The 112,533-nt window shown below is 71.2% G+C and carries 107 protein-coding genes (1 of these 107 only partly in view); 52 read left to right on the top strand and 55 right to left on the bottom strand.

All coding sequences use genetic code 11. The features are described from left to right. The 4 genes in view from TN53_RS11680 to TN53_RS11665 are tightly spaced (at most 28 nt apart) and all read right to left on the bottom strand, a layout consistent with a single transcriptional unit that may run on beyond the window. On the bottom strand, positions 1-406 hold the 5' portion of the coding sequence (locus TN53_RS11680; RefSeq protein ID WP_234441563.1) for an ABC transporter ATP-binding protein. The gene continues 281 nt to the left of window position 1, outside the view; only the first 406 of its 687 coding nucleotides appear in the window; the start codon lies at positions 404-406; its stop codon lies beyond the left edge, outside the window. A gap of 4 nt (positions 407-410) precedes the next feature. Further along, positions 411-2,522: an ABC transporter permease subunit gene (locus TN53_RS11675; protein WP_046258426.1), complete on the bottom strand. Its 2,112-nt coding sequence runs from the start codon at positions 2,520-2,522 to the stop codon at positions 411-413. Between the two features lie 9 nt (positions 2,523-2,531). After that, positions 2,532-3,920 carry an ABC transporter substrate-binding protein gene (locus TN53_RS11670; RefSeq protein WP_046258425.1) on the bottom strand — a complete coding sequence of 463 codons (1,389 nt, stop codon included), beginning with the start codon at positions 3,918-3,920 and terminating at the stop codon, positions 2,532-2,534. Between the two features lie 28 nt (positions 3,921-3,948). After that, a complete protein-coding gene (locus TN53_RS11665) occupies positions 3,949-5,403 on the bottom strand; it encodes an aldehyde dehydrogenase family protein (RefSeq protein ID WP_234441562.1) in 1,455 nt (484 codons plus the stop codon). Between the two features lie 136 nt (positions 5,404-5,539). On the opposite strand from TN53_RS11665, the gene TN53_RS11660 reads away from it, so the two are divergent. From TN53_RS11660 to TN53_RS11640, 5 genes are all read left to right on the top strand, one after another. Continuing rightward, positions 5,540-6,004, top strand: a complete 465-nt coding sequence (locus tag TN53_RS11660; protein ID WP_046258423.1) for a pyridoxamine 5'-phosphate oxidase family protein — start codon at positions 5,540-5,542, stop codon at positions 6,002-6,004. A gap of 85 nt (positions 6,005-6,089) precedes the next feature. Further along, positions 6,090-6,635, top strand: a complete 546-nt coding sequence (locus TN53_RS11655; RefSeq protein ID WP_046258422.1) for a carboxymuconolactone decarboxylase family protein — start codon at positions 6,090-6,092, stop codon at positions 6,633-6,635. After that, complete coding sequence (locus tag TN53_RS11650) at positions 6,625-7,041, top strand: nuclear transport factor 2 family protein (protein ID WP_046258421.1); 417 nt, start codon at positions 6,625-6,627, stop codon at positions 7,039-7,041. The genes TN53_RS11655 and TN53_RS11650 overlap by 11 nt, the downstream gene beginning before the upstream one ends. Next, entirely contained in the window at positions 7,038-8,141 is a 1,104-nt protein-coding gene (locus TN53_RS11645; protein WP_046258420.1) for an acyl-CoA dehydrogenase family protein, read from the top strand. Before TN53_RS11650 ends, TN53_RS11645 begins: the two co-directional genes overlap by 4 nt. Positions 8,142-8,144: 3 nt before the next feature. Further along, complete coding sequence (locus tag TN53_RS11640) at positions 8,145-8,906, top strand: acyl-CoA dehydrogenase family protein (protein WP_046258419.1); 762 nt, start codon at positions 8,145-8,147, stop codon at positions 8,904-8,906. Positions 8,907-9,121: 215 nt separating this feature from the next. Here the strand turns inward: TN53_RS11640 and TN53_RS11635 are convergent, their stop codons facing one another. From TN53_RS11635 to TN53_RS11625, 3 genes are read right to left on the bottom strand one after another with little or no spacing between them, the layout of a single operon-like run. After that, positions 9,122-9,904, bottom strand: coding sequence for an enoyl-CoA hydratase (locus TN53_RS11635; RefSeq protein WP_046258418.1), 783 nt, complete (start codon positions 9,902-9,904; stop codon positions 9,122-9,124). A 9-nt stretch (positions 9,905-9,913) separates the two neighbouring features. Continuing rightward, positions 9,914-11,089, bottom strand: a complete 1,176-nt coding sequence (locus tag TN53_RS11630) for an acyl-CoA dehydrogenase family protein (protein WP_046258417.1) — start codon at positions 11,087-11,089, stop codon at positions 9,914-9,916. Beyond that, on the bottom strand, positions 11,073-12,071 hold the full coding sequence (locus TN53_RS11625; protein WP_046258464.1) for an acyl-CoA dehydrogenase family protein: 999 nt from the start codon (positions 12,069-12,071) through the stop codon (positions 11,073-11,075). Before TN53_RS11625 ends, TN53_RS11630 begins: the two co-directional genes overlap by 17 nt. A 153-nt stretch (positions 12,072-12,224) precedes the next feature. On the opposite strand from TN53_RS11625, the gene TN53_RS11620 reads away from it, so the two are divergent. From TN53_RS11620 to TN53_RS11610, 3 genes are all read left to right on the top strand, one after another. Then, positions 12,225-12,893: a TetR/AcrR family transcriptional regulator gene (locus tag TN53_RS11620; RefSeq protein WP_199924554.1), complete on the top strand. Its 669-nt coding sequence runs from the start codon at positions 12,225-12,227 to the stop codon at positions 12,891-12,893. 51 nt (positions 12,894-12,944) lie between these two features. Beyond that, a complete protein-coding gene (locus tag TN53_RS11615) occupies positions 12,945-13,766 on the top strand; it encodes an acyl-CoA thioesterase (protein WP_046258416.1) in 822 nt (273 codons plus the stop codon). A gap of 91 nt (positions 13,767-13,857) precedes the next feature. After that, the gene (locus tag TN53_RS11610) at positions 13,858-14,103 is read left to right on the top strand and encodes a hypothetical protein (protein WP_046258415.1); all 246 of its coding nucleotides are present in this window, start codon (positions 13,858-13,860) and stop codon (positions 14,101-14,103) included. Positions 14,104-14,178: 75 nt separating this feature from the next. Here the strand turns inward: TN53_RS11610 and TN53_RS11605 are convergent, their stop codons facing one another. Continuing rightward, positions 14,179-15,327: a thiolase family protein gene (locus tag TN53_RS11605; RefSeq protein ID WP_046258414.1), complete on the bottom strand. Its 1,149-nt coding sequence runs from the start codon at positions 15,325-15,327 to the stop codon at positions 14,179-14,181. Positions 15,328-15,407: 80 nt separating this feature from the next. Between TN53_RS11605 and TN53_RS11600 the strand changes: the two genes are divergently transcribed. Then, positions 15,408-16,175 (top strand): SDR family NAD(P)-dependent oxidoreductase, encoded by a 768-nt coding sequence (locus TN53_RS11600; protein ID WP_046258413.1) that lies wholly within the window; start codon positions 15,408-15,410, stop codon positions 16,173-16,175. 56 nt (positions 16,176-16,231) lie between these two features. Here the strand turns inward: TN53_RS11600 and TN53_RS11595 are convergent, their stop codons facing one another. The 4 genes from TN53_RS11595 to TN53_RS11580 are packed head-to-tail and all read right to left on the bottom strand — an operon-like array spanning position 16,232 to position 20,407. Continuing rightward, entirely contained in the window at positions 16,232-17,005 is a 774-nt protein-coding gene (locus TN53_RS11595) for an enoyl-CoA hydratase/isomerase family protein (protein ID WP_199924553.1), read from the bottom strand. Position 17,006: 1 nt separating this feature from the next. After that, on the bottom strand, positions 17,007-18,095 hold the full coding sequence (locus tag TN53_RS11590) for an acyl-CoA dehydrogenase family protein (protein WP_046258412.1): 1,089 nt from the start codon (positions 18,093-18,095) through the stop codon (positions 17,007-17,009). Further along, positions 18,082-18,975, bottom strand: a complete 894-nt coding sequence (locus TN53_RS11585; RefSeq protein ID WP_046258461.1) for an acyl-CoA dehydrogenase family protein — start codon at positions 18,973-18,975, stop codon at positions 18,082-18,084. The genes TN53_RS11590 and TN53_RS11585 overlap by 14 nt, the downstream gene beginning before the upstream one ends. Further along, the gene (locus tag TN53_RS11580; RefSeq protein WP_420719097.1) at positions 18,953-20,407 is read right to left on the bottom strand and encodes a class I adenylate-forming enzyme family protein; all 1,455 of its coding nucleotides are present in this window, start codon (positions 20,405-20,407) and stop codon (positions 18,953-18,955) included. Before TN53_RS11580 ends, TN53_RS11585 begins: the two co-directional genes overlap by 23 nt. 47 nt (positions 20,408-20,454) lie before the next feature. Here TN53_RS11580 and TN53_RS11575 point away from each other — a divergent pair, with 47 nt between their 5' ends. Then, positions 20,455-21,447 carry a ferredoxin--NADP reductase gene (locus TN53_RS11575; protein WP_046258410.1) on the top strand — a complete coding sequence of 331 codons (993 nt, stop codon included), beginning with the start codon at positions 20,455-20,457 and terminating at the stop codon, positions 21,445-21,447. On the opposite strand, the gene TN53_RS11570 is transcribed toward TN53_RS11575, so the two are convergent. Genes TN53_RS11570 through TN53_RS11555 form a run of 4 tightly spaced genes read right to left on the bottom strand, consistent with a single transcriptional unit; the run spans position 21,424 to position 25,407 of the window. Continuing rightward, positions 21,424-22,470 (bottom strand): CaiB/BaiF CoA transferase family protein, encoded by a 1,047-nt coding sequence (locus TN53_RS11570; RefSeq protein WP_046258409.1) that lies wholly within the window; start codon positions 22,468-22,470, stop codon positions 21,424-21,426. The genes TN53_RS11575 and TN53_RS11570 overlap by 24 nt on opposite strands. Further along, positions 22,467-23,423 (bottom strand): TIGR03564 family F420-dependent LLM class oxidoreductase, encoded by a 957-nt coding sequence (locus TN53_RS11565; RefSeq protein ID WP_046258408.1) that lies wholly within the window; start codon positions 23,421-23,423, stop codon positions 22,467-22,469. Before TN53_RS11565 ends, TN53_RS11570 begins: the two co-directional genes overlap by 4 nt. Positions 23,424-23,437: 14 nt before the next feature. Continuing rightward, complete coding sequence (locus TN53_RS11560; protein WP_046258407.1) at positions 23,438-23,827, bottom strand: cobalamin B12-binding domain-containing protein; 390 nt, start codon at positions 23,825-23,827, stop codon at positions 23,438-23,440. Further along, complete coding sequence (locus tag TN53_RS11555; RefSeq protein WP_046258406.1) at positions 23,827-25,407, bottom strand: methylmalonyl-CoA mutase family protein; 1,581 nt, start codon at positions 25,405-25,407, stop codon at positions 23,827-23,829. Before TN53_RS11555 ends, TN53_RS11560 begins: the two co-directional genes overlap by 1 nt. A 77-nt stretch (positions 25,408-25,484) precedes the next feature. Here TN53_RS11555 and TN53_RS11550 point away from each other — a divergent pair, with 77 nt between their 5' ends. From TN53_RS11550 to TN53_RS47225, 3 genes are all read left to right on the top strand, one after another. Further along, positions 25,485-26,459: an enoyl-CoA hydratase/isomerase family protein gene (locus tag TN53_RS11550; protein ID WP_095046430.1), complete on the top strand. Its 975-nt coding sequence runs from the start codon at positions 25,485-25,487 to the stop codon at positions 26,457-26,459. Further along, entirely contained in the window at positions 26,449-27,801 is a 1,353-nt protein-coding gene (locus tag TN53_RS11545; RefSeq protein WP_046258404.1) for an amidohydrolase family protein, read from the top strand. The genes TN53_RS11550 and TN53_RS11545 overlap by 11 nt, the downstream gene beginning before the upstream one ends. A gap of 67 nt (positions 27,802-27,868) precedes the next feature. After that, the gene (locus TN53_RS47225) at positions 27,869-28,024 is read left to right on the top strand and encodes a hypothetical protein (RefSeq protein ID WP_159038114.1); all 156 of its coding nucleotides are present in this window, start codon (positions 27,869-27,871) and stop codon (positions 28,022-28,024) included. A gap of 11 nt (positions 28,025-28,035) precedes the next feature. Here the strand turns inward: TN53_RS47225 and TN53_RS11540 are convergent, their stop codons facing one another. Next, positions 28,036-28,599: a PadR family transcriptional regulator gene (locus TN53_RS11540; protein ID WP_046258403.1), complete on the bottom strand. Its 564-nt coding sequence runs from the start codon at positions 28,597-28,599 to the stop codon at positions 28,036-28,038. A gap of 17 nt (positions 28,600-28,616) precedes the next feature. After that, positions 28,617-29,420, bottom strand: coding sequence for an SGNH/GDSL hydrolase family protein (locus tag TN53_RS11535; protein WP_046258402.1), 804 nt, complete (start codon positions 29,418-29,420; stop codon positions 28,617-28,619). 128 nt (positions 29,421-29,548) lie between these two features. Between TN53_RS11535 and TN53_RS11530 the strand changes: the two genes are divergently transcribed. After that, positions 29,549-30,661, top strand: coding sequence for an ABC transporter substrate-binding protein (locus TN53_RS11530; protein WP_046258401.1), 1,113 nt, complete (start codon positions 29,549-29,551; stop codon positions 30,659-30,661). Positions 30,662-30,952: 291 nt separating this feature from the next. Here the strand turns inward: TN53_RS11530 and TN53_RS11525 are convergent, their stop codons facing one another. After that, complete coding sequence (locus TN53_RS11525) at positions 30,953-31,744, bottom strand: SAM-dependent methyltransferase (RefSeq protein WP_046258400.1); 792 nt, start codon at positions 31,742-31,744, stop codon at positions 30,953-30,955. 261 nt (positions 31,745-32,005) lie between these two features. Here TN53_RS11525 and TN53_RS11520 point away from each other — a divergent pair, with 261 nt between their 5' ends. Continuing rightward, the gene (locus TN53_RS11520) at positions 32,006-32,269 is read left to right on the top strand and encodes a hypothetical protein (protein ID WP_046258399.1); all 264 of its coding nucleotides are present in this window, start codon (positions 32,006-32,008) and stop codon (positions 32,267-32,269) included. Positions 32,270-32,309: 40 nt separating this feature from the next. Here the strand turns inward: TN53_RS11520 and TN53_RS11515 are convergent, their stop codons facing one another. Further along, a complete protein-coding gene (locus TN53_RS11515; protein WP_046258398.1) occupies positions 32,310-32,789 on the bottom strand; it encodes an SRPBCC family protein in 480 nt (159 codons plus the stop codon). 160 nt (positions 32,790-32,949) lie between these two features. On the opposite strand from TN53_RS11515, the gene TN53_RS11510 reads away from it, so the two are divergent. Further along, on the top strand, positions 32,950-34,527 hold the full coding sequence (locus TN53_RS11510; protein ID WP_046258397.1) for an FAD-dependent oxidoreductase: 1,578 nt from the start codon (positions 32,950-32,952) through the stop codon (positions 34,525-34,527). Positions 34,528-34,608: 81 nt separating this feature from the next. Here TN53_RS11510 and TN53_RS11505 read toward each other — a convergent pair whose 3' ends face one another. From TN53_RS11505 to TN53_RS11495, 3 genes are all read right to left on the bottom strand, one after another. Beyond that, a complete protein-coding gene (locus tag TN53_RS11505) occupies positions 34,609-35,007 on the bottom strand; it encodes an SseB family protein (protein ID WP_046258396.1) in 399 nt (132 codons plus the stop codon). Positions 35,008-35,123: 116 nt separating this feature from the next. Further along, positions 35,124-35,615, bottom strand: coding sequence for a hypothetical protein (locus TN53_RS11500; RefSeq protein WP_046258395.1), 492 nt, complete (start codon positions 35,613-35,615; stop codon positions 35,124-35,126). Further along, positions 35,612-38,011 carry a molybdopterin oxidoreductase family protein gene (locus TN53_RS11495; protein ID WP_046258394.1) on the bottom strand — a complete coding sequence of 800 codons (2,400 nt, stop codon included), beginning with the start codon at positions 38,009-38,011 and terminating at the stop codon, positions 35,612-35,614. Before TN53_RS11495 ends, TN53_RS11500 begins: the two co-directional genes overlap by 4 nt. 147 nt (positions 38,012-38,158) lie before the next feature. On the opposite strand from TN53_RS11495, the gene TN53_RS11490 reads away from it, so the two are divergent. Together TN53_RS11490 and TN53_RS11485 are read left to right on the top strand one after the other, a co-directional pair. After that, entirely contained in the window at positions 38,159-38,722 is a 564-nt protein-coding gene (locus tag TN53_RS11490) for a hemerythrin domain-containing protein (protein ID WP_046258393.1), read from the top strand. Between the two features lie 363 nt (positions 38,723-39,085). Then, positions 39,086-39,313, top strand: coding sequence for a hypothetical protein (locus TN53_RS11485; protein WP_046258392.1), 228 nt, complete (start codon positions 39,086-39,088; stop codon positions 39,311-39,313). Between the two features lie 10 nt (positions 39,314-39,323). Here TN53_RS11485 and TN53_RS11480 read toward each other — a convergent pair whose 3' ends face one another. Continuing rightward, positions 39,324-40,439, bottom strand: coding sequence for a HoxN/HupN/NixA family nickel/cobalt transporter (locus TN53_RS11480; RefSeq protein ID WP_046258391.1), 1,116 nt, complete (start codon positions 40,437-40,439; stop codon positions 39,324-39,326). Positions 40,440-40,676: 237 nt separating this feature from the next. Here TN53_RS11480 and TN53_RS11475 point away from each other — a divergent pair, with 237 nt between their 5' ends. Genes TN53_RS11475 through TN53_RS11465 form a run of 3 tightly spaced genes read left to right on the top strand, consistent with a single transcriptional unit; the run spans position 40,677 to position 43,338 of the window. Continuing rightward, complete coding sequence (locus TN53_RS11475; protein ID WP_046258390.1) at positions 40,677-41,615, top strand: metal ABC transporter solute-binding protein, Zn/Mn family; 939 nt, start codon at positions 40,677-40,679, stop codon at positions 41,613-41,615. After that, a complete protein-coding gene (locus tag TN53_RS11470) occupies positions 41,612-42,463 on the top strand; it encodes a metal ABC transporter ATP-binding protein (protein ID WP_234441561.1) in 852 nt (283 codons plus the stop codon). The genes TN53_RS11475 and TN53_RS11470 overlap by 4 nt, the downstream gene beginning before the upstream one ends. Then, the gene (locus TN53_RS11465; RefSeq protein ID WP_046258389.1) at positions 42,460-43,338 is read left to right on the top strand and encodes a metal ABC transporter permease; all 879 of its coding nucleotides are present in this window, start codon (positions 42,460-42,462) and stop codon (positions 43,336-43,338) included. The genes TN53_RS11470 and TN53_RS11465 overlap by 4 nt, the downstream gene beginning before the upstream one ends. Positions 43,339-43,574: 236 nt before the next feature. Here TN53_RS11465 and TN53_RS11460 read toward each other — a convergent pair whose 3' ends face one another. The 4 genes from TN53_RS11460 to TN53_RS11445 are packed head-to-tail and all read right to left on the bottom strand — an operon-like array spanning position 43,575 to position 47,342. Continuing rightward, a complete protein-coding gene (locus TN53_RS11460) occupies positions 43,575-44,237 on the bottom strand; it encodes a response regulator (RefSeq protein ID WP_046258388.1) in 663 nt (220 codons plus the stop codon). Next, entirely contained in the window at positions 44,234-45,559 is a 1,326-nt protein-coding gene (locus tag TN53_RS11455; RefSeq protein ID WP_095046429.1) for a sensor histidine kinase, read from the bottom strand. The genes TN53_RS11460 and TN53_RS11455 overlap by 4 nt, the downstream gene beginning before the upstream one ends. A gap of 26 nt (positions 45,560-45,585) precedes the next feature. Further along, the gene (locus tag TN53_RS11450) at positions 45,586-46,413 is read right to left on the bottom strand and encodes an ABC transporter permease (RefSeq protein ID WP_046258387.1); all 828 of its coding nucleotides are present in this window, start codon (positions 46,411-46,413) and stop codon (positions 45,586-45,588) included. Further along, positions 46,413-47,342 carry an ABC transporter ATP-binding protein gene (locus tag TN53_RS11445; protein WP_046258386.1) on the bottom strand — a complete coding sequence of 310 codons (930 nt, stop codon included), beginning with the start codon at positions 47,340-47,342 and terminating at the stop codon, positions 46,413-46,415. Before TN53_RS11445 ends, TN53_RS11450 begins: the two co-directional genes overlap by 1 nt. Before the next feature lie 431 nt (positions 47,343-47,773). Between TN53_RS11445 and TN53_RS11440 the strand changes: the two genes are divergently transcribed. The 11 genes from TN53_RS11440 (at position 47,774) to TN53_RS11390 (ending at position 59,032) form a co-directional block, all read left to right on the top strand. Then, positions 47,774-48,373 carry an acyltransferase gene (locus TN53_RS11440; protein WP_046258385.1) on the top strand — a complete coding sequence of 200 codons (600 nt, stop codon included), beginning with the start codon at positions 47,774-47,776 and terminating at the stop codon, positions 48,371-48,373. Between the two features lie 269 nt (positions 48,374-48,642). Then, positions 48,643-49,806, top strand: a complete 1,164-nt coding sequence (locus TN53_RS11435; protein ID WP_046258384.1) for a hypothetical protein — start codon at positions 48,643-48,645, stop codon at positions 49,804-49,806. Continuing rightward, positions 49,803-50,573 (top strand): WecB/TagA/CpsF family glycosyltransferase, encoded by a 771-nt coding sequence (locus TN53_RS11430; RefSeq protein ID WP_046258383.1) that lies wholly within the window; start codon positions 49,803-49,805, stop codon positions 50,571-50,573. Before TN53_RS11435 ends, TN53_RS11430 begins: the two co-directional genes overlap by 4 nt. Continuing rightward, positions 50,573-51,832, top strand: a complete 1,260-nt coding sequence (locus TN53_RS11425) for a nucleotide sugar dehydrogenase (protein WP_046258382.1) — start codon at positions 50,573-50,575, stop codon at positions 51,830-51,832. The genes TN53_RS11430 and TN53_RS11425 overlap by 1 nt, the downstream gene beginning before the upstream one ends. Before the next feature lie 3 nt (positions 51,833-51,835). Next, positions 51,836-52,969 carry a non-hydrolyzing UDP-N-acetylglucosamine 2-epimerase gene (wecB, locus tag TN53_RS11420; RefSeq protein WP_046258381.1) on the top strand — a complete coding sequence of 378 codons (1,134 nt, stop codon included), beginning with the start codon at positions 51,836-51,838 and terminating at the stop codon, positions 52,967-52,969. Positions 52,970-53,020: 51 nt separating this feature from the next. Next, positions 53,021-53,887 (top strand): chain length determinant protein, encoded by an 867-nt coding sequence (locus TN53_RS11415; RefSeq protein ID WP_046258380.1) that lies wholly within the window; start codon positions 53,021-53,023, stop codon positions 53,885-53,887. After that, positions 53,850-55,397 (top strand): oligosaccharide flippase family protein, encoded by a 1,548-nt coding sequence (locus TN53_RS11410; protein WP_046258379.1) that lies wholly within the window; start codon positions 53,850-53,852, stop codon positions 55,395-55,397. Before TN53_RS11415 ends, TN53_RS11410 begins: the two co-directional genes overlap by 38 nt. Before the next feature lie 10 nt (positions 55,398-55,407). Beyond that, entirely contained in the window at positions 55,408-56,532 is a 1,125-nt protein-coding gene (locus tag TN53_RS11405; RefSeq protein ID WP_234441560.1) for a hypothetical protein, read from the top strand. Beyond that, on the top strand, positions 56,529-57,338 hold the full coding sequence (locus tag TN53_RS11400; RefSeq protein WP_052745179.1) for a glycosyltransferase family 2 protein: 810 nt from the start codon (positions 56,529-56,531) through the stop codon (positions 57,336-57,338). Before TN53_RS11405 ends, TN53_RS11400 begins: the two co-directional genes overlap by 4 nt. A 39-nt stretch (positions 57,339-57,377) precedes the next feature. Beyond that, complete coding sequence (locus TN53_RS11395) at positions 57,378-58,049, top strand: hypothetical protein (protein ID WP_095046428.1); 672 nt, start codon at positions 57,378-57,380, stop codon at positions 58,047-58,049. Then, the gene (locus TN53_RS11390) at positions 58,049-59,032 is read left to right on the top strand and encodes a class I SAM-dependent methyltransferase (protein ID WP_046258377.1); all 984 of its coding nucleotides are present in this window, start codon (positions 58,049-58,051) and stop codon (positions 59,030-59,032) included. Before TN53_RS11395 ends, TN53_RS11390 begins: the two co-directional genes overlap by 1 nt. A gap of 80 nt (positions 59,033-59,112) precedes the next feature. Here TN53_RS11390 and TN53_RS11385 read toward each other — a convergent pair whose 3' ends face one another. Further along, positions 59,113-60,012, bottom strand: a complete 900-nt coding sequence (locus TN53_RS11385) for a glycosyltransferase family 2 protein (RefSeq protein ID WP_046258376.1) — start codon at positions 60,010-60,012, stop codon at positions 59,113-59,115. Beyond that, positions 60,009-62,042: an O-antigen ligase family protein gene (locus TN53_RS11380; RefSeq protein ID WP_046258375.1), complete on the bottom strand. Its 2,034-nt coding sequence runs from the start codon at positions 62,040-62,042 to the stop codon at positions 60,009-60,011. Before TN53_RS11380 ends, TN53_RS11385 begins: the two co-directional genes overlap by 4 nt. A 77-nt stretch (positions 62,043-62,119) precedes the next feature. Here TN53_RS11380 and TN53_RS11375 point away from each other — a divergent pair, with 77 nt between their 5' ends. Then, positions 62,120-62,791 (top strand): hypothetical protein, encoded by a 672-nt coding sequence (locus TN53_RS11375; RefSeq protein ID WP_046258374.1) that lies wholly within the window; start codon positions 62,120-62,122, stop codon positions 62,789-62,791. 56 nt (positions 62,792-62,847) lie between these two features. Here TN53_RS11375 and TN53_RS11370 read toward each other — a convergent pair whose 3' ends face one another. The 8 genes from TN53_RS11370 to TN53_RS11335 form a co-directional block, all read right to left on the bottom strand. Then, on the bottom strand, positions 62,848-63,894 hold the full coding sequence (locus tag TN53_RS11370; protein WP_046258373.1) for a glycosyltransferase family 2 protein: 1,047 nt from the start codon (positions 63,892-63,894) through the stop codon (positions 62,848-62,850). A 56-nt stretch (positions 63,895-63,950) separates the two neighbouring features. Continuing rightward, positions 63,951-67,556, bottom strand: coding sequence for a DUF4082 domain-containing protein (locus tag TN53_RS49105; RefSeq protein WP_046258372.1), 3,606 nt, complete (start codon positions 67,554-67,556; stop codon positions 63,951-63,953). 68 nt (positions 67,557-67,624) lie between these two features. Next, the gene (locus TN53_RS11360) at positions 67,625-68,743 is read right to left on the bottom strand and encodes a DegT/DnrJ/EryC1/StrS family aminotransferase (protein WP_046258371.1); all 1,119 of its coding nucleotides are present in this window, start codon (positions 68,741-68,743) and stop codon (positions 67,625-67,627) included. Between the two features lies 1 nt (position 68,744). Further along, positions 68,745-69,446 carry an acetyltransferase gene (locus TN53_RS11355; protein WP_046258370.1) on the bottom strand — a complete coding sequence of 234 codons (702 nt, stop codon included), beginning with the start codon at positions 69,444-69,446 and terminating at the stop codon, positions 68,745-68,747. Continuing rightward, the gene (locus tag TN53_RS11350) at positions 69,443-70,582 is read right to left on the bottom strand and encodes a DegT/DnrJ/EryC1/StrS family aminotransferase (RefSeq protein WP_095046434.1); all 1,140 of its coding nucleotides are present in this window, start codon (positions 70,580-70,582) and stop codon (positions 69,443-69,445) included. Before TN53_RS11350 ends, TN53_RS11355 begins: the two co-directional genes overlap by 4 nt. Next, positions 70,579-71,559, bottom strand: coding sequence for an SDR family NAD(P)-dependent oxidoreductase (locus tag TN53_RS11345; protein ID WP_234441565.1), 981 nt, complete (start codon positions 71,557-71,559; stop codon positions 70,579-70,581). The genes TN53_RS11350 and TN53_RS11345 overlap by 4 nt, the downstream gene beginning before the upstream one ends. Positions 71,560-71,607: 48 nt before the next feature. Next, positions 71,608-72,663, bottom strand: a complete 1,056-nt coding sequence (locus tag TN53_RS11340; RefSeq protein ID WP_199924552.1) for a Gfo/Idh/MocA family protein — start codon at positions 72,661-72,663, stop codon at positions 71,608-71,610. Between the two features lie 23 nt (positions 72,664-72,686). Further along, positions 72,687-74,126 (bottom strand): exopolysaccharide biosynthesis polyprenyl glycosylphosphotransferase, encoded by a 1,440-nt coding sequence (locus TN53_RS11335; protein WP_046258368.1) that lies wholly within the window; start codon positions 74,124-74,126, stop codon positions 72,687-72,689. Between the two features lie 253 nt (positions 74,127-74,379). Here TN53_RS11335 and TN53_RS11330 point away from each other — a divergent pair, with 253 nt between their 5' ends. The 3 genes from TN53_RS11330 to TN53_RS11320 are packed head-to-tail and all read left to right on the top strand — an operon-like array spanning position 74,380 to position 77,703. Further along, a complete protein-coding gene (locus TN53_RS11330; RefSeq protein WP_052745178.1) occupies positions 74,380-75,234 on the top strand; it encodes a glycosyltransferase in 855 nt (284 codons plus the stop codon). Positions 75,235-75,259: 25 nt separating this feature from the next. Further along, a complete protein-coding gene (locus tag TN53_RS11325; protein ID WP_046258366.1) occupies positions 75,260-76,630 on the top strand; it encodes an MFS transporter in 1,371 nt (456 codons plus the stop codon). 50 nt (positions 76,631-76,680) lie between these two features. Then, a complete protein-coding gene (locus TN53_RS11320; protein ID WP_046258365.1) occupies positions 76,681-77,703 on the top strand; it encodes a hypothetical protein in 1,023 nt (340 codons plus the stop codon). Positions 77,704-77,722: 19 nt separating this feature from the next. Here TN53_RS11320 and TN53_RS11315 read toward each other — a convergent pair whose 3' ends face one another. From TN53_RS11315 to TN53_RS11305, 3 genes are read right to left on the bottom strand one after another with little or no spacing between them, the layout of a single operon-like run. Beyond that, positions 77,723-79,228, bottom strand: a complete 1,506-nt coding sequence (locus TN53_RS11315; protein ID WP_234441564.1) for a tripartite tricarboxylate transporter permease — start codon at positions 79,226-79,228, stop codon at positions 77,723-77,725. 35 nt (positions 79,229-79,263) lie between these two features. Continuing rightward, a complete protein-coding gene (locus TN53_RS11310) occupies positions 79,264-79,764 on the bottom strand; it encodes a tripartite tricarboxylate transporter TctB family protein (protein WP_046258363.1) in 501 nt (166 codons plus the stop codon). Continuing rightward, the gene (locus TN53_RS11305; protein WP_046258362.1) at positions 79,764-80,771 is read right to left on the bottom strand and encodes a tripartite tricarboxylate transporter substrate binding protein; all 1,008 of its coding nucleotides are present in this window, start codon (positions 80,769-80,771) and stop codon (positions 79,764-79,766) included. The genes TN53_RS11310 and TN53_RS11305 overlap by 1 nt, the downstream gene beginning before the upstream one ends. Before the next feature lie 118 nt (positions 80,772-80,889). Here TN53_RS11305 and TN53_RS11300 point away from each other — a divergent pair, with 118 nt between their 5' ends. Further along, positions 80,890-81,786, top strand: a complete 897-nt coding sequence (locus tag TN53_RS11300; protein ID WP_046258361.1) for a LysR family transcriptional regulator — start codon at positions 80,890-80,892, stop codon at positions 81,784-81,786. Between the two features lie 127 nt (positions 81,787-81,913). On the opposite strand, the gene TN53_RS11295 is transcribed toward TN53_RS11300, so the two are convergent. After that, positions 81,914-83,293 (bottom strand): glycoside hydrolase family 43 protein, encoded by a 1,380-nt coding sequence (locus tag TN53_RS11295; RefSeq protein ID WP_046258360.1) that lies wholly within the window; start codon positions 83,291-83,293, stop codon positions 81,914-81,916. A 247-nt stretch (positions 83,294-83,540) separates the two neighbouring features. Between TN53_RS11295 and TN53_RS11290 the strand changes: the two genes are divergently transcribed. The 4 genes from TN53_RS11290 to TN53_RS11275 all read left to right on the top strand — a co-directional run bounded on the left by TN53_RS11290 (position 83,541) and on the right by TN53_RS11275 (position 87,320). Then, complete coding sequence (locus TN53_RS11290; protein ID WP_046258359.1) at positions 83,541-84,968, top strand: amidase; 1,428 nt, start codon at positions 83,541-83,543, stop codon at positions 84,966-84,968. 26 nt (positions 84,969-84,994) lie between these two features. Then, positions 84,995-85,213 (top strand): hypothetical protein, encoded by a 219-nt coding sequence (locus tag TN53_RS11285; protein ID WP_171139045.1) that lies wholly within the window; start codon positions 84,995-84,997, stop codon positions 85,211-85,213. 133 nt (positions 85,214-85,346) lie between these two features. After that, a complete protein-coding gene (locus tag TN53_RS11280) occupies positions 85,347-86,831 on the top strand; it encodes an SPFH domain-containing protein (protein WP_046258358.1) in 1,485 nt (494 codons plus the stop codon). Between the two features lie 42 nt (positions 86,832-86,873). Next, entirely contained in the window at positions 86,874-87,320 is a 447-nt protein-coding gene (locus TN53_RS11275; RefSeq protein WP_046258357.1) for a type II toxin-antitoxin system PemK/MazF family toxin, read from the top strand. Here the strand turns inward: TN53_RS11275 and TN53_RS11270 are convergent. After that, the gene (locus TN53_RS11270; RefSeq protein WP_046258356.1) at positions 87,305-88,120 is read right to left on the bottom strand and encodes a TIGR02452 family protein; all 816 of its coding nucleotides are present in this window, start codon (positions 88,118-88,120) and stop codon (positions 87,305-87,307) included. The genes TN53_RS11275 and TN53_RS11270 overlap by 16 nt on opposite strands. A gap of 277 nt (positions 88,121-88,397) precedes the next feature. On the opposite strand from TN53_RS11270, the gene egtA reads away from it, so the two are divergent. Genes egtA through TN53_RS11245 form a run of 5 tightly spaced genes read left to right on the top strand, consistent with a single transcriptional unit; the run spans position 88,398 to position 93,003 of the window. After that, a complete protein-coding gene (gene egtA / locus TN53_RS11265) occupies positions 88,398-89,687 on the top strand; it encodes an ergothioneine biosynthesis glutamate--cysteine ligase EgtA (RefSeq protein ID WP_046258355.1) in 1,290 nt (429 codons plus the stop codon). Further along, positions 89,684-90,994, top strand: a complete 1,311-nt coding sequence (egtB, locus tag TN53_RS11260) for an ergothioneine biosynthesis protein EgtB (protein ID WP_046258354.1) — start codon at positions 89,684-89,686, stop codon at positions 90,992-90,994. Before egtA ends, egtB begins: the two co-directional genes overlap by 4 nt. Continuing rightward, positions 90,994-91,785 carry an ergothioneine biosynthesis protein EgtC gene (gene egtC / locus TN53_RS11255; protein ID WP_046258353.1) on the top strand — a complete coding sequence of 264 codons (792 nt, stop codon included), beginning with the start codon at positions 90,994-90,996 and terminating at the stop codon, positions 91,783-91,785. The genes egtB and egtC overlap by 1 nt, the downstream gene beginning before the upstream one ends. Further along, positions 91,782-92,744, top strand: a complete 963-nt coding sequence (egtD, locus tag TN53_RS11250) for an L-histidine N(alpha)-methyltransferase (protein WP_046258352.1) — start codon at positions 91,782-91,784, stop codon at positions 92,742-92,744. Before egtC ends, egtD begins: the two co-directional genes overlap by 4 nt. Before the next feature lie 43 nt (positions 92,745-92,787). After that, positions 92,788-93,003: a dodecin gene (locus TN53_RS11245; RefSeq protein ID WP_046258351.1), complete on the top strand. Its 216-nt coding sequence runs from the start codon at positions 92,788-92,790 to the stop codon at positions 93,001-93,003. Positions 93,004-93,013: 10 nt separating this feature from the next. On the opposite strand, the gene TN53_RS11240 is transcribed toward TN53_RS11245, so the two are convergent. Further along, complete coding sequence (locus TN53_RS11240; protein WP_046258350.1) at positions 93,014-93,505, bottom strand: nucleotidase; 492 nt, start codon at positions 93,503-93,505, stop codon at positions 93,014-93,016. Positions 93,506-93,709: 204 nt separating this feature from the next. Between TN53_RS11240 and rpmF the strand changes: the two genes are divergently transcribed. From rpmF to TN53_RS11220, 4 genes are read left to right on the top strand one after another with little or no spacing between them, the layout of a single operon-like run. Next, positions 93,710-93,880 carry a 50S ribosomal protein L32 gene (gene rpmF / locus TN53_RS11235; RefSeq protein ID WP_046258349.1) on the top strand — a complete coding sequence of 57 codons (171 nt, stop codon included), beginning with the start codon at positions 93,710-93,712 and terminating at the stop codon, positions 93,878-93,880. 5 nt (positions 93,881-93,885) lie between these two features. Continuing rightward, positions 93,886-95,073, top strand: a complete 1,188-nt coding sequence (locus TN53_RS11230; RefSeq protein ID WP_046258348.1) for a GTP-binding protein — start codon at positions 93,886-93,888, stop codon at positions 95,071-95,073. 49 nt (positions 95,074-95,122) lie between these two features. Beyond that, positions 95,123-96,121 carry an LLM class flavin-dependent oxidoreductase gene (locus TN53_RS11225; RefSeq protein ID WP_046258347.1) on the top strand — a complete coding sequence of 333 codons (999 nt, stop codon included), beginning with the start codon at positions 95,123-95,125 and terminating at the stop codon, positions 96,119-96,121. An 11-nt stretch (positions 96,122-96,132) separates the two neighbouring features. Then, positions 96,133-98,496 (top strand): ATP-binding cassette domain-containing protein, encoded by a 2,364-nt coding sequence (locus tag TN53_RS11220; RefSeq protein ID WP_046258346.1) that lies wholly within the window; start codon positions 96,133-96,135, stop codon positions 98,494-98,496. Between the two features lie 92 nt (positions 98,497-98,588). Here TN53_RS11220 and TN53_RS11215 read toward each other — a convergent pair whose 3' ends face one another. From TN53_RS11215 to TN53_RS11200, 4 genes are read right to left on the bottom strand one after another with little or no spacing between them, the layout of a single operon-like run. Next, positions 98,589-98,999, bottom strand: coding sequence for a VOC family protein (locus TN53_RS11215; RefSeq protein ID WP_046258345.1), 411 nt, complete (start codon positions 98,997-98,999; stop codon positions 98,589-98,591). Between the two features lie 48 nt (positions 99,000-99,047). Next, positions 99,048-99,449 carry a helix-turn-helix domain-containing protein gene (locus TN53_RS11210; RefSeq protein ID WP_199924551.1) on the bottom strand — a complete coding sequence of 134 codons (402 nt, stop codon included), beginning with the start codon at positions 99,447-99,449 and terminating at the stop codon, positions 99,048-99,050. A gap of 7 nt (positions 99,450-99,456) precedes the next feature. After that, the gene (locus TN53_RS11205; protein WP_046258344.1) at positions 99,457-100,272 is read right to left on the bottom strand and encodes a lysophospholipid acyltransferase family protein; all 816 of its coding nucleotides are present in this window, start codon (positions 100,270-100,272) and stop codon (positions 99,457-99,459) included. Then, the gene (locus TN53_RS11200) at positions 100,272-101,039 is read right to left on the bottom strand and encodes a GNAT family N-acetyltransferase (RefSeq protein WP_046258343.1); all 768 of its coding nucleotides are present in this window, start codon (positions 101,037-101,039) and stop codon (positions 100,272-100,274) included. Before TN53_RS11200 ends, TN53_RS11205 begins: the two co-directional genes overlap by 1 nt. A gap of 272 nt (positions 101,040-101,311) precedes the next feature. Between TN53_RS11200 and TN53_RS11195 the strand changes: the two genes are divergently transcribed. Then, the gene (locus TN53_RS11195) at positions 101,312-103,270 is read left to right on the top strand and encodes a HEAT repeat domain-containing protein (RefSeq protein WP_159038113.1); all 1,959 of its coding nucleotides are present in this window, start codon (positions 101,312-101,314) and stop codon (positions 103,268-103,270) included. 77 nt (positions 103,271-103,347) lie between these two features. Here the strand turns inward: TN53_RS11195 and TN53_RS11190 are convergent, their stop codons facing one another. The 3 genes from TN53_RS11190 to TN53_RS11180 are packed head-to-tail and all read right to left on the bottom strand — an operon-like array spanning position 103,348 to position 106,714. Continuing rightward, entirely contained in the window at positions 103,348-104,097 is a 750-nt protein-coding gene (locus TN53_RS11190; protein WP_046258341.1) for a succinate dehydrogenase/fumarate reductase iron-sulfur subunit, read from the bottom strand. Continuing rightward, the gene (locus TN53_RS11185) at positions 104,094-106,040 is read right to left on the bottom strand and encodes a fumarate reductase/succinate dehydrogenase flavoprotein subunit (protein WP_046258340.1); all 1,947 of its coding nucleotides are present in this window, start codon (positions 106,038-106,040) and stop codon (positions 104,094-104,096) included. Before TN53_RS11185 ends, TN53_RS11190 begins: the two co-directional genes overlap by 4 nt. A 2-nt stretch (positions 106,041-106,042) precedes the next feature. Beyond that, the gene (locus TN53_RS11180) at positions 106,043-106,714 is read right to left on the bottom strand and encodes a succinate dehydrogenase (protein WP_046258339.1); all 672 of its coding nucleotides are present in this window, start codon (positions 106,712-106,714) and stop codon (positions 106,043-106,045) included. 120 nt (positions 106,715-106,834) lie between these two features. Here TN53_RS11180 and TN53_RS11175 point away from each other — a divergent pair, with 120 nt between their 5' ends. Next, entirely contained in the window at positions 106,835-107,719 is an 885-nt protein-coding gene (locus TN53_RS11175; RefSeq protein ID WP_046258338.1) for a LysR family transcriptional regulator, read from the top strand. A 142-nt stretch (positions 107,720-107,861) separates the two neighbouring features. On the opposite strand, the gene TN53_RS11170 is transcribed toward TN53_RS11175, so the two are convergent. The 4 genes from TN53_RS11170 to TN53_RS11155 all read right to left on the bottom strand — a co-directional run. Next, entirely contained in the window at positions 107,862-109,997 is a 2,136-nt protein-coding gene (locus tag TN53_RS11170; RefSeq protein WP_046258337.1) for a putative bifunctional diguanylate cyclase/phosphodiesterase, read from the bottom strand. Continuing rightward, the gene (locus TN53_RS11165; protein WP_046258336.1) at positions 109,994-110,815 is read right to left on the bottom strand and encodes an SAM-dependent methyltransferase; all 822 of its coding nucleotides are present in this window, start codon (positions 110,813-110,815) and stop codon (positions 109,994-109,996) included. Before TN53_RS11165 ends, TN53_RS11170 begins: the two co-directional genes overlap by 4 nt. A 302-nt stretch (positions 110,816-111,117) precedes the next feature. Further along, positions 111,118-112,083 (bottom strand): SCO0930 family lipoprotein, encoded by a 966-nt coding sequence (locus TN53_RS11160; RefSeq protein WP_046258335.1) that lies wholly within the window; start codon positions 112,081-112,083, stop codon positions 111,118-111,120. Between the two features lie 222 nt (positions 112,084-112,305). Continuing rightward, on the bottom strand, positions 112,306-112,533 hold a 228-nt coding region (locus TN53_RS11155), incomplete at its 5' end, for a hypothetical protein (RefSeq protein WP_046258334.1).

Here is a 112,533-nt window from a genome sequence, read left to right as displayed (position 1 = left end):
CCAGGCGGGCCACTCCGGTGGGCAGGGTGTCGGCGCTCGCGTCGGCGATGCCGGTGAGGCCGAGACGTCCGAGGATGCCGTCCGCGCACGCGTGTGCCCGTCGGCGGTCGGGGCCGAGTTCCGCGGCGACGAGGAGGTTGTCGCGGACGCTCAACCGGCCGAAGAGTTCCAGGCGTTGGAAGGTGCGGGCCAGTCCGTGCCGGGAGCGGCGGGCGGGGCCGAGACGGGTGACGTCCCGGCCGTCGAGGACGACCTTGCCCGTGGCGGGCCTGCGCAGCCCGGACACCACGTCGAACAGGGTGCTCTTGCCGGCCCCGTTGGGTCCGATGAGGCCGGTGACCCGGCCGCGTTCGGCCTGGAGGCCTACGCCGTCCAGGGCGCGGTTTCCGCCGAAGGCGACGGTCACTGCGCTAACGTCCAGCAGTGGCACGGGCCAGCACCTCCCCGTCCTGAGGGCGCCAGGGACGCCGTACGCCCCACCACTCGACCGGCACGTCCGGCTCGGTCCTCGGGGTCTGGCGGGCGGCCGCGTACCCACGCAGGGCGTATGCCAGGGCCAGTGAACCGAGCAGGAACGTCCAGCCGTTGACGACGTCGGTGAGCCGCAGCACCCAGCCCAGTGTCAGCCCGCCGAGCAGCGCGGGCAGGGCGATCCGGTCACGGCCCAGGGGCTCCCATTCCCGGCGGAACCTGGTGATGATGCCCTGGGGGCTGTGGCCGAGGCCCATGCCGGCCAGGGCGGGCAGGACGCTGACGATGTTCTGGGTCCAGGAGGCCAGGCCGATCAGGAGGTTCGGGCCGACGAAGGCCGTGCCGGCGAACAGGCCGTTGCCCACCGCACCGAGTCCGCCGATCACGGCGACCAGGAAGATGGGCAGTCCGGCGACGAGGTTGAACTGCTCGGCGGTGATGGACCGTTGCTGCATGCCGTAGAGCGCGCCGCCGAGACCTGCGATGCCCGCCGACAGGGAGAACACCAGCACCTTGGTGATCAGGAGGTTGCCGCCGAGCGTCGCGTACGCCGCCTCGCTGTCCCTCAGTGCGATCAGTCGGCGCCCGAACCCGCTGCGGCGCAGACGGGCGACGCCGAGGGATGCGAGGCCCAGGCAGACGGCGGCCAGGATCATCAACTCGGCCTCGGAGTCGAGTCGTAGACCGAAGAGGCCGGGGCCCGCCATCTCCACCGAGCCCTGGTCGAAGAGCGCGATCCGCACGCCGAGCACCTCGAAGGAGGGCAGGGTGAAGATCCAGCGGTCGAGGACGACCGCGAACGCCGCGGTCCCCAGGGCGAGATACACGCCGGAGAAGCGGAGTGCGGGTAGCGCGATCAGCGCACCGGCCGCCGCCGACACCGCGATCGCGGCCGCCAGCGCCCACGACTCGCCGTGTGCGCCGAGGTGTCCCCAGACGACCGCGCCGATGCCGGCCATGCTCAGCTGGCAAAGGGAGATCTGTCCGGCGTACCCGGCCAGGGGGATGTAGGAGAGGGCGACGATGCCCAGGGAGAAGATCGGGCCGTAGGTGACGAGGTCCGCCTCGCCCAGGGTGGTGGCGAGGACGACCGCGAACGCGACGGTCGACAGCGCGAAGACCGCCGTGCCGCGCAGGGTCGGGGCCGGGACCTGGACGAGTCGGTGGTCCCGGCCGCGCAGACGGGGATGGCGGAAGACGAGCAACGCCAGGAAGAGCAGCAGGGCGGGGGCGGCGAGGCGCAGGCCCGGCAGGTAGTCGTTCTGGGGGAGGTAGCCGGTGAGGTAGCTCTCCAGGCAGCCGACGGCGATGGCGCCGGCGAAGGTCAGGGGGAGGCTGCGGAGCCTCCCGAAGACGGCGGCGGTATAGGCGCTGACGATGAGGAGGGAGAGCTGGGAGGCGTCGAGGGCGACGGTCGGGGCGATCAATATGCCGCCGACAGCGGCGAGTTGGGTGCCGAGGATCCAGGCGACGCGGCTGGCCCGGATCGGGTCGGCTCCGGTCAGCTGTACCAGGGCGCGGTCGTCGACCGTGGCGCGCATCTCGGCGCCGGTTCGGGTGCGGTTGAGGAGGAACCACAGGCCCGCCGCGACGGCCACGGCGACGGTCATGGTGAGGGCCTGGTGCCAGGTGACGGTGGCGGGGCCCAGGTGGAAGGGTTTTTGGTCGGCGAAGAAGACCTCCAGCGGGCGCGGGACGTTGGGGTCCCAGATCCAGCGGGCGGCGGCGATGGCGCCGCTGAGCAGCGCCACCGTCATCACCAGCCGTTCGGCCTCGCCGAGGCGCTGCACGGGCCGCATCAGGATGCGTTCCACGGCGAGGCCGAAGCCCGGGGCGAGCACCAGCAGCACCAGTGCGAGCGCGACCGGCACCGGCCAGCCCCAGCCGACGGTGAACTGCCAGTAGCAGAACGCCGCCAGCATGCCCGCCGCCCCGTGCGCGAAGTTGAACACGCCGGTGGTGACGTAGGTGAGGACCAGGCCGCTGCTGATCATCGCGTAGATGGCGGCGGTGCTCAGGCCGACGATCCCGAAGGTGAGGAACTGTTCCATCACTTCACGTCACTTCACATCGCTCATGCTCTTGCCGACGTCGGCCAGGGTCAGGGGCTTGCCGTAGTCACCCTTGAACTTGTAGGCGGCGGCGTCACAGCGGTAGGCGCCGTCGGTCGGACCGAAGTCGGCGGGCTCCCAGCCCTTGGAGGTGGCCTTCTCGATGTTGAAGCAGGTCAGCGCGGCATCCGACGTGGTCAGGTCGACCGGGGCGAGCAGTCCGCCGCCCGTCCACGCGGACTCCTTGCGGGCCGCCTCGTAGACGCAGGTGCGGGTGAGGTCGTCGCCGCAGCTCTTGGCGGACTTGGCGAACAGCAGCCAGGACGCGAAGCCGCGTACGGCGGGCAGGGTGACCTGGGCCTTCGGGGCGTACTGCTTGAAGAGGGCGACGATCTGCTCGGTGGCGGGGTTGTCGGCGGCCTTCTCCAGCGGGTACACACCGCTGAGGTCGGCCAGGTTGTTCTGGAAGTCGAGGGACTTGCCCGCGAGTTGGAGGAATGCGGGGCCGTAGGAGTTGTTGTTGGCGTCGATCCAGTCGAGCTTGTAGTTCATGCCGGTCAGGACCTGTTCCAGCTTGGCCAGGCTGACGAAGTCGCCGTTGAAGACGAGGCCCTTGACGCCCTTGCTCTTGATGGACTGGGCGTAGGGCGTCCAGTCGGACACCCCCTGGGCGGGGTAGAGGTCCTTGTAGATGATCTTCGCGCCGGCGGCCTGGAGACCTTCCTGCGACTCGGCGTTGATGACCTTGGTGACCGGGACGTCGCCGCCGATGGTGCCGATGGCGTCCGCGGAGCCCGGATGGCCCTCCTTCAGGAGCCACTCGTAGTAGCCCGCGTAGCGGTTGAAGGACGCGCCGCCCGTCGCGTTGAGCTGTAGGTCGGATCCGTTGTTCTGGATCTGGCTCACCTGGCCGGGGAAGTCGGGCAGCGTGCACTCCAGCCGGTCCTTGACGCCGAGGGCGTCCAGGGCCGCGCCGCCGCCGACCAGCGCGAAGTCCTCCTTGCAGGCCTCCAGCATGCGCCGGCGGACCTCCATCAGCTTGGAGTCGCGGGTGGTGGCGACGAGCTTGCGGCCGTTGATGCCACCGGCCGCGTTGCACCAGGAGGTGAACACCTTCGCGGCGTCCACGAACTCGGACTTCTTGGTGAAGCCGATGTCGGAGAAGACGCCGACCTTGATCTCGTCGGCGGTGACGCCCTGTGCGGGCGCGCTCTTCGCCGTGCCGGATCCGCAGAGGCCCTTCAGATCACCGAAGTCGCCGGTGGCCGCCTGTTGCGCGGCCTTGGTGGGGGTGCCGTCGCCGCCGTCGGACTCACCGGCGTCGTCGTGGCCGCCGCATCCGGCCACGGCGAGCAGAGCGGCCGCCAGCAGGGCGGCGGGGATTGCCTGGACCTTCACGAGGTTTCCTCCTCGGTGCCGTCCCCGGCTACTTGGCCGGGACGCCGAATGTCTTGAGCTCGAGGAACTCCTCCAGCCCCGCCACACCCATCTCCCGTCCGATGCCGGACTGCCTGAAGCCGCCGAACGGGGCGTCGGGGCCGAAGAACATGCCCCCGTTGATGCTGAAACTGCCGCTGCGGATCCGCCGCGCCACCGCGACCGCCCGGTCGTCGTCGGCGCCGAGCACCGCTCCGGACAGGCCGTACACCGAGTCGTTGGCGATCCGGACGGCGTGGTCCTCGTCGTCGTAGGGGATGACGACCAGGACGGGTCCGAAGATCTCCTCCCGGGCGATCTCGGAGCCGGGATCGACGTCGGCGAGCAGCGTCGGTTCGTAGAAGAAGCCCTCGCGCTCGGCGGGCCGGCCGCCGGTGACCAGGCGGGCCCCGGCGGTGACGGCGCGCTCGACCAGGCCGTGCACCTTGGTCCGCTGCCGTTCGCTGATCAGGGGTCCCATGTGGGTGGTGGGGTCCGTCGGATCGCCGTAGGTCACCCGGGCGAGCATGGCGGCGACCAGCTGGACCGCCTCGTCGTGGCGGGCGCGCGGGACCAGGAGCCGTGAGGTGATCCCGCAGCCCTGGCCCGCGTGGGTGCAGACGGTGAAGGCGGCGAGCATCGCGGCCTGGGTGAGGTCGGCGTCGTCGAGCACGAGCATCGCCGACTTGCCGCCGAGTTCCAGGAACACCTTCTTCAGCGTGGCCGAGGCGGCCGCCATGACGGCCCGGCCGACCGGGGTCGACCCGGTGAAGCTGATCATGTCGACGTCGGGGTGGGTGGTGAGCAGCTCGCCGGTCTCGGGCCGTGAGGAGGTGAGGACGTTGACGACCCCGGCGGGGATGTCGGTCTCCTCGGCGATGATCCGGCCGAGGGCGAGTGTGGTCCACGGGGTGTCGGGGGCGCCCTTGAGGACGACCGTGCAGCCGGCGGCGAGGGCCGGGGCGAGTTTGGCGAGGGCGAGCTGGTTGGGGAAGTTGTACGGCAGGATCGCGGCGACCACTCCGGCCGCCTCCTTCTCCAGCCAGCGGCGGTGCGGCCGGCCGCGGCTCTCCCGTAAGGCGAGCTCTTCGCGGAACTCATAGCGTTCCAGGAGGTCGGCGTACCACTTGACCAGCTCGATCGGCTCGTCGAGCTGGGTGCCGTGGGTCAGCGAGCGGGGTGCGCCCACCTCCGCGATGGTCAGCTCGCGCAGTTCCTCGCGGTGCCCCAGCAGCGCCCGGTACAGCTGGCGCAGACAGCGCAGTCGCAGCTCGCGGTCGCGCATCCAGTCGGTGGTGTCGAACGCCCGGCGGGCCGCGGCGACGGCCGCCTCGACATGTGCGGCCTGTGCGTCGGACGCCGTGCCCAGCACCTTTCCGGTGGACGGATCGACGGTCTCGAAGCTGTGTCCCGCGTGGACGAGTTCACCGTCGATCAACAGCCGGTCCTCATGGAAAAGACTCACGGCTCCCCATCTCTTCCGGGTGACGCGGGGTCCGGCTTGCCACGGCCCCGCCTGCGGTGGAAAGTAGCTTCTCATCAGAAGAGAAGCAACCATCCGTGCACGAGAATTAGGCATTCATCGAAGAGCGGGAGGAATCATGCCCGGTCAACGCAGGGGCACGAAGATCGCCATGACGGACGAGGAGCGGGACACCTTCCTGCGCGCTCAGCCGGTGTGCCGGGTCGCGACGGCGGGGCCGGGCGGCCGCCCGCACGCGAGCGCGCTCTGGTTCGTCTGGGACGGAACGGCATTGTGGCTCAACTCCCTGACAAAAAGCCGACGTTGGGCTGACATCGGCAACAATCCCGACATCAGCGTGCTCGTCGACGACGGAGGCTTCGACTTCCTGCGGCTGCGCGGCGTGGAGCTGCTGGGAAGCGCCCAGGTGGTGGGCGAGACACCCCGTAGAGGCGAGCCTCTGGACGAACTCGCCGACCCTGAGCGGCTGTTCGCGGCCAAGTACGCGGGCGGGCGCCCCTTCCAGTACGACGGACGGCACGCATGGCTCAGAATCCGGCCCGCGAACGTCATCAGTTGGGACTTCGGCAAGCTGCGCACCTGACGGTTGACGCCCTCACCACCGACGTGGAAACCTTCAGGCCGTATGGCGAGAATGTCATTCTCGCCTCAGCCCAAGGGAGTTACGGATGCGCCTTCCCCCGCTGCCGGACGAGGAATGGGACGACCGCACACGCGAGGCGCTGTCCGCGCTCCTCCCCAGGCGGATGCGCAACGAGCACGACGCCGGCCCGGCGATGTCCCGGCTGGCCCGCCATCCCGATCTGACGCAGGCGTTCCTCTCCTTCAGCACCTACATCCTGTTCCGCTCGACGCTGCCGCCCCGGGTGCGAGAACTGGCGACACTGCGCGTGGCCGGGCGCAGGAACTGCGCGTACGAGTGGGCCCACCACGTGAAGCTGGCGCGGGAGGCGGGGCTGACGGAGGCCGAGATCGAGGCGGCGGGCCGGGGCAAGGCGGACAAGCCCCTGGACAGCCTGGTCCTGACCGCGGTCGACGAACTGGAGGACCACTCCGAACTGTCCGACCGCACCTGGGAGGCGCTCGCCGGACATCTCGACGAGCGCCAGCGGATGGACCTGGTGTTCACGGTCGGGACCTACGCCGTGCTGGCGATGGCGTTCAACACGTTCGGCGTACAGCCCGTCCCGGAGGAGAGCGGCCATGACCACTGACGACCTCGTGGAGATCCAGCAGCTCCTGGCCCGCTACGCGGTGACCATCACCCGGGGCGACATCGACGCACTGCTCACGGTCTTCACCCCCGACGGCACCTACAGCGCCTTCGGCGACACCTATCCCCTCACGGAGTTCCCTGCGCTGGTGGCGGCCGCCCCCAAGGGACTGTTCCTCACCGGGACACCGGTCATCGAGGAGACGGACGGCGACACGGCGAAGGGCACACAGCCCCTCTGCTTCGTCGACCACGCCACCCACGACCTGCGGATCGGCTACTACGACGACACCTACACGCGCACTCCGCGGGGCTGGCGGCTGCGAACGCGTGCCATGACGTTCATCCGCCGCAGCGGCGCCCACGACTCGGGCCGCCCGCACGCCTTCGACCGCCCGGCCGTATGAGCGCCTACGCGACCGTGGCGGAGTTCCGCTCCGCCCTGTCGGACTGGCTCGCGGAACACGACCTCTCCCCCAACCCCGACCACTCCCTGGACGCGCAGGTCGCCCAGCTCGGCCGGGTCCGCGGGGCCCTGTTCGAGGCGGGTTGGATGCGCTACGGCTGGCCCGCCGAGGTGAGGGGGCTCGGCGGGCCGGCCGTGTTCCGGGCGGTGCTCGGCGAGGAGGTCGCCACCCGCGGCCTCGCCGAGCCCGGCCTCTACTCGATGGTCGAGGTTCTCGTCCCGACGCTGATGTCGTACGCGCCTCCCGAACTGGCCGCCGAAATGGTCCCGTTGCTGCTGAGCGGCCGTGAACAGTGGTGCCAGGGCTTCTCCGAACCGGGTTCCGGCAGCGACCTGGCGTCCCTGACCACCCGGGCGGCCCGCCGGGACGACGGCACCTGGGTGGTGAACGGCCAGAAGGTCTGGACGAGCCTCGCCCAGTACGCGGCCCGCTGCGTCCTCCTCACCCGCACCGCACCCGGCCACGGCGGCATCACCGCCTTCTTCGTCGACATGGACACCCCGGGCATCACGGTCCGGCCGCTGCGCACGATGCACGGCGTCGACGAGTTCGCGGAGGTCTTCCTGGACGACGTCGTCGTCCCCGCCGACCGGATGCTCGGCCGCCCCGGGGACGGCTGGAGCCTGGCGATGGACCTGCTCCCGCATGAACGCTCGACCTGCTTCTGGCACCGCGTGGCCCACCTCTACACCCGCCTGGACCGTCTGCTCGAAGAGACCCCGGAGCCCGACGAGGCCGCGCTGGGCGCCGCGTATCTGGCCCTCCACACGATCCGCTGCCGCTCGCACATGACCCAGCGGCGGCTCGCCGAGGGGGCCCGGCTCGGTCCGGAGACCTCGGTGGACAAGGTGCTCCTGGCCACGGCGGAACAGCGGCTGTTCGACACCGCCCGGGACCTGCTGCCGGGGGCATTGGAGCTCGGCGACTCGACCTGGCGCACCGAGTACCTGTACTCGCGCGCGGCCACGATCTACGGCGGTACGGCGGAGATCCAGCGGAACATCATCGCCCGCCGGCTGCTGGACCTCGGGAAGGAGTGAGGCATGGACGGGGCGGAGCTGGAGCTGCTCACCGAGACGTTCCGCAAGACGATGACGACGACGCCCTCGGGGGCCGCGCTGGATGCGGCGCTGACGGATCTGGGCTGGCGCGACCTCCTGTCCGAGTACCCCGAGCCGGCGATCCGCATGGTGTTCGGACTCCTCGGCGAGACGGGGACGCACGCCTCGCTGCTCAACGACGTGATGGGCGGCGGCACGCCCGCGTTGCCGTACGCGGGCGGCGCATGGGTGGTGTGGTCACCCTCCGGCCCGGCGACGACGCTCGATCCTGAACTCCCCCTGCGCACCGTCCCGTCGGGCAAGCCGCTCCCCCTCGCCGCCGGGCACCGGGCCCTCGGCTGGTGGCTCCTCGGCACGGGCCGGACCATGCTGGCCCTCGCCCGGATCCACGCACTGGACCGCGCCCAGTTCGGCCGCCCGCTCGCCGCCTTCCAGGCGGTACGGCACCGGCTGGCGGAGACCCTGGTCGCACTGGAGGGCGCGGAGGCCACACTGATCGCCGCCACGGATCCCTTCGGCTCCCTCCTGGCGAAGGCGGCGGCCGGCGAGGCGGCGCTCACGGCGGCGCGACACTGTCAGCAGGTGCTCGGCGGCATCGGATTCACGGCGGAGCACCCCCTGCACGGAAACGTCCGCCGGGCCCTCGTCCTGGACGGACTGCTGGGCAGCGCACGGGAGTTGACGCGCGAGGCGGGGGCGCGGCTGCGGGCCGCAGGGGCTGCGCCAAGGCTGGTGCACCTGTGAAGTGAGTCCGTCCCCGACCGGAACTGCGGCACGGGCTCGCGCCGCTTCCGGACGTCGAAGCGGCGGTCCTGTTCCTGTCCATCGCACATGTTCGGGCTTGTCCAAGGTTCGCCGCAGGTCGGCAGCGCCCCGAAGGGGCGCGGGGAACTGCGCGACCAGCCACGACGGCGCCGCAGACGAACAACAACCCGTCCACCGCACTTCCAGCGGAGCGCTTAGCGCAGCTTCTCCTTCATCTCGTCCAGCTTCGCCAGGATCGGATAGCCGCTCACACTCAGCGCGTTCCCGTGTCCGGTCTGGTGGACGTCGAACACCGACTGGACGGCGGCGTAGAAGCCCTGCACGTCCAACGTCTGGTTGACCGCCCGCTTGGCCTGCCGCAGCCCGAACGCCGGCATCTTCGCGATCTGCTCGGCGAGTTCGCGGGTCCGCGAGTCCAACTCGTCACGCGGCACCACCTGGTTGACCATGCCGGTCTTCTCCGCCTCCTGCGCGGTCAGCGGGCGGCCGGTGAACAGGATCTCCTTCGCCTTGCGGGCACCCAACTCCCAGGTGTGGCCGTGGTATTCGACGCCGCCGATACCCATCGTCACCACCGGGTCCGAGAACAGCGCGTCCTGCGCGGCGACGATCAGATCGCACGGCCAGCACAGCATCAGCCCGCCCGCGATACAGCGCCCCTGCACCGCGGCGATCGACGGCTTGGGCAGGTTGCGCCAGCGCAGGGTGTACTCGAGGTAGCGGCGGGTCTCGGCCCGGTAGATCCACTCCAGGGTGATCTCGTCGGGGGCGGGCCAGCGGTCCTTGAGGTCGTGCCCGGCGGAGAAGTGCCTGCCCTCGGCACGCAGGACCACGACCTTCACGTCCTCGTCCTGCGCGGCCCGCGTCCACGCCTCGTCGAGTTCGTCGAGGAGGGCCATGTTCTGGGCGTTGGCGACCTCGGGCCGGTTCAGGGTGAGGGTCGCGATGCGGTCCTTCACCTCGTACAGGATGTGCACGGCGACTCCTCAGCGTCGGGGCAGGCCGAGCACGCGCTCGGCGATGATGGTGCGCTGGATCTCGGACGTACCGCCGGCGATGGTCGCGCCGAAGCTGCGGGCGTAGCGGTGGAACCAGCCGGCGAAGTTGTCGTCGTAGGTCATGTGGTACGCCGGTGCCGTGGTCGCCGGGTGGATCAGCCCGTCGGGACCGGCCGCCTCCAGGACCTTCTCCAGGGCGCGTTGGGAGGCCTCGGAGCCGAAGACCTTCAGTACGGACAGGGCCGGTACGTCCTGTTCGCCGCGGGCGGCGCGGGACAGGGCGGCCGAGCCCAGCAGGCGCAGCGCCTGGAGGTCCATGACGAGGGTGGCGTACCAGTCCTTCTCCAGCGGGCCCGTGGGGCGGAAGTCCCGCACGATGTCGCCGAGCCGTTCGGCCTCGCTCACCCACATCAGGGTGCGCTCGTGGCCGAGCGAGCCGCTTGCCACCCGCCAGCCCTCGTTCAGGGGACCGACGAGGTTCTCCGCCGGAACCCGTACGTCCTCGAAGAAGACCTCGTTGAAGTCCTTGTCCTCGGGGTTGGTGTACGAGGCGAAGGGGCGGCGGGTCAGGCCGGGGCTGTCGGTGGGGATCAGCAGGACGCTGATGCCCTTGTGCTTGGGGGCGTCCGGGTCGGTGCGGACGAAGGTGAGCAGGACGTCGGCGTCGTGGGCGCCGGAGGTCCACACCTTCTGGCCGTTGACCAGGAAGTGGTCGCCCATCGGTTCGGCGCGGGTACGCAGGGAGGCGAGGTCGGAGCCGGCGCCGGGTTCGCTCATGCCGAGGGCGGCGGTGAGTTCGGCGCGCAGGACGGGCACGGCCCAGCGCCGTTTCTGCTCCTCGGCGCCGAAGGTGAGCAGGGAGGCGGCGATGATGCCGACGCCCTGCGGGTTGAAGCTGTGGAAGATGCGGCGCCGGGACAGCTCCTCCATATGGACGTACTGCTGGACCACGGTGGCGTTGCGACCGCCGTACTGCGGCGGGTTGCCCGGCAGCAGCCAGCCCTCGTCGAACTGGAGCCGCTGCCAGCGCCGGGCCCAGTCGGGGAGGTGCCCCGTGGAGCGGGACCGCTCGCCGGCCTCCGCCTCGGTGGGGAGGTGGGCCTCCAGGAACGCCGCGAACTCGGCGCGGAAGGCTTCGACGTCGGTGTCAAAGGTCAGTCGCACGGCACTCCTCGGCTATCAGCGCCCGGTGCTCGGCGGCGCCGCCGAGCAGCAGCTCGCCCGCCTTGGCCCGTTTGATCGCGAACTGCAGGTCGTTCTCCCAGGTGTGTCCCATCGCCCCGAACAGCTGCACGGCGTTGCGGAACACCAGGGCCTGGCATTCGCCCGCCGCCGCCTTGGCCATCGCGGAGGCCAGCCGGCGCCGGGGGTCGTCCTCGGCGATCGTCAGTGCCGCGAAGTAGCCGAGGGCGCGGGCCCGCTCGACAGCCACGTGCATGTCGGCCGCCTTGTGCTGCACGGCCTGGAAGGAGCCGATGGGGGCGCCGAACTGGTGCCGGGTGCGGACGTGGTCGAGGACCAGGTCCAGGGCGCGCCGGCAGGCGCCGACCATGGTCAGGGCCAGGCCGGTCAGGGCCTGGTGGCGGGCGCGTTCGGGGTCGGCGGCGCTGCGGCCGCGGGCGGGCACGCGTACGTGGTCGAACAGGACGTCGGCGATGTGCAGGACGGGGTCGAAGACGGCGGACCGTACGGCGCTCACGGCGGTGGCGGGTACGACGAAGACGCCTCCCGCGGTCACCACGGCCAGCTGTTCGGCCCGGTCGCCGTCCAGTACATGACGTCCGACGCCCTCCAGCACCCAGTCGCCGTTCTCGGCGCGGGCGGTGACGCCGCCGTACACGGCGGTGCCCGACCGCCCCGGTTCGGCGAGGTCCGGTGCGAGGGGGGCGAACTGGGTCATCGTCGCGAGGTAGGGCGTCGGGTCGGTGGCGCGGCCCAGCTCCTCCAGGACGATCGCCAGCTCGACGGCGTCGGCGGGGTCGGTCAGTTCGGTCCAGCCGAGATCGGCGTAGACCCGCCACAGCGGTTCCGGGTCGGCGCCTTCGTCGGCGATACGGCGGATCAGGGCCGGTGGGCACTCCTTCAGTACGGCCTTGTGCACGGTGTCCTGCCACAGCCGCTGCTCGGCGTCGAACTCCAACAGCATGGGGGCCTCCCCTGCCCGTGTACCGGCACATCGCGATGGAACGGCGAGAATAACATTCTCGCTCAGAGAAATTAAGAGTCTCGCCATAGGGAGAGGCAGTGTCCGACCTGGTCGGTAGGCCTGTTGTCGCTACACTGCAGTAAAGTTCTCCCCATGGCACAGAAGGCGGACCAGCCCTTGAGCACCCCCACCGAAGAGCCGGCCTGGAAGCAGCGCGCGGTCGAGCGTTCCACCCAGGCGGCCAAGCGCCGGGCCGAGCAGCGGGTGGAGCGGTTCCTCGACGCGGCCCAGGCGATCATGGCGGAGAAGGGGACGACGGACTTCACCGTCCAGGAGGTCGTCGACCGCTCCAAGCAGTCGCTGCGCAGCTTCTACCAGCACTTCGACGGCAAGCACGAGCTGCTGCTCGCCCTGTTCGAGGACGCCATGAGCAAGTCGGCGGAGCAGTTGCGCACCACCGCGGCCGAGCACTCGAACCCGCTGGACCGGCTCAAGGTCGCCCTGCAGACCCTGTTCGAGGACTCCTGCCCCAACCCGGCCGCGAAGCGCCCGCTGTTCACCGACTTCGCGCTGCGCCTGCTGGTCTCGCACCCCAACGAGATGCGGGTCGCGAACGCACCGCTGCTCGCCCTGCTCACCGAGCTGATGACGGACCTCGAGGAGGCCGGCCTGCTGCGCGAGGGCTTCAAGCCCCGCCGGGTGGCGGCCCTGACCATGCAGACCGTCATGTTCAACGCGCAGTCCAGCGGCCAGACGGGCTCCCACCCGATCACCGCCGACGAGATCTGGGACTTCTGCGCGAAGGGGTTCACGCTCAGCTAGCACTGAAGAAGCACATTCTCATAGAGGAAAATATCGCTTACTCTCGCTGGCATGCCCATTGCCACGAGTGAACTCTGGGACGACCTGCTCTCCTGCCTCGACCTTCGTCCGGCCCCGGACGGTACGGACTACGGGGCCCGGAACCAGCGACTCGGCTATCACCGGCTGTTCGGCGGGCAGTTGCTCGCCCAGTCCGTCCGGGCGGCCCGGCTGAGCTGCCCGGACAAGGGCATCAAGTCGCTCCACGTCCTGTTCCCGAGGGCGGGACGGCCCGAGGATCCCGTCCGCTACGAGGTGGTACGCCATCACGAGGGCGGCACCTTCGCCACCCTGACGGTCGTGGCCCGGCAGAAGCACGGCGTGGTCGCCACCGCCTCCGTCTCACTGCACTCCGCCGAGGACGGGCCGAGCCACCAGACCTCGGAACCGGTGCCGGCCGTCCTCGGCCCCGAGCACCGGATCGACTTGCATCTCCTCCCCTGGGAGACGCGCGCCGCGGCCGACCTGGACTCCGCCGAGACCGGCCCGCCGGAGTTCGCCCTCTGGATGCGCATGCCGACGGCCGATCCGGACCTGACACCGGCCCTCACGGCGTACGCCACCGATCTCACCCTCATCGGGACGGCCCTGCGCCCGCTCGACGGCATCGGCCAGCGCGATGCGCAGAAGGCGTTCACGTCCGCCGTCACCTCACACACGGTGTGGTTCCACCGCCCCTTCCGCGCCGACGACTGGCTGCTGTTGCGCCAGCACAGCCCGGTCCTGGCCCACGGCCGCTGCTTCGGCCGGGGCGACGTCTTCACGCGGGACGGCTCGCTGGTCGCCTCCTACGCCCAGGAAGCCCTGCTGCGTCTGGCCCGGGAGACGGCGTGAGACCCTACCGGGTCGTCCAGTGGGCCACCGGAACCATCGGCAGCCGCTCGCTGCGGGCCGTCGTCGAGCACCCCGACCTGTCGCCGGCGGGTTGTACGTCCACTCGGCCGGCAAGGCGGGGCTGGACGCGGGCGAGCTGTGCGGGCTCCCGACGACGGGGGTGACCGCCACGCGGGACGTCGGACACATCGTGGGCCTCGGGGCGAACTGTGTGCTGTACATGCCGCTCGTGTGCGACCTGGGCGAGGTCTGCCGGCTGCTGGAGTCGGGGGCGAACATCGTCACCACGCGCGGGCAGTTCCACCATCCGGGGAGCATGGATCCCACCGGGCGGTGAACGCGGTGCCGTTCGTATGCGCGGCGCAGCCCGGGATCCGTACGACCGCGGACCTGCCGCAGATCACGGCGCCCCTCAGCCGACCTCCACGACCATCGCGGAGCCCATCCCGCCGCCCGCGCACAGGGACGCCACGCCTATCCCGCCGCCGCGCCGCCGCAGTTCGTGGACGAGGGTGACCAGCATGCGGGCACCGGTGGCGGCGACGGGGTGGCCGAGGGAGCAGCCGCTGCCGTTGACGTTGACCGTTTCGGGGTCGAGGTCGAGGAGGCGGACGGCGGCGACGGTCACCGAGGCGAAGGCCTCGTTGATCTCGAACAGGTCGACGTCGGAGGTGGTGAGGCCCGCGCGGGCCAGCGCCTTGGGGATCGCCTTCACCGGGGAGAGGCCGGTCTCGGCGGGGTCGACGCCGACGGACGCCCAGGCGCGCACGGTCGCCAGGGCGGGCAGTCCCTCACCGGCCGCGACCGCCTCGCTCGCGACCACCAGGGCGGCGGCCCCGTCGTTCCCACCGCAGGCGTTGCCGGCGGTGATGCTGAACCCCTCGATCTCCGGATGCAGCGGCTTCAGCCCGGCGAGCTTCTCCGCCGACGTGTCCCTGCGCGGATGCTCGTCGACCGAGAAGAGCCCGTGCGGGGTCTCGATAGGCACGATCTCGGCGTCGAAACGGCCCTCGTCGATGGCGCGCACGGCGTTGCGGTGCGAGCGCAGCGCCCACGCGTCCATCTCCGCACGGGAGACGCCGGCCCGCTGGGCCACGTTCCAGCCGATGCAGATCGACATGTCGGCGTTGGGCGCGTCCGGCCGGTCGGGGTGGGTGGGCGGCAGCCACGGCTCGGCCCACTCCCCGTCGACCCGGAAGCGCGACTTCGGCGCCGTGGACGCCGAGTTGACCCCTCCCGCGACGACCAGCCCGTCCATCCCCGCCCGCACACTCCCGGCCGCGCCCGCCACGGCCTCCAGGCCCGCCGCGCAGTGCCGGTTGCAGGCCGCGCCGGGGACCGAGGTGAGCCCCGCGGTCAGCGCGGCGTGGCGGGCGATGACGCCGCCGCCGTAGAGGCCCTCGCCGAGGATCACGTCGTCGACGCGGTCCGGGTCGAGCCCTTTCGCCGCGGCGCCGACGATGTGGCGGGCCAGGTCGAAGGCGGTGGTGTCGCGCAGGGCGCCCTTGACCGCGGTGCCGACGGGGGTGCGCAGGGCGGACACGATGACTGCCTCGGGCATGGACGCCTCCAACTCGGTCACACCAACAGATGAGAATGCTACTCTCGCAAAACTAGAACATGACTCGCAAGGGAGCTGTCATGCAGATAGCGGGGTCGTCCGCGGTCGTGGTCGGCGGGGCGGGAGGTCTGGGCGAGGCGACGGTCCGCCGGCTCCACACGGCGGGTGCGGCGGTCGTCGTCGCGGACCTCGCCGACGACAAGGGCAAGGCCCTGGAGGCGGAGCTGGGCGTGCGCTACGTGCGCACCGACGCCACCAGCGAGGACGACGTGCGCGCGGCCGTCGGGGCGGCGCAGGCGCTCGCCCCGCTGCGGATCTCGGTGGACACCCACGGCGGCCCCGCGAGCGGCGGCCGGCTGATCGGCCGGGACGGCGAGCCCCTGGACCTGGCCGGGTTCCGGCAGACCATCGACATCTATCTGACCGGCGTCTTCAACGTGCTGCGCCTGACCGCCGCCGCCATGGCCCGGCACGAGCCCGTCGACGAGGACGGCGCCCGCGGTGTCGTCGTCAACACGGCGTCGATCGCCGCGTACGAGGGCCAGATCGGCCAGCTCCCCTACGCCGCCGCCAAGGGCGGGGTGGCCGCCATGACCCTGGTCGCCGCCCGCGACCTGTCCCCGCTCGGCATTCGCGTCGTCACGATCGCTCCCGGCACCTTCCTGACTCCCGCCTACGGCAAGGCCGGTGACCAGCTGGAGGCGTACTGGGGGCCGCAGGTGCCCCATCCCCGGCGCATGGGGCGCTCCCCCGAGTTCGCGTCCCTGGTCCAGCACATCTGCGAGAACGACTACCTCAACGGCGAAGTCGTCCGCCTCGACGGGGCGTTGAGGTTCCCCCCGAAGTGAGGTGTCACCGTCCTGACCAGTGTGGTGATCACGCGCATGAAGATCGTTACGGCAGCCTACTGACCGGTCAGCCGCGCGAGGGTCGAGCGGAAGTCCTCCGTCTGGAAGGACTGTTCCTCGGCCGTCGTCGCGAAGTCGAGGGTCGCGAGGACCGCCCGTTCCAGGTGCAGGTTGAGAAGCCTTTTCGTGCTCTCGACGGCCTGCCTGGGCAGTCCCGCGATCCGCTTGGCGCAGGCCGTCGCCTCGGCCAGGGGGTCGGCCACCACATGGTTCGCGAGGCCCATGGCGACGGCCTTCCCGGCCGGGATACGGGCGCCGGTCAGGGCGTACTCCTTGGCAAGCAGCAGGCTGGTGTGCAGAGGCCAGGTGAGCGGGCCGCCGTCGGCGGCGACCAGGCCGACCTGGACGTGCGGGTCGGACAGATAGGCGGACTCGGCGATGTAGACGGTGTCGCTGAGGGCGACGAGGCTGCACCCCAGGCCCACGGCGGGCCCGTTGACGGCCGCGACGACGGGGACCCGGCAGCGGACCATGCCGAGGACGATGTCCCGGCCGTGCGCGATGGTGCGGGCGCGCAGGTCCGCGTCCTGCCGGATCTCGTCGAGATAGCCGAAGTCACCGCCCGCCGAGAACGCCTTGCCCGCGCCGGTGAGCACCGCCGCACGGGCGTCGCGGTCCTCGCCCAGGCGAAGCCACAGCCGGGCGAGGCCGGTGTGGAGCGAGTCGTCGACGGCGTTGAGTGCGTCGGGCCGGTTCAGGGTGATGATCCGCAGCGGGCCGTCCGCCCGGACCTGGATCTCTTTTGGCATGCCGTACAGGTTCTCCGTCACGTCAGGCTCCCAGTCCGAGGATGCGCGAGGCGATGATGTTCTTCTGGATCTGCGAGGTGCCGCCCATGACGCTCTGCGCCCGGGTGTAGAGGTACGCGTTCAGCAGCTCCGGGTCGCCGGTGCCGCCGATCGCGAGGGCCGCGTGCCCGACCGTCTGTTCCGTCCAGGTCATCAGCAGCTTGTCCAACGACCCCTCCGGGCCGTGCGAGACCCCGTCCAGCTGCTCGGACAGCCGCCGCCTTACGTGCAGGCGCAGCATCTCCGTCTCCACGACGGCCCAGGCCAGCTCCGGTGGCGCGGCGCCCGGCGTGCGGGCGGCGAGTTCGCGTACGAGCTTGCCGTACCGGGCCGAGAAGCCCAGCGTCGCGGGCTCCCGCTCATGCCCCACGACCGTCATGGCGAGCGCCCAGCCCTCGCCGGGCGCTCCGACCATCTGGTCCGCGGGCACGGTCGCGCCGTCGAAGAGGACCTGGCCGAACTCCTTGGTCACCCCGTTCATCATCGTCAACGGGCGCTGCTCGATGCCGACTTGGTTCATGGCGATCACGAACGCCGAGAGGCCCTCGTGCCGGGGTACGTCGGGATCGGTGCGCGCGAGGAGCAGGCACCGGTCGGCGACGTCGGAGTAGCTGGTCCAGATCTTGTGGCCGCGCACGACGTAGGTGTCGCCGTCACGGGTGGCGCTGGTGGTCAGGGCCGCGAGGTCGGACCCGGCACCGGGTTCGCTGAAGCCCTGACACCAGCGCTCGGTGCCGTCGATCATGCCGGGCAGGAACCGGCGGCGCAGCTCCTCGCTGCCGTGCCGGCCCAGGCCCTGCACGAGGTAGCCGAGGCTGGGGCGGGCCGGGGTCCCGGCGCGGGCCAGTTCCTCGTCCAGGATGACGTCGTAGACGGGCGGCAGTTCCTGACCGCCGTACGCCTTGGGCCAGGACAGTCCGAAGAAGCCGGCCGCGTGGAGCGCCCGGTGCCAGTCCCCCTGCCGCGCCCAGTAGGCGTCGCCCGAGGTCGGGAACTCCCCGGCCCGCTCGGTCAGCCAGGTCCGCAGCCGCTCCCGGAAGGCGGCCTCCTGCGGGGAGTCACGAAAGTCCACGGTCGATCTCCTCCAGGCGTACGGGGAACAGCTCGGTGGACGCCAGGGCGCGCCGCAGATGGACGTGGGCGAGGCACTCCCAGGTGTTGCCGATGCCGCCGTGCACCTGGATCGCCGTCTCGCAGACGGTGCGGGCGGCGCGGGCGCAGTACAGCTTCGCGATCCGGGCCGCCCTGAGCGCCTCTTCGGGCGTGAGCTCGTCGACCGCCCAGGCCGCGTGCCGCAGCACGCTCACCGAGCCCTCGATGGACGCCAGTCCCTCGGCGAGCAGATGGGCCACGGCCTGGTAGGTGCCGATCGGCCTGCCGTACTGCTCACGCAGCTTGGCGTGGGCGACGGCCAGCGTGTGGGCGCCACGGGCCGTGCCGACCAGGTCGGCGGTGGTGGCCACGAGGGCCAACGCCCGTCGGCGGGCGCAGGTTTCGGCGCTCAGGGTGCCGATCCGTTCCGGCGGGCCGGTGACGGAGGCGTTGTGGCGGGTCAGGTCGGCGCCCGGGATGAGGGGGCCGATGTCGACGGCCAGCACACGGCCGCCTTCCGCGAAGACGCCCTTGCGCAGGCCCCGCGCGTCCCGCGCCCCGCCGTCCACGACGACGGTGGCCGCCGGGACCCCCGGGGCCAGGTCGTCGGCGAGTACGGGGCCCAGGAGCGGTACGTCGACCAGGCCGCGCCCGAACTCCTCGACCACCAGGGCGACTTCGACCCCCGACGCCCCGTCCGAGCGCAGGGCCCGCCAGCCGGTGGCCTCGACGGCCTTCTCCAGCCGTGCGATGCGGTCGCCGTCGTCCAGGTCGAGGACAGAGCCGGGACCGAGATGGTCGGCCAACCGGGCCGCCGCAGCGCGTAGTTGACGTTGTTCAGCTGTCAGACGGACATCCATGACGCTCCTTGAGGACCCGGCGCAGGACCTTGCCGGACGGCAGGCGGGGGATCTCTGGCACGAACTCCACATGGCTCGGTCGCTTGTAGGAGGCGAGCCGCGCGCCGACCAGTTCGATGAGCTCGGCCGCCGCCACCGGGCGGGTCGTGCGTACGGCCGCGACGATCGCCTCCCCGTCGGCCGGGTCGGGGACGCCGAACACCGCGCAGTCGGCGACCGCGGGATGGCCGTGCAGCACGGCCTCCACCTCCGCGGGCGCGACCTGGAACGCCCGCACTTTGATCATCTCCTTGGAGCGGTCGGTGAGCCGCAGCCAGCCGTCGGCGTCGAGACTGCCGACGTCCCCGGTCCGGTACCAGCCGTCGTGCAGGGCCTCCACCGTCGCCTCGGCGGGCAGATAGCCGGCCATCAGGGAGTCGGAGCGGACCTCGATCTCGCCGCTCTCCCCCGGCCCGACCGGCAGCCCGGTGTCCAGGGAGACCACCCGCGCGCTGACCCCCGGCACGGGCCGTCCCGGGGTGTCCAGGCGGGCCCCGTCGAGCGGGTTGCAGGCGATGACGGGCAGTTCGGTGGCTCCGTAGGCGGGCACCCAGCCGACCCCGGTGCGCCGGGTGACGGCCTCGGCGACGCTCGGGGTGACCGGTGTGGCGCCCCACATGATGTAGCGGAGCGAGGAGAGGTCGTACGACTCCAGCTTCGGGTGCGAGGCGATGGCGAGTGCGATGGGGGCGACGGCCATCTCGACGGTGATGCGGTCGCGTTCGATGTGCTGGAGCAGCCGGTCGAGGTCGAAGCGGCGGTGCAGCCGCAGCCAGGCGCCCGTCTCCAGGGCGGTGACGATGTTGAGGAGGCCGAGGATGTGCGAGGGCGGTGTGGCGATCTGGATGCGGTCCCGTGACGTCAGTCGCAGGGCGTCGCGCCAGTGCCGTACGGCGGCGGCGAGGGACGCGTGGGTGTGCCGTACGGCCTTGGGCATGCCGGTCGTGCCGGAGCTGAACACCAGGACGGCGTCGGCCTGTTCGGGGGATCGTGCGAAGGAGCCCGACCCGGGGGCGACCGGTTCGTCCAGGTGCCGCATCGGCATCAGTTCCGCCAGCACCGGATGGTCACCGACGGCGTGCCTCGCCCCGGTGATCTCCAGGGCGTGTTCCACCTCGCCCCGCTTCCAGGCCGGGCTGAGCAGCACGACCGCCGCGCCGAGCCGCCACACGGCCCGCACCGCGACCACGAACTCGGGCCGGTTGGAGGACATCAGCGCGACCCGCTCCCCCGCCCGCACACCTCGCCGCTCCAACTCGCCGGCCAGCCCGTCCGCGAGGCCCTCCAGTGCGGCCAGGGTGTACTCCCGGTCCTCGAAGACCAGCGCGGCCCGTTCTCTCATCTCTCGTCCCCGCCTGTTGAGAGGGTCCCATCTGCATGATGAGAATAGTATTCTCGCAGTGATAGAACCTTGATACCAGAGCCCGAGGAGGGTCGTCCATGGCGAGCCCCGCCCTGTTCCGGCGCGCGACCGTCGTCAAGATCGTCCAGGAGACTCCCGACGCCCGGACCTTCGTCCTCGACCCGCACGACGGCCCGTTCGCCTACCAGGCAGGGCAGTTCTGTGTCTTCCGGATCCGGGCCGACGGCAAGGAGCTGCTGCGCTCCTACTCGATGTCGAGCGCCCCGGAGACGGACGCCGAGCTGATGACGACGGTCAAGCGCGTCCCCGGCGGCAAGGTCTCCAACTGGCTGCACGACCATGTCGGCGAGGGCGACGAGGTCGAACTCACCCAGCCGCGGGGCCTGTTCTGTCTGCGTCCGGCACAGACTCCGCTGCTCGGCTTCAGCGGCGGCAGCGGCATCACCCCGATCCTCTCCCTGGCCAAGAGCGCGCTGGCCGCGACCTGCCGGCCGGTGCGGCTGCTGTGCGCCGACCGGGACCGGGCCTCGGCGATCTTCGACGCGGCGCTGACGGAGCTGGCCGCCAAGTTCCCGGGCCGGCTGACCGTCGTACGGCATCTCGATGCCGAGCGGGGACTCCTCGACGCGGACGCGATACGGGAGTTCGTCGGTGCGGAGGGCGGTGCGGACGCGTATGTGTGCGGGCCCGAGCCCTTCATGGAGCTGGTGGAGACGGTGCTGCCGGGGCCGGGCCGGGTGTTCAGCGAGCGGTTCGGCGCAGCGCCCGAGCCACCGCCCGTGGCACAGCCGGTGGACAGCGGCACCGTCACCATCGTCCTCGGCACCAAGCGCGCCACCATCACGAAGCACCCGAACGAGACGCTTCTGCAGAGCGCCCGGCGGGCCGGCCTCACCCCGCCCTTCTCCTGCGAGGCGGGCAACTGCGCCACCTGCATGGCCAGGATCACCGAGGGCAGCGCCACCATGCGTGTGAACGACGCCCTGACGCAGGACGAGGTGGCCGAGGGCTATGTCCTCACCTGTCAGGGCGTACCCGACGAGGGATCAGTCACCGTCCACTACGAGTGAGCCCAGCTCGGGCGGCGGGCCGTAGGCGGGCTCGTATCCGGCGATCCTGATGGGACTGCCGACCAGCCTGAAGTCACCGGCCTGCACGATCACCTCGGGTGTCGCCGCCAGGGCCTCGGGGAGTGTGCGGACGGCCGCCGCCGCGATGCCGAGCGGCCGCAGCCGGGCCTCCCAGCGCTTGGCGGTGTCGGAGCTCAGTGCCCGCGTGACGACGTCGAGGACCTCGTCCCGCCGCTCCGCCCGCTCCGCCATGGTCGGGAAGCCCTCGACACCGGCCTCCGCGGCGAAGGTCTTCCAGAAGCCGTCGTGCGTGATGAACAGGGCCAAGTGGCCTGCCGCCGTGGGGAACAGCTGGGCCGGCACGTAGTACGCGTGCGCGCCGAACGGCAGCCGGCGCGGCTCGACCCCGTCGTTGAGGTAGGCGGACGCCCGGTAGTTGAGCTGGGACAGCATCACGTCCCGCAGCGCCACGTCGACCTGCCCGCCGCGGCCGGACACGATCTGGGCGAGCAGTCCCAACGCGGCGGTCAGGGCGGCGGAGTTGTCGACCGAGGAGTACCCGGGCAGGGTCGGCGGGCCGTCGGGGTCGCCGGTGAGGGCGGCGACACCGGTGGCGGCCTGGATGACGTAGTCGAAGGCCGGGTCGTCACCGGCGTCCAGGCCGTAGCCGGTGACGGCCACGCAGACGATCCGCTCGTTGTACCGGCGCAGACTGTCGTACGTCAGCCCCAGCCGTCGTACGACCGACGGCTTGAGGTTGACCAGCAGGGCGTGCGCGTCGGCCGCCAACTCGCCCAGGTGTGCCTGCCCTTGGTCCGTGGTGAGGTCGAGGCAGATGCTGCGCTTGCCGCGGTTGATGCTGGCGAAGTAGGCGTCGCCGACCTGGCGCGAGAGGTCCCCGCCGGGCGGCTCGACCTTGGTGACCTCGGCGCCGAGGTCGGCGAGGTGCATGGTGGCGAACGGGCCCGCGAGGATGTGACCGACTTCGAGGATGCGCAGGCCCGCAAGGGGTCCGGGGGTCACCTGAGCTCCGCCGCGAGGTCCGCGATCATCTCCCGGGTGCGGCGTTTGGAGGCGACCAGTTCGTCGCGGCCCTCGCCGATGGGCAGCAGACGTACGGAGAGATCGGTGACGCCCGCGTCCGCGAAACGCCTGAAGCGCCGGCGGATCGCCGTCTCGTCGCCCGCCGCGCACAGGTCGCCGACGTCCCTGGCGTCGCCGTGGTCCAGCAGCCGCCGGTAGTTGGGCGAGATCTCGGCCTCGCCCAGGATCCGGTTGGCGCGCTCGCGGGCGGCGTCGACCTCGGACGGGGCGCACAGACACACCGGGATGCCGGCGACGACGCGGGGTGCCGGGCGTCCGGCGCTCTCGGCGGCCTTCGTGATGCGCGGGACGACATGGTCGGCGACGGCGCGTTCGTCGGCCATCCACAGCACGGTTCCGTCGGCGCGCTCCCCGGCGAGGGCCAGCATGACCGGGCCGAGGGCGGCGAGGAGGATCGGCAGCGGGGCCACGGGGGCGAGATCGAGGGGGTTGTGGACGGTGTAGGTGCGGTTCTCGACGTCGACGGGGCCGGGGCCGCGCCATGCCGCGTCGAGGACGTCGAGGTAGTCGCGGGTGAGGCCGGCCGGGCGGGCGTAGGGCAGGCCGAGCATGTCCTGGATGATCCAGTGGTGCGAGGGGCCGACGCCGAGCGCGAGCCGTCCGCCGGTGGCCGCCTGCGTGGAGAGGGCCTGACGGGCCAGGGCGACGGGGTGCTGGGCCTGGAGGGGGACGACGGCGGTGCCCAGCTCGATGCGGGTGGTCCGGGCCCCCATCAGCGCCACCGCGGTCAACGCGTCGAAGTCCGTGGGGACTTGGGGGATCCAGGCGGTGTCCATCCCGGCCGACTCGGCCCACTCCACATCCGCGAGCATCCGCTCGGCCTTGCGCGCCGAGTCCCCCCGCTCGGGCCCGATCATGACTCCGATCCGCACGTTCCCTCCAGGTGTCAGGGCGAGGTGAGGGCGCGTACGTCCGCCACCACGACGTCAAGGGGTGTTCCGGTGGGGAACACGGCAGCGGCGCCCGCGGCCTTCAGGCGCGGCACGTCCACCGGCGGGATGGTGCCGCCGACGACGACGGTGATGTCCCCGGCGTCCGCCGCTCTCAGGCCCGCCACGGTCCTGGCGGTCAGCGCCAGATGCGCCCCGGACAGCATGCTGAGGCCGACCATCGCGACGTCCTCCTGGACGGCGGTCGCCACGATGTCCTCGACCTTCTGCCGGATGCCGGTGAAGACGACCTCGAACCCGGCGTCACGCAGCGCCCGCGCGACGATCTTGGCGCCTCGGTCGTGGCCGTCGAGGCCGGGCTTGGCGATGAGGATCCGGGTGCCCATCAGAACACCACCGGCTGCTGGAACTCGCCCCACACGTTCTTGAGGGCGGTGACCATCTCGCCGACCGTGCAGTAGGCGCCCGCGCAGTCGACGAGCGGACCCATGAGGTTGTCGGTGCCCTCGGCGGCGCGCGCGAGGGCGGCCAGTCGGGTGCGGACGGCGGCCGGGTCACGCTCGGCCTTGACCCGGGCGAGCCGTTTCAGCTGAGTCTCGCGGCCCCTGGCGTCGAGTTCGTAGGTGGCGATGTCGGGGGCCGGCTCGTCCTCGTCGGCGTACCGGTTGACGCCGATGACGGGCCGCTCGCCCGCCTCGACCGCCCGATGGACACGGTAGGCCTCGTCCGCGATGAGGCCTTGCAGATAGCCGTCCTCGATCGCCCGGACCATGCCGCCGTGCCGCTCCAGATCCGCCATGATCCCGACGATCCGCTCCTCGGTGGCGTCGGTGAGCGCCTCGACGAAGTACGAGCCGCCGAGCGGGTCCGCGACCCGGGCGACACCGGTCTCGTGGGCGAGGATCTGCTGGGTGCGCAGGGCGAGCGTGGCCGACTCCTCGCTGGGCAGCGCGAAGGGCTCGTCCCAGGCGGCCGTGAACATCGACTGGACACCGCCGAGCACGGAGGCCAGCGCCTCGTAGGCGACCCGGACGGTGTTGTTGCGGGCCTGCGGCGCGTACAGCGAGGCACCGCCCGCGACACAGCCGAAACGGAACATCGCCGCCCTGTCGGAGCTCGCCCCGTAACGCTCCCGGACGATGGTCGCCCAACGCCTGCGCCCCGCCCGGTACTTGGCGATCTCCTCGAAGAAATCGCCGTGCGTGTAGAAGAAGAAGGAGACCTGCGGTGCGAACTGATCGATCGTCATACGCCCGCGCTCCAGCACGGTGTCGCAGTACGTCACCCCGTCGGCGAGCGTGAACGCCATCTCCTGCACGGCGTTGGCCCCGGCGTCGCGGAAGTGCGCGCCGGCGACGGAGATCGCGTTGAACCGCGGCACCTCGGCCGCACAGAACTCGATGGTGTCGGCGATCAGTCTGAGCGACGGCTCCGGCGGCCAGATCCAGGTCCCGCGGGAGGCGTACTCCTTGAGGATGTCGTTCTGGATGGTCCCGGTCAGCTTCGCCCGCGGCACGCCCCGGCGCTCGGCGGCGGCCACATGGAAGGCGAGCAGGATCGCCGCCGTGCCGTTGATGGTGAAGCTGGTGCTGATCCGGTCCAGCGGGATGCCCTCGAAGAGCACCTCGGCGTCGGCGAGGGTGTCGATGGCGACACCGACCCGCCCGACCTCCTCGCTCACCTCGGGGTCGTCGGAGTCGTAGCCGCACTGGGTGGGCAGGTCGAGGGCGACCGACAGTCCGGTGCCGCCCTGTTCCAGCAGATACCGGTAGCGGCGGTTGGACTCCTCCGCGGTACCGAACCCCGAGTACTGCCTGAGCGTCCACAGCCGGCCCCGGTAGCCGGAGGCGTAATTGCCGCGCGTGAACGGGAAGTCCCCGGGTTCCGGCGGCTCGACGACCCGGTCCGCCGGTCCGTAGACCGGCTTGAGCGGGATGCCGGACGAGGTCTGGGCGAAGTCATTCATCGTACGGATACGCTACTTGCAGAAAATGAGAATGCCAATACCACTACAGAGAATCGGATCCCGTCTACGCTCACGGCATGGAACAGGTGGACCTCGACGACTGGCACACCGCCGATCCGACGCGCGTCGCGGAGGCCGCCGCCCGGGTGGCCGACTCCCTCCCGCTCACCATCGGGATCGCGACACGGCGGCCGCCGGAGCGGTTGAGGCCGCTGGTCCAGGCACTGACGCTGACGCTCGCCGGCCCCCAAGTGGACAGTCCCGGCCATGAGTTGGTGCCTGTGGCCGACCCGTGGAAGGCGTTCGCCGCGCTGGCCGAGGTCGGCGACCGCCACCCGCAGGCCACCGTGACGCTGGGCCGACTGCTGCGGCAGACCCCCTCGCTCACCACCCTCGACGGGCTGGCCGCGGAGGCGGCGGCCTATTCCATGCTCTTGGGCGGAAACGAGTTCGCAGCCTGGCTCGCCGAACGTGGCCCGCGGGCGGTACTCGCCGACGGGGAGTGCGTCCGGCTGTCGCGGGACGGCGGCAGGCTGTCGATCCTGCTGGACCGCCCCGCGCGGCGCAACGCGTTCGCCTTCCGGATGCGTGAGGAGCTCTACGACGCCCTGGAGGTCGCCGCCCTCGACGACTCGGTCGAGGAGGTGGAACTCGCCGGTGCGGGACCGGTGTTCTGCAGCGGAGGCGACCTGGCCGAGTTCGGCACCGCCCGCGATCTCGTGGCCGCGTATCTGGTACGGCTCGACCGGGCACCGTGGCGGCTCATCGACCGCCTGAGGGACCGGGTCACGGTACGCGTACGGGGCGCGGCCGTCGGCGCCGGCATCGAGATGGCCGCGTTCGCCGGGCGCGTGGTGGCCTCGCCGGGCGCCTTCTTCCAGCTGCCGGAGGTCCGGATGGGGCTGGTGCCCGGCGCGGGCGGCACAGTGAGTGTGCCGCGGCGGATCGGGCGGTGGCGGGCGGCGTGGCTGATGCTGAGCGGCGCCCGGCTGGACGCCGGGACCGCCTTGCGGTGGGGGCTGGTGGACGAGGTCGACGACCATGACCGGTGATGTGCTGCTGCGGGGCGTGTCGGTGCGGTCTTGGCAGGGCAGCCCGGTCGACTGCCGGGTCCGTGGGGATGTCGTGGCGGAGATCGGCCCTGGGCTTCCGTCGCGGGACGACGAATTGGTCGTACGAGGTGAGGGGGGCGCTCTGCTTCCGGGGCTGGCCGACCACCATCTGCACCTGGCGGCCATGGCGGCGCGGGAGTCGTCGCTCGACGTGTCCGGTGTCTCCCGCGACGCTCTGGCCGGGTCGATCGCGCGGGCCGTACCGGGCGAGGACGGGTGGGTGCGGGCGGTGGGGTACGACGAGGTCGTCCACGGTGAGCTCGACCGGGATGTCCTCGACGGGTGGAACCGGGTGCTGCCGGTGCGGGTGCAGCATCGTTCCGGTGCGCTGTGGGTGGTCAACTCGGCGGGGCTGGAGCGGCTCGGGGTCACCGGTGTCGAGCGCGGGCTGCTGTGGCGCGCCGATGCCTGGCTGCGCGAGCGGCTCGGCGCTCGTCCGCCGTCCCTGCGGGCGGTGGGCGCGCGGCTGGCCGCCCTCGGGGTCACCCATCTCGCGGACGCGACCCCGGACGAGGGGGCGGCCGAGGCCGTGGCGGACGCGGTACGGCGGGACGAACTCCCCCAGCACGTCATGCTGATGGCCGCCGGCCGCGGCCCCGCGGATCATCCCCGGCTGAGTGCCGGCCCGGTGAAGCTGGTGGTAGCCGATCACGCGCTCCCCGACATCGGCGACCTCACCGAGCGCATACGGCGGGCCCACGCCGCCGGCCGCCCGGTCGCCGTGCACTGTGTGACCCGCGTGGCCCTCGCCCTGACCCTGGCCGCGGTGGACGGGGCCGGCGTCCTGCGGGGCGACCGCGTGGAGCACTGTGCCGTCGCCGACGCGGCCCTGGCCAAGGAGTTGGCGGTGCGCGGGATCACGGTGGTCACCCAACCGACGCTGGTGGCCCGGCGCGGTGACGACTACTGGGACCGCGTCGAGCCCGAGGACCGGCCGGACCTGTGGCCGTACGCCGGTCTGCTGCGGGCGGGCGTACGGGTGGCGGCGAGCAGCGACGCGCCGTACGGGGATCCCGACCCCTGGGCCTGTCTGCGTGCGGCGGCGGAGCGGCTCACTGCCTCCGGGCGGGTGCTCGGCCCTGGTGAGCGCGTCCCGGCCGCCACGGTCCTGAGCGGCCTGCTGTCCCCGCTTCTCGATCCGGGCGGCCCGCCGCGGCGCGTCGCACCGGGGCAGCCCGCCGATCTCGTGCTTCTGGACCGGCCGCTGAGCGAGGCCCTGCGCGCGCCCGACGCGGGGCAGGTGCGCGCCACGTTCATCGCCGGGCGGGTCGTGCACGGATGAGGGCGTTGTCGGCGCCCGTCTCGGCGGCGGCACCCTGCGGGTCGGGCGGTCGTGGCGGGAGAACCTGTTGAGTCCGGCCGAGCAGCGGGCAGGTGACCGTCCATCCGTCGCCGCCGTCCCGTCGTACCGGATGCGAGCCGTGCTCCGCCTCCCGCGCCCCGACGAATGGCTGGCCGATCTCGGCGTCGACCTCTTCGACGAGGAGACACGCGACCGAACCTGAGCGCGCCGCTCTCAGGGGCGTGCGCCGCGCTGGTCGAGCCTCTTCAGGGCGGTCTCGCCCCACTTGAGGTTCGACCGTTCGAAGGCCATGCCGCCGAGCAGCGTGAGATAGGGCCCGATGCGGTCGGCCTCGGCGAAGTACTCGTCCTCGGTGCGGCCGGCCAGCATGCGCTCCCGCATCCGCTCGTACCGGGCCAGCTTGGCGGTGGACCGCTCCACGCGCTCGACGATCGCGGTCCGTACGGCGTCGGCGTCACCGATGTCGACGCACTGGACCTTGACCATCAGCTCGTCGCGGATGGCGGTCGGCTTCGCGGGCACGTCGGCGATGTACGCACGCAGGATCTCCAGACCGGCCTCGGTGAGGGAGAACAGTCGCTTGTTGGGGCGGCGTTCCTGCTGGACCACGCGGGCGCGGACGAGGCCTTCGGTCTCCATGCGCTCCAGCTCGCGGTAGAGCTGCTGCGGGGTGGCCATCCAGAAGTTGGCGACGGAGGCCTCGAAGCCCTTGGCGAGGTCGTATCCGGAGGCCTCGCCCTCCAGGAGGGCGGCCATCACCGCGTTGCGCAGAGCCATGGGACCAACCTAATTGATTAGTCAATGGGGTGCATGGCAGCAGGCCGGGGCATCGCGAGCAGCTCGGGTCGCTTGGCATGCCGGCCGTCGCCGGACGACCGGCGCCGGACCCGCCGTACGAGCCAGGGGCCGAGGAAGGAGCCGGCCCAGCGCAACTCCCCGCCGACCGCCCGCAGGCCGGAGGCCGCCCGTGGGTCGGCGGGCAGCGGGCGGGTCCAAGCGTCGTCGCTGCCCGGCAGGTCGAGGGCCTGGGCCACGGCGGCGGCGATCCGGGCGTGGCCGAGCGGGCCGGCGTGCAGCCGGTCGGGGCTCCACAGGCGCGGGTCGGTCACGACCGGGTGGTGGGAGGTCTCGGCGACCACGACCCCGTGCCGGGCGGCGGCCTGTCGGATGCGGTCGTTGAGGGCGATGATCCTGGGGGCGATCGGGCGGGCCAGCGGGGTGATCCGGGCGATGTCCGGGAAGGTCACCGTCGCCACCCGGGCGCCCTGCGCGGTGAGTGCGGCGAACATCGCCTCCAGGTGACCGGCCACCTCGTCGGCGTCGAAACGGGGCCGCAGCAGGTCGTTGACCCCGGCGACGACCGTGGCGAGGCCGGGCTCCAACGCGAGGGCAGGCGCGAGCTGTTCGTCCCGCACCTGCCCGGCGAGACGGCCACGCACGGCGAGGTTGGCGTAGAGGAGCTCCGGTGTGTCCCGGGCGAGGTGCTCGGCGAGCCGGTCGGCCCATCCGCGCAGTCCTCGTACGTCGTCGCCGTCGCCGCACCCTTCGGTCTGGCTGTCACCGAGGGCGACGTACCGCAGAGGTCCGTTCTCCGTCATCGCCGACCGCCTCACTTAGCCAAATAGACACCTACTAACATTGTTGACTATAGCCGGGCCGCCGTCACATCCCAAGAGCCGAGAACGACCCCAAAACCGCTTGCCTCTCCGCAGGGGTGCTGGATGCAATGTCCGGCATGATCACCTCTGCGCACCCACCCCGGCGAGACGGATCGTCCGTCCGGATCGGCGTCCTCGTTCCGCTCACTCGCCCTGGCTGGGTCGAGGCGGGCCGGCACGTGCTCGCGGGCCTCGAACTGGCCGCTCGCGAAGTCAACGACACCGGCGGGATCGCCGGCAGACCCCTGGAACTGGTGGTCCGGGACACCGCGGCCGATCCGGAGAAGGCCGCGGCGGCCGTGGACGAGTTGGCTCGCCTGGGTGTGGCCGCCCTCGCCGGGGAGTATCACAGCGTCGTCGCGCGGGCCGCCGCCGGCCGTGCCGACGCCCTCGGAGTGCCGTTCCTCTGCTCGTCGGCGGTGCTCGACGCGCTCACGGAACAGCCGACGGACTGGGTCGCGCGCCTTTCGCCGCCGCAGTCCCGCGGCTGGCGGATCTACGCGGACTTCCTCCTCGGCGCGGGCCACAGCCGTATCGCCATGGCGACGCAGCCGAGTGTCTACTGGGCATCCGGGACCCGCATCCTGCGGGACCACCTCGCTGAGCGCGGCGGCACCGTCACCGAACTCGACATGAGCGCGCTGGCTCCTGCGGCAGTGTGCGACGCGCTCGTCGAGCAGCGCGCCACAGCCCTCCTTCTTCTCGTCGGACACCCGGAGCCGGCCGTCCCGATCGTCGAGTCCGTCCGCCGCGACCGGCGTCTCGCCGAGGTCCTGATCGGTGCGCCGGCCGGGCAGCCGGAGCTCACCGAATGGGCCACGCTGCTGGGCGAGGACGGCGCCGGGGTCCCGTTCCTGCGCTATCTGCCCGAGCACCTCACCCCGCTCGGTGCGCAAGTCGAGACGGCCCTTCGCGAACGGCTCGGCGAGGCGCCCTCCTTCGTGGCCTTCGAGGGCTACGACACGGTCGCCGTCCTCGCCGACCTGCTGCGTACTCACGGCACGGACCGGGCGCGCATCGCCGTATCCTGGCCGCACGTCGCGGTCGAGGGCACCCGCGGGCGGATCGGGTTCTCCCGCACGCCGGGCATCAGTGTGTGGCAGTGGGCCTCGCCGCCGGTCCAGGTCGTCGATCGCGATCCGTCGGAACCCGGCCGCTTCCGGATCCTTCACTCGGGCTGAGAAACGCGGCGCACGGCGAGGAGCGCCGCCTTCGTCCTGCCCAGGCGGCGTGCCCGTGCTCCACGACCGCCGACCGTCCCGCGAGCGGGTGTGCACCGGATGCCACCACAGGGCTTCCTGGAGAGACACGGACTCGTAGGGCGCCTCGCGGGACATCCGTTTACCCGCGACCGCCGAACACGCAGACGGGGAAGCACCGGACGGGCTCCCGGCGGGTCGGTGGCCGGGAGCCCGTTGGGCGGTACGGCGTGCGGTAGCCACTCCCTCCCGTGCGGAAGGGGCGCGCCGCTGTCACGGCTTGCGGCCCACGCCCCCGAAGTCGTCGACCTCCGGCCCCTCGGTGCCGGCCGGTCCCGGGCGCCAGCGGGAGACCGAGACCACCCCGGGGTCGACCAGCTCCAGGCCGTCGAAGAAGCGGGCCAGCTCCTCGGGGCTCCGGTTGACCCGCGGGTTGTCGCCCGCCTCGTTCCACTGCTCGATCATGGTGCGCATGCCCTCGGGGTCGAGCACCTCGGTGTCGTCGCAGAGCACGACGTGGCTTCCGGAGGGCAGTGCCTCGACCAGCCGCCCGACGATGTCGTACGCCTGGTCGTCGACGATGTGGGCGGTGATCCCCAGCAGCACGAGCGCGATGGGCTCGGTGAAGTCCAGCGTCTCGGCGGCGGTCCGCAGGATGCCCTCGGGGTCGCGGATGTCGGCATCGATATAGGCGGTCACGCCCTCGGGCGAGCTGGTGAGCAGGGCCTCGGCATGGGCGAGCACGACGGGGTCGTTGTCGACGTAGACGATCCGGGTCTCCGGGGCGATCCGCTGGGCGACCTCGTGGGTGTTGTCGGCGGTGGGCAGCCCCGTGCCGACGTCCAGGAACTGGCGTATACCCACCTCGCGGACGAGGTGTTCCACCGCACGGACGAGGAAGGCCCGCTGGGCCCGGGCTATGTCGAGAATCTGCGGGTTCGCCTCGACGATCTGGTCACCGACGAGGCGGTCGATCTCGTAGCAGTCCTTGCCGCCCAGCCAGTAGTTCCAGATCCGGGCGGAGTGAGGCACGTCGCTGTTGATGAGCTTGGCGTCAAGTGGCATGCGAACTCCCGGAGTTGATCTGTCTGGCCTCACCTCACCGCCTGCCGGTACGACACGTCAAGCGCTGCCCGGAAACGGCCGGGTCACGGGTGCGGACAACGCCTTAGTTGCACACCACTGAGCAATACCCCGGGCGCCACTCCGCAGCAGGCGCAGGCCGTGCTGCGGAGCGCGTCGGCGTCTGAGCGGACGCCACCGGAGGCCGGAGCCCTCGCTCCGGCCTCCTCACCCCGATACGGGCGCGATCGATAGGCTGCGACCGTGGAGAACAGCACCGAGACAGCCTGCCGGATCTGCGGATACGACGACTCCGACGCGCTGTTCGACGAGTACGGCGTTCCGCAGTACGTCATCTGCCCATGCTGCGGCAACGAGTCCGGCCTCGGCGACGACTCCGTCTCACAGGTGCGCGAACTGCGCGGTCTCTGGGTCGCCACCGGTGCCCCCTGGGCCGAGCCCGGGATGAGGCCGGACGACTGGGATGTACTGCGGCAGTTGACCGCCGTCCCACCACAGTGGCGCTGACGCCGCCGGACACCCGGTGCCTCCCGGCCTCACGAGCGGCTCAGATGAGAGGCGAACCGGGCTCGTCGGGCCGGATACGGCCGCGCCAGGCGCCGGTCTCGCCGCCGCGGTGCTCGATGTAGTCCTTGAAGCGCCGCATGTCTCCCTTGATGCGGCGGTCGAGCACACCCAGCATGTCCGCGCTCTTCTCGGCGACACCACTGGGCTCGACGTCCATCGTGAGCTCCACCCGCGTGTGCGTCGGGTCCAGCTCCTGGAACCTGACCGTTCCGCGCTGGCGGACGTCACCCTCGATGACCCGCCAGGTGATCCGGTCGTCCGGGAGCTGGTCGACGATCTCGGTGTCGAACTCGCGCCGCACCCCACCGATCTTGGTCGTCCAGTGGTTGTGCTTGTCGTCGAGCTGGCGCACCTCCTCGACGCCCTCCATGAACTGCGGGAACTCCTCGAACTGCGTCCACTGGTTGTAGGCGGTGTGGACGGGGACCTCGACGTCCACCGATTCCTTGACCGTGCTCATCAGCTCTCCTCCTCAACTCTCGTCGTCCGCGCCGGGTACCCGGGGGAAGCGGAGCGAAGACCGCCGGTGCGTACGGTTCCACGCGCCGGCCCGCGAAACGCGCCGCCTGACCCGGATCCCCGAGCGCTTCACGGAGAACAGCCGGGGAACTCGGCTTCCCATGAACGCACCCGCAGACGATCACCGGTCGTACTGGATCGACACCGCACCCCCGGGAACCCTGGGCCCGCCGCTGGAATCCGACCTCACGGTCGACGTCGCCGTCGTCGGCGGCGGCATCGCGGGCCTCAGCACCGCCTGGGAACTGGCCCGCGCCGGCCGCCGAGTGGCCGTCCTGGAGGCCGACCGGATCGCCACCGGGGTCACCGGGCACACGACCGCCAAACTGAGCGTCCTGCACACGCTCGTCTATGCCCGGCTGCGCCGAACCCGGGGACCCGAGGCCGCGAAGCTGTACGCGCGGTCGCAGACGGAGGCCGTCCGGCATGCCGCCGAGATCGTGGACGAGCTCGGCATCGACTGCGACTGGGAGGACACGGCAGCCTTCACCTACGCCCAGGACCCGGCCGGCACCGAGGAGCTGAAGGCCGAGGCGGACGCCGCGCGGGAGGCGGGGCTGCCCGCCGAGTACGTGACCGAGACCGATCTGCCGTTCTCCGTCGCGGGCGCCGTCCGGGTGACGGAGCAGGCGCAGTTCCATCCCCGCAAGTACCTCCTGGCACTCGCCGAGGACCTGGTCCGGCAGGGCGCGGTGATCCACGAGCGGACCCGCGTCGTGGACCTCGACGAAGGCCGTCCCTGCACGCTGAGGACCGAAGGAGGAGCGACGGTACGGGCCGACGACGTCGTGGTCGCCACGCACTACCCCGTCTTCGACCGGGCGCTGCTCTTCACCCGCCTGTCCCCGCGCCGGGAGCTCGTCCTGACCGCGCCGATCCCCGCCGGCCTCGATCCGCACGGCATGTTCATCACACGCGAGCAGGGCACCCGATCCGTGCGCACCGCCCCGTACGAGGACGGACAGCGGCTGCTGATCGTCACCGGCGAGCACTTCACGCCGGGCACCGGCGATGTGAACGCCAGGTTCGAACGGCTCGCCGACTGGGCCACCGAGCACTTCGGCGACCTGGACTTCACGCACCGATGGGCCACGCAGGACAACGACTCCACCGATGCCGTACCGCTCGTCGGCCCGCTGCACGCGGGTGCCCATCACACCTACGTGGCCACCGGCTTCGGCGGTTGGGGAATGAGCGGCGGCATCATGGCGGGCCGTCTTCTCGCACAGCAGATCACCGGTCGCAAGTCCGCCTGGAGCGACCTGTACGACCCCCGGCGCGTCCGCACCGTGGTCAGTGAGGCCCCCGCCTTCCTCAAGAACCAGGCCAAGGTCGCCCGGCACTTCGTCGGGGACCGTCTGGCGTCGGCCGCGGGGGGCTCGGTGGATGACATCGCCCCGGGAGACGGGGCCGTCGTCCGCGTCGGCGGACAGCGCTGTGCCGTCCACCGCGACGAGAACGGACAGCTCCACGCCGTCTCCGCCCGCTGTACGCACCTGGGCTGCCTGGTCGCCTTCAACCCGGCGGAACGCGCCTGGGAGTGCCCGTGCCACGGGTCCCGTTTCACCCCCGACGGAGACATCGTGCAGGGGCCCGCCGTACGGCCCCTGGAGAAGCGGGACATCCGACCCCGCCGGCTCCCGCACGAGACGGAACGACGACCTGACGAACACTCCTGACGGACTGTGCAGGGGCAATGGGGACCCTGGCGACGCCCCGGCCGCGCCCGGGTTCCCTGGCGCGGCCGGGGCGTCTGCCGGTCAGCCGTCGTCGCGGTCCAGGAAGGTCTTCACACCCTGGGCCGTGAGGGCGAGTTGCTCGGGAGTACCGGCGTCGATGACGAGCGTCAGGCTCTCCGAGGGCCAGTCGTGGGCGAGGGCGCCGAGCACCACGCTGCGGTGCCGTCGGATCTGCGGCAGGGCCCGCTCCATGCGGGCGAGCGTGGTGAAGACGGGGACCAGTTCGGTCCCGTCCTCCTGTTCGTACACGGGCAGACTCAGGGCCTTCGGTCCCGGCCCCTCCCCGTTGATCAGCGCGGGAACCAGTACCTCGGTGCCGGCCAGCGTACTCAGCGCGGCCTCGTCCGCGCCCTTGTCGACGACCGTGCGCAGGGCCTGCTGGGCCGCGGAGGCGGCACTCTCGCGAGAGGGCTCGGTCATGGTTCTTCCCGTCGCCGTGGGTGTGCCCGGCCGTCGGACACGAGCCGGAGGACACCGAGTACCCGGACCCCCGGCGTCGATGTGCGCGCCGTCGGCGGTCGGACCTGTGGTGATTCCTATGCGCTGGTCAGCAGCTGTGGCGACAGTTCCTTGATGAGGGTGTTGGTCCAGCGCATCTGCCGCAGGGTCCGCGGATGGCAGTCGGTGGCCAGGTCGAGGAGCCGCTCGTCGCGGGTGGCCTTCGCGGCCTGGGCGAGCATCTCCCAGTGCAGGGAGTTGCGGCTCGCGGCCAGGTGCAGGTCGCACAGGTCGTGCAGGAGCAGCAGGCCGGCTTCGGGGCGTCGGCCGAGGGCTTCGGCGGCCTTCTCCCGCAGGGCGGAAAGGGCGCCGGGTGACGGGTCGTCCTTCGGACCGTCGAGGTCGAGGCCGTAGTGGCGGCCGGTGTCGGCGAGCCGGGCGCTGTGGTGGCGGGACCACTGGGCGAGGTCGCCCGCCACATGGTGGACCTCGTGGTCGGTGCGGTGACGTTCGGCGGTTGCCAGCAGGTCTCGCTCCAGCGCGCGTTCGCCGTCGTGCAGGGCGCGGAGGATGTGGGCGATGCCGCTCATGTGCGGCTCCCGGCGTCGGCGTCGGTCCGCTCCCGGACCGACGGTGTGGCGCGGCGGGCGACGAGGGTGACACGGGCCGCACACGTCTTGAACAGGGGTTGCTTGGAGACCGGGTCCCAGTCGGTGATGGTGCCCTCGTTGGCGGCACGGCCGGCGCTCCCGTCCGGGGGCCGGTGGCCCTCGGGTGTGTCCCAGTAGCCGTAGTGGAACGGCACGAACACCACGCCGTCCCGCATGGCGGTGGTCCGCAGCCGGGCGCGCACCGCACCGCGCGGGGTGCCGACCCGGACCAGATCGCCGTCGGACAGACCCTGGCGGGCGGCCTCGGCGGGTGACATCTCCGCCCATACGTCGGGGGCGGCGGCGTTCAGCTCGGGAGCGCGGCCGGTCTTCGTGCGGGTGTGGAAGTGGTGGACGGTCCGGCCGGTGACCAGCTGCACCGGGTACTCCGGGGAGGTGTCCTCGTGGGGCGGCAGATACTCCGCCGCCCTCAGGACCGCCTTGCCGTCCGGGTTGAGCGACCGGTACTCGACGACCTCGGCGGACGCCCCGGTGACGAGGTCCTTGCCGTAGCTCTCGCAGGTGCCGGGGTCGGCGAAGGTGATGCCGTCGGTGTACAGGCGCGCCGTGCCGTCGGGCGTCTCCTCGGTGCAGGGCCACTGGATGCCGCTGTCCGCCCGCCGCAACCGGTCGTGGCTGAGTCCGGTGTAGTCGCAGGGGCGTCCGGCGCTGCACCGCTGCCAGGCCGCGAACGCCGACTCCGGGTCGTGCCAGCCGATCAGGGGACCGCCGTCCTTGTCGCGGAAGTCCATGCGGGCGGCGTAGTCGAGAAGGATGTCCAGGTCGGCTCGCGCTTCGCCCGGTGGTTCCACGGCCTTCTCCGACAGGTGCACGGTGCGGTCGGCGTTGGTGAGGACGCCCGTCTTCTCACCCCAGGTGGCCGCGGGCAGCACCACGTCGGCCAGTTGTGCCGTCTCGGTGAGGAACAGGTCCTGCACCACCACGAACAGCCGCTCCTGGCCGAGGATCGAACGGATGCGGGACAGCTCGGGCAGGGAGACCGCCGGGTTGGTGCCGGTGATCCAGAGCATGCGGATCGAGCCCTGCTCGGCGTAGCGGAAGATCTGCATCGCGTGTGTCGGCGGCGCGTGGTGCGGGATGTCCTGAGGGCGTACGTTCCACACCCGCGCCAGGTCGGCGACATGGTCGTCGTTCTGCCAGTTCCGGAACCCCGGCAGATCACCGTCGGCGCCGCACTCCCGGGTGTTCTGCGCGCTGGGCTGGCCGTTCATCTGCAGCAGCCCGCAGCCGTGGCGGCCCAGCATGCCGCGGATCAGGTGCAGGTTGTTGATCTGGACGGCGGCGGCCGTGGCCTGGTGGGACTGGTAGACGCCCTGAAGGACCGTGGAGGTCAGCCGTTCGGCGGTGCCGAGGAGTTCCGCCGCGCGTTCGATCTCGGCCGCCGTCACGTCGCAGACTCCGGCCGCCCACCGCGGAGTGCAGGGCCCGACCGTGGCCGCCAGGTCGTCGAAGCCGACCGTGTGTGCCTCGATGTACTCCTGGTCGATCAGGTCCCTGCGGATGATCTCGTGCAGAAGCGCGTCGAGCAGGGCGACGTTCGTGCCGGGCCGTGGGGCGAGATGCACCTCGGCCTGCTGGGCCACCGGGGTGTACCGGGGGTCCACGCAGACCAGACGGGGCGGTCGGGCCCCGGCGAGCCGGTCCAGCACGCGCATCCACAGCACGGTCTGGGTCTCGGCCATGTTGTGTCCGAACAGCGCGATCACGTCGGCGTGGTCGATGTCCTCGTACGAACCGGGCTGCCCGTCGCAGCCGAAGGTCTCCTTCAGCGCCTCGGCGGCCGTGGCCGTGCACAGGCGGGTGTTCCCGTCCAGATGGTTGGTGCCGATGCCGGCACGGGCGAGTACGGCCAGCGTGTAGTACTCCTCGAGGAAGAGCTGACCGGTGGTGTAGAAGCCGATGGCCCCTGGTCCGCGCTGCTCCAGCAGTTCGCGTGAGCGGCCCGCGACCTGGTCCATCGCCGTGTCCCAGTCGCACTCCACCAGGCGCCCGGCCCGGCGTACGAGCGGACGGGTCAGCCGGTCCGGGGAGCCGTTGGCCTGCCATCCGTAGAGATCCTTGGGGCCCAGGCGGCCACGGTTGACACGGTCCGTGGTCCGGCCCCGCACGCCCACGATCCGTCCGTCGCGCACGGCGATGTCCATGGCGTCACCGTTGGAGTGCAGCAGCGAGGCGGACGGCACCCACCTCTCCACGTCGTCCTCGGCGAGACCGGGGGCCAGGTGCGCGTCGGCGCGGGAGGGCCAGGGGGTGCCGGGGTCATAGGGAGTGCGCGCTCCCCAGATGTCCTTGATGCGGTCACGGGCTTCGGTCACCGTGTCACCTCCACGTACCAGCGGGCTGTTCCGGCGAGTACCCCGCTGTGTCCGGCTTGCCCGCACCGTCGTGTGGGCCTGCCTCCGACGGGGCACTCGGGACCGCGGGCGGCCGTCCGGGCCGCTGTGTTCAGGGAGGTGGAGGACATGGGCCATGGTGGGAACGTCATCGACGAGCTGATGACCGATCATCGGGAGGTCGAGGAGCTGTTCGGCCGGATCGACGGTCTCGCGCCCGGTGACAAGGACCGCAAGGTGTACGCCGACCAGGTCACGATGGAACTGGTGCGGCACTCCGTGGCCGAGGAGGCCTATCTCTATCCGGCCGTGCGCGAGCACGTGGCGGGCGGGGACGCCCTGGCCGACCAGGAGCTCGAGGACCATGCCCGGGCCGAGCGGCTCATGAAGGACCTGGAGGGCTGCGACGCCGAGGATCCCGAATTCGACCGGCTCATGACGACGCTGATGACCGAGATCCGCTCGCATGTGGCCGACGAGGAACAGAACCTCTTTCCCAGGCTCCGCGCGTCCTGTCCCCCCGACGCCCTCGACGCCCTGGGCGACAAGGTCCGCCAGGCCAAGAAGGTCGCCCCCACCCGCCCGCACCCGTCCACCCCGAGCGCACCTCCGGCCAACAAACTGCTGGCACCGGGCGTCGGGATGGTCGACCGGCTGCGCGACACCCTGACCGGACGCGGCAAGAAGGACTGACCCCCCGGGGTGCGGCGGGCCCGCCCTCGCTGAGCGCGTCCTCGTGAGCCCTGGCCGGCGGGACCAACTGGACCTCGGTCGGGCCGACATGCGCCAGGACGACCCCGTCGACGACGAAGCCGGCCTCCATGCCGAGCATGTTGCCGAGGACGGCCCGCGGTTCCACACGTACGCGAGGCCCTCGCGTGCCCGGAGCATGGGAACCGACACGGTCGCCGTCTGTTCAGCATCAGCTCGCCTGGGCCGCTCTGCGACCGAGCTGCGGCCCACCGCCCCCGCCACCGGTGACGTGACCGCTGGCCGCTACCCGGACACCGCGCGCCTGACGCCCGCCTGCGAACGCACACACGCCGCCTCCGGCGCGTGGACCGCGGCATCGGGTTCGTCCCGGACGGCCTGTACACGGAGGCCGCCCGCCCCGCCACCGATGACGTGACCGCCGACCGCTACCCGGACACCGCCCACCTGACGGCCTCCTGCGAACGCACCCGCGCCGCAACCGAGATCGCCCCCGACGCGCGGCACCGCGGCATCGGCTTCGCCCCGGACGGCCCGCGCACGAAGGCCGCCCACCCACGCCGGCGGACATGAGTCTCCCCGGTCAGCCCTCCTCGCCCGGCGAGAGCGCGGCGGGACGGGCCAGGCCCGCTGTCCACTTCTCCTCGATCCGGCCGACCTTCCACACCAGCCAGGCCACCGCCCACGTGGCGAAGAACAGTGCTACGACGACGTAGCCGATGATGTTGAGGTCGAGGCCGGAGACCCAGTCCCAGAACGGGCCGTGCAGGTCGGCCTGTTCGGCGATGAGGCCGAGCAGTTCGACCGTGCCGATGAGGAGCGCGACGGCGACGGACAGTCCGGTGATGGTGAGGTTGTAGTAGACCTTGCGGACCGGCTTGGAGAACGCCCAGCCGTAGGCGAAGTTCATGAACGAGCCGTCGATGGTGTCCAGCAGGGACATGCCGGCCGCGAACAGGACCGGCAGACACAGGATCGCGTACCAGGGCAGCCCGGACGCGGCGCCCGAGCCGGCCAGCACGAGCAGCGCGATCTCGGTCGCCGTGTCGAAGCCGAGGCCGAAGAGAAGGCCCAGCGGGTACATCTGCCACGGCTCGGTGATCGACTTCATCAGACGGCCCAACAGGCGGTTCATGAAGCCCCGGTTGTTGAGCTGCTCCTCCAGGGCGGCCTCGTCGAAGTGGCCGGTGCGCATCTGCCGGAAGACCTTCCAGATTCCGGCCATGATCACCATGTTGATGATCGCGATGAGGTACAGGAAGGTCCCGGAGACGGTGGTGCCGATCCAGCCGGTGACGCTGTGCAGAGCGGAGCCGTCGTCCACGACCGGTCCGGCCAGCGCCTTCACCCCGAGCGAGAGCAGGAAGGCGAGCGCGAAGACGATGCTGGAGTGGCCGAGGGAGAACCAGAAGCCCACCGACAGCGGCCGCTTCCCCTCGCTCATCAGCTTCCGGGTGGTGTTGTCGATCGCGGCGATGTGGTCGGCGTCGAAGGCGTGCCGCATGCCGAGGGTGTAGGCGGTGACACCGATGCCGATCCCGAAGCTCTTCTCCCCCAGGCTGTAGTGCTCCGGCGTGACGATCACCACCAGCGTGAACCAACCGATGACATGCAGTGCCAGGACGAACGCGGCCATCCCGCCGAGACTCGCCCACTCCTTCCGGGTCATCGAGGTGCGGATGCGGTGAGCGGTGGTCATGGCGGCGCGGGCCTCACTTGTCGGCGAACGGCCGTTCTTCAGCCGCGCCACCCAGGTTTCTGCGAACTCTTTGCAGGTACAACCAGACAGCGGCAAAGCCCGCGTCAGGTTTCGGCCAGCAGCCACGTCAAGTATTGGCAATGGTTTTCACATGGAACGGATTCGGTCATACTTCTGACATTCATTTTCATCTAGCGTGGCGTGCGTCCCCTTGCTCCACCCCCTCGCGGAGGATCCATGTCCACGTTCCCGTCCCGGCGCCTGGCCGCCCTGATCACCGGCACCTCGCTGGTCGTCCTGGCAGGCTGTGGCAGCTCGTCGGACTCCGACAACGGCGGGAGCGCCTCACAGAGCCCGGCCGCCGCCTCCGCGATACCGGTCGTGACCTCGACGAACGTCTACGGCGACATCGTCGGGCAGATAGGCGGCACGAAGGTCGATGTCACCTCGATCATCAGCGACCCGGACCAGGACCCGCACTCCTACGAGGCCAACACCCAGAACCAGCTGGCCCTGTCGAAGGCGAAGGTCGTCGTCGAGAACGGCGGCGGCTACGACGACTTCGTGGACCGGATGCTGAAGAGCGGCAACTCCTCCGCCGAGGTCCTCAACGCCGTCAAGATCTCCGGCAAGACCGCGCCGAAGGGCGGCGAGCTCAACGAGCACGTCTGGTACGACTTCCCCACCGTCTCCAAGATCGCCGACAGCATCGCCGTCGCCCTCGGCAAGGCCGACCCCGACGACGCGGCCACGTTCACCAAGAACGCCGAGGCCTTCAAGGCGAAGCTCCAGCCGCTGGAGGCGAAGGAGGCGCAGATCAAGAAGGAGCACAGCGGTGATGCCGTGGCCATCACCGAACCCGTGCCGCTGTACATGATCGAGGCGAGCGGGCTGGAGAACGCCACGCCCCCGGAGTTCAGCGAGGCCATCGAGGAGGGCAGCGACGTCTCCCCCAAGATCCTTCAGGCCGCGCTGGCGCTGTTCTCCGGCAAGAAGGTCGAGGCGCTCGTCTACAACGCGCAGACCTCCGGCCCGCAGACCGAGAAGGCCGAGGCCGCGGCCAAGGCGGCCGGCATCCCCGTCGTCCCCGTGACCGAGACCCTGCCCAGCGGCAAGGACTACCTCGGCTGGATGACCTCCAACGTCGACGCGCTCGCGGGCGCGCTGGACAAGTGAGGGGCCCGGGCCGGATCCCGGCACAGGGCGGAACCGGTGCGGTCATCAGCCTGCGCGGGGCCGCCCTGTCGTACGGCGAGCGGGTCGTCTGGAGCGACCTCGAACTCGACGTACGCCCCGGCGAGTTCGTGGCCGTGCTCGGTCCGAACGGGGCCGGCAAGACCAGCTTCGTCAAGGCCCTGCTGGGCAGGCAGCCCCTGTCCGCAGGGACGCTGACCGTCCTGGGCCGTACTCCCCGCGAGGCGGCACGACAGCTCGGATACGTGCCCCAGCAGGCGGAGTTGTCGGCGCAGGCCATGCTGCGCGCCCGCGACCTCGTGCGCTTCGGCATCGACGGGCACCGCTTCGGACCACGGCTGCGCACCACCGCCGTCCGCCGCAGGGTGGACGAGATCCTCGAGTCGGTCGGGGCGTCGGCGTACGCGGACGTCCCGCTCGGCGTGCTGTCCGGCGGAGAGCGCCAACGCGTGCGCATCGGGCAGGCGTTGGCGACCGATCCGCGGATCCTGTTGTGCGACGAACCGCTGCTCTCGCTCGACCTGCATCACCAGCGGGCCGTCACCGAACTGGTCGACGCCCGCCGCCGTTCGCACGGCACGGCCGTGGTCTTCGTGACCCACGAGATCAATCCGGTGCTCGGCCTGGTGGACCGGGTGCTGTACCTGGCCCGGGCCGGTCACCGGGTCGGTGCGCCGGAGGAGGTCCTGACCTCCGCGTCGCTGTCGGAGCTGTACGGCACGCGGGTCGACGTCGTCCGCGTCCAGGGGCGGGTCGTGGTCGTCGGCGCCCCCGACGAGACGGCCGCGCCGCCCCATCACGCTCCCGAGATCGAGGAGGTGCGCTCATGACGGTCGCCGACGGCGTCTGGCAGCAGATCTTCAGCTTCGACAACTACGGCGAACTCCTCGCGCTCGTCCGCAACTCGCTCTTCGCCGGAGCCGCCCTCGGACTGGTCGGCGGTCTCGCCGGGGTCTTCGTCATGATGCGTGATCTGCCGTTCGCGGTGCACGGCATCAGCGAGTTGTCCTTCGCGGGGGCGTCGGCGGCGCTGCTGCTGGACGCGAACATCGTGGTGGGCTCGATCGTCGGATCGCTGCTCGCGGCCGGCACGATCGGGGTCCTGGGAGCGCGGGCGCGGGACCGCAACTCGGTGATCGGCATCATCATGCCGTTCGGGCTCGGGTTGGGCGTGCTCTTCCTCGCTCTCTACAAAGGGCGGGCGGCCAATAAGTTCGGTCTGCTGACCGGGCAGATCGTCGCGGTCGACACCCCGCAGATGGCCTGGCTGCTGGGCACTTCGGCGCTGGTCGTGGTCGCGCTGGCGGTCATGTGGCGGCCACTGTCCTTCGCCAGTGCCGACCCGGACGTCGCCGAGGCACGCGGGGTGCCGGTGCGCTCGCTGTCGTTCGCGTTCATGCTCGTGCTGGGGCTCGCGGTGGCACTGTCGGTGCAGGTCGTCGGCGCCCTGCTGGTCCTGAGCCTCGTCGTCACGCCGGCCGCGGCCGCCGCCCGTGTCACGGCGTCGCCGGTACTGCTCCCCGCGCTCAGTGTGCTGTTCGCGGTCCTCTCGATCGAGGGCGGCATCCTGCTCGCGCTCGGCAGCTCCATCCCGATCAGCCCCTATGTCACCACCGTGTCGTTCACGATCTACGTCGTCTGCCGCGTGGCGGGCAAGCGGCGCGTACGCCGCTGGGGGGCGCGCGGGACGGCCTTGGCGCCCTAGGCGCCGGCCGCGAGAGGTACTTCCATGTCAGGGGCGGTCTCGCTGGACCGCCCCTTCGGGCATCGCTCAGGACCGGCCCGTCGCACCGGTCGCCGGCAGGCCGTTGACCACGAGCGTGGCCAGTGATTCCCGGTCGGCTCCGACATCGGGTGGGAGCTGTGACTGCGGCGCCGGGACACAACACGGCCGTGAACACGCTCCCCTACACGCACATGGCCGACGTCGGCGCGGGGCGTTCAGGACCGTGGTGTGACCAGGCCCGCGTCGTACGCCACGATCACCGCCTGGATGCGGTCGCGCGCCCCGACCTTGGCGAGCACCCGGCTGACGTGCTTCTTCACCGTGGACTCGGTGAGCATCAGCCGCTCCGCGATCTCCGCGTTGGTCCAGCCCCGGCCGATGGCGACCAGCACCTCGTGCTCGCGTCCGCTGAGCGCGGCGACGCGCGGGTCCGGGGCGGCGGTGGGCGGCGGGGCGACCTGATGGACGTAGGTGTCCAGCAGACGTCTGGTCAGTCTGGGGGCGACGACCGCGTCGCCCGTCGCGACGGCCTGGATGCCGGCGATGAGTTCCTCGGGGCGGGCGTCCTTGAGCAGGAAGCCGCTGGCTCCGGCGCGCAGGCCCGCGTAGGCGTACTCGTCGAGGTCGAAGGTGGTGACGATGAGGACGCGGGTGCGGCCGCCGGCGGCGACGATGCGGCGGGTGGCCTCGATGCCGTCCATGCCGGGCATGCGGACGTCCATCAGGACGACGTCGGGGCGCAGTTCGGCGGCCATGCGCACCGCCTCGGCGCCGTGTCCGGCCTCGCCGAGGGGGGTCATGCCGGGGGTGCCGGTCAGCAGCATGCGGAAGCCGAGGCGCTGCAGGGGCTGGTCGTCGGCGATGAGGACGGTGGTCATGAGACACGCTCCCCGGGTTCGGGCCTGGCCGGGGCGTCGAGCAGGACGTCCACGACCCAGCCACCGGTGCCGTCGCGCGGCCCGATGGTGACGACCCCGCCGTACATCGCGGCCCGCTGCCGGATGCCGACGACGCCGTGTCCGGGCTCGGTCGCCGGCCGCGGCTCTTCTTTGTGCCGTGGCCCGCTGTCGGTCACCCGGACATGGACTCCGCCGTTCTCCACGGCGACGGTCACCTCCGCCGCGGCTCCCGCGCCGGCGTGCTTGAGCGTGTTGGTGAGGGCTTCCTGGACGATGCGGTACACGGTCAGCTGGACGCCGTCGCCGAGCGCGGCCGGATCGCCGCCCGTCCGGTACGTCACCTTCAGTCCCGCCGCGCGGACACGCGTGAGCAGCGCGTCCAGGTCTTTGATGCCGGGCAGCGGGCTGAGCGAGGCGTCCTCCGGCTGGTCCCGCAGAACGCCGAGGGTGCGCCGGAGTTCGCCCATGGCCTGCCGTCCGGTGTCGCCGATGAGGCGCAGGGCCTCTACGGGTTCCTGGCCGCCGTGTGCGGCGAGGGTGGCGGCGCCGTCGGCGAGGCCGACCATGACGGAGAGGTTGTGGCCGACGATGTCGTGCATCTCGCGGGCCACGCGCGAGCGTTCGGTGGCGGCCATGAGGCGCTCGCGCTGCTCGCGCTCGATCTCCAGCCGCTCGGCCCGGTCCTCCAGCGCCGCCATGTACAGCCGGCGGGTGCGGAAGGTCAGGCCCAGAGTCACCGCGGCCGTCGTGGTGCCCAGCAGGAAGAACAGGCCGACCAGCGGCCGGTCCACCGGCACCAGGACGCAGACGGCCAGGGTCGTCTCCAGGACGATCAGTCCGGCCGCCCAGGCGAGCGTGCGCAGCGAGCCGCGCAACGCCAGGCTGTAGAGGGCGACCAGCAGAGCGAAGCCGGCCTGCTGCCAGATGCCCAGCGACCACTGGACCAGTGAGATCAGCGAGATCGTGAAGAAGGCGGCCGCGGGCGCCCTGCGCCGCCACCACAGCGGCAGGACGAGCGCGATCGCGCCGACTGCCATCGCCCAGGTCGGCACGTCGGAGCCCTGCCGGGCTCCGCCGAACGGGCCTTCGTCGCCGCCGGTGAAAACGTCGGGCAGGCTGACGGCGGCCACGGCCAGGACCACGACCGTGTCGAACAGCCAGGGATGACGTCGGTCCAGGCCCTGCTGGCGCCGCTGCCCGCGCAGCAGCCGGCCCAGCACCGGGTGCGCCCATGCGGCGTCGAGCCCGGAGGACGGTGATACCACCGCCTTCGGGCCCTGGTCCGCCTGCCGGGCTCTCATACGTCCCATTGTCGGCTCTGCCTCGATCAGACGTCGGTCCGCGCCAGCCGGTACGCCGCACCGGCGAGCGTCAGCACCACCCACCCGACGAAGACCGCCAGCCCCGCCCCCGGACTGAGGGAGTCCGAGGCCTCGTGCAGGGCGTAGACGGCGCTGCCGGCGTTGCCCGGCAGGTACGGCGTGACGGTGTCCTCCCAGGAGTCGGGCAGCAGAGTGGCCAGGCCGCCCAGGATGAGCAGTACGCCGACCAGGATCGCGATGCCTCCGGCGGTGGACCTCACCAGCGCGCCCAGCGCCACGCCCCACACGGCCACCAGGCCAAGGTAGAGACCGGCGCCCACGAGGCTGCGCAGCACACCGTCGTCGCCGAGGGACAGTGCGATCTTCTCGCCGTCCAGGCCCGGACTGCCCAGCGCGAAGGCGCCCAGTGCGGCCACGGTCGTGATGACGAGGGCGACGGCCCCGAAGACGGCGCTCTTCGACCACAGCACCGGCAGTCGCCTGGGCACCGCGGCCAGGGTGGAGCGGATCATGCCGGTGCTGTACTCGCCCGCGGAGACCAGCACGCCGAGCACTCCGATCGCCAGCGAGGCGAAGGTCAGTCCGGTCAGGGCCAGGCTGACGGCGTCGCCGGCACCGCCACCGCCCGGTCCGGGGGGACCGTCGCCGGCGACCGCGTCGGGGCTGTAGGTGGCGGAGGCGATCGCGCCGATGGCGACGAGCAGGAGCAGGGCGACGCCCAGGGTGATCCAACTGGAGCGCAGCGACCAGAACTTGGCCCACTCGGCGCGCAGGACACGCCGGCCGGTGACCTTGTAGGCGGGGCGTACGACGGAGAGGGTCGGGGCGGTCATCAGCCGGCCTTCCGGGCGGTCTCGGCCGGGGCGCTCTGGTACTCGACCTCGTCACGGGTGAGCTCCATGAACGCCTCCTCCAAGGAGACGGACTGGGGGGTGAGTTCGTACAGCGGCACACGGTGCTGCGCGGCGATGAGGCCGATCTCGCGGGCGTCGCGTCCGGCGATCAGCAGTTCCTCCGTGGCGCCGCAGGAGATGAGGACGTCCGGCCCGGCCAGCAGCGCTCGCAGCTTCACCGGTTCGGCGGTGACGACCTTCACTCCGCCGCCCCCGGCCTCCCGTGTGAAGTCGTCGACCGTGGTGTCCGCGAGCAGTCGACCCCGGCCGATGATCACCAGGTGGTCGGCGATCAGCGCGGTCTCGCTCATCAGGTGCGAGGAGAGCATCACGGCCCGGCCCTCGTCGGCCAGGGAGCGCAGCAGGTTGCGGACCCACAACACGCCTTCCGGGTCGAGGCCGTTGACGGGTTCGTCGAGCATGACGACGGCCGGATCGCCGAGCAGGGCGGCGGCGATGCCGAGCCGTTGGCCCATGCCGAGGGAGAAGGCACCGACGCGCTTGCCGGCCACGCTGGTCAGCCCGGCCAGCTCGATGACCTCGTCGACCCGGCGGCGCGGGATGCCGTGGGTGTGGGCCAGGGCCATGAGGTGGCCGACGGCGGAGCGGCCCGGGTGGACCGACTTGGCCTCCAGCAGGGCGCCGATCTCCTGGAGCGGTGCGGAGTGCTGCGCGTAGCGGCGGCCGTTGACGGTGGCCGTGCCGGTGGTCGGCGCGTCCAGGCCGATGACCATGCGCATGGTCGTGGATTTTCCGGCGCCGTTGGGGCCGAGGAATCCGGTGACCTCGCCGGGCTTGACGGTGAAGCTCAGTCCGTCGACGGCCGTCTTGTCCCCGTACCGCTTGGTCAGGTCGCGTACTTCGATCATCGGGAGTCGTCTTTCGCGTCGCACCGCCACGGCGGGCCCGTGACGTCTCTCCTCGCTCACGCTAGGGGCGCTCTCGTCCCCGTCTCTGGGCCCGCGGATGTCACTTCGTGCCGCCACTGGTACCGCGGTACCAACGGTGGGTCAGTCTCGAGGATGACCTCGTCGGGAAGCGTGGGGCGCCCGGGATGCACGGAACCGGCCGACCTGCGCGGAATCCTTTCTTCGGCGCGTATGGCGTAAGTATGGTGATCTCGTGAAGGCACTCCTGTTGTCCGGTGGCTCAGGTATCCGTTCGCGCCCCATCACACCTGCGTCGGCCGAGCAGCTCGCACCGGTCGAGGTCCTGATCCCGTCGTGAGGAGCCCTTCCTCCTGCGCTTGCCCTGGTGGGGCGGCGCTTCCAGCTCTGTTCGAGAAGAGAGGCCCATCCCGATGAGCTCCAGGATCCAGCCGACCGCCCAGGTCGACGAGACGGCCACGATCGGTGACGGGACGACGGTCTGGGACCTGGCCCAGGTTCGGGAGGACGCCCGCCTCGGCAGCGGATGCATCGTGGGCCGGGGGGCGTATGTCGGCCCGGGTGTGCGGATCGGGGACAACGTCAAGCTCCAGAACTACGCGCTGGTCTACGAACCCGCGGTGCTCGCCGACGGGGTGTTCGTCGGCCCCGCGGCGGTCTTCACCAACGACCATTTCCCGCGCTCGGTGGACCCGCAGGGCCGACTGAAGCGCGGCGGCGACTGGGAGGCCGTGGCGGTGGTGGTGGCCGAGGGGGCGTCGATCGGGGCCCGTTCGGTGTGTGTGGCGCCGGTGCACATCGGTCGCTGGGCGCTCGTCGCGGCGGGTGCCGTGGTGACCCGGGACGTGCCCGACTTCGCGCTCGTGGCCGGCGTTCCGGCGCGCCGGATCGGCTGGGTGGGCCGGGCCGGCGTACGACTGGCCGCGCGGGACGGCGAGTTGGGCGTGTGGGAGTGTCCCGAGACGGGCGAGCTGTACGACGAGAAGGACGGCGAGCTCGTCGAACGCTCGTGACTCCCGTTTCCGTCGTTTCCCTAAAAACGCAAATCATCGAACATCTACAGGCATAACGTGTGTGCGATCTGTGCAGACCGAGCACAATGGGCACACGAACCAGTAGTGCCCAGGGGGGTTACGGGGTGGGGACACCTATGCCTGCTGCCAGGAGCGACGACCACTCCGGCGCCTGACGTCCGCCTTCTTCCGCCGTATGGCCATCCGTGCCAGCGGCGATCCCAGTCTGCGCAAAACCGGACCCACAGGGGGGTTGGTGTGCCCAAAAGATGACCAACACACGTCTGGCGGCACTCGGTCATGAGGAACCGCCGCTGCTCTCGCTCGCCCAACGACTGCTGTCGGTAGCCGAGTTGGGGCTCCCGGAGATGCTGCTCCCGGGTGGTGAAGCCTTCTCCTTCACCATGTCCGGGCGCAAAGCCTCCGACGGTTCCTGGACCCTGGACCGGCGCGGGACCAGCACCCGGTACGCGGCCATCACCGCGCTGGGAGTCGAGTTCCTCCCCGAGGACCGCCAGCGCGCGGTGCTCGCGGGGCGTACCGCCCAGGAGTTCACGGGTCTGCTGATCGAGTCGCTGCCCGCGGTGACCAACCTCGGTGACGCGGCGCTCATCGCCTGGGCCGCCGCCGAGACCGGGCACCCCAAACTGTCCGACGCCCTCGAACGGGTCGAGGCCCTGGACGAGGAGGGCCGGCCCCAGTACACGGTCGAGGCGGCGTGGGTGCTGTCCGCGCTCGCGGCGGCTCGCGACACGGTCGACGTGGAGAGACGTTTCACCGCGGCCCGCGACCGTCTGCTGCGGGCCCGCATCGGTGACAGCCCGCTGTTCCCGCACGCCACCGGCCCCGGCCTGGTGCCCTGGTACCGGGCACATGTCGCCTGCTTCGCCGACCAGACATACCCGTTGCAGGCCCTGGCCCGCGCCCACGCCAGTGACGACCAGGGCGGCGACCCGGAGGCCCTGGCCGCGTCCGAGGCGTGCGCGCGGCGCATCTGCGAGCTGCAGGGCGACGGCGGGCAGTGGTGGTGGCACTACGACGCGCGCACCGGCGCTGTCGTGGAGGGCTACCCGGTCTACAGCGTCCACCAGCACGCGATGGCACCGACCGCCCTGTTCGACCTCACCGACGCCGGCGGCAGCGACTTCGGCGCGTCGATCCGCAAGGGTCTGCGCTGGATGTCGGACGTACCCGAACTGGGCGCCGGCCACGAACCGTTGATCCTCGACGAGCTCGGCGCCACCTGGCGCAAGGTCTACCGGGGCGACCCGAAGAAGGCCGTACGCGCCGCCCGGGGCCTCGGCACCCGCCTCACGCCGGGCCTGCGGCTGAAGTCCCTGGACCGGGTGTACCGCCCCCTGTCCGTGGACCGCGAGTGCCGCCCGTACGAGTTCGGCTGGATGCTCCACGCCTGGCAGGGGGGCCGGATATGAGCGAGCGCCGGACCCTGTTCGGGGTCGAGCTGGACCCGCTGACCATGGACGAGACCGTGGAGCGCTGCCTCGGCGCGGTCCGGGACGGCCGCCGGCTGGAGATCGGGGTGGTCAACGCCGCGAAGCTGGTGAACATGCGGCGCGACCCCAGGCTCGCCGAGGCCGTGTCCGGGTGCGATCTCGTCGTCGCCGACGGACAGGCCGTGGTCTGGGCCGGCCGGGTGCTGCGCGCCCCGCTGCCGGAGCGGGTGGCCGGGATCGACCTGTTCCTGCGGCTGCTCGCCGAGGCGGAGTCGGCGGGCATCTCGGTGTACTTCCTCGGCGCCAGGCAGGAGGTGCTGGAGGAGATGCTGCGCCGGGTGGCCGACCGCTTCCCCGGTCTGAAGGTCGCCGGCAGCCGCAACGGCTACTTCGACGACTCCCAGCAGGAAGCCATCGCGGAGACCATCGCGCACAGCGGCGCCCAGATGCTCTTCCTTGGCATGACCTCGCCGAAGAAGGAGATCTTCACCGCCGCCCACGGCGCGCGCACCGGCACCCGGGTCGTGCACGGGGTCGGCGGCTCCTTCGACATCCTGGCCGGGATCACCAAGCGAGCCCCCGCCGCCTGGCAGCGGATGGGCCTTGAGTGGCTCTACCGCACGCTCCAGGAGCCGCGCCGCCTGGGCCGGCGCTATCTCACCACCAACGCCGCCTTCGTCCTCATGACGGCGCGCGAGTTCATCCGGCTCTCCCCGCAGGCCGCTTCCGCGAACAGGAGTCACTGATGCGTGTCGTCGTGGTGGGACAGGGATACGTCGGCCTGCCGCTGGCCATTCGCGCCGCCGAGGTCGGACACGAGGTGATCGGCTACGACGTCGACGCCCGGCGGATCAAGAGCCTGGCCGCCGGTGAGTCCTTCGTCGAGGACGTCTCCTCCGAGCGGATCCGTGCGGCGCTGGACAACGGCACCTACCGGCCGAGCGAATCGGCCCGCGACTGCGGCGGGTTCGACGTCGCCGTCGTGACCGTCCCGACCCCGCTGCACGAGGGCACTCCCGACCTGCGGTACATCAAGGAGTCGGCGGTCACCCTCGCCCGCTATCTGCGCCCCGGGGCCACCGTCGTCCTGGAGTCGACCACCTATCCCGGCACCACCCAGGAGCTGTTCGGCCCGCTCCTGGAGGACGGTTCGGGCCTGGCCGCGGGCGCCGACTTCCACCTCGGCTACAGCCCGGAGCGCATCGACCCCGGCAACGCGGTCTGGGGCTTCCAGGAGACCCCGAAGGTCGTCTCCGGCGTCGACGCCGCCTCCCTCAAGGCCGTTGAGGACTTCTACGCCGAACTCGTCGACACCACCGTGCCGGTGAGCTCGCCCAAGGAGGCCGAACTCGCCAAGCTCCTGGAGAACACCTTCCGTCATGTGAACATCGCGCTGGTCAACGAGATCGCGATGTTCGCCCACCACCTGGACATCGACGTCTGGCAGGCCATCGAGGCCGCCTCCAGCAAGCCGTTCGGCTTCATGAAGTTCACGCCCGGACCGGGAGTCGGCGGTCACTGCCTGCCGATCGACCCCTCGTACCTGTCCTGGCGGGTGCAGCGCGAACTCGGCCAGAGCTTCCGGTTCGTGGAGCTGGCCAACGACATCAACAACCACATGCCCGAGTACGTGGCGCGCCGCATCGGCGACCTGTTCAACACCAGACGCCGTTCGGTGAACGGCTCGCGCATCCTGCTGCTCGGCCTGGCGTACAAGAAGAACACCGGCGACGCCCGGGAGTCGCCCGCCCTGCGCATCTCCCAACTGCTGCTCGACATGGGGGCCCAGGTCAGGGCGGCGGACCCGCATGTGGTCGAGAGTCTGCCGGTGGACACCCGCCTGGTGCGGGTCGAGCCCACTCCGCAGGAGCTGTCGGCCGCCGATGTGGTGGTCCTGCTCACCGACCATGACGGCTTCGACTACGAACTCGTCGCCGAACACGCTCCCCTGGTCCTGGACTGCCGCCGCCGGCTGCCGTCGGGACCCACGATCGAGGTGCTCTGAACCATGCCGCGCATCGTCTGCGTCGCCGGGGCCCGCCCCAACTACATGAAGATCAAACCGGTGATGGACGCCCTGGAACACCGGGGCGCCGAGGTCGTCCTCGTCCATACCGGCCAGCACTACGACCCGGCGATGAACGACGTGTTCTTCGCCGACCTCGGCATCCGGCCGCCCGACCGCTTCCTCGGGGTCGGTTCGGGCAGCCACGCCGAGCAGACCGGCCGGGTGATGACCGCCTTCGAGCCGCTGCTGGACGAGGTGGCCCCGGACATCGTCGTGGTGGTCGGCGACATCAACTCCACGCTGGCCTGCGCCCTGGTCACCGCCAAGGCCGGACCGCTGCTCGCCCATGTCGAGGCCGGTCTGCGCAGCCGCGACTGGGGCATGCCGGAGGAGGTCAACCGCGTCGCCACGGACCGTGTCAGCGACTACCTGCTGGCCCCCTCGCCGGACGCGGTCGAGAACCTGCGCGCGGAGGGGTACCGGGAGGACCAGATCCACCTCGTCGGCAACGTCATGATCGACACGCTGCTGACCAACCTGGAGCGGGCCAGGGCCTCGGACGTCCTCGATCGATACGGCCTGACCGGAGGCGAGTTCGGCCTGGTCACCCTGCACCGCCCCGCCAACGTCGACGACCCCGAGATCCTCGCCGGGCTCCTGAAGGCCCTGGGCGAGATCGCCGGCCGCTGCCCGCTCCTGCTGCCCGTGCACCCGCGGGCGGCACAGCGGCTGGCCGAGATCGGTGTCCCCGGGGGCATCAGGCTCGTACCGCCCGCCGGATACCTGGACTTCATCGCCCTGCAGGACTCCGCGCGGGTCGTGCTGACCGACTCGGGCGGGGTGCAGGAGGAGACCACGGCACTGGGCGTGCCGTGTGTGACCCTGCGCGACAACACCGAACGGCCCATCACCGTCGAGCAGGGCACCAACGCGCTGGCCGGCCGGGATCCGGCACGCATCGTGGCCACGGTGAACCGCGTGCTGGACGCGCCTCCCGCGCCGCGCCGGCCCGATCTGTGGGACGGCCGCGCGAGCGACCGCATCGCCGACGTGCTGCTGGCCGGAGGCACCGCGAACACCCGGCCCAGACCCACTGATCAACCGAGACCCGGTGACCCATCGCTCCCCATATGATCCGCCTGAAACATATGCTCGTCGAACATCTGGTCGCTAGGGGGGACCGTCATGGATCTCGCTGAGATCTTCCGGGTCATGCGCAGGCGTTGGTACATCCTGCTGCCCGGACTGCTGCTGACCGTCGGCCTGACGGTCGCCGTGACACAGGTGGTTCCCGTCACGTACCAGTCGCAGAGCACGGTGATCCTGCTCAACTCGGAGAAGGCCACCATCGCTTACGACGGCAACCCGTTCCTGAGCACCCAGACCTCGCTCACCGGCATGGCCGACAGCCTGGCCCGCAACCTCAACTCCGACGACTCCGTCCGGGAGCTCAAGTCCCGCGGCGCGACCGGCACCTTCGAGGCCAAGCTCGCCGACAACGCCCAGGGGCCGCTGATGTGGCTCACCGTCACGGGCACGGACCAGCGTGCCGTGCTGACCTCGGACAAGATCCTGACCGCGTATGCGAACGAGCGGCTGGAGCAGTTCCAGGAGGACCAGTCGGTCGCCCCCAAGGCCATGATCCGGCTGACGACGATCGTGTCCCCGCAGCCACCGGTCGCGCAGACCAAGACCCGGCTCGAGTACATGATCATGGCCGGGGGCCTGGGCCTGGTGCTGACCCTGGTCGCCGTCTTCTACGTGGAGGCGCGGCGCCGGTCGCGCCCGCGGGAAGACGCCGAACCGGTCGAGGCACCGGAGACGACGACCGAGTCCCGCGCCCCCTCCCCCGCTCCGGCTTCCGAGGAGTCGGCCACGGAACAGACCATCGCGCTGCGCACCCCGCCCGCCTGGGCACGATCCGCCGGGAACAGACCTGCCGCGGAGACGAAGGCGGGGCGGTCCGCAGTCGTCATGGCACCCGCCGCCGAGCCGCTCGACGAGGAGTCGACCAGTGGACAGCGTTCGCACACCGGACAGCGGGACCGCTGAGCCGAGCGAGACCGCCACTCCCACGGCTGCCGCCTCCCTCGGCAAGAAGGTCCGTTCGGCGGCCCGTTGGAGCTTGATCAACACCGTTGTCATGCGGCTGGGCACCTTCGCGACCGGCATCGTGCTGGCGCGCTTCGCCCTGGGCCCCGCGGAGTGGGGCGTGTACGGCATCGCCCAGACCGTGCTGCTGGTCCTGCTCTCCGCCAACGAACTGGGCGTGGGTCTGGCCATCGTGCGCTGGGAGGGGGACGCGCGGCGGTTCGCGCCGACCGTACTGACCCTCAGTGTCCTGTCCAGCGGCCTGCTGTACGTGGCGCTGTTCGCGGCGGCGCCGACGGTGGCGGGCCTGCTCGGCTCGCCGGACGCCGCGGGCGTACTGCGGGTGATGTGCCTGTGCGTGGTGATCGACGGGGTGGCGCAGGTGCCCGCCAACTTCCTCACCCGGGAGTTCGCCCAGGGCAAGCGGATGATCATCGACGCGCTCAACTTCCTGATCAGCACCTCGGTGACGTTGCTGCTGGCCTTCGCCGGCTGGGGCGCGATGAGCTTCGCCGTGGGAGCCGTGGCGGGGAACGTCGTGACGCTGGTCGGCTGCGCGCTGGCCGCACCGGGCACGCTGAAGTTCGGCTGGGACCCCGAGCAGGCCCGGGCGCTGCTCAGGTTCGGGCTCCCGCTGGCGGGGGCGAGCATGCTGGCCCTCGCGGTGGTCAACGTCGACACCATGGTGGTGGGCGCGACGCTCGGCAATGTGGCGCTGGGTTTCTACGTGCTCGCCTTCAACATCTCCGGCTGGCCCGTGCGGATCATCTCCGAGGCCGTCCGCCGGGTCTCCTTCGCCGGTTTCTCGCGCCTGGCCGAGTCGCCCCAGGCGCTCGCCCAGGGCTTCAGCCGGGCCCTGGGTGTGGTGGTCACCGCCACCGTCCCGCTGTGCGTCCTGCTGGCCGGCCTCGCGGGGCCGGCCATCGAGCTGATCTACGGCAGTCACTGGGCGCCCGCCGCCGCGGCACTGCCCTGGCTCATGGCCCTCGGTCTGATCCGCATCGGCAGCGAGCTCGCCTACGACTGCCTGGTCGCGATCGGACAGCGCCGCTCGCTCTTCGTGGTGCAGGGCCTGTGGCTGGTGGCCCTGATCCCGGTGCTTCTCGTCGGCGCCCGGACGAACGGCATCGTCGGCGCCTCCCAGGCCCATGTCCTGGTCGGCGGCGGCGTGGTGGTGCCCGTGTTCCTGTTCGCCCTGAGCCGTGGTGGCGTCGGTGTCGGCCTGATCGCCAGGGCCTGCGCGTGGCCCTTCCTCGGCGGGGCCGTGATGACCGCGGTCATCCTCGGCCTGGAGCGCCCGTTCGGCGACGGTCCGTTCGCGCTGCTCGCCCTCAGCACGATCGCCCTGGCCGGCTACACGCTGTGCGTCCTGCCCAGCCGCGACTTCCTGCGCGGCGTCCGCAGCGCCGACCGGCCCCAGCGCGGCCGTCACCGGTCCACCGCACCGGTCGGCCCACCCAACAGGACTTGAGGTGAACCCGATGTCACGGCGCATCAGCCGTAACTCGATCACAGGACTGCTGTTCGCGGCCTTGGTGGCCGTCCTGTGCGCGGCCTGCTCCAGCTCGGGCTCGGACCGGGCCGCGTCGTCGAAGTGCCCGGGGGACGGGCCGACCTGTCGTACGAGCGGGTCCCCGGCGTCGCCGAGCACCGCCGCGTCGACCGCGGTCGGCAAGGCGACGGACCGGCCTGCCGCGTCGCCCTCCCCCTCGTCCTCCCCGGCGAAGAAGCCCACCGCGACCGCGAGCGCCGACGGCGCGTCCGGCGCCCCCGCGGCCAGGGTCGACTGCGCCTCACCCGGCGCCTGTGGGTTCCCCGACGCCGACACCACCGGTCCTCGGATCGCCCTGAAGCCCAAGAAGACCGGGTACTGGGCGATCCGTACCGACGGGCTCGTCATCCGGGGCCAGGACATCACCGGCTCGCTCGACATCTACGCGAACAACGTCACCGTCATCGACTCCAAGATCACCTCGGACAGCTGGTGGGGCATCAACCTGCGCCCCGGGTTCAGCGGCCTGAAGGTCCTGCACTCGGAGATCACGGCCGTCCCCGGCAAGGGGCCGGACAACGGCGGCGTGGACTACGCGGTGTCCAACATGGGGGGCAGCTCCATCGAGGTCGGCTGGTGCGACGTCTCGGTGTTCGGCGACGCCCTCTCCATGGGACAGGGCGATCTGCACGACAACTACGTGCACGACATCGAGCCGTTCATCAACCTGGGCGGCGAGTGGCAGCACACCAACACGGTGATCAGCGGCGGCGGCAACACCGGCCATCTGACCATCCGCCACAACACCCTGCTCAACGCGACCAGCCTCAAGCAGGGCGCCTCGGGAAGCATCGGACTGTTCGCGGACACCGGGGTGGTCCGCAACGTCACCGTCGACGACAACTGGATCGCCGGCGGCGCCTACGCCCTGTACGGCGGTTCCACGGGCGCCACCGGGATCAAGGTCACCGACAACATCTTCTCGACCGAGTACCACCCCGCGTCCGGCGGATACGGCGTGGTCGCGCACTGGAACCACGGCGGCGCCGGAAACGTGTGGCGCAACAACCGGCTGTCCGACGGCCGCCTGGTCAAGCCGGAACCCGCCTCGTGAGCGCCGCCGTGCGCCGTCTCGCGCGGGCGCCCTGGACGCTGCTGAAGGCGGTGTTCGGCTGGCTGGTGCTCTTCGAGGCCAGGAACAAGGTCCTGCTGGCCCCCTCGGCGGTGCGGCTGCGCCGGATCGAGGACGCCGAGACCCGACGGCTGGCCGCCACCCTGCCGGCACCGCCCTCGGCGCTGGTCGCCACCGTCATCGCCACCCACCGACGCCCCGAGGCGCTGCGGGCCGCGGTGCGCTCGGCCCTGGACCAGACCGTTCGCGACCAGGTCGTCATCGTGGTCGACGACGGCGCCGGACTGCCCGAACTCCCCGACGACCCGAGGCTGTTCGCCGTCTCGCTGGCGCACAACACCGCAGTGGCCGGCGTCGTGCGCAACGTGGGCATCCGCCTCACCCGCTCCCGGTACGTGGCGTTCCTGGACGACGACAACCTGTGGGAACCCGACCATCTGGAACGGGCGCTGGCGGTCCTGGACTCCCCCGCCGGACCCGACGGCGTCTACACGGCACTGCGCCGCGTCCTGCCCGACGGCACCGAGAACGACGTCCTGTCGGTGCCCTACGACCGGCGCCGCGCCGCCCGCGAGGCCTTCCTGGACACCAACGCCTTCGTCGCCCGCCGCAATCGCTCCCTGCACTTCAGCCGGCTGCGCCGGACACCGGAGGTGCTGCCCCGCGAGGACTGGGAGCTGATCCGGCGCTACGGCCGCCGGTACAGGGTGTGCCATGTGCCGCACCCGACCGTCCGATACCTGATGAACCCGGCCAGCTTCTACACGCAGTGGCGACAGCCCAGCTGACGCTCCCACACTCCGCTCCGACCACAGGTGGTTGATCCGATGCCCCGATCCCGGGCCCTCAGAAACAAGTTCGTCGACGCGCCCGGCTCCCTGGGCGAACGCATGCGCGTCGCCCGCTGGGAGCGGTTTCGACGCTGCTTCCCCGGCATCGAGAACATGAGCGTCGTCGACCTGGGCGGCACGGCCGACATGTGGCTGCGCGCACCGGTGCGTGCCAAGCACGTCCACCTGATCAACCTGGAGGAACATCCCTCCCAGGTGCCCGACTGGATCACCACCGAGGTCGCCGACGTCACCGACCCGCAGGTCGCCGCCGAGCTGAGCGCCAAGGGCGGCTACGACCTGGTGTTCTCCAACTCGACCATCGAGCACGTGGGCGGCCACAGCCAGCGGCAGAAGTTCGTCGCCGCCGTCGGGCGACTGGCCCCGCTGCACTGGATCCAGACCCCGTACCGCTACTTCCCCGTCGAGCCGCACTTCGTGGCGCCCGGCTTCCAGTTCCTGCCGCTGGCCGCCAGGGCCCGCCTCGTACGGCGCTGGCCGCTGGTGCACAGCCGCCCCGACAGCCCGGAGTCGGCGATGAACGCGGTGATCAACATCGAGCTGCTGACCCGCACCGAAATGCGCTACCTGTTCCCCGACTCGGTGCTCCTCAGCGAGCGGGTGCTCGGTGCCCCGAAGTCGCTCATCGCCGTACGGACGGAGCGCTGATGCTGAACAACCTCATCAACAGACATGACGCGGACCGGCTGCTGCGCAAGGTGCGGAAGCTGGACCTGGACCCGGTTTTGGCCAAACTCCGGGTGCGCGGCGGGGCGCGCGTGGTCCAGCACTGGTCCCAGGTCGACCCGTCGCTCACCGAGTGGTGGGCGATACCTGCGGTCATCAAGCGGTGGAACCTGCTGATGACCGGCGACGCGGACACGTCCTTTCCCCAGTACGTGGCCGCCAAGCACTTCGCGCCGCGTACCGATCTGCGCGGCCTGTCCCTCGGGTGCGGCACCGGCGGCAACGAGCTGCTCTGGGCGAAGACCGGCGCGTTCTCCCTTCTGGAGGGCGTGGACGTGGCGCAGCAGCGCATCGACTTCGCCACCCGGGCCGCCACCGAGGAGGGCCTCTCCGACGTCCTGCGCTTCCGGGTCACCGACGTCAACCGGATGGCCGCCGACGGGGAACGCTTCGACGTGCTGCTGGGGCTGCAGTCGCTGCACCACTTCGACAACCTCGACGAGACGCTGCCGCGGCTGTCGCAACTGATCGAGCCCGACGGGGCGTTCGTGGTCGACGAGTTCGTCGGCCCCACCCGGTTCCAGTGGACCGACGGCCAACTGGACGCGGCGAACGCTCTGTTGGCTCAGCTCCCCGAGGAGCGGCGGCGGCTGGCCGACGGGCGGATCAAGCGGCGTGTGGTGCGGCCCAGCAGGCTGTCGATGGTGCTGGACGATCCCTCCGAGGCGGTCGATGCGGCGGCGCTGCTGCCGGGGCTGCGGCGGCTTTTCGACGTGGTCGAGGAGCGGCCGTACGGGGGGACGGTGTTGCACATCGCGTTCTCGGGGATCGCGCACAACTTCCGGGATCAGGAGCCGGAGACGTTGGCGTTGCTGGAGCGGTGCTTTGCCGCGGAGGACGCTGCGCTGCCGGAGGTGGGGCACGATTTTGTGGCCATGGTGTGTCGGCCACGGGGTGCCGCCTGAGGGGGTGCCGCGCTGTGCCGTCGGGCGGCTGCGGCGCCGTTGGGGCTGGTCGCGCGGTTCCCCGCGCCCCTTTGGGGCGCTTACGGGCCCGGCGTCTTGCTCAGGGTGCCCGGCTTGGCCAAAGCGGCCGCCGCCGCTCGGCTCGCCGGGCGGCCCAGGGCTGCGCGTGAGGTCTCGCGGAGCAGGACCGCCGCGCGGAAGGCGGCCGTGGCCAGGAGACCGTGCCGCTTCCGGTACAGGCGGACCCGGTTGACGGTGAGGAGAGTCCACAGGCGGGGGGACACCTGGGAGTCTCCGCCCAGGTGGACGGCGTCGGCCGTCGGGTCCAACTGCGTCGCGTATCCCCTGTCCCGCGCCCGCAGGCAGTACTCGGTCTCCTCCGAGTAGAGGAAGAAGGACTCGTCCCACGGGCCGCACGCGCTCAGGCAGTCCGCCGATATCGCCATGAGCGCGCCGGTCGCCCAGTCCGCGCGGGTGGGGTGCCGGTACGCGGCGGGGTCGGTGACGAGTTCGCTCAGGGCGGGGAAGCGTCCGGCCCGGGTGTTGCCGATCACTGCCTCGCCGAGGGCCCGGAGCACGGTGGACTCGCGGCGCAGTGAGCGGTGGGGCGTGTCGCTGCCCTCTTCGTACAGGAGAGGTACGGCGATCCCGACCCCGTCGCCGAGGGTGTCGACGAGGCGCTTGGCGCAGCCCTGCCGCATCCGGATGTCGGGATTGCAGATCAGCACGGCCCCGTACTCGCCGGCCGCCCCCAGCGCGGCGTTGATCCCGGCCGCGTACCCGGCGTTGCGGCCGGTCTGGACGATCGTGGTGTCCGGAGCCAGCTCCCGCAGCACGTCGACGGTGTCGTCGGCGGAGTCGTTGTCGGCGACGACCAGCCGCCAGTCGAGGCCGGCCATGCCCTCGGGAAGTGCGGCGAGGAACCCGGGGAGCACCGAGGCGCTGTTCCAGGTGACGACGACGACGGCGACGGGGCTCATCGGGACTCCACGAGTTCAGGGAGCGGGGCTTCGGATGGCTTACGGGGTGCGGGGAGCTCGACCGCGGCCGCTGCGGCCTCGCGGCGGACGAAGCCGAGGTAGCTGCCGCCGGCCCCCAGGGTCAGGAAGAACATCCCGGCGTACATGGGGAAGCTGAGCGCGTCGAAGGTGGCGCTGATGACCAGCGCCACCAGCGCCGAGGCGAGGAACGCCTGCCCGAGTTCGCGGTCCGAGTCGGTGCGGGCGAGGCGGCGGATGGTGCCGCCGGTGTGTATTCCGGTGATGAACAGGGCGAGCAGCGCGACCAGCCCCACGATGCCCATCTCGGCCAGGGTCAGCATGTACTGGTTGTCCGTGAAGAAGTACAGGTCGGGCGTGAACGTCCCGAACCCCCTGCCGAACCAGGGGTGTTCGTCGAGGTAGGGGACGATCGCGCTGTACTTGACGGTGCGCGCCTGGGTACTGCTGTCGGAGCCGGACAGGAAGCTCGCGAACAGGTTGGTGATGGTTCCGATCAGTCCCGGAATGATCACCTTGAAGCCGGCGACCGACCCCATGATGATGGCGATGGCGGCCCAGCGTCGCTGCGGCTTCCAGCGGGGCACCATCACCAGGATCACGATGAGTGCGCCGATGATGGACGTCCTGGACACCGTCAGCGGCAGCGCGCCCGCCATGATCGCCACCGGGGCCCAGCGGCGCAGCGCGCCGGCGTGCCGGCGTACCGGATCGAAGGCCTGGTGGACGGCGAAGGGAACGAGGATGGCCAGCATCCCGCCGAACTCCAGCGGATGGGCCGTGGTCGAGCGCGGCCTGGTGAAGGAGCCGCGGTCCATGGCGCTGATCCCCGCGGTGCTCGACTGCAGGCCGGGGATGTGGATGGAGTCGGCGATGTTGGTCGCGGCGAAGAAGTCGTAGTAGCCGATGAGAGCGACCACCGTGCCCAGGACGACGAGTCGGCGCATCAGGGTCTCCAGCCGGCTGCGCTCCTGGATGCCGGCCGATGCCAGCACCACCAGCGCCACCCAGACCCCGAGCCCGATGAGTCCGCGGTCGGCCCCGAGGACCTCCTCGTGCGTGCTGTTGCGGGTTGCGTCGGCGATGTAGGACAGCAGCACCGCCACGGCGAGCAGGCGCATCGCCACGCGCGGCAGCCTGGTGCCCTCGGCCGGACGGATGCGGCCGCCGAGCCAGGTCGCGAGGTACCAGAGAAGTCCCAGCAGGGCGAGGACGTTGGCCGGGGTGCCGACGCCGCCGAGCGCCGGCAGGGTGAGGTTCGACGGGACGAAGAAGGCCAGCGCCAGATAGCCGGTGAGGATCGTCGTGGCGTCCAGCCTCCGTGTCAGCAGGCCCCTGGGCGCCCGCTCCGGGGGCTTGGCGCGATGGCGCCGCGGGACGTAGCCCTCCCGGGCCCGTCCCCGGCGGCGGACCACCGCGACGCCTTCGGCCAGGATGGACAGCAGGAACGCGCTGACGACGCCGACGATGACGACCGACGCGATGTTCTGGTACCGGGCTTTCGGCTGCGAGACCGGGGTCTGGGGCAGCACGACCGGCGCGGCCTGCACGAGGTACCCCGTCGGCACCTTGGACGCGGCCTGAAGAGCCTTCAGCTGCTCCCCGGTGAACTTGGTGAGGGTGGTGGTCTCCTGGAGCACCTTCTCCCGGTCGGTTCCGGTGACGCTCAGGGTGAGCAGCGGGCTGTCGGCGGCCGGGGCGAATCCGACCGTGTACCGGTCCGTGACGCCCCGGGAGTGCAGTTCCTTGGCCGAGTCGCTCGACTGGAGCGTCCTGATCAGTACGTCGGCCGTGACGACCAGTGAACCGCCCGCGTTCGAGATGGGGTTGCCGAAGGTCGGCGCCAACTCGGCGACCGCCGTGGAGTCCAGCAGGGTGACGGAGCTCTGCGACTGGTAGGAGACCGGGACGGTCCGGTACAGGTAGCCGCCCGCGAGAAGGCTGAGCAGGGTGAGGGGCACCATGAAGTACCAGCGCCTGCACATGATCGCCCAGATGTCGCCCAGGCTCATGAGAACTCTCCCCGGTGTGATTCGGTGGCGGCTCGCCCCGGCGCCTGCGAGGATCGAGGCCGACGGAAGGAATCCCTGTGTCGCCTCGTGACGTCGCCGAAGCGCTGCTCCGCCGCTGGTACGTGTTGGTGCTCGCGCTCCTGCTGACGGCTGCCGGAGCCTATCCCGTGCTCCGCCCGACCCCGGAGTACCTGAGTTCGGCGGTGGTCGTCCTCAAGCCGCCGGCGACGGGCAACCAGCCGAACCAGCTGACGAATCTGCAGCCGCCGCTCGCCACGCTCTCGTACGGCGTCATCCAGCAGCTCGAATCGCCCGGCGGACGCAAGGAGTTGGCATCCGCCGGTGTCCACGGCACCTACCAGCTGATCCCGCGCAACAGCGGCACCAGCGCGACGCCCCGCTATCTGATCCCCTCGGTGCAGGTGCAGGCTCGCGGAGGCGATCCCGCCGCGGCCGACACCGCGGTCCGCCGGATCATCGACGTCTACGCCGGGCATGTGGCGGACATCCAGGTGGCGCAGGGGATCGCGCCTGAGTCGCGGATCAACGCGTCCGTCCTGGTCACCCCGAGCGCAGCCCAGGTCCAGGGAACCAAGAGCCGTGCGCTGGCCGGTACGGCTCTGCTGGGCGGGCTCGCCGCGATCCTCGGCGCGCTGTGGTTCGACCGGTACGCGCTGCGTCGTAGGAGCAGGCAGGAGGCCTCCCCGGAACCGCTCCCCCACGTGGGCGGGGTTCCGGTGGCGGGCTGAGCCACCGGGCAGTGGGGCGGGGCGGCCGGTCGCGGCCCTCGGGTCGGGCATGGTCATCAGATGCCGCGGCGCTTCCAGGACTCCCACCACAGCCACTCCCGCCCGCGCTCGGCCACGGCCGACCACACCAGCGGTTGCAGATACGGCATGGTCTTCGCTCCGATCCGCTGTCTGAGGCGTAGCGCGCGGTACTCGGGCAGCTTCGCGTAGCCCGGCAGGCACTCCTCGGCGAACGCCACGAGTTCGTCGACCGGGACGACGTCGGTGCGCCCCCGGTCGTAGGCGCGGTAGGCGCGGCGCAGCGCGAAGCGGGCGAGGCGGGTGTGCACGGCGCCGGCCAGTCGGTCGGCCTGCGGCAGCAGGTCGGAGCATTTGTCGAGCACGGAGTCGTACGCCACCCGGCGCTGGCGGAGGTCGTCGAGCTGACCGCCGAAGTCGGTGGTGGACATGTTGTTGCCGTGGACGCGGTAGTAGGCCTGGTCGGCGCCGCGTACGTGGCCGACGTCGGCGCGGGCCGCGAGCCGCATCCACATCTCGATGTCGCCGGCGTGCGGAAGCGCGGGGTCGTAGCCGCCCACCTCGCGCTGGAGGCTGGTGCGGACGACAACCTCGGGCGAGGTGATGCAGCCGGTGCCTTCGCGGAACCGGCGCTCCAGCCACCAGTGCCCGGGGTAGACGACCGAACCGGTGCCGCTGGTGCGGGCCTTGGGCAGCGGGCCGCCGTGCTGGAAGCGCAGGGGACGGCCGTAGGCGAATCCCGCCTCCGGATGGGCGTCGAGGAGGGTGGCGGCGCGTACCAGTGCGCCGGGGACCAGGCGGTCGTCGGCGGAGAGCAGTGCCACGTAGTCACCGTCGGCCCACTCGAGGAGGCCCTCGTTGTAGGTGGCGATGTGGCCCTTGTTGGTCTCGTGGACGCGGACCTCGATACGCGGGTCGGAGGCCGCCAGCTTGCGCGCGGTCTGCGCCGAGTCGTCGGGTGAGGCGTCGTCGATGATGAGGACCCGGACGTCGACGCCCTCCTGCTCGTCCAGGACGCTGCTGACGCAGTCGGCGAGGAAGTCGCCGTACTTGTAGCAGGGGATCACGACACTGACGGTGGACATCGGTGATGAGGCCAATCCCCGGTGCCGGCCTCCGCGGAGGCCGGCACCGGTGCGCACTAGTGCTTCTTACGGACGGTCTTGCTGGTCAGGGTCCAGTCACGGGACTTCACCGTGTGGTGCTTCTTGTCCCGGGCCGTGACCGTGATCGTGAACCGCGTGCCGTCCGGCAGCGGGGCGGACAGATGGACGGACACCTTGTGGGTGGCCCGGTCGTAGTTGAGGACGGCCTTGACGTGGAGCTTCCTGGCGACGGCGGCCTTGGCGCCCGGCAGGATGGTCACCGTCGCCTTCACCGAGCCCACCTTCGTCGCGCTGGGCAGCGTCGTGACGAGCGGGTGCGCCGCGTCGGCGGTGCGCGCCAGCAAGGAGGCGGTCTCCTCCGACGTGGTGCCCGACGTCAGCGACGCGGACGGGTCCTCGGCGGTGAAGAGCGGTCCGACCCAGTAGTTCGCGGATCCGTAGGAACCGTTGGGGAAGGCCACGTCGCTGCCGTACCGGTAGAGCCCGTTGTGGGCCGTGCTGATGTCGGCGGTGGCGGTCAGCGGATACGACTTGTGGGCCGACGCGAAGTAGCCGCCGTCCACGGCGTAGTTGCCGTTCGGTGCGTGATAGGAGACGACGTACGCGGTGTCCGCGCTGATCGCCACCGGGGTGGCGAAGGTCATCGTCTGCCAGCCGGAGGCGGACTCGCTGGTGAAGGTGCCGGAGGCGAGGAGCGTGCCGTCGGTGGACCAGAGGCTGCCCGTGTGGGTGCCGGTGTTGGTCGCTCCCTTGTAGAAGGTGACACCGGTGACCCAGCCGCTCGCCGAGGACTGGAACCGGGTGCCCAGTTCGAGGGAGTTGGGGTCGTCGGTGACGGCGGTCCTGGCCGGCACGGTGGAGGAGTTCCACAGGGTGCAGGGGCAGGTGACCGCGGGCGGGGTGGAGCTGGTGGTGAACGTCCAGGTCACCGGGGCCGCCATGGCGTTGCCCCACAGGTCCTCGGCCTGCACGGAGGCGGTGTACGTGGTGTGCAGCTCCAGTTCCGTCGACGGGGTGAAGGTCGCCTTGTTCGCCGCGGGCAGCGTCCTGGCGCCCGGCACGGTGTTGCCGTTCGGGTCCTTCACGGTGAACGTGAGCGTGTCGCCGTCGATGGCGTGGTCGAAGACGGCCGACACGGGTGCGGTGATCGCCGCGCCGGTGGCCCCCGAGGTCGGGGACGTCGAGGTGACGGCGGGCGGGGTCGTACTGGCCGTCGCGGTGTCGAGCACCACGTCCACCCAGTAGTTGCTGCCCGAGGACGCCGAGGACGGGAAGGCGCTGGTGGAGCTGTAGCGGTAGACGCCGTTGCCGCCGTCGGTGCCGGACTTCAGGGCCGTGAGCGGGGCCAGGCCTGCGGAGTTGTCCGAGAAGTAGCCGCCGTCGTAGGAGTAGCCGCCGTTGGGGGCGAAGTACGAGGCGACGTAGGTGGTGTTGGCCTTGACGGTCACCGGGGTGGCGAAGTTCAGCTGCTGCCAGCCGGAGGCCGTCTCGTTGGTGAAGGTACCGGTGGCCAGGCGGGTGCCGGAGGCGCTCCACAGGCTGCCGGTGTGGGTGCCGGTGTTGGCGGGTGACTTGTAGAAGCGGACACCGGTGATCGAACCGGCCACCGTGGTACGGATCTTGACGCCGAGCTCGAGCGGACCGGCGTCGCCCGCGTTGAGGGTGCCGGGGACGGCGGTGGCCGGCCAGATGGTGCAGGGGCAGGCCTGGGGGCCGACGGTCAGCGGGATGGTGGTGACGGCGCCGATGTTGACGCTGTCGTCCACCGCGCGCACCTTGAGGGACGCGCTGCCCGGTGTCGTCGGCGTCCAGCTGTAGGTCCAGGACGTCAGTCCGGTGGCGGCGTTCCAGGTGGTTCCGCCGTCGGTGGAGACCTCCGTGCGGGCCACCACTCCCCCGCCGGAGTCGGTGGCGGTGCCCTTGACGGTGACCGGCTTCAGCGCCGGGACGGTGGCCCCGGAGGCCGGGGCGGTGACCGTGATGGCCGGGCCGGTGGTGTCGGTGGAGGCCGTGGCGGCGGTGAGGTTGCTCTGCAGGTTCTTCGGCTGGACGCCCATGTCGGCGAAGACGTTCACGGTCGCCTGCTGCATGCGGACGTCCTCGGTGACCACGACGTCGTCGGGGTCGTACGCCGGCAGGTTGGTCAGGCCCCACGACCACTGCACGGTGCCCGCCCCGAACACCAGGGCCCCGGAGTCCTGGTCGCGGAACTCGACGAGATTGTGCGTCGCCGTCCCGTTGCCGTACATGTTGCCCCAGTCCAGGCGGTACTTGCCGTCGTCGATGTCCACCGTCGTGGACGACAGATGGATCGCGCCGGCGGGCCTGGTGCTGTTGACGATGTCGCTGTCCCACTCGTAGCCGAGGGTGCCCGTCGGGAACGTGGCGGTCTGGCTGGAGGTGAGGTTCGCGATGGAGGTGCCCCGCCACAGCCGGTTCTTGCCGTAGGAGCCGGGGACCGTGATCGCGTCGGCGCGGTAGCCGTTCACGGTGAACATGGAGCCGGTGAGGATGTTCGGCGGCTGGTAGTCCATGCCGTACTGGGTGCTGGTCGGGTCCATCCAGGTGCCGGTCCATTCACCGCTGGGGTCGGCGATGCCGTTGCCCTGCACCATCTTCGTCATCTTGTAGCAGGTCATGGTGCGGTTCGAGGTGCTGGTGCCGTCGATGCTCGGGGCGAGCCGCGTCTTCCAGAAGACCTCGTTGCCGCTGAAGTAGCCCTGCCGCACGCCGGCCTTCCGGGCCGCCAGGACGTTGTCGTACTGGCTCTGTGTCCAGTACTCGTCATGTCCTGAGGACAGATACACGTCGTGGTTCTCCAGCAGGGTGTCACCACGGGTCGACACGTCCACGCCGGACAGATAGCTGACGTCGTAGCCGTTGCGTTCCAGCCACGACAGCATCATGAACTCGGAGCCGTAGATGCCGTTGTCACCGCCGATGTCCAGCGGCCGGTTGTAACTGACCTCGTAGGCACGGCCGTCCGGCGCCGGACCGGTGCCTCCGTAGAGGTCCTGGCCGCCGTAGTCGTTGTACGCCTGCCAGGTCTGGTCGCTGGTCTGCACGACGATGTCGGAGGTGCTGGAGTCCTTGCGGACGACGAACGGGTACGGCATCAGGCCGTCGCCGTCGGTCTGCGTCAGGTTCGCGATGTACAGGCCGGACACGGCGTCGCTGGGCACGGTCCAGTTCACGGTCACGGGCCAGTTGCCGCAGTCGACCAGGCCGGTGCTCGCCTTGGTGGTGCAACTGGCGGCGTTGGTCGTGTAGTTGGCCGGGTAGGTCACGGCCGCCTGGGCCGCGGTCGACATCAGGCGCGCCCCGTCGCCGCCGTACCAGCCCAGTCGGTAGATCTCCACGCGGTAGGTGACCGGTGACTGGATCTTGAACTGGACGGTGTCACCGGCCTGGACGCTCTCCTTGGTGGTGAACCCCTTGATGTCACCGTAGGAGTTGGGCGAGTACCAGTCGGACATCGGGCTGCCCGTCTTGGAGTTCTCGCAGACGACCGCGTTCGACCCCGTGCCGCAGGGATCGGACACCGCCGCCTGGGCGGATACGGCCTGCGGGAGCACCGCCCATATCAATGCTGCTGCGACGGCGAGGCGCCCGCCCCGGAGCCGTCTGCCCCATCTGTTCATGTGTACCTCTCAGCGGTGCTGTGCAGGAGCGCCCCGTGACGTGGGGGTGGAGCGTGTTGAGGGGCCGGTCAGCCGCGCAGGGCGTGGGCGAGGGTGTCCACGACTCGTTGCTGCTGGTCGGCGGTGAGGTGCGGGTGGAGCGGAAGCGACAGGATCCGGTCCGCCGTCTTCTCGGCGTTCGGGAAGTCGCCCCGGGCGTGGCCGAGATGGCGGTACGCCGGCGTGAGGTGGACCGGGGCGGGATAGTGCACTCCGGCACCGATGCCCTCGGCGTTGAGCTTGCCGACGATGTCGTCGCGGTCCGCGCCGGCGACCTGGACGACATACAGGTGCCGGACGTGGACGTTGCCCGTGTCCGTCGTCGGGAGCACCACCTGGCCGCCGGCCGCCAGGTCGGCCAGGAGCTCGTCGTAGCGGGCCGCGGCCGCCCGTCGGGCGGCGTTGCCGTCCGCCAGCCGGGCGAGCTTCGCCCGCAGGACGACGGCCTGGAGCCCGTCCAGCCGGCTGTTGAACCCCGGGACGTCGTGGCGGTACTTGGCGACGCCGCCGTGGTTGGCGATCGCGCGCACCAGGTCGGCCTGTTCCCCGTCGTCGGTCAGTACCGCGCCCGCGTCGCCATAGGCACCGAGGTTCTTGCCCGGGTAGAAGCTGGTGGACGCGATCAGGCCGCTGCCCGGTGACCGGCCGTCGCGGGTGGCGCCCTGGCACTGGGCGGCGTCCTCCACGATCCGTACGTGGCCGGGGAGTTGGCCGGACAGGGCCGTCACGTCGGCCATCTGGCCGTAGAGGTGCACGGGTACCACCGCACGGGTGGCCGGACCGACCGCGTCCAGTGCCGCCTGGGGGTCGAGCAGATACGTGTCGGGGAGGCAGTCCGCGAGGACCGGTGTCGCACCGGTCCTGGCCACCGCGCCGGCGGTGGCGATGAAGGTGTTGGCGGGGACGACGACCTCGTCGCCGGGTCCGACTCCGCTGACGCGCAGGGCTAGTTCGAGGGCGTCGGTGCCGTTGGCGACACCCACGCAGTGCGCGACCGAGCCGAAGTCGGCGTACTCGCGCTCGAAGTGACGGACCTCGTCGCCGCCGATGAACGCGGTGTTGGCCAGGACCCGTTCGAATCCGGCCCGTACCTCGTCGGCGACCTCCTCGTGGGCCGCTTTGAGGTCCACCAGCGGAATCTGGTTCATGTCAGTGGTCCCCCCACTGTTCGTGGCGCGAGCCCTGCTCGCGTCGCAGTTCGTCGAGCGCGGGCGCCTCGGCCGCGCGAAGTCGTCGGGCCGGGCTCCCCACCCAGACCTCGCCCGGCGGAACGTCGCCGAGCACGCTGCTCCCCATGCCGATCTGGGACCAGGCACCGACCGTCGTGCCCTCCCTGACCAGAGCACCGGAACCCACATAGGCCCCGCGCTCCAGCCGTACTCCCCCGCCGAGGCGGACGCCGGAGGTCAGCGTGGCGTGGTCCTCGACCACGTCGTCATGGGTGAGGACCACGTGCGGCATCACCGCGACCTGCGCGCCCACCCTGACGGCGGCGGTCAGCACGCAGTGCGCGAGCAGGACCGAGCCGGGGCCGACCTCGGAGGTCGCCGACACCACCGCCGTCGGATGGACCACGGTGGCGTAGCGGTCCGTGGGCAGGCCGAGTCGGCGGACCAGCCGGGCGCGGGCCGCGTAGTCCCGGGGGTTGCCCACACAGATCACCACGCGGGCCCCGGGCAGAGCGTGGACCAGGTCGCAGTCGCCGAGGACGGGGACCCCGTCGACGTCCGTGCCGTGCAGGGCGGGGTTGTCGTCGAGGTGTCCGAGCAGCTTGAGTTCGCCCGCGTCGAGTACGGCCTGTGCGGTCTCCCGGGCGAAGCCGCCCGCGCCGATGATCACCAGTTCGTTCATCTGCGGGCCTGTTCACGCAGGGCCGCCACGACGCGGTCCTGCTGGGCCTCGGTCATCGTGTGGAACAGCGGCAGGATCAGCGAGTCCCGGGTGATCCGCTCGGTGACCGGCAGCGGCGCGCCGGGGTGGCCCGCGTAGGCGGGTTCGAGATGTGAGGCCATGATCCCGCGCCGGGCGGAGACACCGGCCGCGGCGAGCGCGGCGAGCAGATCGTCCCGGCCGACGGGGAAGTCCCCGTCCAACAGCACCCAGTAGGACTGGAAGTTGCTCTGCCCGTGCGCGGGGTCGCGCACGGGGGTGAGGCCCAAGACGTCCCGCAGCAACTCGTCGTAGCGGGCCGCCAGTTCGCGGCGGCGCGCGATCATCGCGTCGAGCTTGCCGAGCTGGACCAGACCGATCGCGGCCTGGACGTCCGTCATCCGGTAGTTGTAGCCGACCTCGAGGTAGCTCTCCAGGACCGGCTTGTCGCTCGCATGGCGGTCCGCCGCGGAGGCGTTCATGCCGTGCTCGCGCAGCCGGCGCAGCCGCGCGGCCCACTCGGCGTCGTCGGTGGTGACCATGCCGCCCTCGCCGGTGGTGACGAGCTTGCGGGGGTGGAAGGACCACGCGGCGATCAGCGCACCGTGTCCGACGGGCTTGCCGCCGACGGTGGAGCCGATGGCGCAGGCCGCGTCCTCCACGAGGGGAAGGTCCCAGTCGGCGCAGGCGGCGCGCAGAGCGTGCACATCGGCCGGTACGCCGCCCTGGTGGACGGCGAGGACGGCTCTGGTGCGAGGGGTGCGGACCGCGTCGACGTCGGCCGGGGTGAGGTTGCCGGTGGCCAGGTCGACGTCCGCGAACACCGGCTCGGCGCCGACGTACCGTACGGCGTTGGCGGTGGCGATGAAGGACAGCGAGGGCACCACGACCTCGTCGCCCGGGCCGAGTCCGAGGGCGACGAGCGCCAGGTGCAGGGCGGTGGTGCACGAGCTGACCGCGACGGCGTGCTCTGCGCCCACCCGCTCCGCGAAGGCCCGCTCGAACGCGGCGACCCGGGGGCCCTGGGCGACCCATCCGGACAGCACCGCCTCGGAGGCGGCCTGGGCCTCCTCCTCGCCGAGCCAGGGGATCATCACGGGGATGCGGTCGGTACTCACTTGGCCGCCTCCCGCTCCGCGCGCCACCACTCCACCAGGTCCTTGAGCCCCGTACGCAGATCGATTCGCGCCGTGAACCCGAGCCGCTCGGCGGCCCGCGAGGTGTCCGCGAGGCGCCGGCTCACCCCGTTGACGGCGCGGGCGGGCCCGTGCACCGGCTCCAGACCGGACGCGCCCATCGCCTCCAGCAGACCGTCGGCGAGTTCGCGCAGCGAGGTCTCCGTACCGGACGCGACGTTGAACACCTCGTCGGTGAGATCCGACTCGGCGGCCAGCACATTGGCTCTGGCGATGTCGCGGACGTCGACGAAGTCCATGGTCTGGGTGCCGTCGCCGAGGATCAGCGGCGGCTCGCCCGACTCGATGCGCTCCATCCAGCGGATGAGCACCTCGGTGTAGAGGCCGTGGATGTCCATCCGGGGGCCGTAGACGTTGAAGTAGCGCAGCGCCACGTAGTCCAGGCCGTACATGGCGTGGAAGCTGCGCAGCATGCCCTCGTTGAAGGCCTTGGCCGCGCCGTAGAACGTGTCGTTGTTGTACGCGTGGTGGCGCTCGGTCGTCGGGAAGGTCTCGGCCATGCCGTAGACGGACGCCGACGACGAGGCGACGACCTTGGTCACACCGGCCGCGGCCGCCGCCTCCAGGACGTTGAACGTGCCGTCGACCAGCACCTCGTTGGCGAGCCGGGGCTCCTCCGCGCACTGGGTGATACGGATCGCGGCGAGGTGGAACACCAGGTCGGCGCCCTCGGTGACCTTCTTCACGGTGTCGATGTCCCGGATGTCGCCCTCGACGACCTCCACGACACCGCTGGGCAACGCCTGGGCGAGGTTGGCCCGCCGTCCGCGCACGAAGTTGTCCAGCACCACGATCTCGCGGGCGCCGCCTTCGGCCAGGAGGTCGACGAGGTTGGAGCCGATGGTGCCCGCTCCCCCGGTGACCAGGATCTTCTTGCCTCGTACGCTGCTCAACTGCACTTCCCTCTCAGCGGACTTCTCAAGGAATGTCTCCATGCGTGCGAACGGTCAGTGGCCGGTGCGCAGGCCGACGACCGCACCGCGGAACTCCAGGCTGCGGGAGGCCGCTTCGAGGATGTCCAGGACTCTGAGGCCGGCCCGGCCGTCGGTCAGCGGCGAGCGGCGCCGGCGGATCGCGTCGCCGAACTCGTCGACCATGCTGCGCAGCGCCTCCTTCTCGCCGATGGCGGGGGCGACCATGTCGCCGGAGCGGTACGAGATGAGCATGTCCCGGCGTTCGTCCGCGCCGATCTCCTGGGGCGAGGCCAGGTCCACGCCCCGGTCGAAGATCGCCACGCGCTGGGCGGGGTTGAGGTCGTCCCAGACGAGGGTGCGCTTGGAGCCGCCCACCATGGTGGTCCGCACCTTGGTCGGCGACAGCCAGTTGACGTGCACGTGGGCGATGGCACCCGTGTTGAGCGTGAGCGTCAGATAGGCCACGCAGGCCTGTCCGGCGCCGATCGGGTCGGCCCCGTGGGCGGCGACGGCGACCGGCTCGACGGTGTCGGGGAGGATGAAGTCCAGGATCGACAGGTCGTGCGGTGCCAGGTCCCACAGGACGTCGATGTCCTTCTGGACGAGCCCGAGGTTGATCCGGACCGAGTCGACGAAGTGGATCTCGCCGAGTTCACCGGAGCGGACCAGTTCCCGGATGCGGCCCACCGCGGGCGTGTAGCAGTAGGTGTGGTCGCACATCAGGGTCAGCCCGCGCTCCTCCGCCTCGGTCACCAGGCGCAGCCCGTCGGCGTAGGTCGCCGCGAGGGGCTTCTCCACGAGGACGTGCTTCCCGGCACGCAGGGCGGCCAGGGCGATGTCGAGGTGGGTGCCGGCGGGCGTGGCCACGGCGACGGCGTCGACGGAGGGGTCGGCGAGGACGGCCGCGTAGTCCGCGGTGGGCCGGACGGTCGAGTAGCCGCCCAGGACCCGCTGGGCCCGCTCCACGTCGAGGTCGCACAGCCAGCGCAGCCGGAACCGCTCGCTGGCCTGGAAGTTACGGACGAGGTTGGGACCCCAGTAGCCGGCCCCGACGACTGCGACTCCCAACGGCTCCGCGGTCTCGGTCACTTGGTTCCTCTTCTTCCGGTCCATCAGTAGGCCCCCGTTCCGCGCACCACCGCGGATCCGGTGCGCGCCAGGATCGACAGGTCCAGGCCCATCGACCAGTTGTCCACGTATCCGAGATCGAGCCGGACCGCCTCGTCCCAGGGCAGATCGGAGCGGCCGCTCACCTGCCACAGCCCGGTGAGGCCGGGTTTCACGAGCAGCCGCCGCTTGACCTCCGACGGGTACTCCTCCACCTCCTCGGGCAGGGACGGGCGGGGGCCGACGAGCGACATGTGGCCGCCGATCACATTGAGCAGCTGCGGCAGTTCATCGAGCGAGGTGCGGCGCAGGAAGGAACCGACCCGGGTGATCCGCGGGTCTTCCTTGACCTTGAACAGCAGTCCGTCGCTGTTCTGGTTGAGGTGTTCCAACTCGGCCCGCAGAGCCTCCGAGTCGGGCCGCATCGTGCGGAACTTGAACATGGTGAACTGATCGCCGAACCGGCCCACCCGCTGCTGCCTGAAGAGTGCCGGGCCGGAGCTGTCCAGCCGGACGATCAGGGCGATCGCCAGCATGGGCAGGGCGAGCAGGAGCAGGAACACCGACGCGAGCGCGCGGTCCAGGAGTTCCTTGGGCAGCCGGGAGACCCGGGAGAGGTTCGGCGCCTGGATCCGCATCAGCGGCACCCCGTTGGTGGGCCGCACGGTCAGCCGGGCGGCGGAGACGTCGGCCAGCACCGGGGCCAGCAGGAAGTCGACGCCCTGCACGGCGGCCGTCCAGGAGATGCGGCGCAGTACGGAGGCGTCGTACTCGGGCGCGGGCAGCACCACGACGGTGCCGATGCCCAGGGCCCGGATGACGTCGTCCATGGTGTCGACCCCGCCGAGGACCGGGAGCCCCAGCCTGCGGATCTCCGCCGCGTTCTGCGGGTCGCTCAGGCACACTCCGGCGGCCTGCAGCTCCTGGACTCCGCCGCGCCGCAGCACGGCGACCAGTTCCACGATGCCGCGCGACGGACCGACCAGGAGCGTCGCGCTTCCGCCCCGCTCCCGGGCCCATCGCCGGTGCAGCCGGCGGCGCAGGGCGTACCGGACCAGGAGGGCAAGCGCGGCGGCCGGCACTGCGGCCATGGTCATGTCATGGAAGAGGCCCGGGTCCTGCGTGAACGTCCAGTGCGCGACGGCGGCCAGCGCCGGCAGGGCGACGGCGCCCCGGAGCACACGCCGGTACTCCTCGGTTCCCAGTCCCAAGGCCCTGCGGTCGTAGGACCGGTGGGCCGCCATGGCCGCGAGCCACACCGGGGGCAGCACCAGAGCCACCGCCCAGCGGCCGTACACCGCGTGGATCACCAGAGCCGCGACGACGGCCGCGAGGCCGTCAGCGACCAGCAGGACTATCCGGTACTTCTTTTCCCAAGGTCTTCGGCGGTCTTGTGGATTCCTGCGTTCCACATCCAGTTGCTCATGCGTGACCTCAATGGTCATGCGCCCCCCACCACGTGCGCGGTTACCCCTGACCGAACACCGCTGCGCCCCCGGCACAACGGCAGATGAAAGAAAGAAGCCTCAGCGGTTCCCCAACCGCCGCATGTCCCCTACATGTTGGCCTGTGCCTCGCGGCCTCGCGTTCCCCACCAAACCGTCTCGGCGGCCCTCAATCTAGACCACCGGACACAGTCACGGGAACAGTTGGACGAAACACACATCGCATTAGTGACATCGACTGCATACTGCCCAGGTGACGAGCATCGTGATCCCGGCCCACAACGAAGCGCAAGTCATCGCCCGGTTACTGGATTCACTTCTGGCCGATTCCGAATCCCGCGAGGACGAAAACGACATCGTGGTCGTATGCAATGGCTGCACGGACGACACGGCGCGGATCGCCGCCGCCCGCGGCCCACGTGTGCGGGTGGTCGAGATACCCACCCCCTCCAAGCACCTCGCCCTACGGGCCGGTGACGATCACGCGCGCGGCTTCCCCCGCGTCTACGTGGACGCCGATGTCGTGATCACGGGAGCCGACGTACGAGCACTGACCGAACCCCTGGACGACGGCGCCTCGGGCATCCTCGCCACCGCGCCCGAACGGCGGATCCCCCTGGACGGCTGCGCCTGGCGGGTGCGCGCCTACTACCGGGTGTGGCAGCAACTGCCGGTCGTGCGCGAGGGGTTGTTCGGCCGGGGTGTCATCGCGGTCTCCAAGGCCGGGCACGCCCGGATCGCCGCGCTGCCGCCGCTGATGGCGGACGACCTGGCGGCGTCCCTGGCGTTCGCCCCCGCGGAGCGGCTCGTGGTCGGTGCGGCCGAAGTCGTCGTCCACCCGCCGCGTACCTGGCCGGATCTGATCAATCGGCGGATCCGGGCCGCGGTCTCCACCACCCAGGTCGAGCAGCACCGGGGCCCGGAGGAGGCCACCGCCCGCACGAGCAAGGCGGATCTCACCACCCTGCTCCGCGGGGAGCCGAAGCTCCTCCCGGCGGTCCTGGTCTTCGTCGCCGCGGCGGTCGTCGCCCGGCGCAAGGCCCAAAAGGCCGTCAGGGCCCAGGACTTCGGCACCTGGCTGCGGGACGAGAGCAGCCGGCAGAACTGAACGCAGCGCACCTGGAGTCCTGGACATGTACCTCACCGACCGCTCCGCACCCGCCGGGGCGGACACCGAGCGGGGCCGAAGACGCGGCCTGCGGCCTAAGGTCGCCCCGGTCGTGCTCGTGCTGGGCACGGTCAGCCTGATCACCGACATCTCCTCGGAGATGGTCACCGCCGTGCTGCCGCTCTACCTCGTCACCACTCTCGGCTTCAGTCCCCTGGGCTTCGGCGCCCTCGACGGTGTCTACAACGGCGTCAGCGCCCTGGTCCAGCTCACCGGCGGTCACCTCGCCGACCGGGTACGCAACCACAAGCTGATCGCCGGGCTCGGATACGGCCTGTCCGCGCTGTGCAAACCGCTCCTCCTGCTCACGAGCAGCATCGGCGCGCTCGGCACCGTCCTCGCCCTGGACCGCACCGGCAAGGGCCTGCGCACCGCCCCGCGCGACGCGATGATCTCCCTGTCCACACCGGCCGAGCGCCAGGGCCGGGCCTTCGGCATCCACCGGGCCATGGACACCACCGGCGCGATGCTCGGCCCGCTGGCGGCGTTCCTCATCCTGAACGCGGCGGCCGACGGCTACGACGCGGTCTTCGGGGTGAGCGCGTGCGTGGCCGTGCTCGGCGTGGTCGTCCTGGTGCTGTTCGTGCCGGGCAGACGCCAGGACACCCTGCCCGGCATTGCGGGCCCACGGCTGGAGACCCCGCGCGACGGCGCGGCCACGCGGCAGGACACAGCGCCGCCCAGGTCAGGCGTACGCCAGGACACTCCGCCCGACGCAGCGGACGCGCCGCAGGGCAGGCCACCGGTCCGCGTCCGCGAGGCGCTCGCCCTGCTCCGCCTGCCGCGGCTGCGGGCCCTCGCCGGCTGTGCCGCGCTGCTCGGTCTGACCACCGTCAGCGACGCCTTCGTCTACCTGCTCCTGCAACGGCGCGCGGGCCTCCCCGAGGAGTGGTTCCCGCTGCTGCCGCTGGGCACCGCCGTCGTCTTCCTGTTGCTGGCCGTGCCCCTCGGCGCGCTGGCCGACCGGGTCGGACGGCACACCGTGTTCCTCGCCGGGCACCTGGCCCTGCTCACCGCCTACGCGCTGCTGCTGTGGGCCCCGGCCACACCGGCCCTGCCCTTCCTCGTCCTCGCCCTGCACGGCGTGTTCTACGCCGCCACCGACGGGGTGCTCCCCGCAGCCCTGGCCGCCACGGTGCCCGAGCATCTGCGCGCCAGCGGTCTCGCCATCGTCGGCACCAGCCAGGCGCTGGCCCGGTTCTGCTGCTCGCTGGGATTCGGCGCCGCCTGGACGATGTGGGGCTACGGCCCGGCGCTGGCCGGCTCCGCGGTCGGGCTGCTGTGCTGCGCGGCCGTCGCGGGCCTGGTGCTGAGGCCGACGGGCGGCACCCGATGACCACCGCGACGAAGCGGGACCCGATGACGACTCCAGCGAAGAGGAACCAGATGACACCGCTCCGCCGCCGCCTGATCGTCCTCGTCACGGCGGTGCTGCTGCTCGCGGGGCTGGGGACCGGCATGGTCCTGCGCGCCGCCGACCGCGCGGACCGGGCGAACCGGCCGCAGGCGGGCGGCCCCGCCGTCAGCGGGGGCAAGGTGACGCTCGGCCAGAAGGACCGGCTGATGTTCGTCAACGCGGCCGCCGGCCCGCACCGCACCGCGGTCGCCTCGGTCCCGTCCACCGAGCCCGAGAGCGGGCGGACCGCCTCGGACCTGAAGTGCGCGCGCTTCTACGCGGCCGCCGGCACGGGCGTGTGCCTCCAGTCCGACACCGGCGTCCTCAAGCAGAACAACCGGGCCCTGCTCCTGGACTCCGACCTGCGTACCCGGCACACCTACTCGCTCGCGGGCACCCCCAGCCGGGCCCGGGTCTCCCCCAGCGGCCGCTTCGTCGCCTGGACCGTCTTCGTCTCGGGCGAGTCCTACGCGTCCGCGTTCTTCTCCACCAGGACCTCGGTCCTGGACACCCGCACCATGAAGCTGATCCCCAGCCTGGAGACGTTCTCCATCGATCTGGACGGCAGGTCCTACAAGGCGGCGGACGTCAACTTCTGGGGAGTCACCTTCGCCGGCGACGACGACACCTTCTACGCCACCCTGAACACGGACAGCAAGACCTACCTGGTCCGCGGTTCGCTCTCCCGGCAGACGGTGACCACCCTGCTCGAGAACGTGGAGTGCCCCTCCCTCTCCCCCGACGGCACCCGGGTCGCCTTCAAGAAGCGGGTGCTTTCGCGTACCGACCTCTGGCGCGAGTACGTCCTCGATCTGCGCACCCTCAAGGAGACACCCCTGGCCGAACGCCACAGCGTCGACGACCAGGCCACCTGGCTGGACGACGAGACCGTCGCCTACGCGCTGCCCGCCGAGGGCAAGGTCGGCACCAGCGACCTGTGGAGCGTGCCCGCGAACGGCACGGGCACGCCCCGACTGCTGATCGCCGGTGCCTCTTCCCCGGCGCCGCTGTAGGCCCGGCCCGACGACGCGGTCACACCGTCTCCTTGTCCCGGTCCAAAGACGCCTTGCGGTGGTGCCAGGCCTTGCGTACGGCGGGAGCCAGCGCCACGGCGAGGAACAGCACGACCAGGGTTCCGGAGATCGGGCGGGTGGCGAAACCGCTCGGGTCTCCGTCGAACAGCAGCAACGAGCGGCGCAGCGAGGTCTCCAGCAGGGATCCCAGGACGAAGGCGAGCACGAGCGGGCCCGGGTCGAAGCCGAGCTTCTTCATCAGGTATCCGATGACGCCGAAGAAGACCACCACACCCATGTCGAAGACGCTGTTGTTGACGGTGTACGCGCCGATGAGCGTGATGAGCACCGTGATCGGGGCGAGGACGGACGGGCGTATCCGCAGGATGCGCACGAACAGTCCGACCAGCGGGATGCTCATGATCAGCAGGAGGATGTTCCCGAGGTACATCGAGTTGACGACGCCCCAGAAGAGCTCGGGATGCTCGGTGACGAGCTGTGGACCCGGGGTGATGCCCTGGATCAGCAGGGCACCGAAGATGACCGCCATGGTGGCGTTGGCGGGTATGCCCAGGGACAGCAGGGGGATGAACGACGAGGTGGCGGCCGCGTTGTTGGCGGTCTCGGGGGCGGCCACCCCTTCGACGGCGCCGTGGCCGAACCGCTCGGGATGGCGTGACCTGCGTTTCTCCAGGGCGTAGGCGGCGAGCGAGGCGAGTACCGCGCCGCCTCCGGGAAGGACGCCGAGGAGGAAGCCGAGGACGCCGCCGCGACCGATGGCTCCGGAGGACTGCCGTAGGTCGCTCCGGCTCGGCCAGACGTTGGCGACGGTGGTCGGCGCGTGTACGGCGCGGTGGCGCTCCTCCAGAGTGTGGAGGATCTCGCCGAGGCCGAACAGGCCCATGGCGATCGGCACGAAGTCCAGGCCGTCGGCGAGCGACAGGCTGTCGAACGTGAAGCGTTCGGTGCTGGTGAATCCGTCGCGCCCCACGGTGGCCAGGAGCAGGCCGACGGCCGCGGCGATGAGGGCCTTGAGCAGGCCGCCGTTGGAGACCGTGGCCACGAGCAGGATGCCGAGCAGGGCCAGCAGCGTGTACTCGGGCGGGCCGAAGTCCAGGGCGAACTCGGAGACCAGGGGTGCCACGAGGGTCAGTGCGATGACCGAGAGGGTTCCTCCGACGAAGGAGCCGATCGCGGCGATGCCCAGGGCCGTGCCCGCCCGGCCCTGACGGGCCAGTGCGTGTCCGTCGAAGACGGTCACCACCGAGGACGCCTCGCCCGGCAGGCGCAGGAGTACGGAGGTGACGGTGCCGCCGTACTGCGCGCCGTAGAAGATGCCCGCCAGCATGATGATCGCGGTCACGGGTTCGATGCCCAGGGTGACCGGGAGAAGGATGGCGATGGTCGCGGCCGGCCCCAGACCGGGCAGGACACCGACCAGCATGCCGATGACCACGCCGATGAGGCAGTACAGAAGGTTGGCCGGTTCTAGAACGACGGCGAAGCCGTCGAGCACGGGGGACACGTCCAACTGGCCTCCCAGACAGGGGCGGTATCGGGTCAGAACAGGTGGGGGACGGTGACCTCCAGCGCGCCGACGAACAGCACGTAGAGAACGACGGTGAGGCCGAGGCTCACGGCGGCGGAGGTCCGCCGGCTCTCCCGTCCGAGCACGCGGAGCCAGAAGAAGGCCAGGAGCGTCGCGGGGATCTCGAAGCCGATGACGCCGACGAGCGCCACGAACGCGACCATGCTGCCGACGGCCACGAGGACGTGCAGGCCGGTGCGGGTGAACCGCTCGGCGTCGTCCATGTGCCGGGCGCGGGCGGCCAGGAGGACACCGAGGACGGTCAGTGCCGCGCTCACGAGGGCCGGCCAGGTGCCGGGGCCGGGCTCGGCGGGGCTCCCGACGCCCAGGTTCAGCGCCCCCGTGAGCGCGGTGGCGCCGAGCGCCACGACGACCACGGCCGTGACGAGCTGGGTCACCGGGCCCGCCGCCGGTGGCCGGCTCTCGTCGGCGGGCTCACCCGCGGCCGACGGAGTGTCCGTGGGCGAACCCATCAGTTCTCGCTCAGGTCGATCTTGTACTGGCCGACGAGGTCGCGGTAGTTCTTCAGCGCGCCCGTCCATTCGCGAAGCACGGTGGGACCGTCGACCTCGTGGGGAGTGAGCAGCCGCCGGGTGTTGAAGTCCTTGTACTCCGCGGTGGCGAACGCCTTCTGGAACGCTGTGCGCAGCCGCGCGACGACGTCATCGGGGGTGCCCTTGGGGACGACGATCGAGCGTGACTGCTGGACGGGGACGTCGTAGCCCGCCTCGACGGCGGTCGGGGTGTCCGGCATGTACGAGGGCCGCTTCTTCGCGAACGTCACCAGCGGGGTCACCTTGCCGGCCTCGATCTGGGGCTGGGCCTCGCCGAGCTGGATGGAGGCGACGTCGACCTGGCCGCCCATGACCGCGGTGAGGGTGGGGGCGCCGCCGTCGAAGGGCACGGCGGTGGCGTCGACGTCGGCCTGGGAGAACAGCAGTGCCTGGCTGAGATGGCTGCCCGTACCGACGCCGGTGGTGCCGTACTTGACGGCCTGATCGGCGTCGACGACGTCCTTGACCGTCTTGAAGCGGGACTTGGCGCTGGCGACGAGGACGTAGTCGTCCTGGGAGAGGCCGGTGACGACCTCGTAGTCCTGGATGTCGACGGCTTCGTCGGCCGGGACGGCCAGCGGGGTGATGTAGGCGAGGGAGCCCACGAAGACCATCGCCGTGTAGCCGTCCGCTTCGGCCCCGGCGAGCTCCTTCGCGGCGAGGGCGCCGTTGGCGCCGGGCTTGTTGAGCACGGTGATGGCCTGTTCGAGGTCGGAGCCAGCGGGATCGGCGGCCGCTCGCGCGATCAGGTCGGTGCTGCCGCCGGCGTCCTGGCCGACGAGGAGGGTGATCCCGCGCTCCGGGAAAGCGGCGTCGTCCCCGGACTTCTGATCCCCGACGTTCCCACCACAGCCGGCCAGCGCGAGTGCGGCGACGAGCATGGCAGCCGCCGTGATGCGGGGGCGCACCCCGAGCCTCTTCTGCATGAGTTCTCCTCAGGCGCTGTGTAGGGAGAGAGTGCCGGGGTCCTCAGCGTCGCGCAGCCTATGACCGCGCTTCATGCCTGTCCAACTCCGTTAGTGCATCGACTGATACCTTTTGTGCATGGGGTACACCCTGGAGCAACTTCGCGGACTGGTCGCCGTTGCCGAGGAGTTGCACTTCGGCCGGGCGGCCGCGCGACTGCGGATCACCCAGCCGCCGTTGAGCCGCCAGATACAGAAGCTCGAGGCTGCCGTCGGCGTCCAGCTGCTCGATCGCGACAACCGTCGAGTGGAGCTGACTCCGGCCGGTGAGGCCTTCCTGGTCGAGGCACGGCGGATCCTCGCCATGGCCGAGGCGGCGCCGCATCTGGCGCTGCGCATCCACTCGGGATCACGCGGCGTGGTCCGGCTCGGCTTCACCGCGGCTTCGACGTTCGGCACGCTCGGCCGCATCCTGAACCGGCTGGAACAGCAGTTGCCGCAGGTACGCATCGAGCTCTTCGAGATGGTCACCCGCGAGCAGGTCGCGGCGCTGTCCGGCGAGGACCTCGATCTGGGCCTCGCCCGCCCGCCGTTCGACTCCGAGCTCTTCGCATCCCGGCTGCTCCAGCGGGAGGCGTTGCTGCTCGCGGTGCCCGCCGAGCACAGGCTTGCCGGCCTGGACCGGCCCGTGGGCGCAGAGGACCTCACCGGTGAGCCGTTGATCTTCCACTCGCAGCAAAAGGCCCGGTACTTCTACGACTTGATGGTGAGCCTGGTCCCGCTGGCGCAGGAGCGCGTGGTGCACAGCGTCAGTCAGGTGCTCACGATGCTGTGGCTGGTGTCCGCCGACCGCGGTATCGCCTTCGTCCCTGCCTCCGCGACCTTGCTCGGCATCCCGAACGTCACGTTCGTGCCGGTGGCCACGCGGGTGCCCGAACCGGTGGAACTGCATCTGCTGTGGCCCCGGCACTCGCGCAATCCCGCACTCGCCCGCGTCCTGCTCGCCCTGGAGGACATCAGCCCCGAGTCCCCGTAGCCGCACAGGACTTGACAGCCGAGATGTCCCGGGCGATCCCTGGGTGGACCTCGATGTCCTTCGACATCGTCCTCAGGAAGGAGTGGGCAGTCACCGGTGCGACTGCCCACGTCAACAGGTGTGGGGGTCAGGCCCAGGCCGTCACCGGCGTGAACGAGCTGTCCTGGCGGAAGGTGTCCGTGCCGTCCGAACGATCCACCCGCAGCTGGTAGCTGTAGTGGCGCAGGTAGTAGCCCGGGTAGTTGTACGACTCGAAGCGGATCGAGCCGCTCGCCGTTCCCGTGCGGGCGATGAACGTCGCGTCCTTGGCGAACGTCGACGTGCCGTCGTTCGCGTCGAAGCGGGCGCGGAAGTCCCAGTGGCGCAGGTAGTTGCCGGAGGAGTCGCGGAAGGAGTAGCCGCCCGAGTCGGCGAGGCCCGCGACGACGGTGAAGGTCGACGCCGTCTTCTCGGCGGTGGTGCTGGAGCTGGTCACCACCGGGAGGTTGAGCAGGGAGGACTGCGTCTGCCAGTAGCGGGTGGAGTAGTTGGCCGACTGGAAGGACCGCGTGACGTTCCTCGCCAGGCTCGGGCCGCCCGTCACCGTCTCCTTGATCACCGTGAAGTGACGGGCCGTACCGGAGACCACGGGCAGGGCCGCCGGGGCGGACCAGGTCGCGAAGGTGTCGTAGCTGTCGCTGTAGTAGTACTTGCCGTCGCCGTAGCCGTCGAAGAAGAGCCGCCAGGCGCCGTTGTCGAGCTGGACGAGCGCCGGGCCCTCGCGGTAGCTGCCCCAGCCGGCCCAGTCGCCGGTCCTGGAGATCGTGTAGGGGCCGGTCAGCGAGGAGGCCGTCGCGTACTCGATGTACTTGGTCGTCTCGTTCTTGGTGAACGCGTGGTACGTCGAGCCGATCTTCACGAGGAAGGTGTCGATATGGTTCGAGCCGATGCCGGAGAGGGCCACCGGTGAACTCCACGTGGTGAGCGCCGAGTTCGTCGCCTTCAGCAGATACGGCGTGAAGATCCACTCGTCGCTGGTGACCGAGCAGGACACGATGACGTTCACACTGCCGTCGCTGTCGACGAACCACTCCGGCGCCCACGCCCGGGACAGATTGGTGATCGGGACCGTGTAGTCGTACAAGAAGGTCCAGTTGACCCGGTCGGAGCTGCGGGCGAAGCCGATCGTGGTGCTGGCGTCCTGCCAGGTGTGGGTGGTGTAGGTGATGTAGTAGTAGCCGTTGGTGTGCTTGAAGATGCTGGCGTCGCGGATTCTGTTGCTCGGCGGGGTGTAGGCCGAGGACTTCAGCAGCCGGAAGTCGAGGGCGTCGTCCGACTGGTAGACGTTCACCGTGCCGTCGTTGCTGTTGAGGAACGGCACGATGGTGTAGCGGGTCGCGGAGCCGCTCGGCGGGGCGGCGGCGAAGGCCGCGCCGGGCAGGCCGCCCATCAGCACGGCCGAGGCGGGCAGGGCCGCCATCGCACGCAGCAGGGTACGACGGGACGGTGCGGGGGGTCGTGTGGTCACGGGCGGCTCTCCTCGGACAAACAAACAACGCGGCTCTGGTGTCCGACATGCCGAACGAGGTTCGGAAAGTCGATCAGAAGGTAGGGGCGAGGCCGAATCGCGTCAATGGTTTGCGCACGACCTGGTGAGCCCTATGGGAAAGCTGTGCCGTGCACTGAACTTCCGCCCCCGCCACGAGCGTTCCGGGACAGCGCTTCCACAGGTTACCGTTCGGTAGACAACGCGCTCCAAACGCGGAGGGGTTCACATGGCGCTCGACCGTGCCACCGGCCTGGCGGAGTCGGCCCGCGCCCTGGCCGACGGAGAGGTGACCTCCCGGGCCCTCGTGGAGCGGGCCCTGGAGCGGATCGCCACCAGCCAGGGGTCCCTCAACGCCTTCCGGGTCGTCCGGGCCGAGGCCGCGCTCGCCGAGGCGGACGCGGCGGACAGGGAACGCGCCGCCGGAGTGCGCAGGCCGCTGCTCGGCGTACCCGTCGCCGTCAAGGACGACATGGATGTGGCGGGCGAGCCGACCGCGTTCGGCTGCCGGGGAGAGTTCCCCACGGTGGCTCAGGACGGGGAAGCCGTACGGCGGTTGCGGGCGGCCGGAGCCGTCGTCGTCGGTAAGACCAACACGTGTGAGTTCGGGCAGTGGCCCTTCACCGAGGGACCCGCCTTCGGCGCCACCCGCAATCCATGGAGCGCGGAGCACACCCCGGGCGGCTCCTCGGGCGGATCGGCCGCCGCCGTCGCCGCCGGCCTCGTACCGGCCGCACTCGGTTCGGACGGCGCCGGATCGGTGCGCATCCCGGCCTCCTGGACCCATCTCATCGGCATCAAGCCGCAGCGCGGCCGCATCTCCACCTGGCCGCGCGGCGAGTCCTTCCAGGGCATCACCGTCAACGGCACCCTGGCCCGCACGGTCGCCGACGCCGCACTCCTGCTGGACGCGGCGAGCGGCAACCACGACCTCGACCCACACCGGCCGCCCGCCGTCGACGCCTCGGGCGCCGTCGGACGCGACCCCGGCAGGCTGCGCATCGCACTCGCCCTGAAGCCGCCGTTCACCGCGCTGCCCGCACGGCTCCAGCCCGAGGTACGGGCGAAGGTCGTCGAACTCGCCGGGAAACTCGCCGCGTTGGGGCACACCGTCGAGGAGGCCGACCCCCCGTACGGACAGATCGGGCTCACCTTCATCCCGCGCGCCACGGTCGGTCTCGCCGAGCGGGTCGGCGAAGCCCCCTTCCCCGCGCTGCTCGACCGGCGCACCCGGGACGCCGCCCGCCTCGGCCGACTGCTCGGCGGGGCACCGCTGCGGGCGGCGCGGCGGGCCGAGGCGGTCCTGCACCGTCGTATCGGCGGATTCTTCACGTCGTACGACGTGATCCTCGCGCCGACCACGGCCGCTCCCCCGCCGCGCATCGGCTCGATGCTGAAGCTGGGCGGACTGGCCACCGACCGCGCCATGATCGCCGCCTGTCCCTTCGCCTGGCCGTGGAACGTGCTGGGCTGGCCCGGTGTCAACGTCCCCGCCGGGTTCGTCGGCCAAGGGCTGCCCGTCGGGGCGCAGTTGCTCGGTCCGGCGAACAGCGAGCCGCTGTTGATCTCGCTGGCCGCGCAGCTGGAGGCGGAGCTGCGCTGGCACGAGGCGTGGCCGCCGGTGCGGGAGATCGCGACGGATTCCCCGGCCGCGTGACGGCGTTCGGCCCTTACCCTGTGACCATGGACGATGCGTCGATGGTCGGGCTCATGGGTCGGGTCACCGGAACGGTGGGGCCCGGGCTCGTCGGCGAGGTGATCGTCCGGGTTCGGGGCGGCGCCGAGCACTTTCTCGCCTACGCGGCCACCGGCACGGACCGTATCGAGCGGGGCACCGTGGTGATGGTGGTGGAGTACCAGGCGCCGAGAACCGTCTACGTCCAGGCGGCGTACGACAGTTGAGCATGCTCCACCGCAGGTGAGAGCGTTGTGCGTCAAGGTTGTGACAAGGATCCGCAAGGGTCTGTACCCCGGCCTCGGCGAGGCGCACACTCCCTTCGTTCGGTGCCGAAAGGGCACCATCCAAAGGGGGCGAATGCCGATGGTCATCGGCGTCGTTGCGGGGGTCGCGGTCGTGGCCGTCCTCGCGTTGATCGGTGTGTTCAAGATGATGTGGCGCGTGGCCGAGCCCAATGAGGCGCTCATCATCTCCGGCTCCAAGCACAAGACCGAGGGCCTCGAGGAAGGCATGGGGTTCCGCATCGTCACGGGGCGCGGCACGCTGGTGCTGCCCGGCGTGCAGGCGGTGCGCAAGCTCTCGCTGGACCTCAACGAGACCGAGCTGCACGTGGATTGCGTGACCCACCAGGGCATTCCGCTCAAGGTGCGGGGCGTGGTCATCTTCAAGGTGGGCGACGACTTCGTGTCGATCGCCAACGCGGGGCGCCGTTTCCTCGACCAGCAGAAGCTGATGTCGGAGCGGGTGCACAACGTGTTCGCCGGTCATCTGCGGTCCATCGTCGGCGGGTTGACCGTCGAGGAGATGATCCGCGACCGGGAGAAGCTCACCGGGCAGACCCGGGCCGCCTGCGGCACGGAGATGGAGAAGCTGGGGCTCATCGTCGACTCCCTGCAGATCCATGAGATCGAGGACCCGACCGGGTACATCCAGAACCTGGCGATGCCGCACGCGGCGGCCGTCCAGCGGGACGCGCGCATCGCGCAGGCGGAGGCGAACCGGCTGGCCACGGAGGCCGAGCAGAAGTCGTTCGCACGGATGGCGGAGGCCACCCGGGACAGCGAGATCCTCCAGGCCGGCTACCAGGCCGAGCGGGACAAGGCGGGCGCGAAAGCCCGCCAGGCCGGTCCGCTCGCGGACGCCGCGGCCCGGCAGGAGGTCGTCGTCCAGGAAACCCGGATCGCCGAACTCGAGGCGAACCGGCGCGAGCAGCAGCTCCAGGCGGACGTCCGCAAGCCGGCGGACGCCCAGGCCTACGAGAAGCGCACACTCGCCGAGGCCGAGCGGGACGCGCGGATCTCCGCGGCCCAGGCCAAGGCGAAGGAGACGGAGCTGGCGGCGGCGGCCGAGGCGACCCGGGTCAAGACGGCCGCGGGTGCCGAGGCCGAGGCGACCAAGGCCCGGGGTACGGCCATGGCCGCGTCGACCCGGGCCACCGGTGAGGCGGAGGCCGCGGCGGCTCAGGCCAGGGGTCTGGCACAGGCCGAGGCGACGAAGGCCAAGGGTCTCGCCGAGGCGGAGGCCATCAAGGCCCGGGCCGCCGCTCTCGCCGAGAACCAGGAGGCGGTGGTCGCGCAGCAACTCGCCGAGAACTGGCCGGAGATCGTCAGGGCGGGCGCGTCCGCGTTCGGCAGCGTCGACAACATGGTCGTGCTCAACGGGGCCGACGGCATGGCGGACATGCTCGCCAAGGCGCTCACCATGGGCGGCACCGGGCTGGGGCTGGCACGTCAGCTGCTGGCGTCCATGAACCAGAACGGACAGGAACCGGCGGGCACTTCGTCCCTCAACGGGATCGCGACGCCGCCGCCGGCTCAGAAGGTGCCGATGGACGACAAGTGACCCGTCACAACTGATCACGGGGGCAGCCTCTAAGGTGCCCCCGTGACTGCGTTTACCGATGGACACGTCCCCGGCCGCTTCGGCCCCACCGCGACCACCGAGGCCGACGTCCGCGAGGTGGGCCGGGTGCGCACCGAGTACTCACCCGCGCACGACGGCGACCCCGACCCGGGCGAGATCGTGTGGACCTGGGTGCCCTATGAGGAGAACGACGGACGGGGCAAGGACCGGCCCGTGCTCGTGGTCGCCCGGGAGGCGGCCGGAACGTTCCTCGCCGTGCAGCTGTCGAGCAAGCGCCACGACGGCAACCGGGAGTGGGTGGCGATCGGCAGCGGCCCCTGGGACCGCACCGGCCGGGACTCCTGGGTGGACGTCGACCGTGTCCTGCGACTGCACGAGGACGGTATGCGCCGGGAGGCCTGTGCGCTGGACCGGATGCGGTTCAACCTGGTCAGGCAGCGGCTGCACGAGCGCTACGGCTGGACCTGAAGGGTCTTCTCGAAGGCGGCCCGGACCACGTTCCCGGGCGTGCGGTCCAGGACGCCGAACACCACGTGCTCGAAGGCCCCTGTGAACCGCCCGCCCGGCCCGAGCAGCCCGTGGAAGGCACCCGCGACCTGCGCCGGGTCGTTCTGGAAGACCCCGCAGCCCCACGCGCCGAGCACCAGCCGCCGGTACCCCTCGGCCGCCGCCACCTCCAGCACCCGCTCGGCACGCACCGCCAGGGCGTGCGGCAGCTCGGCCGTGCGCTGCGGCACCGTACGCCGTACGACGCCCGCGTTCGGCGCGGCCGCGGTCAGGAAGCCGGCGGTGTACGGCTCGTCCAGCAGGCGGCCGCGGTCGTCCCGGAAGACGGGGACGGCCGGCGAGTGGATGACACGGTCCGTGTAGAAAGCGTCGCGGTGGGCCCGGTGATGGTCGTAGAAGTCCCTGGCCTCCCGCACACAGGCGTACAGCGCGGAGGCGCGGCACAGGGCCTCCTCCTGGGCCTGGGCGCCGTTGAGATAGCCACCGCCCGGGTTGCGGGCCGAGGCGAAGTTCAGGACGACCGGCACACCGCCCAGCCGACGGGCGGCCTCCAGACTGCTCTCGCCCGTGACCTCGACGAACGTGTCGCCGGGCGCGAGCTGCGGCACGGGCACGGGATCCGGCCCGTACATCCGCGTACCGGCCCGTGCGGCCTCGGTCCCGGCCCCGATGGACACCTCGCGTCCGTCACAGGCGCGATAGAACCCCGCCTCGACGATCTGCTCCGTCTGCTGTGCGATGCCACGCAGGCGCGCGCTCATGGCGCCACCCCCGTGGGCGCCGCGAACGCGCGCCGTGCGCGCTCCCCCGTCGTGCTCATGCAGGCATCCTGGGCGATGCTGGTCATACGGTGCAACGGAGTTTCCCGGCCTCGAAAACACCCAGCAAACGCGCAGAAAACGGAGATCGTCGGCCCCGATTACGACGATATGCACTCTTGTGCGAAACGCCGCGAGGGTTTTGGGTGGGACGAGCTATGCCGGTCCGGCCAACATCATCCGGGCCGGTGGCATGGTGGAATCTCAGGAGGATCCCGACATGTCCGATTCAATAACCGACTGTAGCGACTGTACGGAGCCCCGCACCGCTCTGTCCGCCGCCGAGGTGGAGGCCCTGGTCAGGGGTATCTGCTTCAAGACCGGACCGCCCCGCACCGTCGGGGTCGAGGTGGAATGGCTCGTCCACGAGCTGCGCCTGCCGCAGCTCCCCGTCACACCCGAACGACTCGAAGCGGCCTACGCCGCACTGCGGACCGTGCCCCTCAGCTCGGCGCTCACCGTCGAGCCCGGCGGCCAGCTGGAGCTGAGCTCGCCGCCCGCCGCCTCCCTGATGGAGTGCATCGGCACCGTCTCCGCCGATCTGGACGCCGTCCGCGCCACGCTCGCCGAGCGCGATCTCGGCCTCGTGGGCGTCGGCAACGATCCCTGGCATTCGCCCCGCCGCTATCTGCACGAGCCCCGTTACGACGCGATGGAGGCCTGTCTCGACCGCACGGGCCCCGCCGGCCGCGCCATGATGTGCACCTCCGCCTCCGTGCAGGTGTGCCTGGACGCCGGCTACGAGGAGCCGGGCCCGCTCGGGCACGGGCGGCGCTGGTGGCTGGCACACCAGCTGGGCCCGGTCCTGGTCGCCGCGTTCGCCAACTCCCCGCTGGTCGGCCGTGAACCCACCGGCTGGGTCTCCACCCGGCAGCTGCTGTGGATGGAGATCGGCGCGGGCCGGGCGGGCGCTCCCCCGCTGGACGGGGACCCGCGCGAGGGGTGGGCGCGGCACGTGCTCGACGCCCCGGTGATGTGCATCCGCCAGGAGGGCCGCGCCTGGGACGTCCCGGACGCCATGACCTTCCGCGACTGGACCCGCTCCGCGACACCGAGGCCGCCGACCCGCGAGGACCTCGACTACCACCTCACCACGCTGTTCCCGCCGATCAGACCGCGCGGCCACCTCGAGCTGCGCATGATCGACGCCCAGCCCGGCGACGACGGCTGGATCGTGCCGCTCGCCGTGACGACGGCGCTCTTCGACGACCCCGAGGCCGCCGAGACCGCCTACCGCGCGGTGAAGCCGCTGGCCGAGCGGGCCCTGGGGCTGCCCGCCCCGCACAACCCGCTGTGGCTCGACGCGGCCCGCACCGGCCTCGCCGACCCGGAACTGCACGACGTGGCCGTCCAGTGCTTCACGGCCGCCCTCGACGCCCTGCCCCGGCTCGGCGCGACCGCCGAGGTCACGGGTGCCGTCGCGGCGTACCTGGAGCGATACGTCCTGAAGGGCCGCTGCCCCGCCGACGATCTGCTGGACCGGTTGCACGGGAAGGACCTCCGCTCATGACCGACGACGCCGAGACGCTCCGCGTCCGGGCGCTGCTCACCCTCACCACGGCGCGCGACCGCACGACGCTGCTGACCAGCTGTGTCGAGGACCCCGACCTCACCGCCCAGCACTCGCCGCTGATGTCCCCGCTGGTGTGGGACCTCGCGCACATCGGCAACCAGGAGGAGCTCTGGCTGCTGCGGGGTGTCGCGGGGCGGGAGGCGATGCGGCCCGAGATCGACGGCCTCTACGACGCCTTCGAGCACCCGCGCGCGGAACGGCCCAAGCTGCCGCTGCTCCCGCCCGACGAGGCCCGGCGGTATGCGGCGGAGGTGCGCGGCCGGGTCCTGGACCTGCTGGAGGGCACCGCGTTCCACGGCACGCGGCTCACCGAGGCGGGGTTCGCCTTCGGGATGATCGCGCAGCACGAACAGCAGCACGACGAGACGATGCTGATCACCCATCAGCTCCGCACCGGCCCCCAGGCCCTGACCGCCCCCGACCCGGCCCCCGCACCCCTGTACACCGGCCCGGCCGAAGTCCTGGTGCCCGGCGGCCCGTTCATGATGGGCACCTCCGACGAGCCGTGGGCGCTGGACAACGAACGCCCGGCGCACCGGCGGGAGGTGGCGCCGTTCTACATCGACACGGCTCCGGTCACCAACGAGGCGTACCAGGAGTTCATCGAGGACGGCGGCTACTGGCTCGACCAGTGGTGGGCCCCGGCCGGCTGGGACTACATCCGGCAGCACAACATCGACGCCCCGCTGTTCTGGCGCCGCGACGGCAACCAGTGGCTGCGCCGCCGCTTCGGTGTCACCGAGACCGTGCCGCCCGACGAGCCCGTGGTGCACGTGAGCTGGTACGAGGCCGACGCGTACGCCCGCTGGGCCAGGCGGCGGCTGCCCACCGAGGCCGAGTGGGAGAAGGCCGCCCGCCACGACCCCACCACGGACCGCTCGATGCGCTACCCGTGGGGTGACGCCGACCCGGCGCCCGAGCACGCCAACCTCGGCCAGCGGCATCTGCGCCCGGCCCCGGCGGGCAGCTATCCCGAGGGCGAATCCCCGCTCGGTGTACGGCAGTTGATCGGCGACGTGTGGGAGTGGACGGCGAGCGACTTCCAGCCGTACCCGGGCTTCGAGGCATTCCCGTACAAGGAGTACTCGGAAGTGTTCTTCGGCCCCGAGCACAAGGTGCTGCGCGGCGGTTCGTTCGCCGTCGACGCGGTTGCCTGCCGGGGCACGTTCCGCAACTGGGACTACCCGATCCGGCGGCAGATCTTCTCCGGCTTCCGCACCGCCCGTTCCGCGGAGGGCGTCTGATGTGCCGTCACCTGGCGTATCTGGGCGGGGCGGAGCCGCTCGGCCGACTCCTCACGGAGCCGGCGCACAGCCTGTACCGCCAGTCCTGGGCACCCCGGCACCAGCGCTACGGCACCGTCAACGCCGATGGTTTCGGGGTCGGTTGGTACGCCGAGGGCGACCCGGCGCCGGCCCGCTACCGCCGGGCCGGGCCCATCTGGGCGGACCAGTCCTTCGCGGACCTGGCCCGGGTCGTACGGACCTCGGCGCTGCTCGCCGCGGTCCGTGACGCCACGCTGGCGGGCGCCGACGCCGAGGCCGCGGCGGCACCGTACGCGAGCGGGCCGTGGCTGTTCAGCCACAACGGCGCGGTCAAGGGCTGGCCGCGCTCCCTGGCACCGCTGACCCAGACCCTGCCCGCCGCCGACCTGCTGTCGATGGAGGCCCGCAACGACTCGGCGTTCGTCTGGGCCCTGGTCCTGGCCCGCCTCCGCGCCGGCGACGACGAGAGCCAGGCACTGGCCGACACGGTCCTGGAGGTCGCCGAGGCGGCCCCCGGCTCGCGCCTCAACCTCCTCCTCACCAACGGCGAGACCATCGCCGCGACCACCTGGGGCGACACCCTCTGGTATCTGACGTGCTCCCGCGGCACGGTCGTCGCTTCCGAGCCCTACGACGACGATCCGCACTGGCGGGAGGTCCCCGACCGCACCCTGCTCGCGGCGAGCCGCACGGACGTGCTGCTCACCCCACTGAAGGAGCCGAGTGACGCCGCCTCGGCCATCGCACCGTCGAAGGAGCCCCGTACGTGAGCCCGTTCCTTCTCACCCGCACCCTGCCCGAGGACGCCACCGAGGCCGCCCTGCGCGCCGACGTCCTGCGCGGTCTGACCCGCACACCGAAGACCCTGCCGCCGAAGTGGTTCTACGACGCCCACGGCAGCGAACTCTTCGATCAGATCACCGAGTTGCCGGAGTACTACCCGACCCGTGCCGAGCGGGAGATCCTCGTCGCCCGGGCCACCGAGATCGCGGCGGCCTCCGGTGCCCGCACCCTCGTCGAGCTGGGCTCCGGTTCCTCGGAGAAGACGCGGTACGTCATCGACGCGCTGAGCGACCTGCACACGTACGTGCCCGTCGATGTCAGCGAGAGCGCCCTCACGCGGGCCGGGCACGCGCTGATCGCGGAGCGGCCGGGGCTGAACGTGCACGCCCTGATCGCCGACTTCACGGCCGAGCTCACCCTGCCCGGGACACCGGGTCCCCGGCTGGTGGCGTTCCTCGGCGGCACGATCGGCAATCTGCTGCCGGCCGAGCGGGCGGAGTTCTTCACCTCGGTCCGCGCCCTGCTCTCCCCCGGCGACGCCCTGCTGCTCGGCACGGACCTCGTCAAGGACGAGAACGTGCTGGTCAGGGCGTACGACGACGCGGCCGGGGTGACGGCGGAGTTCAACAAGAACGTCCTGACCGTCGTCGACCGCGAACTGGGGGCCGACTTCGATCCCGGCGCCTTCGACCATGTGGCGCTCTGGGACGCGGAGAACGAGTGGATCGAGATGCGGCTGCGCTCCCGTACCGCACAGACCGTGAAGATCCCCGCGCTGGATCTCGCCATCGACTTCGCGGCGGGCGAGGAGTTGCACACCGAGGTGTCGGCGAAGTTCCGGAAGGAGGGCGTGCGCGCCGAACTGTCCGCCGCGGGCCTGGAATTGGCCCACTGGTGGACGGACGAACAAGGCCGGTTCGCGCTGTCGCTGAGCACGGTGCGGTGACGGACGGCTCGCGCTCCGCCGCCACGTGGGGCACGGTGGAGCCATGACGAATCACACCTATCGGGTGACCGAGATCGTCGGCACCTCGCCCGACGGCGTCGACCAGGCCATCCGCAACGGTATCGGCCGTGCCTCACAGACCCTGCGGAACCTCGACTGGTTCGAGGTGACCCAGGTGCGGGGCCAGATCGAGGACGGACAGGTCGCGCACTGGCAGGTGGGCCTGAAGGTGGGCTTCCGCCTGGACGAGTCGGACTAGCTGCACCGGCTCAGGTCCGCCCCTCCCGCTCCTGCGCGGTCTTCAGCGCAGCGGAGGGGGCGGTCCAGCGCGCCCGTACGACGGTGAATCCGGCCCGTTCGGCGTCCTCGCAGACCAGTTCGTCGTCGTCCACCAGCACCCGGATCTCACGGGTGCGGGCGAGTCGGCGCAGGGTCTCCAGCTTGGTGCGCCGGGCGGGCCTGCGGTCGTTGTCGCGCCGCATGTGGACACGCCCCTCGGGCAGTCCCTGCGCGGCGAGCCAGGCGAGCGTGTCCTGTCGGCAGCGCTCGGGCCGGCCGGTGAGATAGACGACCTCGCACTCCTCGGCGCTCTCCAGGACCAGGGCGATGCCCTGCGCGAGGGGTGGGTCCTGGGGTGCGGCGGCGAAGAAGCCGTCCCAGTCGCGAGGCTTGCGCTCCAGGAAGCGCTGCCGGTGGGCCGTGTCCGCGAGGGTGTTGTCCAGGTCGAACACGGCGAGGGGCGGTCTGCTGCTGTCGGTCACGCGCTCCACCCTAGAACCCGGCAACCTTCTCGCGCCGTGCAGCGACTCCTCTGCGACATGGCACGCAGGCGGAGGCGGGAGGCCCCATGCGGAACACGGCGATCTGGTCGGCAGTGGTTCTGAAGGAGCGGACTTAATTATTAATGGGATCCATTTTCATGTAGCGTCCTCGGTGCTCGCTGTCCCACCGAGGAGGTCCCTGTCATGGCTGTCCCCAAGCGGAAGATGTCCCGCAGCAACACCCGCCACCGCCGCGCGCAGTGGAAGGCGGTCACTGGGTCGCTGGTGCCCGTCACGATCGACGGAGTGCGCCACCTCGTACCGCAGAACCTCGTGAAGGCCTACGAGCGCGGCCTGCTGCGTCCCGAGGTCTGAGCCCCATGCCTTACGACCGTCTGCCGGTCACCGTCCTGTCCGGGTTCCTCGGGGCGGGCAAGACCACGCTGCTCAACCATGTGCTGGCCAACCGCGAGGGCCTGCGCGTCGCCGTGATCGTCAATGACATGAGCGAGGTCAACATCGACGCCGCCCTGGTGCGGGGCGGCGAGGCCGCGCTGTCGCGGACCGAGGAACGCCTGGTCGAGATGACCAACGGCTGTATCTGCTGCACCCTGCGCGACGACCTGCTGGAGGAGGTGGACCGGCTGGCCCGGGAGGGCCGCTTCGACCACCTGCTCATCGAGTCCTCGGGCATCTCGGAACCGATGCCCGTCGCGGCCACCTTCGCGTTCGCCCGCGACGACGGGGCCACGCTCGGGGACGTCGCCCGGCTGGACACCATGGTCACGGTCGTGGACGCGGCCAACTTCCTGCCCGAGCTGGACAGCGGCGACGAACTGGCCGAGCGCGGGCTGGCCCCGTTCGAGGACGACGAGCGCACCGTCAGCGATCTGCTGGTCGACCAGATCGAGTTCGCGGACGTCATCGTCCTCAACAAGCTCGACCTGGTGGACCCGGACGCCGCGGCCCGGCTGCGGGCGGCACTGCGCCGCCTCAACCCCGTCGCCCAGGTGGTCGACGCACGCCACGCCCGCGTGGACCTCCAACAGGTCCTGGGCACCGGCCTGTTCGACCTGGAGCGCGCGCAGCAGGCGCCGGGCTGGGTCCGGGAACTCAACGGTGAGCACGTCCCCGAGACCGAGGAGTACGGAGTCTCCTCCACGGTCTTCCGCTCCGAACTCCCCTTCCACCCCGCCCGGTTGTGGTCGTTCGTGACCCAGGACATGGACAGCGGGAGACACGGCCGCGTCCTCCGCTCGAAGGGCTTCTTCTCCCTGTCCACGCGCCCTCACGTCACGGGCCTGTGGTCGCAAGCCGGCTCGGTGGCCCGCTTCGAGCCGTCGGCGGCGCGCGACGGCGAGGCGCCGTACGCACAGGAGCTGGTCTTCATCGGCACGCAGTTGGAGGCCACGCAGCTCCACAGCGCCCTCGCGGCCTGCCTCATGACCCCGGGAGAAAGCGTCCCCGACGCCGACCCCTTCCCGGCCTGGGGCACGTACGGCATCGACGACACCTGCGAGCACGAGCACGCCGTATCCGCCCAGGAACACGCCGTGTCCGCCTCCTGACACCGGGCGACGCCGGGAATGTCACGGCGTCCCCGGCGTTGAACACCCTGTGACCTCCCTGATCGCCACCACCCGCTTCTCCGTCCTCGACCGTTCGCGCACCCGCGAGGGCCACTCGAACGCCGAGGCGCTGCGCGACACCGTGCGGTTCGCGCAGGAGCTGGAGGCGCTCGGATATCACCGGTTCTGGGTCTCGGAGCACCACGGGGTACCCGGCGTCGCCGGTTCCGCCCCGACCGTGCTGGCCGCCGCCGTGGCCGCAGCGACGCGGACGATCCGGGTCGGGACGGGCGGCGTGATGCTGCCCAACCACCGGCCGCTGGTCGTGGCCGAACAGTTCGGCGTCCTGGAGTCCCTCTTCCCCGGCCGTATCGACATGGGGCTGGGCCGCTCGGTCGGCTTCACCGACGGCGTACGCAAGGCGCTGGGCCGCGGCAAGGACGACGCCGACGACTTCGCCGGCCAGCTCGACGAACTGCTGGGCTGGTTCCGTGGCACCTCCCCGACCGGTGTGCACGCGCGCCCCGCGGAGGGCCTCACGGTGCCGCCGTTCGTCCTCGCGATGGGCGAGGGCGCCACGATCGCGGCCCGCGCCGGCCTGCCCATGGTCATCGGCGACCTGCGCAGCCGCGACAGGGTGCAGCGCGGCATCGACCACTACCGCACCCGCTTCCGCCCCTCCCCCTGGGCACCGGAACCCTACGTCGTGATCTCCGGCACGATCGCGGTCGCCGCCACCCCCGAGGACGCCCGCCGCCTCCTGATCCCGGAGGCCTGGTCCATGGCCCACTCCCGCACCCACGGCACCTTCCCGCCCCTGCCGGCCGCCGAGCGCGTCGAGGCACTCACCATGACCGCCAAGGAACGCGACTTCTACGAGTCCGGCCTCACCGGCCACATCGCCGGCACCGAGGACCAGGTGGCGCACGAGCTGGAGACGGTGCTGAAGGAGACGGGTGCGCAGGAGGTGCTCGTCACCACCAGCAGCCACGACCGTGACGCGCTGCTGGACTCCTACCGACGGCTCGCCTCGATCGTCTGCGACTAGAGTTCCCCCTCATGCACCACCCACATGACCCGTATGTCCGAGTCCGCGGCGCCCGAGAGCACAACCTCAAGGGTGTGGACGTCGACATCCCGCGGGACGTGCTGGCCGTGTTCACCGGGGTCTCCGGGTCCGGGAAGTCGTCGCTGGCGTTCGGGACGATCTACGCCGAGGCGCAGCGGCGGTACTTCGAGTCCGTCGCGCCGTACGCGCGCAGGCTGATCCATCAGGTGGGGGCGCCGAAGGTCGGGGAGATCACCGGGCTGCCGCCCGCGGTGTCGCTGCAGCAGCGTCGTTCGGCGCCGACGTCCCGGTCGTCCGTCGGGACGGTCACCAACCTCTCGAACTCGCTGCGGATGCTGTTCTCCCGGGCCGGTGATTACCCGCCGGGGGCCGAGCGGCTCGATTCGGACGCCTTCTCGCCCAATACGGCGGCGGGGGCGTGCCCCCAGTGCCATGGGCTGGGTCAAGTGCACGGTACGACCGAGGAGTTGCTGGTTCCCGATCCGTCGCTGTCGATCCGGGAGGGTGCGATCGCGGCGTGGCCGGGTGCCTGGCAGGGGAAGAACCTGCGGGACATCCTGGACGCGCTCGGGTACGACGTGGACCGGGCCTGGCGCGAGCTGCCCGCCGAGGCACGGGAGTGGATCCTGTTCACCGACGAGCAGCCGGTCGTCACGGTGCATCCGGTGCGGGACGCGGACCGCATCCAACGGCCGTACCAGGGTACGTACATGAGCGCCCGGCGCTATGTGATGAAGACCTTCTCGGACTCCAGGAGCCCGACGCTGCGGACGAAGGCGGAGCGGTTCCTCAGCAGCGCGCCCTGCCCCGCGTGCGGCGGCAGCCGGCTCCGGCCGGAGGCGCTCGCGGTGTCCTTCGCGGGGCGGACGATCGCCGAGCTCGCGGCGCTGCCGCTGACGGAGCTCATGGGCCACCTGCTCGCCGTCGACGAGACCACTCGCGTCCTGACCGACGACCTCGCCTCGCGTATCGCACCCGTCCTCGAACTCGGTCTCGGCTACCTGAGCCTCGACCGCTCCGCCCCCACCCTCTCCGCCGGTGAGCTGCAACGACTACGGCTGGCGACCCAGCTGCGCTCCGGGCTGTTCGCAGTGGTGTACGTCCTCGACGAGCCCTCCGCCGGACTGCACCCGGCGGACACCGAGGCGCTGCTGACGGTGCTGGAGCGGCTGAAGGCGGCCGGCAACTCGGTGTTCGTGGTGGAGCACCACCTCGACGTGGTGCGCGGCGCGGACTGGCTGGTGGACGTGGGTCCGCGGGCCGGTGAGCACGGCGGCGAGGTGCTGCACAGCGGGCCCGTGGCGGACCTGGCCGCGGTCGAGGGGTCACAGACGGCGCGGTTCCTCTTCGGCCGCTCCCCCGCGTCCGTGCGTCAAGTGCGCACCGCGAGCGGGCAGTTGAAGGTCGGTCCGGTCACCCGGCACAACCTGCGCGGGGTGACGGCGGAGTTCCCGCTGGGTGTCTTCACGGCGGTGACGGGCGTCTCCGGGTCCGGGAAGTCCACGCTCATCGGGGAGATCACCGAGGAGTCGGCGGGCGTGGGACGGCTCGTCTCGGTCGACCAGCGTCCGATCGGCCGCACCCCGCGCTCCAACCTGGCCACCTACACCGGCCTCTTCGACGTCGTACGCAAGGAGTTCGCGGCCACGGACCAGGCACGGACACGCGGCTTCGGTGTCAGCAGGTTCTCCTTCAACGTGGCCGGGGGACGCTGCGAGACCTGTCAGGGCGAGGGCTTCGTCAGCGTCGAGCTGCTGTTCCTGCCGAGCACGTACGCGCCGTGCCCGGACTGCGGCGGGGCCCGCTACAACGCCGAGACGCTCGAAGTGACGTACCGGGGGCGCAACATCGCGCAGGTGCTGGACCTGACGGTGGAGTCCGCGGCGGAGTTCTTCGCCGACACCCCCGCCGTCGCCCGCAGTTTCGGCGCGCTCCTGGACGTGGGCCTCGGCTATCTGCGCCTGGGCCAGCCCGCCACCGAACTCTCCGGTGGCGAGGCCCAACGCATCAAGCTGGCCAGTGAGTTGCAGCGCGGGCGCCGCGGCCACACCCTCTACCTCCTGGACGAACCGACCACCGGCCTCCACCCGGCCGATGTCGAGGTGCTGATGCGCCAGCTCCACGGACTCGTCGACGCCGGGCACACCGTCATCGTCGTCGAGCACGACATGTCCGTCGTCGCGGACGCGGACTGGGTGATCGACCTGGGACCGGGCGGCGGGGACGCGGGCGGCCGCATCGTGGCGACGGGACCGCCCACGGAGGTGGCCCGGGTGAAGGGCAGCGCCACGGCGGCGTATCTGGCCGCGGCGCTCGCGTCACCGGGCGCCGCGGCCGACGGCCGGCGCGGCTAGGGCCCTTCTGACGGCTCTTCGCGGCGTAGCGACGCCCGGCACGCACGCACCGGACGCCGCTCCTCGGCCCACGCTGATCCGTCAGAGGGACCCTAGGCGTTCGGCTGGGTGAAGCGGATGCTGTTGCCGAAGGGGTCGCGTACGCCGCAGTCGATGCCGTACGGGCGCTCGGTGGGTTCGTCGGTGATCTCGACGCCGCGGCCGCGCAGGGTCTCGCACGTCTTGCGGCAGTCGTCGGTGCTGAAGATGAGGTGGCCGCCCATGGCGCCCTTGGTGAGAAGGTCGCGGACCTGGGCCGCCGTCTCCTCGGACAGCGCCGGCTGCCCCGGGCGCTCCAGCAGGAGCTGCCGGTCCGGGTGGCCGGGGACGTTGACGGTGAGCCAGCGCATGAAGCCGAGGTCGGCGTCGGTGTGGACCTCCAGGCCGAGCTTGCCGACGTAGAAGTCGAGGGCCTCGTCCTGGTCGAGGACGTAGATCTGTGAGTGTGTGATGGCGGTGAACATGCGCCTCACGCTACCGAGCGGGCCGGACGAAAACTTATCCAGAACTGCTCAGTCGGACGGGTCCCTCGGCCGGGTCCACGCCTTCGTGAAGCACGTCGGTACGGCGATCGCCGAGGCCTGCTTGCGGTACGTCCTCGGTGGCCGGCCGACGATGTCGCGGAAGGTGCGGCTGAAGGTCCCCGGGCTGCCGAAGCCTACCGCGAAGCAGATGTCGGTCACGCTGCGGTCGGTCTCCCGCAGCAGGAACATCGCCCGCTCGACACGGCGCCGCTGGAGATAGCGGTGCGGTGTCTCACCGAACGTGGCGCGGAAGGTGCGGGCGAAGTGCGCCGGGGACACATGGGCGATCCGGGCCAGGGCCGGGACGTCCAGCGGCTGCGCGTAGGCGCGGTCCATGGCGTCCCGGGCCCGCAGCATGCGGCGGTTGCTCTCTTCGGCGGCGCGGCTCACACCGCCATCACATCACCTGGGCGACCAGCGCCGAGTGGATCCAGCCGGGTTCGGGCGAGGTCGCGGGCTGGGCGGCCAGCGCGAGCGAGCGGCGGTCGGCGTGGCTGCCGGGCGGGATGACGTCCCGCACCTCCACCTCGGCCACCAGCCCCCGCGCCGACACCACCCGCCACACCGAGGCGAGCAGGGTGTCCTCGCCGACGAAGGCGGGCGCGGTGCTGGCCGTGCCGCCGTCGAGCCGGTAGCGCAGGCGCACCGGCTGGACGGGGACCCCGGCGTCCAGGGCGGCCTGGAAGACGGCCCTGCGGAAGGGGCCCTGGGCGCGGCCGCACCAGGTGCTGCCCTCGGGGAACACCGCGACCGCCTGCCCGCCGCGGAGCCCTTGCGCGATCCGGGCGACCGTGTCCGGGAGGGCGCGCAGCCGGTCCCGCTCGATGAACAGCGCGGCCCGGGCCACCACCGCGCCCGCCACCGGCCACTGCCGGATCTCGGTCTTGGCGACCATCCGGGCCGGGCGCACGGCGGCGAGCAGCGGGATGTCCAGCCAGGAGATGTGGTTGGCGACCAGGAGCAGTCCGCCGGTGGGCGCGGCGGCGCCGGTGACACGGATCCGGACCCCCGCGGCCCGTACGATCCACCGGCACCACCGCCTCACCGACTCGGCGGGGATCAGCCCGCCGAGCGGCGACAGCACGGCCCCGGCGAGCACCAGGACCATGACCGCCGCCAGCCGCAGCACGGCGCGCGGTAGCGCCGTGCCGGACCCCGTCGGCTCCACGCACGCCCCGGGGGTGCAGGGCGCGCTGGGCAGCCAGACGCTCATCAGGCCGGAACGAGGGAGAGGAAGTGCCGCAGATAGCGCGGATTGACCCGGCGCATCGACAGCAGCACGTACAGGTCGGCGACCCCGAAGTCCGGGTCGTGGGCGGGCTCCCCGCAGACCCAGGCGCCGAGGCGGAGGTAGCCGCGCAGCAGGGCGGGCAGCTCACCGCGGCCGGCGGCGGGCTGTCCCGGGGCCCAGGGCAGCAGCGGGCGTACCCGGTACTCCTCCGGAGCCAGGTGCTTGTCCCGCACCCGCTCCCAGGTCGCCGACGCCAGCGCGCCGCCGTCCGCGAGCGGTATCGAGCAGCAGCCGGCCAGCCACTCGTGACCGCGGTCGAGCATGTAGCGGGCGATGCCGGCCCAGATGAGCCCGATGACGGCGCCGTCCCGGTGGTCGGGGTGCACGCAGGAGCGGCCGACCTCGACGAGGCCGGGACGGAGGGCGTCGATGCGGGACAGGTCGAACTCGCTCTCCGAGTACAGCCGTCCGGCCACCGCGGCCCGCTCCGGCGGCAGCAGTCGATAGGTGCCGACGACCTGGCCGCTGAAGGTGTCGGTGACGAGCAGGTGGTCGCAGTAGGCGTCGAAGGGGTCGATGTCGTGGCCCGGCTGCGGGGAGGACAGCAGGGCGCCCATCTCGCCGGCGAACACGTCGTGCCGCAGCCGCTGGGCGGCGCGTACGTCGGACTCGTCGCGGGCGAGGGTGACGGTGTAGCGGGTGGGAGCGGCGGACAGGGGCGGGGAGTCGAGAGCGGATACGGCGGTCATGGCTCACTCCAGGTCACGGGCCGGTTCGGGGACGGCACCCGGTGGGCCGGTGGATCCGGCCCGCACCCTCTGTTCTTCCTACGCCGATTGGCGTGTACGTGACCGGTTCCGGGAGCGCTGATGTGGGGAGGTTGAACGGCTCGGGCCGGATGTCGGGGGTGTCGGACTCCGTCGACGGGCCGGTGTCGGACAGATGGCCGAAGGAAGACAACCCCCGGCACCTCAGGACCGTCTCCCTTCCGGAACCGATCACGAGGGACGGAGGCGCACGCGTGGCGGACGTGTCGGTGCAGGCGCTGGACGCACTGCCGTGGGAAAGGCTGGTGGCGGTGTACCCGACCGCGTCGGCCAAGGAGGTGCACCGGGTACTGCGCCATCTCCTCCGCAGCGGTCCGGCCTCGACCGAGGACGACTGCTCGCCGTTGTTCTCCGCCCTCGCGATGAAGGAGCGTGGTGTCGGCTCGGCGGCCACGGCCGCGCTGCCGTTCGTCGTCGCGCTCGCCGCCGACCCCCGCACGGGCGCACGGGCGACGCTCGTGGAACTGCTGGGCTGCCTGGCCTGGTGTGCGGAGCAGTGCGCGCCGCACCTGCTGGACCCGGGCTGGCCGAGGGCCTGGGACAGGGAGCGCGCGACGATCCAGGCCCTGCTCACCGACCCGGATCCGGTGGTACGACGGCAGGCCGTGCCCCTCGCGGAGGGTTCCGCCCGGCTGCTGGAGCGGTGGCGGACGGAACAGGATCTGTCGGTGCGTCTGCCCGTGCTGTTCGCGCTGGGCGGGCTCCCCCAGGACACCGGGATCCGCGCGGTCCTGGCCGAGGCACTCCGTGACGACGACCCCGTCGTACGGCTCGCGGCCGTGCACGCCGCCTCGGAGGCGGACCCCGGGGTCGCGCTGCGGGAACGGGAGCAGCTGCTGGCGGACCTCGTCGACCCCGCCGTACGGTCACGCCGGGAGGCCCTCTGGTACAGGCCGGACGTGGAGTCCCCGTACACCCGCGAGGCTGTCGCCTTCTGGACAGCCGTCCTGTTCGAGGACACGCCCGCCGAGGCGACCGAGTTCCTGGCCCGGCTGGCCGCGACGGCGGACCCGGCCGAGGACACCGACCTGCTGCGGACCGTGCTGGATCACTCCTGGCGGCTGCTGACCCGTCGGCGGTCCGTCGCACCCGCGCTGGTCCCGCTCGCCGACGGTTTCCTGGACCACCCCGACCCCGCTGTGCGCTATCGGGCCGCCCATCTCCTCGCCGCTCTCGGATCCGGGGCCGCCGCACACGCCGACCGGCTCGCCGCGCTGCTCGACGATCCCGGGGAGGACGAGTTCCTGGAGGGCACCGTCGGCGAGCACGCCCGCTGGGGGCTGGCCCGGATGGACGACGCGAGGGCACTGCCGGGACTGGTCGAGGGACTGTGCGCGACCTGGCGCGGGCGCCAGGGCCGGGGCTACGTCATCAGCGACCCGCGCAGCCCCGACCTCGCGGACGTCCTGGGCCCGCTCCGGGCTCACGCGGACACGCTCCTGCCGGCGGTGCGGGAGGAGTTGCGGCGGGAGCTGACCGACTCCGGCCTGCCCGGCTCGGTGCCGGCCGACCTCCTGGCGACGCTCAAGGCCTGGGGAACGGCAGCGTTGCCCGCGCTGCCGGAGGTCACGGCCTACCTGGCGAACGACTTCCGCCGGCACGACGCCGCCGAGGCACTGGCGGCGATGGGCCCTGCGGCCGTCTCCGCCGCGCCCGCGATACGCGAGCGGATGGCGCTCGAACCACCGGAGAACCACCGGTGGTTGCACTGGGTCCTGTGGCGCATCGGCGGCGCGGACCCGGACGACTCGCTCCGGGCCCTCGGGGAGACCCTGCCGAAGCCGGGCGAGCCGCCGTACTTCCCGTTCGGTCAGCTCGCCGACTTCGGCCACCGGGCCGCGCCGTACGCCGAGGACGTCTTCGGGGTAGAGGTGGCCACAGCCCTGTGGACGGTGACGGGGGAATCCGAGCCCGCCCGGTCGATCCTGGAGGAGCAGGTTCTCACGTTCGCCTCGGGCGGCCACGAGCTCTACGGACTGTTCCGCACCGCGTTGCGGACGCTGATCCGCTTCCGCGCGATCGGCCCGCCGGTACGGGACGCCCTGCGGGCCCTGCGCGACCAGGACCGCCGCATCTCGGCGTACGGCGACTACCGCGCGATCCTCCAGGACGAGGAGTTCCGCGAGCTGATCGACGAGGCGCTGGCCCTGTGAACTTGGCGGGACCGGGGTTGAGCACCACGCCCGGTCCCGCCCGTCCGCGCTGGACGGCGAACGGTCGGTGAGGGGCGCTACCGCTTCGCCACCTTGCGCGTGGCCCGCAGCCATTCCTTGTTCATGCCGGTGATGGAGACGAGCGGGATGCCCTTGGGGCAGGCGGTCGCGCATTCGCCGGTCAACGTGCAGCCCCCGAAGCCCTCCTCGTCCATCTGCGCCACCATGTCCAGCACCCGCGTCTCCCGCTCCGGCGCGCCCTGCGGCAGCACGTTGAGATGGTTGACCTTGGCCGAAGTGAACAGCATCGCCGCCCCGTTGGGGCAGGCGGCGACGCAGGCTCCGCAGCCGATGCACTCCGCGTGCTCGAACGCGAAGTCCGCGTCCGGCTTCGGCACCGGCGTGGCATGGGCCTCCGGTGCGGCGCCGGTGGGGGCGGTGATGTAGCCGCCGGCCTGGATGATCCGGTCGAACGCGGTGCGGTCGACGACCAGGTCCTTGATCACCGGGAATGCAGAGGCCCGCCACGGCTCGATGTCGATCGTGTCGCCGTCCTGGAAGGACCGCATGTGCAGCTGACACGTCGTGGTGCGCTCCGGGCCGTGCGCGTCGCCGTTGATGACCAGCGAGCACGCGCCGCAGATGCCCTCGCGGCAGTCGTGGTCGAAGGCGACCGGGTCCTCGCCGCGCAGGATGAGTTCTTCGTTGAGGGTGTCGAGCATCTCCAGGAACGACATGTCCGAGGAGATGCCGTCCACCTCGTAGGTGGACATGGCGCCTTCGGCGTCGGCGTTCTTCTGCCGCCAGACGCGCAGGGTGAGCTTCATGCGTAGCTCCGCTGGGTGGGGTGGACGTACTCGAAGACCAGGTCTTCCTTGTGCAGAACAGGGGCGGCACCGGTGGCGGTGAACTCCCAGGCGGCCGCGTAGGCGAACTCCTCGTCCCGGCGGGCCGCTTCGCCGTCCGGGGTCTGGGACTCCTCGCGGAAGTGGCCGCCGCAGGACTCGGCGCGGTGCAGCGCGTCCAGGCACATCAGCTCGGCGAGTTCGAGGTAGTCCACGATCCGGTTGGCCTTCTCCAGGGACTGGTTGAACTCCTCGCCGGTGCCGGGGACCTTGATGCGGCGCCAGAACTCCTCGCGGATCTGCGGGATGCGCTCCAGGGCCTTGCGCAGTCCGGAGTCGGTGCGGGCCATGCCGCAGAACTCCCACATCAGTTCTCCGACTTCACGGTGGAAGGAGTCGGGGGTGCGGTCGCCATCGACGGACAGGAGGAGGTTGAGCCGGTCCTCGGTCTCGGCCAACACCTCTTGGACGGCCGGGTGTTCATCGTTCACCGCGTCCTGGTGGGGGTTGCGGGCCAGGTAGTCGTTGATGGTGGCCGGCAGGACGAAGTAGCCGTCGGCCAGGCCCTGCATCAGTGCGGAGGCGCCGAGCCGGTTCGCTCCGTGGTCGGAGAAGTTCGCCTCGCCGATCGCGAACAGGCCGGGAATCGTGGTCTGGAGGTCGTAGTCGACCCAGAGCCCGCCCATCGTGTAATGCACCGCCGGGTAGATCCGCATGGGCACCTGGTACGGATCCTCGTCGGTGATCCGCTGGTACATGTCGAAGAGGTTGCCGTACTTGGCCTCGACGGCCTGGCGTCCCATCCGCGCGATGGCGTCCGCGAAGTCCAGATAGACGCCCTGGCCGCCGGGGCCCACGCCCCTGCCCTCGTCGCAGACGTTCTTGGCGGCGCGGGAGGCGATGTCGCGCGGGACGAGGTTGCCGAAGGACGGATAGATGCGCTCCAGGTAGTAGTCGCGCTCCTCCTCCGGGATCTGGTTCGCGGGACGGTCGTCACCCTTGGCCTTCGGCACCCAGATCCGGCCGTCATTACGCAGCGACTCGCTCATCAGCGTCAGCTTCGACTGGTGGTCGCCGGTGCGCGGGATGCACGTCGGGTGGATCTGGGTGAAGCACGGGTTGGCGAAGTAGGCGCCGCGCCGGTGCGCCCGCCAGACGGCGGTGGCGTTGGAGTTCATGGCGTTGGTCGACAGGTAGAAGACATTGCCGTAACCACCACTGGCAAGGACGACGGCATCCGCGAAGTACGTGTCGATCTTCCCCGTGACGAGGTCCCGTGCGACGATCCCGCGCGCCTTCCCGTCGACGACGATCAGGTCGAGCATCTCGGTGCGCGGATGCATCTCGATGTTGTCGGCGGCGATCTGCCTGCTGAGCGCCTGGTACGCGCCCAGCAGCAGCTGCTGACCCGTCTGGCCGCGGGCGTAGAACGTCCGCGACACCTGTACGCCGCCGAAGGAGCGGGTGTCCAGCAGACCGCCGTACTCCCGCGCGAACGGCACGCCCTGGGCGACGCACTGGTCGATGATCTCGACCGAGATCTGCGCCAGCCGGTGCACGTTCGACTCCCGTGCCCGGAAGTCCCCGCCCTTGACGGTGTCGTAGAACAGCCGGTGGACGGAGTCGCCGTCGTTGCGGTAGTTCTTCGCCGCGTTGATACCGCCCTGCGCGGCGATCGAGTGGGCGCGGCGCGGCGAGTCCTGGTAGCAGAACTGGACGACGTGGTAGCCCTGTTCGGCGAGCGTGGCACCCGCGGAACCACCCGCGAGGCCGGTGCCGACGACGATGACGGTGTGCTTGCGCCGGTTGGCGGGGTTGACCAGCCTGGCCTCGAAACGGCGCTTGTCCCAGCGCTCGTTGACGGGGCCGGAGGGAGCCTTGTCGTCGACGACGGGCTCGCCGTTCACGTACTCGGTGTAAGTCATGTTCAGCTCACCACTCCGGTCATCACGCCCACGGGCACGGCGAGGAAGCCGACCGTGAGCAGCAGCGCGAGGATGTCGGCCGTGGCCTTCAGGGCTCGGTCACGGGTGCGGTTGCCGGCGCCGAGGGTCTGCGCGGCGCTCCAGAAGCCGTGCCGGATGTGCAGACCCAGGGCCAGCACCGCCAGGATGTAAATGACGTTGCCGTACCAGGTGGAGAAGGTGTCCACGACGTTCTGATACGGGCGGCCCTCCTGGAAACCGCCCGAGTGCACGGTGCCGGTCGTCAGGTCCAGCAGGTGCCAGACGATGAACAGGCCGAGGATGATCCCGCCCCAGCGCATGGTCCGCGTCGCATAGCTGGACCGCGGCTTCTTGTGCACGTACTTGGTGGGGCGCGCCTTGATGTCGCGGCGGCTGAGCTGGTACGCCGAGGTCGCGTGGGCGATCACGGCGACCACCAGCACCACCCGGATCAGCCACAGCGTCCACTCGTAGTGCATGAAGGGCTCGCCGAGCGTGCGCAGCCAGTGCGCGTAGTGGTTGAACTCGCCCGGCCCGAAGAAGATCTTCAGGTTGCCGATCATGTGGACGACCAGGTACATGAGCATGATCAGCCCGCTGACCGCCATGACGGTCTTCTTGCCGACGGAGCTGTCCCACACCGTGCGTGCCATGGACGGTCGTCGGTCCGTCCGCGTTGCCAGAGCCATGGCACAAGACGCTAGGGCCCAGGGGGCTGATCGGTCCAAGACATGGTCCGGCTTGATTCGATAGCCAGCGGCTATCGTACGAGGATGCAGTTCCAGCAGCTCCAGTACTTCGTGGCCGTCGCGGAGACCCGGCACTTCACCCGGGCCGCCGACCTCGTCCATGTCGCGCAGCCGTCCCTTTCCCAGCAGATCAAGGCGCTGGAGCGGGAGCTCGGGGCGGACCTGTTCCTGCGGGCCCGGGGCAACATCACGCTCACCGACGCGGGCGAGGCGCTGCTGCCGCTGGCCCGGCGGATCCTCGCCGACGCGGACACGGCCCGGCACGAGGTGCAGGAGCTGGTGCAGCTGCGCAGCGGCCGGGTGCGCCTCGGCGCGACGCCGAGTCTGTGCACGGGTCTGCTGCCGGACGTGCTGCGCGCCTTCCATGACCGCTATCCCGGCATCCGTCTGATGATCGAGGAGGGCGGCTCGCACGATCTCGTACGGGAACTGGCCCGCGGTGCCCTGGACCTCGCGCTGGTCGTCCTCCCGCTGCCGACGCCCTCACCGGCCCTGACGACGGTGGAGCTGCTGCGGGAGGACCTGGTGGTGGTGTCGTCCCCGGAGGCGCCCAAGCCGGGAGACGGCCGGCGCACCGTACGCATCGCCGACCTGGAGGGTGAGCGTCTGGTGATGTTCCGGCACGGCTACGACCTGCGCGAACTGACGGTCGCCGCATGCCGCGCCGAGGGCTTCGAGCCCGACTTCGCGGTGGAGGGCGGCGAGATGGACGCGGTCCTGGGATTCGTCCGGGCGGGGCTGGGCGTGGCGGTCGTACCGCGGATGGTGGCCGCGCGCTCGGGACGGGGCCTGCGGGTCACCCCGCTCGCCCGGCCGGGACTGCACCGCACGATCGCCCTGGCCCACCGCAGCGACGTGGCCCCGCCGCGGGCGGCCCGGGAGTTGCAGCGAATGTTGCTGGAGCGGTGAGCTCCCGGAGGGGTCGTGAGCGCGACCGCGGGGTCCAAGAGGCTCGGTTCCCCCGCGATCGCCGCGTTCACCTCGTCTGACGCATGGGTCACACGCCCATGTCGGTCGACGCTCCCGTCACCTCCGCAACCGAGTCACCGCCTCAGCCCGTCGCGTCCACCAGCGCCAGCTCGTGCAGCCGCTCCGGCGGTCCCGGGCGGGCGTAGTACCAGCCCTGGGCCGTGTCGCAGCCCAGTATCCGCAGCTGTTCGGCCTGGGCGCCCGTCTCCACGCCCTCGACCGTGACCGTGAGGTCGAGGCTGTGGGCGAGGGAGACGATCCCCTCAACGATCCTGAGGTCGACGGGGTCCGCCGGGAACTGCTGCATGCTCTGGGTGAAGGAGCGGTCCAGTTTGAGGACGCTCACCGGGAGGCGGCGCAGATTGGCGAGGTTGGAGTAGCCGGTGCCGAAGTCGTCCAGGGCGATGTCGACGCCCATCTCGGCCAGCCGGCGCAGCGGCTTCAGCAGGTCGTCGTCCGCGCCGATCAGCGCCGACTCCGTGACCTCCAGGCACAGCGCGTCCGGCTCCACACCCGCGCGCTCCAGGATGTCCACCGTGTCCTGCACCAGGCCGGGGTGGGTGAGCTGGCACGGCGAGAGATTGACGTTGATGCGCAGCGGGCCGGCTTCCTCGTGACGCTCTCGCCATGCGCGGGCCTGGCGGACCGACTGCTCCAGGACCCAGCGGCCCAACGGGACGATCAGGCCCGTGTGTTCGGCGAGCGGGATGAAGCGGTCCGGGCCCAGGACGCCGTGCTGCGGATGCAGCCAGCGCACCAACGCCTCCGCGCCGCGCACTCTGCCGTCACCGAGGTGCACCAGCGGCTGGTACTCGATGAAGAACTCGCCGCGCTCCAGGGCCGTCGGCAGCGCGGTGGTCAGACCGTGGCGGGTGATCGCGCGGGCGTCCGCCTCCTCGTCGGCGAGCTCGAAGCGGTTGCCGCCCGACGCCTTGGCCCGGTACATCGTGATGTCCGCGCTGCGCAGCACCTCCGCCGCGCTGCGCTCCCCGGCCGGGCCCTCGACGATGCCGATGCTGCCGCGCACGGTCAGTTCACGGCCGTCGACGCTGATCGGGGCGAGCAGCGCGTGCATGATCCGCGAGGCGAGCTCGTCGACCTCGCGCTCGGTGTCGGTCCCCGTCGTCAGCGCGACGAACTCGTCACCGCCCAGACGGGCGACCATCTCGCCGGGCGCGGTCGCGCAGGACTGCAGCCGGTCGGCGACCTCGACGAGCAGCCGGTCGCCGGCCGCGTGGCCGAGGCTGTCGTTGATGGTCTTGAAGCCGTCCAGGTCGAGGTAGCACAGGCCGAAGCGCTGGCCCGCGCCGGCTCCCAGCGCCTTCTCCAGCCGTTCGAAGAAGAACGTGCGGTTCGGCAGGCCCGTGAGCGCGTCGTGTGTGGCCTCGTAGCGCAGCCGGAGGTTGAGCAGCCGGCGCTCGGTGGTGTCCTCCATCAGCGCGAGCTGGTACTGCGGGTTGCCGTCGGCGTCGCGGAGCAGGGAGACGGTCAGGTTGGTCCACAGGACCGTTCCGTCAGGGCGGGAGAACGCCTTCTCCAGGTGGTAGTGCTCACGCTCGCCGCGGACGAGTTCGTCGTAGAGGGTCCACGTCTGGGGCGCGTCCTCGGGGTGCGTCCACTCCATGACGTTGCGGCCGCGCATCATCTGCTCGTTGAGGCCGAACATGCGCAGCAGCGCCTCGTTGACCTGGAGGATGTTGCCCTCCAGGTCGGCCATGCCGATCCCTATGGCGGCGCCCTCGAAGACCGCGCGGAAGCGGGCCTCGCTCGCGTGCAGCGCCTGCGCCACCACGCCCTGCGCCTTCAACGCGGCCGCCGAGATGGCCTCCTGCTCGGCCAGGGTCCGCTCGCGCAGCGCCGAGGCGAACCCGGCGGCCATGGCGTGCTGCAGCCGCGAGGCGCGCACCCGCAGGTCCTCCTGGTCGCCGCCGCCGCCGCAGTACAGCACGAGGTAGGCGTCGACGCAGTCCAGGGTCCGGCTCAGCGCCTCCGGGTCGGTGCAGTGCACCGTGACGAGGGCGGCACCGAGCGCGCGGCCCTCGTCCGCGTCGAAGGTCCTCGCCCGCAGCGCCTCGCTCAACCGGCGGGCCAGCGGCAGGAGTTGTTCCTCGAACTCGGGCCGGGTCGAGGACGTCGTGGTCACCGGGAAGACGGCCCGGCTCCAGATCGTCGCGAACCGGCGCAGTCTGCCCTCCGGCCCGTCCGGCTCGGCGATCACGCGGTACGCCCCACGCCGGCGAACCCGGAGAAGGCCCAGGGATCCTCGTCGTCGGGGTCCCAGGTCTCCGACTCCGGCCGCCAGTGCGGCATCGGCACCAGTCCCGGTTCCACCATGTCGTACCCCTCGAAGAACCGCGCGATGTCGTCGCGCGAGCGCATGATCAGCGGGTTGCGGATGTCCTTGTACACGTCGACCGCGCCGGCGGCCCGCTCGGCCGGCAGCGGGATTCCCGCGTAGGAGGCATGAGTGAGCACCAGCAGACTGCCGGGCGCGAGCGCGTCACGCAGCTCGGCGACCGCACTGTACGGGTCGTCCTCGTCTTCCACGAAGTGCAGTATGGCAACGAGAAGCAGGGCCACCGGCCGGTTCAGGTCGATCAGTTGCCGTACTTCGGCGCTCGCGAGGATCTCCTGGGGCTTGCGGAGGTCCGCGGCGACGACGCCCGTGTCCGCGTTGTCGCTCAGGACCGCCTCGCTGTGGGCGACCGCCACCGGGTCGTGGTCGACGTAGACGACCCGGGCGCCGGGGCTGGCGGACTGGGCCACTTCGTGGACGCTGCCGAAGGTCGGGATGCCCGAACCGATGTCCAGGAACTGGGTGATGCCCTGGTCCGCGGCGAAGCGCACCGCGCGGCGCATGAACGCACGGTTCGCCTGCATGATCTTGGGGAGTCCCGGCATGAACTCCATCGCGTTGCGGGCCGCCTCGCGGTCGACCTCGAAGTTGTGCGAACCGCCCAGGTAGAAGTCGTAGATCCGCGAAACGCTAGGCACCGAGATGTCGATGCTCCGTGGGGCCCAGGCGGGACGATCCATCTATCTCTCCAAGGCGTAGGCGATCCGGTGTTCGAGCTGAGGCTACTGATCGCCTGCCAAAGGAGCGAGCAGAACCGGAAATTGACCGTCCGTTCCCGGTCACTGCCTGCGGCACGTGCCTGGCTGACCATGCCTAAGTCCCGCTGAAACATGGCAAAACGGCCCGCCCCCTGCGTGCGGTGCGCAGGGGGCGGGCCGGTGGACCGCGCGCGGTGCGTGCTGTCCGGACTCCGCTGTCGCCTCGGACCTCCCTTCCGCGGTTCGGTTCTGACGGGTGGGGCGGTTCGGCCCGGGGAGATGACCTACTTCTTGATCGGCTTGCCGTCGGGCGCCACGACGTACCACGTGCCGCCGACGCCCTGACCGTTGGTGTCCCCGGGCGCCTTGTCCTGGGCGAAGGTGTAGATGGGCCAGCAGTCGATGGTCTGCTGCTTGACCCCGTCGGGCCGGGTGAAGCTCATCAGGCCCTTCTTCTCGATGCCCTTGGTGTCGTTGGCCTCCACCGGTGCGACGGCCGGCCACTTCTCGAGGCAGGCTCCTTCGCACTTCGAGATCGGGTCCGGCCAGGCCACGTCCTTGATGAAGCGGTAGACCGTCATGCCGTTCTTGTCGACGACGATCTCGCCCAGGTTCGGGTCCTGACGGGTGGACAGCCCGGGCAGGTCGGCCGCCTCGGCGCCGCCCCCGCCTCCGCCACCGGCCTTCTTGCCGTCGGAGGCCAGTGCGTACCACTTGCCGCCCACACCCTGGCCGTTGACGTCCCCGGCGTTGACGTCCTTCACATAGCGGTACGCCGGCCAGCCGCCGACCGTCAGCTGCTTGCTGCCGTCGGAGCGGGTGACCTCGCCGAGCAGCGACTTGTCGATGCCGTCGCCGGCCGTGGCGTCGTCCGCGGGCACGGGCGGCCAGGTCTTCGCGCAGTCGCCGTCACAGCTGGACTTCGGCGGTTCGGCGGTGTCCGTGTCGAAGCGGTAGAGGGTCAGCCCGCCACTGTCCGTCAGCACCTTGCCGAGCTCAGGGTTGGTGACGACGGCCAGCTTGCCCGCGGAAGCGGCCGGGGCCGCCGCGGAAGCGGAGGGGCTCGCGCCCCCGTTGCCCAGGCCGGATCCGATGCCGGTGCCCGCGCTGCCGTAGCCACCGGCCGCGGCCGTCGCGCCGACGTTCTGGCTGCTCGCGGACGGCGCTGCTTCCTGGCCGCACGCCGTCGTCAGCGCCAGCACCGCCGCAGCGCTCGCCACGAGCGATGCACTCCGCCAGGAGGTCTTCATCGTCAACTCCCCAAATTCGTACGGGTGTTGCAGCGCCCTTTTGCGCCGCCGCACGGCCATGAGTACGGACGGAAGTGGCTGTTGTGTTCAGCAGAGGCACATTTTTCTTTTTGGACCCTGTGACAGGGGCCGCTCACTCGTTCGGGTCAATCCACCGGTACCCGGGAGCGCGCCGACGCGTTCTCGGTTCATGATCTCCGTCGTGCAGCGACCCGAATCGACTCAATACGCCCCGACCATACGGGTGTTGTTGCTCTTGACGTTGACATGGCTGGCCGTCGGCGTACCGGTGAACACGGCGGCGGCCGACGCCTGCGCGTCCGCCTCCACCGGGCCGGACGGCATCCAGGCGGTGGCGGTCGCCGGAAGCCTCACCTGGCCGACGCCTCCGTCGTGCCCGACCCCTTCGCCGACCCCCACGCCGACCCCCACCCCGACACCCACCCCGGT

Source organism: Streptomyces sp. WM6386, from assembly GCF_000972385.1.
GTDB lineage: Bacteria > Actinomycetota > Actinomycetes > Streptomycetales > Streptomycetaceae > Streptomyces.
This window is presented reverse-complemented; position numbering and strand designations above follow the sequence as displayed.

What these genes read in the sequence shown, in the direction of transcription:
- TN53_RS11675 (WP_046258426.1), bottom strand. Translation starts at nt 2,522, where the DNA reads ATGGAACAGTTCCTCACCTTCGGGATCGTCGGCCTGAGCACCGCCGCC.
- TN53_RS11660 (WP_046258423.1), top strand. Translation starts at nt 5,540, where the DNA reads ATGCCCGGTCAACGCAGGGGCACGAAGATCGCCATGACGGACGAGGAG.
- TN53_RS11655 (WP_046258422.1), top strand. Translation starts at nt 6,090, where the DNA reads ATGCGCCTTCCCCCGCTGCCGGACGAGGAATGGGACGACCGCACACGC.
- TN53_RS11650 (WP_046258421.1), top strand. Translation starts at nt 6,625, where the DNA reads ATGACCACTGACGACCTCGTGGAGATCCAGCAGCTCCTGGCCCGCTAC.
- TN53_RS11645 (WP_046258420.1), top strand. Translation starts at nt 7,038, where the DNA reads ATGAGCGCCTACGCGACCGTGGCGGAGTTCCGCTCCGCCCTGTCGGAC.
- TN53_RS11640 (WP_046258419.1), top strand. Translation starts at nt 8,145, where the DNA reads ATGGACGGGGCGGAGCTGGAGCTGCTCACCGAGACGTTCCGCAAGACG.
- TN53_RS11625 (WP_046258464.1), bottom strand. Translation starts at nt 12,071, where the DNA reads ATGCTGTTGGAGTTCGACGCCGAGCAGCGGCTGTGGCAGGACACCGTG.
- TN53_RS11620 (WP_199924554.1), top strand. Translation starts at nt 12,225, where the DNA reads ATGGCACAGAAGGCGGACCAGCCCTTGAGCACCCCCACCGAAGAGCCG.
- TN53_RS11615 (WP_046258416.1), top strand. Translation starts at nt 12,945, where the DNA reads ATGCCCATTGCCACGAGTGAACTCTGGGACGACCTGCTCTCCTGCCTC.
- TN53_RS11605 (WP_046258414.1), bottom strand. Translation starts at nt 15,327, where the DNA reads ATGCCCGAGGCAGTCATCGTGTCCGCCCTGCGCACCCCCGTCGGCACC.
- TN53_RS11600 (WP_046258413.1), top strand. Translation starts at nt 15,408, where the DNA reads ATGCAGATAGCGGGGTCGTCCGCGGTCGTGGTCGGCGGGGCGGGAGGT.
- TN53_RS11585 (WP_046258461.1), bottom strand. Translation starts at nt 18,975, where the DNA reads ATGGATGTCCGTCTGACAGCTGAACAACGTCAACTACGCGCTGCGGCG.
- TN53_RS11575 (WP_046258410.1), top strand. Translation starts at nt 20,455, where the DNA reads ATGGCGAGCCCCGCCCTGTTCCGGCGCGCGACCGTCGTCAAGATCGTC.
- TN53_RS11560 (WP_046258407.1), bottom strand. Translation starts at nt 23,827, where the DNA reads ATGGGCACCCGGATCCTCATCGCCAAGCCCGGCCTCGACGGCCACGAC.
- TN53_RS11555 (WP_046258406.1), bottom strand. Translation starts at nt 25,407, where the DNA reads ATGAATGACTTCGCCCAGACCTCGTCCGGCATCCCGCTCAAGCCGGTC.
- TN53_RS11550 (WP_095046430.1), top strand. Translation starts at nt 25,485, where the DNA reads ATGGAACAGGTGGACCTCGACGACTGGCACACCGCCGATCCGACGCGC.
- TN53_RS11545 (WP_046258404.1), top strand. Translation starts at nt 26,449, where the DNA reads ATGACCGGTGATGTGCTGCTGCGGGGCGTGTCGGTGCGGTCTTGGCAG.
- TN53_RS11540 (WP_046258403.1), bottom strand. Translation starts at nt 28,599, where the DNA reads ATGGCTCTGCGCAACGCGGTGATGGCCGCCCTCCTGGAGGGCGAGGCC.
- TN53_RS11535 (WP_046258402.1), bottom strand. Translation starts at nt 29,420, where the DNA reads ATGACGGAGAACGGACCTCTGCGGTACGTCGCCCTCGGTGACAGCCAG.
- TN53_RS11530 (WP_046258401.1), top strand. Translation starts at nt 29,549, where the DNA reads ATGTCCGGCATGATCACCTCTGCGCACCCACCCCGGCGAGACGGATCG.
- TN53_RS11525 (WP_046258400.1), bottom strand. Translation starts at nt 31,744, where the DNA reads ATGCCACTTGACGCCAAGCTCATCAACAGCGACGTGCCTCACTCCGCC.
- TN53_RS11515 (WP_046258398.1), bottom strand. Translation starts at nt 32,789, where the DNA reads ATGAGCACGGTCAAGGAATCGGTGGACGTCGAGGTCCCCGTCCACACC.
- TN53_RS11510 (WP_046258397.1), top strand. Translation starts at nt 32,950, where the DNA reads ATGAACGCACCCGCAGACGATCACCGGTCGTACTGGATCGACACCGCA.
- TN53_RS11505 (WP_046258396.1), bottom strand. Translation starts at nt 35,007, where the DNA reads ATGACCGAGCCCTCTCGCGAGAGTGCCGCCTCCGCGGCCCAGCAGGCC.
- TN53_RS11500 (WP_046258395.1), bottom strand. Translation starts at nt 35,615, where the DNA reads ATGAGCGGCATCGCCCACATCCTCCGCGCCCTGCACGACGGCGAACGC.
- TN53_RS11490 (WP_046258393.1), top strand. Translation starts at nt 38,159, where the DNA reads ATGGGCCATGGTGGGAACGTCATCGACGAGCTGATGACCGATCATCGG.
- TN53_RS11480 (WP_046258391.1), bottom strand. Translation starts at nt 40,439, where the DNA reads ATGACCACCGCTCACCGCATCCGCACCTCGATGACCCGGAAGGAGTGG.
- TN53_RS11475 (WP_046258390.1), top strand. Translation starts at nt 40,677, where the DNA reads ATGTCCACGTTCCCGTCCCGGCGCCTGGCCGCCCTGATCACCGGCACC.
- TN53_RS11465 (WP_046258389.1), top strand. Translation starts at nt 42,460, where the DNA reads ATGACGGTCGCCGACGGCGTCTGGCAGCAGATCTTCAGCTTCGACAAC.
- TN53_RS11460 (WP_046258388.1), bottom strand. Translation starts at nt 44,237, where the DNA reads ATGACCACCGTCCTCATCGCCGACGACCAGCCCCTGCAGCGCCTCGGC.
- TN53_RS11455 (WP_095046429.1), bottom strand. Translation starts at nt 45,559, where the DNA reads ATGAGAGCCCGGCAGGCGGACCAGGGCCCGAAGGCGGTGGTATCACCG.
- TN53_RS11450 (WP_046258387.1), bottom strand. Translation starts at nt 46,413, where the DNA reads ATGACCGCCCCGACCCTCTCCGTCGTACGCCCCGCCTACAAGGTCACC.
- TN53_RS11445 (WP_046258386.1), bottom strand. Translation starts at nt 47,342, where the DNA reads ATGATCGAAGTACGCGACCTGACCAAGCGGTACGGGGACAAGACGGCC.
- TN53_RS11440 (WP_046258385.1), top strand. Translation starts at nt 47,774, where the DNA reads ATGAGCTCCAGGATCCAGCCGACCGCCCAGGTCGACGAGACGGCCACG.
- TN53_RS11435 (WP_046258384.1), top strand. Translation starts at nt 48,643, where the DNA reads ATGACCAACACACGTCTGGCGGCACTCGGTCATGAGGAACCGCCGCTG.
- TN53_RS11430 (WP_046258383.1), top strand. Translation starts at nt 49,803, where the DNA reads ATGAGCGAGCGCCGGACCCTGTTCGGGGTCGAGCTGGACCCGCTGACC.
- TN53_RS11425 (WP_046258382.1), top strand. Translation starts at nt 50,573, where the DNA reads ATGCGTGTCGTCGTGGTGGGACAGGGATACGTCGGCCTGCCGCTGGCC.
- wecB (WP_046258381.1), top strand. Translation starts at nt 51,836, where the DNA reads ATGCCGCGCATCGTCTGCGTCGCCGGGGCCCGCCCCAACTACATGAAG.
- TN53_RS11415 (WP_046258380.1), top strand. Translation starts at nt 53,021, where the DNA reads ATGGATCTCGCTGAGATCTTCCGGGTCATGCGCAGGCGTTGGTACATC.
- TN53_RS11405 (WP_234441560.1), top strand. Translation starts at nt 55,408, where the DNA reads ATGTCACGGCGCATCAGCCGTAACTCGATCACAGGACTGCTGTTCGCG.
- TN53_RS11395 (WP_095046428.1), top strand. Translation starts at nt 57,378, where the DNA reads ATGCCCCGATCCCGGGCCCTCAGAAACAAGTTCGTCGACGCGCCCGGC.
- TN53_RS11390 (WP_046258377.1), top strand. Translation starts at nt 58,049, where the DNA reads ATGCTGAACAACCTCATCAACAGACATGACGCGGACCGGCTGCTGCGC.
- TN53_RS11385 (WP_046258376.1), bottom strand. Translation starts at nt 60,012, where the DNA reads ATGAGCCCCGTCGCCGTCGTCGTCGTCACCTGGAACAGCGCCTCGGTG.
- TN53_RS11380 (WP_046258375.1), bottom strand. Translation starts at nt 62,042, where the DNA reads ATGAGCCTGGGCGACATCTGGGCGATCATGTGCAGGCGCTGGTACTTC.
- TN53_RS11370 (WP_046258373.1), bottom strand. Translation starts at nt 63,894, where the DNA reads ATGTCCACCGTCAGTGTCGTGATCCCCTGCTACAAGTACGGCGACTTC.
- TN53_RS49105 (WP_046258372.1), bottom strand. Translation starts at nt 67,556, where the DNA reads ATGAACAGATGGGGCAGACGGCTCCGGGGCGGGCGCCTCGCCGTCGCA.
- TN53_RS11360 (WP_046258371.1), bottom strand. Translation starts at nt 68,743, where the DNA reads ATGAACCAGATTCCGCTGGTGGACCTCAAAGCGGCCCACGAGGAGGTC.
- TN53_RS11355 (WP_046258370.1), bottom strand. Translation starts at nt 69,446, where the DNA reads ATGAACGAACTGGTGATCATCGGCGCGGGCGGCTTCGCCCGGGAGACC.
- TN53_RS11335 (WP_046258368.1), bottom strand. Translation starts at nt 74,126, where the DNA reads ATGACCATTGAGGTCACGCATGAGCAACTGGATGTGGAACGCAGGAAT.
- TN53_RS11325 (WP_046258366.1), top strand. Translation starts at nt 75,260, where the DNA reads ATGTACCTCACCGACCGCTCCGCACCCGCCGGGGCGGACACCGAGCGG.
- TN53_RS11320 (WP_046258365.1), top strand. Translation starts at nt 76,681, where the DNA reads ATGACACCGCTCCGCCGCCGCCTGATCGTCCTCGTCACGGCGGTGCTG.
- TN53_RS11310 (WP_046258363.1), bottom strand. Translation starts at nt 79,764, where the DNA reads ATGGGTTCGCCCACGGACACTCCGTCGGCCGCGGGTGAGCCCGCCGAC.
- TN53_RS11305 (WP_046258362.1), bottom strand. Translation starts at nt 80,771, where the DNA reads ATGCAGAAGAGGCTCGGGGTGCGCCCCCGCATCACGGCGGCTGCCATG.
- TN53_RS11300 (WP_046258361.1), top strand. Translation starts at nt 80,890, where the DNA reads ATGGGGTACACCCTGGAGCAACTTCGCGGACTGGTCGCCGTTGCCGAG.
- TN53_RS11290 (WP_046258359.1), top strand. Translation starts at nt 83,541, where the DNA reads ATGGCGCTCGACCGTGCCACCGGCCTGGCGGAGTCGGCCCGCGCCCTG.
- TN53_RS11285 (WP_171139045.1), top strand. Translation starts at nt 84,995, where the DNA reads ATGGACGATGCGTCGATGGTCGGGCTCATGGGTCGGGTCACCGGAACG.
- TN53_RS11280 (WP_046258358.1), top strand. Translation starts at nt 85,347, where the DNA reads ATGCCGATGGTCATCGGCGTCGTTGCGGGGGTCGCGGTCGTGGCCGTC.
- TN53_RS11270 (WP_046258356.1), bottom strand. Translation starts at nt 88,120, where the DNA reads ATGAGCGCGCGCCTGCGTGGCATCGCACAGCAGACGGAGCAGATCGTC.
- egtA (WP_046258355.1), top strand. Translation starts at nt 88,398, where the DNA reads ATGTCCGATTCAATAACCGACTGTAGCGACTGTACGGAGCCCCGCACC.
- egtB (WP_046258354.1), top strand. Translation starts at nt 89,684, where the DNA reads ATGACCGACGACGCCGAGACGCTCCGCGTCCGGGCGCTGCTCACCCTC.
- egtC (WP_046258353.1), top strand. Translation starts at nt 90,994, where the DNA reads ATGTGCCGTCACCTGGCGTATCTGGGCGGGGCGGAGCCGCTCGGCCGA.
- TN53_RS11245 (WP_046258351.1), top strand. Translation starts at nt 92,788, where the DNA reads ATGACGAATCACACCTATCGGGTGACCGAGATCGTCGGCACCTCGCCC.
- rpmF (WP_046258349.1), top strand. Translation starts at nt 93,710, where the DNA reads ATGGCTGTCCCCAAGCGGAAGATGTCCCGCAGCAACACCCGCCACCGC.
- TN53_RS11230 (WP_046258348.1), top strand. Translation starts at nt 93,886, where the DNA reads ATGCCTTACGACCGTCTGCCGGTCACCGTCCTGTCCGGGTTCCTCGGG.
- TN53_RS11220 (WP_046258346.1), top strand. Translation starts at nt 96,133, where the DNA reads ATGCACCACCCACATGACCCGTATGTCCGAGTCCGCGGCGCCCGAGAG.
- TN53_RS11215 (WP_046258345.1), bottom strand. Translation starts at nt 98,999, where the DNA reads ATGTTCACCGCCATCACACACTCACAGATCTACGTCCTCGACCAGGAC.
- TN53_RS11205 (WP_046258344.1), bottom strand. Translation starts at nt 100,272, where the DNA reads ATGAGCGTCTGGCTGCCCAGCGCGCCCTGCACCCCCGGGGCGTGCGTG.
- TN53_RS11200 (WP_046258343.1), bottom strand. Translation starts at nt 101,039, where the DNA reads ATGACCGCCGTATCCGCTCTCGACTCCCCGCCCCTGTCCGCCGCTCCC.
- TN53_RS11190 (WP_046258341.1), bottom strand. Translation starts at nt 104,097, where the DNA reads ATGAAGCTCACCCTGCGCGTCTGGCGGCAGAAGAACGCCGACGCCGAA.
- TN53_RS11185 (WP_046258340.1), bottom strand. Translation starts at nt 106,040, where the DNA reads ATGACTTACACCGAGTACGTGAACGGCGAGCCCGTCGTCGACGACAAG.
- TN53_RS11180 (WP_046258339.1), bottom strand. Translation starts at nt 106,714, where the DNA reads ATGGCACGCACGGTGTGGGACAGCTCCGTCGGCAAGAAGACCGTCATG.
- TN53_RS11175 (WP_046258338.1), top strand. Translation starts at nt 106,835, where the DNA reads ATGCAGTTCCAGCAGCTCCAGTACTTCGTGGCCGTCGCGGAGACCCGG.
- TN53_RS11165 (WP_046258336.1), bottom strand. Translation starts at nt 110,815, where the DNA reads ATGGATCGTCCCGCCTGGGCCCCACGGAGCATCGACATCTCGGTGCCT.
- TN53_RS11160 (WP_046258335.1), bottom strand. Translation starts at nt 112,083, where the DNA reads ATGAAGACCTCCTGGCGGAGTGCATCGCTCGTGGCGAGCGCTGCGGCG.